Source organism: Streptomyces sp. NPDC057565 (assembly GCF_042801455.1).
In the GTDB taxonomy this organism is placed as follows: Bacteria; Actinomycetota; Actinomycetes; order Streptomycetales; family Streptomycetaceae; genus Streptomyces; species Streptomyces yanii.
This window is the reverse complement of the sequence record NZ_JBHVFU010000001.1, coordinates 803,803-916,057: the sequence shown is the minus strand read 5'-3', so window position 1 is coordinate 916,057 and position 112,255 is coordinate 803,803. Positions and strand designations below refer to the sequence as shown.

The following is a 112,255-nucleotide window of genomic DNA, read 5'->3' as shown; positions in this document are numbered from 1 at the left end:
CCGGCTGTCGGTGGCCCAGGACGCCATGAAGGGCCTGCCGCGTCGGACGGCGCTTCGATGCACCGGGCACGACAGGCCCTCAAGGCGGTCCCGGACGATCAGGCCGTGTGCAGCGTCAGCCCGTACCTGTTCAGGATCTCGTTGATCGGCTGGTGCCAGGTTTCACCGCCGCTGCTGCAGTTGCCCCAGCCGCCGGACGTGACGCCCTGCGCCTGGTCCCCACTGATGAACGAGCCGCCCGAGTCGCCCGGCTCGGCGCAGACGCTCGTCCTGGTCATCTGATGGACGGCGCCCTGGCTGTAGTTGACGGTCTCGTTCGTGGCCAGCACGTTCCCGCAGTGCCAGCGGGATGTGGATCCTGAGCGGCAGATCGAGGCACCGATGGGCGCCACCGCCGAGCCCCGGACCAGTTGGTCGGAGACCGTACCCCAGCCGAGCACCACCGGGACGGTCCACCAGCCGTTGCCCACGCTCACCCAGGCGTAGTCGTCGCCCGGGAAGGAGGATCCCTGGAAGTTGCCGATGTACGAACCGTCCCAGCCGCTCACCCCGGCCCCCGGCCGGCCGCAGTGGCCCGCGGTGACGAAGCCGCCGTACACGGAGAAGCCGATGGAACACCGCACATTGCCCGTGTAATACGGATCGCCGCCGACCGTTCCCGCGGAGAAGGTCTTCGGCGCCTGGGCCGTCCGCCGCACGAGGACGGGTCCGGCCTCACGAGCCCTCTTGACGAACGCGCGGACATCGTTGTCAGCCTCCGCAGAGGCAACGACGTTCACGATGACCCGGCCGGCCTGCGGATCGACGTGCCAGCTCGCGACACCGTCGGGCGCGGAGAGTCTGTCGAGCCGCGCCTTGACCGCGTCGAGCTGCCGGGCGCTGTGGGCCACCAACCGTACGACCGCACCCGTCGACCGTACGGCGTCGACCTTCTTGTCGGTGGTGACAGCCACGGTGAGCCTGCTCGTGGCCGGATCGAACCAGGAACCGCCGTACGACGATCCCGCGGCCCGTCGCGCCTTTCCCTGCAGGGCCGTTGCCGTCCTCTCCGCAGCCAGACGCGCCTTGGCCTGGCTCTCGGTCAGACCGAGGTCCTTCTGCATCGCGAGGAGCAGGCCTTTCGACGCCTGTGCCCGGGAGACGGACGCAGGGGTGGAAGAGGAGGAGGGAGCGTCCGCGGCGGAGGCCGGAGCAAGGCCGGCAGTTGCCCAGGCACCGAGAAGGAGCAGGGCGGACAGACCGGTGCATAACACAGTCGTACGTCTCAAGGGAGTGGGCCCTTCTGTTGTTCCGATGTGTGGGGGAGGAACAGCAGCCGTCCGAGAGGTCTCACCTGAGAGCGCTCTCAGCGTGTGCCGCAACGGACTGTAGCCCAGAGTCCCGGTCAGGTCCATGCCAATCGATGAGCCCGTGCCCGCCGGATACGGCGCCCGGATCACGAATCAGGGGTCTCCCCCGGGTCCTCGGCGCGCCCTCGGCACGCTGCCCGGGTTGTCGCTCCACCGGGAAGCGCGGAAGGTGGAGCCGATGGCTGTCCACTCACAGGGAAGTGCAGGTGAAGAGCAGTGACCATCGCACCGTCCTCCGCAGCCGGTATCCGTGCGCCGGACACCGGAATCGCGCGGGAAGCGGACCAGCTGGTCCGGGACACCACGAGCGAACTCATCTACCACCACTCACGGCGCGTCTTCTGGTTCGGCGCCCTGCAGGGACGCCGTCGCGATCTGAGCTTCGACCCCGAACTCCTCTACATCGGCGCCCTCTTCCACGACCTCGGGCTCGGCGAACGCTTCCACGGGAGCGGCCGGCGGTTCGAGGTGGACAGCGCGGACGAGGCCCGGCGATTCCTCCGGTCGCACCATGTGCCGGAGGACAGCATCCGGCGCGTGTGGACGGCCATTGCGCTGCACACGACGCCTGGCATCCCGCAGTTCATGGAGCCGGAAGTAGCTCTGGTGACGGCCGGGGTCGAATACGACGTGCTCGGTATCGGGTACGAGGACATCTCGGAGGCCGACCGGGCGGAGGTTGTCGCCCTGCATCCACGCCCGGACTTCAAGCGGCGCATTCTCGCTGCGTTCACCGACGGGATCCAGCCGAAACCGGAGACGACGTTCGGGAATGTGAAGGCCGACGTATTGCAGCATTATGTGCCCGGTTTCGAGCGCGGAGACTTCGTCCGTACGATCCTCGACTCCCCCTGGCCGGAGTGAGCGGGCGCAGCCCATTCGCAGCGGGCGGCACCGCGGTGGCCGCTCAGCCCGCCTGGCCGATCGCACCCCGGAGCATGGCCACGGTCGTGGCGGCCGCCCGACGTTCCGTGTCGTCCTCTGTCGTACGCACACGCTCCTCCAGGAGCACAATGGCTGCCTGGAGAACCCCGATGCGCACCGGAACGCTCCGCATTCCGGCCAGTACCGCGGCCGCCTGCTCCGCCGGAGTCACGCTCGCAGCCTGCGGGATGAGGGTCGTGATGCCGCGCCCGAGCGCACGGTCGCGGGGCGGTTGAGCTGCTGTGGTCACCGGAGAAGTCTGCCGCACCGGATCTCTGGATCCGGTCAGCGACTTGGCCGGTGTCCGCCGGCTTCATGGTTGATGTGTGCGTAGACGCGCCTCAACATGTCTTCCAGCTGCGTGCGTTCGTCTTCGGTCAGCGGCGCCAAAAGGTCTTCCTGCACGTTCCGGGTGTCCGACTGGATCTCTGCGAGCACGGATCGGCCCGCCGGTGTCGGTGTGACGGTGACGCGGCGCCGATCGCCGGCGTCGCGGGCACGGTCCACCAGGCCTGCGACCGCGAGATCGTCCACGACCTTCACGATGTCACTGCGGTCGATCGCAAGTCTGGACGCCAACTCCCTTTGCGCATGCGGGCCGAAGTCGACGAGCGCGGCAAGGACAGCCATGTGCCACAGCCGCAGGTCACGCTCGGCCAGCCGCTCCGCGACCCGGTTCCTCGCCACCTTGCCCGTCTTGGACATCAGGTAGGGCGTGAGTTCCAGAAGGCTGGGCGGTGTCTCGTTCATCACTCATATCGTAGGGTCGAGCCGAATAATGGGTCCACACCCATTATTTGCACTCCGGGAGGGCCTGCCGATGGACGCGCTGCACCCCCGCCTGCTGGTCAGCAGGTTCACCGAATGCTTCCTCTTCTACGACGCAGTACTGCCCGGGCTGATCGGGGCGAGCGGCAGCGCCTCCGGACCGTATGCCCACTGGGACGTCGACGGCCAGGGTGTGCTGGTGCTCTTCGACCGCGGGGCCATGGCGGCGGTCGCCAGGACGGCAGGTCTGCCCGCCAACACACCGCCGGCACAGGACAGCTCGATGTTCGTCTGTCGGGTCACCGATGTCGACACCGCACTCGCGCTGTGCCTGGAACACGGCGCCTCACTGGTTGCCGGTTCCTGTGACCGGCCGGAGTGGGGGCCGAACCTCCGCACCGCCCATGTGCGCGATCCCGAAGGGCATCTGATCGAGCTTCAGTCGTACTGATCAGATGTCACCGATCGACGTCGGGGGCGCAGCCGGACCACCGGATGGCCTCCAACGGTTCCCGTCAGCGCAGATCGAAGACCAGGCGCCCCGCCACCTTGCCGTTCAGCACCTCGTCGATCGAGGAGTTGATGTCATCCAGACGGCGGACCTCCCGGACGACGCGGGTGCGGCCCAGCAGGTGCAGCCGGAAGACCTCGGCAAGGTCCTCGCGGGTTCCGACGATCGAGCCGACGACCTTCGTACCGTTCAGCACCGTATCGAAGACGGGCAGTTCCCACGTGCCTTCCGCCGGGAGCGCCACGAGGACGAGCGTGCCGCCGCGGCGCAGCGCGCCGTAGGCGGCACCGAACGATTCGTTGCTCACCGCGAGGGAGATGGCCGCGTCGGCGCCCCCGAGCCGCTGCGCCTCCTCGGCAACGTTCTGGACCCGTGCGTCGATGACATGGTCGGCGCCCAGTTCCCGGGCGAGGGCCAGCTTCTCGTCGGTGACGTCGACGGCGATGGTCTCCGCCCCGAAGATCCGCGCGTACTGCAGGGCGAGGTGACCGAGACCGCCGATGCCGGAGACGAGAGCGCGGGTGCCCGGGCGTACGCCGGACAGCTTGACCGCCTTGTACGTGGTGACGCCCGCGCAGGTGAGGGGCGCCGCATCAAGCGGGTCGATCCCGTCGGGAACGGGCACCGCATAGCTGCCGTGCGCCAGTGCATACTCGGCGTGGCTCCCGTCGACGGAATAGCCGCTGTTCTGCTGCTGCAGGCAGAGTGTCTCCCAGCCCGAGACACAATGGTCACAATGTCCGCACGCCTCGCCGAGCCAGGGGATGGCCACCCGGTCCCCCACCGTCAGGCGGGAGACGCGGTCACCAGCGGCCTGGACAATGCCGATGCCCTCATGCCCGGGCACGAACGGCGGACTCGGCTTGACCGGCCAGTCGCCCTGTGCGGCATGAATGTCGGTGTGACACAGCCCGGACGTCTCCATCCGCACCAGAACCTGGTGCCCGGCCGGGGTCGGTACCGGCCGCTCCTCGATGACGAGGGGTTCGGCGAAGCTGCGGACAACAGCGGCTTTCATGGACACTCCTCCGCTTCGGACGGGCGCGTCGGGCCGACGTCACCGCACCGGATCCGGCTAAGGACCATGTATCCCATGCAGTGACAAAAGCCTCGGAACAGAGTATTTCGAATCTCCGGTATGCGCTTGTCCGACGATCGCAGCCTGTCATGGGCGCGACCTGCCATTCAGCAAGCAGCGGTCATCGTCGCGCCCAGGTGCGCATGGCGGCGCGTGAGGCGAAGGCGGCCACGTCCTTGTCGTGCGGGTGGTCGGCGTACTGATGGATGCGCCAGGTCGCCTTGATACGGGGATGACCGGCGGTCACGTAGTCGGCGATCCACAGACCGTCGCCGACGTACGACGTGGTGTCGTAGTTCAGCCAGAAGTGCCGGTTGCAGTAGAGCAGAACCCGGTGGTGCGGCCTCAGACGCTTGACCTCGCGGATGAAGCGGTCCTTCTCGGCATTGCTCGCCCACGTTCCGTCACCGGTCACTTCCCAGTCCACGGCGAGCAGATCGCCCGCCTTCTCCGGGGCCTTGCTCACGAAGTACTCTGCCTGCGCGGTGAGGTTTCCCGGCCACAGGAAGTGATAGAAGCCGACCACGCATTCTGCGTCCCTGGCTCGCTTGACCTGTGCGGACAGGCGCGGGTTGACGTACGAACGGCCCTCGGTGGCCTTGATGAAGACGAAGTCCAGTCCGTCCGTGTCGAAGGACGACTGATACGAGCTGACATCGACGCCATGCAGCATGGGCACCGCCTTCAAGTGGGCTCTGTGGTTCCGTTTCTCCCTCTGTACGTGCCCGCAGCCGCCGGTTCCCATCCGCCCCTCCCCGAGGGGAACGTAATTCCGGCCACCCGGAATAGGTCTCCGAATCGACGAGTTGGTGAAGCGACGAGACCGCATTGCACTTCGCAGGCACCATCGGAAGGTCGGATCCATGAAGATCGGCATCATCGGAGCAGGCAACATCGGCGGCAACCTGACCCGGCGTCTCACCGCGCTCGGCCACGAAGTGTCCGTCGCCAATTCCCGTGGCCCGCAGACGCTCACGGCGCTCGCCGAGGAGACCGGAGCCACCCCGGTCACCGTGGCGGACGCGGCACGAGGGGCGCGCGTCGTCGTCGTCACCATCCCGGTCAAGGCCGTTCCCGGCCTGCCCGCCGGGTTCCTCGACGGGGCGGCGGAGGGTGTGGTCGTCATCGACACCGGCAACTACTACCCGCAGCAGCGCGACGGCCGTATCGCCACCATCGAGGACGGCCTGACGGAGAGCAGGTGGACCGAGGAACAGATCGGCCACCCGGTGATCAAGGCGTTCAACGGGACGTATGCGCAGGACATCCTCTCCAAGCCGCTCCCGAAGGGCAGCCCCGGCCGTCAGGCCCTGCCGGTCGCCGGTGACGACCCGGCCGCCAAGCAGACCGTGCGCGACCTCATCGACGAGCTGGGCTTCGACACGGTGGACGCAGGCGGTCTGGACGAGTCGTGGCGCCAGCAGCCGGGCACGCCCGTCTACGGCAACCAGGGCGATGCCGAGACCATCGCGAAGGCACTGGCCGAGGCTTCCCCGGAGCGTACGACGGAATGGCGCGCCTGACGGATCGGCGCACCACTGCGTCCATCGGCGACGGGGCGGGTGGCGGTGGGACTTCCGCCCGCCCCCCTCGTCGGTCCCGGGGCCGGCGCTCAGTTGTCGAAGCCCGTGCTGCGACTGACCTTCTCCCAGACCGCTGTCTCGAGGCGGGCGGTGTCGAGGGCGGCGAAGACCGCGTCGGTCGCGTCGTCGCCGAGCGGCAGCCTCAGCGGCGTCCTCTCGGCGGCCAGCGCGGTCAGGATCGCCGCGGCTGCCTTGCCGGGGTCTCCCTCCTGCTTGCCGTCCGAGCCGGGAAGGTTGGTACGGACCGGGCCGACCGGCTCCTCGTACGCGGGGATGGCCGCGGTCCGGCGCAGTACGCCTTCCCCGGCAAATCCGGTCCGGAACGATCTGGGTTCGACGATCAGGACCTTGATCCCATGCGGGGCCACCTCGGCCGCGAGTGCCTCGGAGAGCCCCTCCAAGGCGAACTTGGTCGCCGAGCAGGCGCCGACGCCGGGGAACGACAGCCGGCCGCCCATGGCGGAGGCCCGTCTCACACTGCGTCAGTCCGAGCGGGTGACAGCCGCCTCCGAACGGCACCGGCACGACGAGACGAGCGTCCTGCGGGTCGGGGTTCGAGGCGAGCCGGGCGGGCGAGCCTCGGTCTGCCGTCCGGGCATCCGCTCGCCGGCCGCTCCGGTGTCTCCGTACTCGATGTCCGCGACGAGCCGCTGATGTGGACGGAGCGGGCACCTCGCGAGTGGGTGGACTGGTGGGCGGTCAACCCCAGGCCGGACGGGTCGAGCCCCCGCTGGGGCCCGACCAACGACAATGTCGAGGAGATGCTGGAGCAGGTCGCGGAGGGGTCGGCGATCTGCTTCGCACCCTCCAGCATGGCGCAGTACTACGCCCGGCCGGATCTCTCGTGGGTCCCGCTGACGGATGCGGAGCCGCTGCGGACCGTGCTCGCCTGGGTGGACGGCGCGGACAACGCCCTGGTGCGGGGCTTCGCCGAAGTCGTGCGAGAACTCGCGTCCGACGCACGGGCGTTGTCCGACGAGTGACTACCGTGCATCGTCCGGTGCGGCCGGGAGACTGTCCATGAACGAGCTGACGGAGAACACGGCGCGACCGGGTCCGGGCGGGCCGTATCCTGGCGGCGAACTGAGCCCGTACTCCTCCATCGTCGAGCGGTACGCGTCCAGCAGCCGGATGTGGTATTCCAGTGGCGCACCGTCCGGGTTGGTCTTTCCCAGCGGCGTGGTGGGCTCCGGGCACCAGGTGGTGAAGCGCGGGGTGATGCCGTGCGACATGAAGAACCGCAGGCCCTCGGTGGTCGAGTCGATGGCCTCGTCGACGGTCGTGAAACCGAACGGCTCGGCCATCTCCACGCCCGCCACGAAGTTGGGAATGACGTTGCGGGCGCCGAATACCTCGGCGGAGTCCAGGATCCGGCGGTGCCACTCGTCGCGGCCCACGTAGCGCTCCTTGCCGGGGCAGTACAGCTCGAACAGCCGGCGGTCCCACACTTCGTAGTTGGGGTGGTAGATCCGGACGCCGTAGTCGTGGAATCGCTGGACATCGGCTTTCGGCAGTGCCTGCGCGACAACCTTGCCGATCCAGCGGCCGGGAAAGGCCTCCTCGATCGCCTTGGCGTACTGCCCGTAGAAGTCGGCTTCGTCGCGCCCGCCGATGTGGGAGGTGATGGCGCCGCCGGTCAGGGTGTAGGCGGTGGAGGTCTTCGCGGTGTCGTAGCGGTCGATGATGGCGAGTGCTTCCAGCACCTCCTCGACCGGCTTGACCCCGGTGTAGGGGCGTCCCGCCGCCTTGTGCTGGCGCCAGTTGTGGTTGATGTCGCAGTACTGGCACTCCTCCTTGGCACCGAAGTACTGGCAGACGCGGAAGACCGTCAGATAGACGAGGTAGCCCCACTGGATGGTGGGCGCGACCTCCATCACCGACTTGCCGTTGGCGAGCGTGTGCCGGTAGTAGTCCGGCATCGGCGGCAGGCCCACGTCCGAGATCCGCCTGCCGTCCAGGTACAGCCCCAGGACGCCGTCCTCGTCGGCCGCGACCCGGTAGGGCGACGCCGGGTTCACCCGTACCGAAACGACCGTGCGGCGCAGCTCGTACGGGCCTCCGGTGAGCACGATCTCCTCCGGCGGGCGTCGCAGTGCGGCCGCTCCCAGCTCCGGCAGGGTGCCGTGGTCGAAGGAGAAGATGAAGTACGACTTCGGTTTGACGTCGCCGTCCTCGTTGTCACTGAGCGCGGACTCGTCGAACGCCACGCCGCCACGGAGCAGGTCCTCCTTGATGACGGCCTCCCGCGGCACGTGCGGGAACCGTTCCATGAGCCGCTCGATCAGGTGGGTGCGGCTCGTGGCGGTGCGACTGGGGTCGCTGCGGTCGGTGTCGGTACGGCTGGACATGTACAGGGCTCCTCGGTCCGGTCGTCGAATGTTCTTCCGGGTACGCCACACTGTGCAACGAACCACGGACGTGATCCGTTCGCGACTCCCGTCCCAACCCTGCGTTGGATCCTCCGGGGTACGGATTGCGTGGAGGGTCAAGGCCATCGAGACCCGGCACCCCGATGCGCGGAGGCTGCCGGCTCTCCGGTGCAGGCCGGATGCCGTCCGCGCGATGATGGCCATTGAATCGTTCTGGGAGGTGGCCACCGACGTGGCGAACACAGTCGACAGCATCCCGGCCCGGCGGGTGCTCACCGATCCGGCCGGGCTCGTCAGGTACCAGCACGACGAGGCCGAGTGGGCTCCGTACGGAACGCCTCTTGCGGTGGTGCGAGCACAGACCACCGACGAGGTACGGGAGGTCGTGCGGCACTGTCTGACCCACCGCATTCCGCTGGTGCCGCGCGGGGCGGGCACGGGCCTGTCCGGTGGCGCGAACGCAGTCGACGGTTCGATCGTCCTGTCCTTCGAGGACATGAACCGGATCGTCCACATCGACCCGGCGGAACGACTGGCCGTCGTCCAGCCCGGCGTGGTCAATGACGACCTGCGGGCGGCCTGCGCGGAGCACGGACTCTGGTACCCGCCGGATCCGGCAAGCTCGCCCTGGTCGACGATCGGCGGAAATGTCGCGACGAACGCCGGAGGCATGTGCTGCGTCAAGTACGGCGTGACTGGCGACTATGTGCTCGGCCTCGAAGCGGTGAACGGGCTCGGCGAGGTCGTGACGTTGGGGCGGCGCACCGCGAAGGGAGTCGCGGGCTACGACCTGGCCGGACTGATCGTCGGTTCCGAAGGCACGCTCGGAGTGATCACGGAGATCACGGTCCGGCTGCGTCCGGCGCGGCCGCAGGAGCGGACCGTGGCCGGGTACTTCGCGTCGGTGGTCGCCGCGGGTGAGGCGGTGAGCGCCGTGACCGCCTCGGGCGTGATCCCGTCGGCGCTCGAACTGGTCGACCGTCACTGCCTCGCTGCGGTCGACGCCTGGAAGAAGATGGGGCTGTCCGCCGATGCCGACGTGGTCCTGCTCGGCCGCGTCGACACCCCGGGCGCCGAGGGCGATACCGAGGCCGAACTCGTACGGGACTGCTTCGAGCGGGCGGGTGCCACGTGGGCCGCGGTCTCCACGGACCAGCAGGAGGCGGATGCACTGTTCCAGGCGCGGCGGCTGGCGTATCCGGCGCTGGAACGGCTCGGTCCGGTGCTCACCGAGGACGTCTGCGTGCCGCGTGCCGCGGTGCCGGAGATGCTGGCCCGGATCGAGCGGACGGGGGTCCGGCACGACATTCTGGTGGCCAATATCGCGCATGCCGGCGACGGCAATCTGCATCCGCTGATCATCACGCCGCCCGGGGACGAAGCGGCGCGGGCGCGCGCCCAGGCCGCCTTCGAGGACATCCTCGACGACGCGATCGCCCTGGGCGGCACCGTCACGGGCGAGCACGGGGTGGGACTGCTGAAGATGCGTGGCATGAGCAAGGAGCTGGGGCCCGCGGTGCTCGGCATGCATCACGCGGTGAAGGCGGCGCTGGATCCGCACGGGATCCTGAATCCCGGAAAGGTTCTCGGCGCCGGGCCGGGCTTTTCGGCGTAGCTCCTGGGTGTCGTCGCCGGTCGGACGGGTGGTCCGGGGGCCCTTGTCAGTGGGGCGACGCACACTGGCAGGAGTGCGGGACGGGCGAAGGGGACACGGATGGGCAGCGAGGACGACACCGGTTTCGAACCGGCCACGGGGGACGGCCCTTTGGCCCCGGGGCCGGCTGAGAAGCGTGCCGCGTCGGTGCGGACGGCGTGGGAGGGGCTGCTGCAGATCCGGCGACTGACCAACACCGGGCGGGCGGCCCCGGAGACCGTGCCGGCTCAGTGGGAGCTGCATCGGACGGTGCGGGCGGTCGCGCTGGCACTGGAGGCGGCCGGTGTGCCCGCATCGGCCGTTGATGCGTCCGGGCAGCGGGTCGCCACCGGGTACCGCGTGCAGGAGGGCGGGACGCCCGGCACCGTACGGGTGGAGTGGCTCGGTCCGCCCGGCAGCGGGGCTGCGCACGAGGAGGATGCGGAACTGACCCGGTGCGCGGCCGCGCTGGGGCGGCTGGGCTGGACGGCGCTGCTGTACCGGGGGCCGCGACGCCGACGGTTCCTGGAGGTCGAGCCCTGAAAGTTCACACGTTCAAGACCTGAACGCGCAGTGGTACGGAATCCCGCAATACAAGGTCTGTACCAACTCCTTGACGGCCTCTCATGCCATCACTTAAATCAAGAAGTGAATTAAGAAGCGATGTCGAGCCTTCTCCCGGGCGTCGGTCCATCGTGCGATCTGTCATGTACATGCCCCCACGAAGAGTGATGTGATGACTGTGCGAACTCCCAGACGGCGCCGGATGGCGCTGTACGTCGTGGCCCTGCTCTGCTGCTCAGGTGCGGTGACCGCTGCCCCCGCCGGCGCCGCGCCCGCACCCGAACCACGCGTCGCGGCGGCCGCGGCCGCCGCGACAACGTTCTCCGACGACTTCAACGGTCCGGCCGGATCGGCGGTCGACGGAAGCAAGTGGCAGACCGAGACCGGCGACAACGTCAACAACCACGAGCGCCAGTACTACACGGCGGGCAACAGCAACGCCGCCCTCGACGGTCAGGGCAATCTCGTCATCACCGCCCGCAAGGACAATCCGGGCAACTACCAGTGCTGGTACGGCCGGTGCGAGTACACCTCGGCCCGGCTGAACACGGCCGGCAAGTTCACCTCGACGTACGGACACATCGAGACCAGGATGAAGATCCCTCGCGGTCAGGGCATGTGGCCCGCGTTCTGGATGCTCGGCGACAACATCGGCAGCGTGGGCTGGCCCAACAGCGGCGAGATCGACATCATGGAGAACGTCGGCTTCGAACCCGGCACGGTCCACGGCACCATCCACGGCCCCGGGTACTCCGGCTCCGGCGGCATCGGGGCGGGCTACGCCCTGCCCGGCGGCCAGGCGTTCGCCGACGCCTTCCACACCTTCGCGGTGGACTGGGCACCCGACTCGATCACCTGGTCCGTGGACGGCAATGTCTACCAGCGACGCACGCCTGCCGATCTCGGTGGGAAGAGCTGGGTGTTCAACAAGCCGTTCTTCATCATCATGAACCTCGCGGTCGGCGGCTACTGGCCCGGCGACCCCGACGGCAGCACCACCTTCCCGCGGCAGCTCGTCGTCGACTACGTGCACGTCACCACCAGTGACAGCGGATCCGGCGGTACGGGCGGCACCATCACGGGGCTGGGTGGCAAGTGCGTGGACGTGGCGGGCGCCTCCACCGCCAACGGGACAGCGGTCCAGCTCTACGACTGCAACGGAACCGCCGCCCAGAAGTGGACCGTCGGCTCAGACGGGACGATCCGCGCCCTCGGCAAGTGCCTCGACGTCAAGGACAACAGCACGGCCGACGGCGCCCAGCTCCAGCTCTGGGACTGCACCGGTGGAGGCAATCAGCGCTGGGGGGTGTCCGGTGCCCGGGACATCGTGAACACCCAGGCCGACAAGTGCATGGACGCCACCGGCAACTCATCCGCCAACGGCACCCGGCTCCAGATCTGGACCTGCGCCGGAACCGCCAACCAGAAGTGGACGGTGAACGCCGCGTGAGCCGCTCCCGCGGCCCACGCCGCCGCCTCGGCCTGCTCGCCCTGCCGGCAGCGCTCCTCCTCGCCGGCGGAGCCTCGCTCGTCACCCTGCCCGCAGCCAGTGCCGCGACCACCGGCACCGGATCGATCACGGGGCTGGGTGGCAAGTGCGTGGACGTGGCGGGCGCCTCCGCCGCCAACGGGACAGCGGTCCAGCTCTACGACTGCAACGGAACCACGGCCCAGAAGTGGGCCGTCGGCTCAGACGGGGCGATCCGCGCCCTCGGCAAGTGCCTCGACGCCAAGGACAACGGCACCTCCGACGGCACTCAGCTCCAACTGTGGGACTGCACCGGCGGAGCCAATCAGCGGTGGTCCGTATCCGCGGCCCACGACATCGTGAACACCCAGGCCGACAAGTGCATGGACGCCACCGGCAACTCATCCGCCAACGGCACCCGGCTCCAGATCTGGACCTGCGCCGGAACCGCCAACCAGAAGTGGACCGCCCCCTCGGAGGGCGGTACCCCCGGCCCCGGCGGCACGATGGCCGTCGCGCCGTACCTGTACAACGGGTGGGGCAGCCCGCCCAGCCCGACCACCGTCATGAACGCAACCGGGGTCAAGTGGTTCACCCTGGCGTTCGTGCTCAGCAACGGCTACTGCAACCCCCAGTGGGACGGCGGGCGGGCGCTGACCGGTGGCGTCGACCAGCAGACCATCAACACGGTGCGGGGCGCGGGTGGGGACGTCATCCCGTCCTTCGGTGGCTGGAGCGGCAACAAGCTGGAGAGTTCCTGCTCCAGCGCGAGTGAGCTCGCCGCCGCGTATCAGAAGGTCATCAACGCGTACGGTCTCAAAGCGATCGACATCGACATCGAAGCGGAGGCGTACAGCAGCGCCACGGTCCAGCAGCGGACGGTCGACGCGCTGAAGACCATCAAGGCCAACAACCCGGGCATCAAGGTGTACGTCACTTTCGGCACCGGTCAGAACGGGCCCGACACCTCCCTGATCAACCGGGCCGCCGCCGCGGGGCTGACCGTCGACAGCTGGACGATCATGCCTTTCGATTTCGGCGGCGCCGGACAGAACATGGGGACCCTCACCACACGGGCCGCCGAGGGCCTGAAGAACGCGGTGAAGAGCGCGTACGGATACAGCGACGACCAGACCTACCGGTCGATCGGCATCTCGTCGATGAACGGCATCACCGACGACAACGAGACGGTGACCGTCGACGACTTCCGGACCATCCTCGCGTACGCCCAGCAGCATCACCTGGCGCGGCTCACCTTCTGGTCGGTCAACCGTGACCGGCCGTGCGCAGGCGGTGGAGCGGATACCTGTTCCGGCGTCAGTCAGCAGGCGTGGGACTACACGCGGGTGTTCGCCCAGTACACCGGATGACCTGACGCGCCCGGCCGGCTGCTCGTCGGCAATGCTGTGAAGGCGGCACAGAACCGCTCGTCGACCTGGTGGTGCACACCGGACCGGCGGGCGGTTCCGGCACCCCGGTGATTCCGTCGCCGCCGGGCCACAACGCACCTGAGCACGCCGCATGTCCCCCTCCAAGACCTCGTACGTCTGCCTGGCGGACCTTTCCGTCCGACTGAAGGCGGACCTCCGCTTCCACAGAGGCTGCGGCCCCTGCCACCGTCCACGCACCATGAGCGAGGTGCGGGTGCGGTTGGCCTACGTACGCACCACCGGGGAGCCGTTCGCCCGCGCGCCGGTCCGCCCGGAGCTTCCCTGACCTGCCGGGACCTCCGGCAGGGACCGGGCGAAGCGCAGGTCCGGCGGGGCCGCTTCGGCGGCCGGTCCGGCCGCGCGGAGCACCACGTCAAGCACCCGTTCCGGATCGCAGGCGTAACCGCCGCTCGCCCAGGCCGGGTTCGTCTCCACGGCTGCCCAACCACCTCCGTCGAGCAGGCCGACGTCCACCACGGCGGCCGAAGGCAGCGAGCCCGCGGCCTCCGTGAGCAGCTCGGTGGCGAACGCACGGACCTCGGTGTCGAACCGGTCCTCCGCCAGGGGCGCCGGATCGAGCGTGGCGCCCACGGAGTAGCGGCTGCCGGTGTGCACGGCACCGTCCAGCACGAAAAGGCGGTACTCACGGGCGAAGCAGACGATGTCGCTCACGAGCACCGGCAGGTCGTCGTCGAACGCGTCAGGGCCGGGAAGCCGGGAGCCGTCGGGATAGATGCGGGCCGGAAAGAACTTGTCGGTCGGCGGCTTGACGAAGGCCGGTCGGCGCAGTTCCCGCGCCTCCTCCAGGGTGACCGCCTCGACCCGGCGGCCGGTCAGGCCGGTCGGCAGGCGGGCCAGCCAGTCCGCCGGAGGCTCCAGCGGGACGATGTCCAGCTCACCGGCCACCCTGTCGGCAAGCAGCGGCCCGCCGTACAGGTGCGCCCGCTCGGCGCCCTGCGCCTCGGCCGGCAGCGCCCAGCCGTCCGCGGTCAGTACGCGCAGTCCCCGGCCGGCAGCGGTCTCGGCGAGGCGGCGTCCGGTCCCGCTGGTGCGCGGCGCAAGGAGTACGACACGGTCGATGGTCATGGCGTGCCATGGTGCCCTCGCCGACGGTTGTTCGGGTACCGGTTTTCCTCCGCTTGCCGTCGCCCGGGCGATGCCACATAGGCCGACTTCCGGATAATCCGCCACGGACCGAATCGCGGTTACCCTGGCAGACATGACCGCCATGTCACCCACCCGCACCGAACCGGACCTCTCCTTCCTGCTGGACCACACCAGTCACGTCCTGCGGACTCAGATGTCGGCGGCGCTCGCCGAGATCGGACTCACGGCGCGCATGCACTGCGTCCTGGTCCACGCGCTGGAGGAGGAGCGGACCCAGATCCAGCTCGCCGAGATCGGCGACATGGACAAGACCACGATGGTCGTGACGGTCGACGCCCTGGAGCAGGCCGGTCTCGCCGAGCGCCGCCCCTCCAGCAAGGACCGTCGCGCCCGGATCATCGCTGTGACCGAGAAGGGCGCCAAGGTCGCCGAGCAGAGCCAGCAGATCGTCGACGGTGTGCACGAGCGGGCGCTCACCGCCCTCCCCCAGGACGAACGCGACATGCTGCTGCGCGCACTGAAACACCTGGTCGACGGGCACCTGGCCACCCCGTCCGAGAGTCCGCAGACGGTCCGGCGGGCGCGCCAGCGAGGGTGACGGGTCACAGAGATAGACCCGAAAGAAATCATCTACAACAAAACCATCTGCTAACGTCTCTCCTGTCACCTCATTCGACAGGAGAGACCGCATGTCCGCTCCTTCTGCTTCTTCCACTTCATCCACTTCATCCGCACCTGCTGATCGTCCGGCGGCCTCCGCGGCCCCCGCTCCCTCAGCCCGCTCGCGCCGGCTGGCACTCGGGGTGATCGCCACGGGGATGCTGATGATCGTCCTCGACGGCTCCATCGTGACCGTGGCCATGCCGACCATCCAGAACGACCTGGGGTTCACGCCTGCCGGGTTGAGCTGGGTCGTCAACGCCTACCTGATCGCATTCGGCAGCCTGCTGCTTCTCGCAGGCAGGCTCGGCGATCTGCTCGGCCGCAAGCGCATGTTCCTTGCCGGCACCGCGGTGTTCACCGCCGCGTCCCTGCTCGCCGGCGTGGCCACCACGCCCGCGATGCTGATCGCCTCCCGGTTCCTGCAGGGCGTCGGCAGTGCGATGGCGTCCGCCGTCGGCCTGGGCATCCTCGTGACGCTCTTCACCGAGGCCCGCGAACGCGCCCGTGCGATAGCCGTGTTCAGCTTCACCGGTGCAGCAGGGGCGTCGATCGGCCAGGTGCTCGGCGGCGTCCTCACCGATGCGCTCAGCTGGCACTGGATCTTCTTCATCAATCTGCCGATCGGCCTCGCGGCGCTCGTCATCGCCATGCCTGTCCTGCCCGCCGACCGCGGTCTCGGCCTCCGGGCCGGCGCGGACGGCATCGGCGCGCTCCTGGTCACCGCAGGGCTGATGGTGGGCATCTACACCGTCGTCCAGGTCGAGGAGTACGGCTGGACCTCGGCGCACACGCTGGGGCTGGGCGCCCTCGCCGCCGTCCTGCTCGGCGCATTCGTCGCTCGCCAGGCCACTGCCGGAACCCCGCTCATGCCGCTGCGCATCCTGCGATCGCGTACGGTCGCGGGGGCCAATCTGGTCCAACTGCTCATGGTCGCGGCGCTGTTCTCGTTCCAGATCCTGGTCGCTCTGTACCTGCAGAAGGTCCTCGGTTACGGATCCGCACGGACGGGACTCGCGATGCTTCCGGCAGCCGTGGCGATCGGCGCTGTGTCCCTGGGGGTCTCGGCCCGCCTCAATGCGCGCTTCGGTGAACGCCGGGTCCTGCTGACCGGGCTCGTCATGCTGATCGGGGTCCTCGGACTGCTCGCCCGCGTGCCCGTACACGCGCACTACCTCACCGATCTGCTCCCGGTGATGCTGCTCGGGGCCGGTTTCGGCCTCGCCCTCCCCGCGCTGACCACGCTCGGCATGTCCGATGCGAAGGCCGACGACGCCGGGCTCGCGTCCGGGCTGTTCAACACCACCCAGCAGATCGGTATGGCGGTGGGCGTCGCCCTGCTGTCCACACTGGCGGCCTCCCGCACCGAGGCACTGCTCACGAACGGAGCGAGCCGGGCCACGTCGCTGACGGGCGGCTACCACCTGGCCTTCACCGTAGGCGCGGGCTTCCTCGTCGCCGCGTTCCTCGTCGCCTGCACGGTGCTGCGCCCGGTTCGGCCGAACTCCCACCCCGCGTCCCCACAGAGCAGCTCTCGAAACCTCTGAACGTCCCACCGTCATTCCCGCGGAAGGAGCCCCCCATGAGCCCGAACACGGAACGACGAGCAAAAAGGACGAGCATCGGCCGGGTACCGGGCCCGCGCCCCGCACACTCACCGATGAGGAGCTGACACGGTCAATGAGCGTGCAGCAGTTCGGAGCGCTCTCCTTCGTCGGACGCAGCGGCGATCCGCATCTGTCCACGGCGCCGTACCCGTGGAACCCCGACGAGCACATCGTACGGATCTCCACCACCGCCCATCGCCTCACGGTGCGCCGGCCACGGAACGCACCGCAGGCCGCCCTGCAAGCCCAGCGGCCGGACAGCTCCACGTTCGCCGTCGCCGAGGGCGATGCGGAGATCTCGGAGGTGACGGTGGCACTCGGGCGCGGGCCATTCCTGAACAGCGTTGTCAGACCCATGAGACATGCTTGATGGTCCGACACCTCTGACCAGGAGATGCTGAGATGCGCAATGACGAACTCGCCGCGGCCCAGGCGTACGTCCGGCTGCTGGAGGCCATACGGGCCGCCCTCGCGGACCCGGACGAGGCGCCGTTGTACCTGCCCCTGCTCACCTCGCCCATGGCGGAGGCCGACGGCGCGCTGCAACGTGCAGGGCTCTGCGGCAATGAGGCCCGGTTCTTCGACCTCGTGGGGACCCTGCAGCCGACCATGTCCAGAAGCGGTCGCTGAGCAGCACGGAGCATTGCAGACCGTGCAGCGTGGGGGGCCTGGGCCGCGGTGCCCGCGGCGGCGCCCGGTTCGTTCCCGAAGGGAGGGAACGGGCCGCCGCCTCGGTCGGTGCCCGCGGGCAGGTTGGGGCAGCGCGGCGGAATGCCGGTGACACGGTGGTGGTGCCGCCCCTACGGTGGCTGCCATGACTGCAGCTCCACGGAGGCTCGCACTCGCCCGCCCGGTTCGGGCCGCAAAGGTGTATTCACGCCCGACGACCGGCGCCTGGGTGCCGACGTTCGAAAGGGTGGAGCCGGACTTCGAGCCACTGCCGGAGGGATCGGTCCCGTTCTGCGAGCTCGCCCGCACAGCAGAGCCGGAACCGGCCGCGGAGCACGAAGAGGCTCTCCTCCGGGGCGTGATGCGGGAGCCTGCCGCCGAGAAGGTCCTGCCCCGGAGGCACCCGTACGCCCGGGTCGTGGTGCGCGCCCTCTCGTGGCACTGGACCGATACGGGCGCCCTCACGAGGCGGGCAGCGCTGCGCCGCGTGGCGCAGGACCGTGAGCGCCTACTGATCGAGAAAAGGGTTGTGAGCTGCTGTCAGTTTGCTGAGCTGAAGTGAGTGGTGGTGTGCGGGAGTGAGTCCGGTCGGTGGGTTTGTGGGGGTGGGAACGGGGGTTCTGGGGTCGAATGGGTGACCTTGGCAGCTGCTGCTCGTTGGGCTGGATGGCAGGTGCCCGGCCTGGTGGGATGGGGTGATGTGGTGGGTGGTGTGCGGGAGTTGGCCGTGCCCTTCGTGGTGCCCGGGCCTTGCGGCGTGGCGGTCCGGGACCGGCTCAAGCACCTCACGGCCCGGGACGAGAGGGTGCTGCGTGCGGTCGGTGAGCATCAGGGTGCGCTCGTTTCCCGTGATCTCAAGGCTCGCTGTGCGGATGGTCTGGAGCACGGTGCGGACAGCTGGGCGTTGCGTAAGCGGGACCTGACGCCGCTGTCGTCGTCGCGGATCGCGGGTGCGATCACCAAGGCCACCCACGATCAGTGGGCGCTCGCGCGCCGTTGCCAGGCGGCGCACATCCAGACGCTGGCAGCCGGGATCAGGACGCTGCGGCACCGCCTGTCCCTCCCGGTCGGGGAGAAGGGCACCAAGCGGGCCGCGGGCGGCTACCGGTCGAAGAGCGAGTGGTTCCGCAAATCTCGCCGTCTCGCGATGCTGGAAGACCGGCACACCGCTGCTGTTGCCGAGTGGCAGGCCGGGCGGGTGCGGGTGGTGCGGGGCGGCAGACGTCTGTTCAACGCCCGCCACCACCTCGCGCAGGCCGGGCTCACCGAAGGCCAGTGGCGGGAACGCTGGGAGGCGGAGCGCTGGTTCATCGCTGCCGACGGTGAGTCGGGGAAGCGGTTCGGGAACGAGACGATCCGCGTCACCCCGGACGGCGAAGTGTCCATCAGGCTGCCTGCCCCGCTCGCGCACCTGGCCAACGCCGGGCACGGCCGGTACGTCCTCACCTCCCGGATCGGCTTCGCGCACCGGGGCCAGGAGTGGGCCGACCGCATCGCCGCGAACCGGGCCGTGGCCTACCGCATCCACCTCGACACCCAGCGCGGCCGCTGGTACCTCACCGCGTCCTGGCGGCGCCCCGTCGTGAAGACCATCCCGCTGGAGGCCGCCCGCGCCCGGGGCATGATCGGTGTCGACACCAACGCCGACCACTTCGCCGCCTACCACCTCGACCGGCACGGCAACCCCATCGGCGGGCCCCGGCGCTTCCCCTACGACCTGTCCGGGACCGCCGGTCACCGCGATGCACAGCTCCGCCACGCGCTGACCCGTCTGATCAACTGGGCGGTGCGTGTCGGGGTCGCCGCGATCGGCATCGAAGATCTCGACTTCGCCACCGAGAAGACCCGGGAGAAGCACGGCCGCAGGAAACGGTTCCGGCAGCTCATCTCCGGCATCCCGACCGGGAAACTGAAGGCCCGGCTCGTCTCGATGGCCGCCGAACACGGCCTGAGCATTGTCGCGGTCGACCCCGCCTACACCTCCCGGTGGGGTGCCCAGCACTGGCAGAAGCCACTGGTCACCGCGCATCGAACGATGTCCCGTCACGATGCCGCCGGTATCGCGGTCGGGCGACGCGCCCTCGGGCACCCGGTCCGGCGTCGGACGGCACCGCCCCCGCACGACCGGAGCGATCGTGCGGGGCATCGGACCGCCCAGGCCGGACCAGGCACCCGGGGGCGCGAGGGAACCCGCCCACCCGCAACGGACCGGCCCCCCGGAGAGCCGTCACCGAACGGGACGCGAACGCGGGAACCCAGCGCATCCAACACCGTTCGGGATGCGCCCAGTACGCAGCAGTGGGTCCAGGACTCACTCACGCACACTGGCTAGGAACGGTCAGACTGTTCTTCTGACCGCAGACACGACGACAAGGACGGCGGTCCGCCGATGGTTCGAAGCAGCAGGAGCGCCCGGCGTCTCGTGGTGAACGACGAGACGTTCCTCTGGTCGGTCGGTCATGACCACGATGTCGAGGAGGGCACATATCGCAACTGCCGCGAGATCCTCACGATCCGGCGCCACCGCGCACACGGGCGGCTTCTGATCGTGTTCCAGGAGGGCACCGGTCGACTGGTCCCCGACGGCTTTCTCCCTTCGGGAGCCGTCGGCACCGCACAGGGCGGCTGGTTGAACCTGCACAAGCCCGGAACCGTCAGGGCCCTGCTCGACGAGGCGGTGTCCGGCGGGTGGCACCCGGACACCCCCTCGACCGAGCAGCTCGACGGCTGGGATCTCTTCGATGCGGTGGCCGCTCGCCGGAGCGCGGGGCCGCCCGAGCTCCCTCTCGCGTGATGAATTGTTTCGAGTCGTGAAGAAAACCAGATGAGTTGCTTGACAAGTCAACGAGGCCAAACCCGGCGTACCGGATGAAACGTTTTATACCGTCTCAACGACCACCGGCTGCTGGACGACTCTGCTTGCGGGTTCCGTAGGGCGAGCGGGGCCACGAGCTCCGAAGCGAAGTGAGCCGGCAGCACCCCGGGGCGCTGCCGGCTCGCGCGAGTGTGTCGGGGCGCCACCCCGTCCGGGAATGGCGCCTGGGTCGCCGCGTGCCTCAGCCGGCGGCCGACGCCTCGCGGGCGAGTCCGAGTTCGCGGCCGCCCAAGGGTGTGAAGAACGCTGCCACGTCAGCAGTTGTGACCTGGTCCAGCCGGGCCGGGCTCCAGTGCGGGTTGCGGTCCTTGTCGATGATCTGGGCGCGTACACCTTCCACCAGATCGGGCCGGGTGAAGGCGGCGCAGGAGACGCGGAACTCCTGGTCGAGGACCTCCTCCAAGCTGTTGAGGAGCCGGGCGCTGCGCACCGAGGCAAGGGTCGCCTTGAGTGCGGTGGGCGACTTGGCCAGAATCGTCTGGGCGGTCTCCTTCGCGGCGGGTTCGCCGCAGTTCTGGAGCCGGTCGACGATCTCCTCGACCGAGTCCGCCGCATAGCAGGCGTCGATCCAGTCGCGATGCACGGCCAGTTCGGCGACGGGCGCCTCGGTGACGTACTGCTGCGCCGCCTCCGTGACGTCGGCGGGGGTGGTGGCCCCGGCCAGCTCCCGGGTCAGTTCCGCGAGGTGCCGCGACGGCACGAAATGGTCCGCGAGCCCGCACAGCAGGGCGTCGGCCGCTCCGACGGCGTCCCCGGTGAGCGCCAGGTGGGTGCCGAGTTCTCCGGGTGCGGAGGCGAGGAGATGAGTCCCGCCCACGTCGGGTACGAAGCCGATCCCGGTCTCCGGCATGGCGACGCGGGAGCGTTCCGTGACGACACGGACACTTCCGTGGGCCGAGATGCCCACCCCGCCGCCCATCACGATGCCGTCCATGAGCGCAATGTACGGCTTGGGAAAGCGGGCGATACGGGCATTGAGCCGGTACTCGTCGCGCCAGAAGTCCAACGCTGCGGAGCCGCCCGCGCGGGCGTCCTCGTATACGGCGCGGATGTCGCCGCCTGCGCAGAGGCCGCGCTCCCCCGCTCCGCTGATCAGCACCGCGGTGACCGAGTCGTCCTGTTCGGCCGCAGTGAGGGCTTCGTCGACGCGGAGCACCATGGTGTGGGTCAGCGCGTTCAGGGCGCGTGGGCGGTTGAGTGTGATGTGCCGGGTGCGGCCCTCGGTGTGCAGCAGGACGGGGTCTTCGTTGTTCATCAGTGCGCTCCGGTCAGCCCCTGGGTTGTACCGTCCGCCGGTCACGGACGATCTTCCGGTGCTCATTCTGCGGTGGCGGTCCGCAGGCCGGGGCAGCAGGGGTGCCGAGGACCCGCTGGGACGCGTTCGGTGGGGCGATGCGAGCGCCGGATCCGCTGTGGCAGTACTGGGGAACGGGTTCGACAATGAGACACGTACAAGATGCACATACAGGCCGTACTGTCCGCCAATCCCGCCGGACGATCTCCGGAGCAGGAATGACCGACCGGGACCCAGACTCCGACGATACGCCCCGCCTAAAGATCGACCGGCCGTACAGCGGCGAGACCGGGACGGAGGAGCGGCTTGCCCTGAATCGCACGGGCAGCTTCGAGTGGGACCTGGATTCGCGGTCACTGGACATCGACGCGGCAGGTCTGCTCGTCTTCGGACTGGATCCGGAGGAGTTCACCCCTGACCCGGGAATTCTGGTTTCGCGGCTCGAACCGGCGGAACGGAACCGGCTGGAACTGGCGATCGACGAGGCCATCACGGGTGGCCACAGTTCGTACAGCGTCCATTTCCAGGTTCCGCGTGCGAACGGCACCCACCAGTGGACACATGTCCAGGCGCGGATCCTGCGCAGGGACGACGGGCGGGCGCACCGGGTCATCGGGGTCGTGCGGGATGCGACGGCGGAGGTCACCCATTCGGCCTTCGTGCTGGACCTGGAGAAACGCCGCCAACGACAGACCAGCATCGTTGAACGCACAACAAGTGCGATGTCGCGTGCGGTGAGCGTCAACGATGTGACCGCCACCCTCACCGGTCCCGGCAGTCTGGCCATGCTCGGCGCGGACGGGGTCGCCCTGGGTCTGGTGGAGAACACCTCCCTCAATGTCATCGCGGCGAGCGGGATCGCGCCGGAGAGCATCATCAAGTTCGGGTCCGGGAACCTCGATCCGCGGTTCCCGCTGGCCGATACGGTCCTCAGCGGTCGGCCCCGGTTCGTGACCTCGATCGCCGGCCTCCTACGGCGGTATCCGGCCCTGGAGCCGTTCACGGACGAGCTGAAGTTCCGCGCCGCCGCCTATCTTCCACTGATCGCGCAGGCGCGATCACTGGGCGGTCTCGCGCTCTTCTACTGCGAGCGGACGGACTTCAACGCCGACGAACGCAACCTGTGTCTGGGGCTCTCGGCGATCGTGGCCCAGTCACTGCAGCGGGCGACCCTCTTCGACGAGGAACGGGAGTTCGCCACCGGGCTGCAGGCGGCGATGCTTCCCAGGCGGATCCAGGAGATCGAGGGCGGCGAGATCGCGGTGCGCTACCACGCCGCACGGAGCGGGCGGCAGGTCGGCGGCGACTGGTACGACGTGATCGCCCTGCCCAAGAACCGCTTCGGCATCGTCGTGGGCGACGTGGAAGGCCATGACACCCATGCGGCCGCCATCATGGGTCAGCTGCGCATTGCCCTGCGCGCGTACGCGGGCGAGGGGCACCCGCCGGCGACAGTGCTGGCCCGGGCCTCACGCTTTCTCGCCGAACTGGACACGGATCGCTTCGCCACCTGTACATACGCCCAGGTCGACCTCCCCTCGGGCACCGTGCGCGCGGTCCGCGCCGGGCACTTCGGACCGCTGATCCGGCACATGGACGGCCGAGTCGGCACTCCGCAGATACGGGGCGGTCTGCCCCTGGGACTCTCCACCGACTTCGAAGACGAGGAGTACCCGGAGACGCGTCTCGACCTGGTGCCCGGCGAAACCCTTGTCCTGTACACCGATGGGCTGGTGGAAAAACCGGGCGCCGATATCGAATCGGGTATCTGTGCGCTGATCCGCGAGGTGAGCACGGGGCCCGCGAGTGCTCAGGCACTGGCCGACCACTTGTCCGACCGGCTCTGGGAGCGCTGGGGCGCGGGGGACGATGTGGCGCTGCTGGTGCTCCGGCGCAGTCCGGACCCGGGTTCGCCGCGAGCGCCGCGCTTGCACCAGTACATCCACCAGGCGGATCCCGAAGGGCTCTCCGATGCCCGCTCCATCGTGCGTCAGGCCCTGCAGGACTGGAACATGGCCGATCTCGCCGACGATGCCGAACTGGTCACCGGTGAGCTGCTGGTGAATGTGCTTCTGCACACCGAGGGCGGGGCAGTGCTCACGCTGGAGGTCCTTCCGGAGCCTGTCCGCCGGGTGCGGCTTTCGGTGCAGGACCGCTCCAGTGTCTGGCCGAGGCGCCGGACTCCCGGCGAGACAGCGACATCGGGACGCGGTCTGCTGCTCCTCGACGCCATCGCCGTCCGCTGGGGCATCGAGCCGCGCGGCGAGGGGAAGGCCGTGTGGTGCGAGATCGGACCTGCCACACCACCCACCTCCGGGCCCCCGGTCGCTGCCACGGAGACCCATGAATCCGTCCGAGCCGGCGGAGGAACGACGTTGAGGGAGCAGTGAGGGGCGTGCCGTCACGCACTGCGTGATGCTGCACGCCCCTCGTCCGACGGTCCCGCACGGTCCTGCGCTCGAACCAGTGGACTGCTCAGCCACGTCAGCCCTGCGCGGTGCGACGCCTGCGCACGGACCACATGATGCCGCCACCGGCCAGCAGCACGGCGACATCCGCACCACCGATGACGGGCGTTGCGGACGACGAACCCGTCTCGGCCGGGTCGGGCGAGCTGGGGCTCGGCGACGCCGCGGCGGGCGCGGTCTCGGGGGAGCTCTGGCTCGGCGTGGCGCTCGGCGCGGACGCCTCCGTCGTGGGCTTCTCGGCCGGCTTCGACTCGGATGCCGTCGGCGTGGGCGTCGGGGTGTTGTCCTCACACACCGGTGCCTGCTTGGAGTCGTCCTTCGAGAACCGGTCGCCGTCGCCGGCCCTCACGACCAGATGGACTGTCAGTTCCTTGTCGTGTTACGGCAGTTCGATCGTCTTGTGGAACTCCTTACGGACACTTCGTTCGACTGCGGCCATGTGGACGGTGGCAGGACGTAAGCATCCGCCATCGGACCGTATCGAACGGCTCGCGGCCGCCTTGAGCGCACCTCCCACCGCATACGGACCATCCCTGTGCGCACCCCAGCGCCTGCACCCCAGCCCCCGCCCGATGGAGTCACCCGCGGAATCCGACGGCGTTCTGGGCGGGAAAAGTGCTGGAGGTTGCGTTCCCGTTCCGGCATCCTGACCGAATGTTGATCAGGGAAGCCAACCTGGAGGACTGGGCCGCCATCTGGCCCTTCTTCCACACCATCGTCGCCGCAGGTGAGACGTTCACCTATCCGACGGATCTCGGTCAGGACCAAGGCCGTGACTGGTGGATCCTGCCATCCCCCGACCGGACCGTCGTCGCGGTGGACGACGCGGGTACGGTCCTGGGCACGGCAAAGATGAACCGCAACCACATGGGCAACGGATCGCACGTCGCGAGCGCCAGCTACATGGTCGACCCGGCGCACTCAGGGCAGGGCGTGGGGCGCGCGCTATGCGAATACACGATCCAGTGGGCACGTGCTGCGGGCTACCGGGCGATGCAGTTCAACGCGGTTGTGGAGACCAACGTCCACGCGGTGAACCTGTATCGGGCACTCGGCTTCGAGGTACTGGGCACGCTGCCGGAGGGTTTCCGCCACCCGAAGAAGGGCTACGTCGGGCTGCACATCATGCACCGCGCTCTGTGAGAAGCGCCGGGCACCGGCCAGGTGTCCGACGATTCCGGGGCACTTCTGTCATCAGCCGAACTCCGAAAGGAGTCCGGCATGTCCTGGGCCAGCTGCGCTCCCCTCCGACCCCCTGCTGCAACCATCACCCGGACTCGATCAGTGGCCTCCTCGGTGGGCCGGCGTCCGACTGGGTGTCTCAGCACTTGCGCTCCACGCGGGCACGCGAGAAGCCCCGGACCTTCGGTCCGGGGCTTCCTACGGCCCGGCGGAGGTTCGTCCTCCGCCGCTGACTCCCGGCGGGACCGCATGCCCGCCTGGGCGCCTCCAGTTACGGTCACCGACCTGCCGACGACGGTTGCCGCCTCGGTGCTGTGCCTGAGGGCCAGGGCAGCGACGGCGACAATCGAGGGCGGATCTGTGGCCGCCCGGCGCGAACCGACCTGGACGTCGTGATCAGACGAGGTCGAACCGGTCGAGGTTCATCACCTTGTCCCACGCCGCGACGAAGTCGTTCACGAACTTCTTCTTCGCGTCATCGCCCGCGTAGACCTCTGCGAGCGCGCGCAGCTCGGAGTTCGACCCGAAGACGAGGTCGGCGCGGCTGCCGGTCCACTTGACCTCGCCGGTGGCGGTGTCGCGACCCTCGAACGTGTTCGCGTCCTCGGACGTTGCCTTCCACGTCGTGCCCAGGTCGAGCAGGTTGGCGAAGAAGTCGTTGGTCAGAGCCCCGGGGGTCGTGGTGAGGACGCCGAGCGGCGACTGCTGGTAGTTCGCGCCCAGGACGCGGAGACCACCGACGAGGACCGTCATCTCGGGGGCGCTCAGCGTCAGCAGGTTCGCCCGGTCGATCAGCAGGTATTCAGCCGGCAGCCGGTTGCCCTTCCCGAGGTAGTTGCGGAACCCGTCGGCGGTCGGCTCGAGCGCTGCGAACGACTCCACGTCGGTCTGCTCCTGCGACGCGTCCACGCGGCCCGGTGTGAAGGGCACCTCGACGTCGAAGCCGGCGTCCTTGGCGGCCTGCTCGACGGCCGCACCACCGGCGAGCACGATCAGATCGGCGAGCGAGACCTGCTTGCCGCCGGACTGACCGGCGTTGAAGGACTCCTGGATCCCCTCCAGGGTGCGCAGCACCGCCGCCAGCTGGTCGGGATCGTTGACCGCCCACCCGCTCTGCGGCTGGAGGCGGATGCGCGCGCCGTTGGCGCCGCCGCGCTTGTCGCTGCCGCGGAAGGACGAGGCCGACGCCCACGCGGTGGACACGAGCTGGGACACCGACAGGTCAGAGGCGAGGATCTGGCCCTTGAGGGCGGCGACGTCCTCGGCGTCGATGAGCTCGTGCGTCACCGAGGGAAGGGCGTCCTGCCACAGCAGCGTCTCGGCCGGAACCTCCGGGCCGAGGTAGCGCACGATCGGGCCCATGTCCCGGTGGGTCAGCTTGAACCACGCCCGGGCGAAGGCGTCCGCGAACTCGTCGGGGTTCTGGAGGAAGCGTCGCGAGATCTGCTCGTAGGCCGGGTCGAACCGGAGCGAGAGGTCGGTCGTCAGCATCGTCGGGGCGTGGCTCTTCGACGAGTCGTGGGCGTCGGGGACGGTGCCCGCCCCGGCACTGTCCTTCGGCCTCCACTGGTGCGCACCGGCGGGGCTCTGGAACAGCTCCCACTCGTAGCCGAACAGAATCTCGAAGAAGCTGTTGTCCCAGGTCACCGGGGTGTTCGTCCACGTACCCTCGAGACCGCTGGTGATCGTGTCGCCACCCTTGCCGGTGCCGAAGGAGTTCCTCCAGCCGAGGCCCTGCTCCTCGAGCGGGGCGCCCTCGGGGTCGGGGCCCACGTTGTCCGCGGGGCCCGCACCATGCGTCTTGCCGAAGGTGTGACCGCCCGCGATCAGGGCGACCGTCTCCTCGTCGTTCATCGCCATCCGGCGGAACGTCTCACGGATGTCGCGGGCCGCGGCGAGCGGGTCCGGGTTGCCGTTCGGGCCCTCCGGGTTGACGTAGATGAGGCCCATCTGGACCGCGCCGAGGGGGTTCTCCAACTCCCGGTCGCCGGTGTAGCGCTCATCGCCGAGCCAGGTGGTCTCGGGCCCCCAGTAGACGTCCTCGTCGGGCTCCCACACGTCCGCACGACCGCCGCCGAAGCCGAAGGTCTTGAAGCCCATCGACTCCAGGGCCACGTTGCCGGCGAGGATCATGAGGTCGGCCCACGAGATGCTCTGGCCGTACTTCTTCTTGACCGGCCACAGCAGGCGGCGGGCCTTGTCGAGGTTCCCGTTGTCCGGCCAGCTGTTGAGGGGGGCGAAGCGCTGCTGGCCGGCCCCGGCGCCGCCGCGGCCGTCGCTGATCCGGTAGGTGCCCGCGCTGTGCCACGCCATCCGGATCATGAACGGGCCGTAGTGACCGAAGTCGGCCGGCCACCAGTCCTGCGAGTGCGTCAGTACCTCTGCGATGTCCCGCTTCACGGCCGGAAGGTCGAGGCTCTTGAACGCCTCGGTGTAGTCGAACTCCTCGCCGAGGGGATTGGCCACGGCAGGGTTCTTGGCGAGGATCTTCAGGTTGAGCCGATCCGGCCACCACTGGCGGTTTCCGCCGCCCTGAGTCGGGTGCGAGGCGCGCCCGTGCACGACCGGGCAACCACCTCCGCCCTCCGTTTTCGCGTCCACGACGATTGCATCATGGTTCTCAGACATGGGAATCCTTCCGTACTGGGCGGATCACGGTGTTCAGGAACTGCAGGCGGTGGAACAGTCGGGGCACAGGCTCCGGCAGATGACCTCGGCCCGTTGATCGAGCAGCCGTGGTCGTCGGACGCGGGCAGGCGGGGCGCCTCGCCGACCGCGCGGTTCGAGGTCAGCGACGACGCCGCACCACAGGCACACGACGTGGTGGTCGTTGTCCCCGAGGCGTCAGTCGAACCGGGCCGGACTGCCGAGCGGTTCGATGCGACGTACGAGCCCCGCCACGGTGAGCACGTGGAGGGCCTCACACACGACGTCAAGGGAAATGGGGCCCATCGGTCGCGCGCCCCGGATGCGATCGCCTCGATGCCGAGGTGGCCACCGTCCCGGACGGTCTCGAGCAGCGCGACGCGGGCGGCCGTCACCACCCGCAGGCCGGCACCGCACAGCTCCTCGGCGGTGGTCCCGTCACTCTGTCTCCTGCCGTACTGGAGTCTTCCTGTCCCTGGGCTATTGCCGAAACCGATCCTACGATGGACAGAGTCTTAGTCAAGAAGCACGCCAAACCCATATCCGATCAGGACCCGGACCTCCACTGGTAAATTCCGGTATCCCACCGAATCTGAATAGGTGAATCGATATGAGTGACCTGCTGGAGCGACTGCGAGGACGTGGCTGGCGGATGACCTCCCAGCGGCGTGTCGTTGCGGAGGTCCTCGACGGCGACCACGTGCATCTCACGGCCGACGAGGTGCACGCCCGCGCGGCGCAGCGGCTGCCCGAGATCTCCCGCGCGACCGTCTACAACACCCTGGGCGAGATGGTCTCCCTCGGCGAGGTCATCGAGGTCTCCACCGACGGACGCGCCAAGCGCTACGACCCCAACGCACACCACCCGCACCAGCACTTGGTGTGCTCCGGCTGCGGGACCATCCGCGATGTCCACCCGACCGGCAATCCGCTGGCCGAACTCCCGGCGGTGGAACGGTTCGGCTTCACGGTGTCCGAGGTCGAGGTCACCTACCGCGGGCTGTGCCCGTCCTGTGCCTGACCCGACCCTGTCGGGGATCTCGAGGGCTGCAAGATCAGCCACTGACCGCCTGCCGGGATCGCAGCCGAGGAACTCATGAGCCGGTAACGGCACACAAGGCACGGAGGGCCTCCCACCGCGCTGCGGTGGGAGGCCCTCCGTGCCACTGAACGCCGACGGTGCGTCAGCGAGACGCGTACCCGTCCTTCTCACTGTCGGCACGGCGTCCCGGCCTGCCCTCGGCCGCGCTTCCGCCCTCCTTGAGGGACCGCTCCTGCACGCGCCGGGCCTCCTCGTACAGCCTGCGGCGTTCCTTCGGATCGCTCGTCTGCTCGGCACGCTCGTTCAGCTCACGGACCTTGTCCTTCGTCTGCCGCGCACGGCTGGCGGACTCGTCTGCAATGCTCATCATCACTCCTGGGGAGGTGAGGGTGGGACACGTCGCAGCCAACCAGCGCTCCCCCGCTCGCGCACCCGGAAACGTCACCCTGCGCAATCGCCGCAGGCAGTCAGTCTTGATGGAGTCGCGTCACTCCGACAGCACCTGGAGCGTCGCCACTTGCCGGACTGTCCTGCGCAAACACCTTCACGGATGCCGACGGCGACAAGAGCAACCTCACCTTCGAGGTGTGGACGACGGCCGCCGGCGGCAACCCGAAGACCCAGGTCAAGCTCACCGACGACATCCCCTGATCCTGCACCCACGAAAGCGGCGGCTTCCCCGGCGGCCGGAACCAGGTCACCCCCGGCGTCCAGTGCACCCAACTCCACACCGACAAGGTCGGCGGCAGCAGCCGTCGATCCATACCCGGCCGGTGCCCTTGGTCTGGACGCAGCGGGACGACGCTGCAGGACGACGTCGGATACCGGCTCACACCGGGGACCCGGACGGCCTAGCGGGCCGAGCGCCTTTCAGCCCGGCATGAAAGCGTCTTCTCGAAGTACGGCTGAGCCACCGCCGGAAAAGACCTGATAATTCATGTATGTGGGCAGCGGAATCGACTGTTCGTCGCCCTTGACGCCGTCGGCATCGGTTTCTGGGCGGTCAGCCGATCGCAGAAGACACTTGCCTGCCGCGCTGGGGTGGCTTCCGGCTGTGCTGCTGGGCATCACTACTGCGGTGGGCGCAGGCGCAGCACGTGATGTGCTGCGGCGGGTGTCTGCAGTGTTCGGCGGCAATGGGCTCTATGCAACGCCCCCCATTGCGCTCGTACGCGGGGACATGCACCGGAGGTAATGAAGCCCATGGACAGCAGCGTAACGACCGTTCTTGCTGGTCTGGACGGCATCCGGACCAGCGTGGAAGATTTCTACAAAGACCTCCACGCCCACCCGGAGCTCGGACTGCAGGAGCACCGCACGGCAGGGAAGGTCGCCCGGGCCCTGCGCGGATTCGGCTACGACGTGACCGAAGGCATCGGCACGACCGGTGTCATCGGCGTGCTCACGCGGGGAAGCGGCCCAACCGTGATGCTCCGCGCGGACATGGATGCGCTGCCGGTGAAGGAGGACACCGGGCTGCCGTACGCGTCCACGGTCACCGCCACCGGTCGTGACGGCGTTGAGCAGCCGGTCATGCACGCCTGCGGCCATGACGTGCACGTTGCCTGCCTGGTCGGCTTCGCGCAGCTCATGGCCCGGGCCACCGACGCCTGGCAGGGCACCGTGGTGGTGCTGTTCCAGCCGTCGGAGGAGAACGGCGACGGTGCCCAGGCCATGATCGACGACGGCCTGACCAGCAAGGCACCCCAACCGGACGTTGTGCTGGCGCAGCACGTGCTGCCCTACCCAGCAGGCTACGTCGGAACCCGCGCCGGGTCGTTCCTGTCGGCTGCCGACAGCCTGCGCGTCACCTTGCACGGACGCGGTGCCCACGGCTCGGCACCGCAGGCCGCTGTCGACCCAGTGATCATGGCGGCCATGAGCGTCATCCGCCTGCAGACGGTGGTCTCCCGCGAGCTGTCAGCCACCACCCCTGCCGTACTCACCGTCGGCAGCATTCAGTCCGGAACGGGGCCGAACGTCATCCCCGACCGCGCCGTGCTCCAGCTCAACGTGCGTACCTATGACACCGCCGTCCGCAAGCAGGTGCTTGCCGCGATCGAACGGATCGTGCGGGCGGAGGCCCAAGGCGCAAACGCCCCCAAGGAACCGGAGTTCGAACGCCTGTCGGCGTTCCCGCCCACGATCAACGACCAAGAGGCCACCGACACCGTCGCCCGCGCCTTCGCCGCATGCTTCGGCGACGACGCGCACACAGCCGAACTGCAAACGGCCAGCGAGGACATGAGCGTGATTCCCCACGCGTTCGGCGCCCCGTTCACCTACTGGTGCATCGGCGGCACCTCCCCCGACCTTTACGCCAGCGCTCAGAAGAAAGGCACCGTCTCCCAGGACATCCCGGTCAACCACAGCCCCGCCTTCGCCCCGGTGATGCAACCCACCCTCGATACCGGCATCAAGGCCCTCACCGCCTCCGCCCTCGCGTGGCTGGCCCTCTCCAGTGGATGAGTGGGTCCGGGGTCGGCTGCGGAGATGGCGCCAGGGCGCCCAACGTCGGTGTGTGACGACCAGAATGGACACCCTGGATTTCTGCCGAACAAGTGGTGTCACTCGGGTTGTTGGAGTTAATGACGGACTACGGAAAGGCGGCCGTCGAAAGTGAGCCTTTCCCGGTAAGCGGTCATGGCTGTGTGATGTGACGTCCACCGATAAGGTGGCCAAGCGCAGCGATAGGTGGCCACGCGCTCCTCGCCGGTCATCCGACCTGCAAGTTTGTCGGCGGAGCCTCGCGGGCTCGCGCAGGCCGCCACGGTCAGCAGCGTTCAGACCGATGAGTTTCTGCGCGCCACAGCGTCCGAGGAGCGCGGACGGTCGCTTCTCCCGCCGAATCTGCCATCGAGGTCGAAGAGAGAGTTGGTGTGCGATGAAGCTGGTTGTGCAGGAGTTCCTGACGCTCGACGGTGTCTCCCAGGGGCCGGGGTCCCCGGACGAGGACACCAGCGACGGGTTCACGCGCGGTGGCTGGTTCGTGCCGCACCTGGACGAGGAGTTCGAGCGGCTGGCCGGCACCTGGCTCGGCGAGGCGGACGCGTTCCTGTTCGGCCGCCGTACTTACCAGAACTTCGCGCGGGACTGGCCGAAGATGACCGACCACCCCGCCGCCGGCATCTTGAACGGCCTGCCGAAGTACGTGGCCTCCCACAGCCTGACCCAGGCCGAGTGGAATCCGACCACGATCCTGTCCGGCGACGTCCCCGCCCAGGTCGCCGAGCTGAAGCGGCAGCCCGGCCGGGAACTGCAGATCCACGGCAGCGCCCAGCTGGCCCAGTCCCTGCTGGCCGCCGGGCTGATCGACACATTGCGGCTCGTGATCGCCCCGGTCGTGGTGGGCCAGGGCCGACGCCTGTTCCCGGACGGCGGCGCACCGGCCGGCCTGCGGCTGGTCACCCATCAGACGACACCGGGTGGCCTGTCGGTACACATCTTCGAATCGACGGGGCTTCCGGAGTACGGGGCCTATGGGGCCGACGCGTAGGCCCCTGGTGCCGGACGGGCACCGACGGAAGTGATCGCCGGTCGGACTCCCTCACCCCGACTGGCGATCACTGATGATCCCATGTACACATTCCGCCGGAGTCGCGGATCCCGCGGCCCACGTGGCCAACTGTCCCTGAGCGAAGTGGCCAGGCGCGGTTGAGCACGGGGCCACGACCTGCGGTTCCGCGGCGAGGGCTGGCCACGTGTCGTTGAACGTCACATGTGTGATCGTTTAGATGATGCGGTCGAGCTGGACAGACCGTTGTCGCGTGCGAGTTGGGACAGGCGGGTACCGTCGATGAACCAGCGCAGAATCAGCACGGCCTGCTTGAAACAGCCCAGGGCCCGGCGCCCGTGCCGGGTGCCGATCTCGCTCCGGTGGGTTCGACCGGCCAGGGTGGACTCCAGCTGCTCAACCACGGCCTCCATATCGGCTGGGCCATGGTCTCCGGCCGTCTGGCCGGCCATCACGCAGCCCAAGCCCAGAACAGGCTCGACCTGACCCCTGTCCAACCGAACCGGGGCGAGCTGGGCAACAACGGTTCTCCGGCCTCTGTCACGGCCCCGTAGAACCCATGGCCGCCTGTGCCGGGTGTGGCCGACCACTTGCGCGTGTCCAGCTTCGGACCGCCGGACGGGGCAGCATCCGACAGTTCGCCGCTGTTCCTGAGGCGCGCTGCAGTTCGGTCAGGCCGGCCCGCGCGTGCGGGCGGCCAGGTTGCGGATGCGGGCGGTGTCGTTGTTCCGGCCCACGCCAGGGGTGCCAAGGTCGGGTTGGTCGGCCGAGCGCTGAGCAGCCTGTGCGGATGCACCGTCGGCGTCCTCGTCGACGAGCAGGAGATGAGCGCGGGTGTCGGAGCAGGCTTCCAGGGGCCAGGCCGGCTGCGCGGTCTTGGCGGCGAACGCGTCCTGCCGCACGGGCTGTCGGGCGAAGATGCGGCGAGGTGCCGGGCTTCGACGTGCATGGGAACGACGAAGCCGAGGCAGAGTGCGTCCGGGCGGATGAGCAGCGCCGTCCGGGAGCGGGCCGCCTTGAGGGCGGCGATCAGGCCGGGGAGCTGCCCGGCTCGTCTCCATGGCCGCCGAACACGGCCTGAGCATTGTCGCGGTCGACCCCGCCTACACCACTTTGTGGGGTGCCCAGCACTGGCAGAAACCACTGGTCACCCCCCGCCGCACCATGTCCCGTCACGATGCCGCGGGCATCGCGATCGGACGACGCGCCCTCGGGCACCCGGTCCGGCGTCGGACGGCACCGCCCCCGCACGACCGGAGTGATCGTGCGGGGCATCGGACCGCCCAGGCCGGGTCAGGTGACCGGGGGCGTGAGGGAACCCGCCCACCCGCAACGGACCGGCCCCCTGGAGGGTTGTCACCGAGCGGGAAGCGAAAGCGGGAACCCAGCGCATCCAACACCGTTCGGGATGCGCCCAGTACGCAGCAGTGGGTCCAGGACTCACTCACGCACACTGGATAGGAACGGTTACACCCCCACCGAGCCGTCCCATGCCGTTCTGCCCGGGCCGTTTGTGATGGGGTCTCAGGCCGTGCCGGGCGCGTACGCACCGCCTCCCGGTCCGCAGCCACAGAATCCGGCCGGTGTGGCGACGTCCTCGGTGGCCACGAATGGCAAGGGCCGCAGGGCCCGAGCCTGGATGCTGTCGGTGGCCGCCGTCGTACTCGTCGCCTGTGGGGCGACCGCCGCGCTGCTGCTCGTCCCGGGCGACGGCGACAAGAGCGACAACAGGTCGCAGGAAGCGGCCGCGTCGCAGTCGGCTCCGGCCGCCGAGGCGTCGCCGTCGACGTCCGGCTCGCCTACCACCGAAGCCTCGAAAAAGCCCGAGCCCACCAAGTCCGCGCTGCGGCCCGCTCGTTCGGGGCTCGCGATGCCCACGCGGGCCGCGACCTCGGCTGCCGCGCCCGCCGCTTCCAGCAAGCCCGTGGCCCCGAAGGCTCCTGCCTCGGCCACGTACTCCGGGATCCGGATGACGGCGAGCCACGACCTGTATCTGGCGGACACCCCAGTGCGGTCCAAGGCGGATTCCGGGAGCGCCGACGAGGATCTCACCTATGCCGTCTACTCCTCGGGGGCGGTCCTCGCCCCGGGCACCACCTCCGGCAGCTCCCTTGCTCTGCTGCCCGTCGGTCGGCAGGGGAGCCTGGTGGCGTGCAAGGCGGCGACCGGCTACAAGAGCTACATCTGGGTCAAGGACCTCACTGTGGGCCAGCACATGTGTGTCATCAGCGGGACGGGGCACGTGGGGCTCGTGACATATCGGGGCTCGTCGGGGACCGCCTACGCCAACGTGGACGTGACGGTGTGGCGTAATACGGCCTGACTTGAACTTTGACCTCGGAGGTCGAACGGCTCCTCGCCCTTGATCACTCGGACTGTCAACTTCCTTACACAAGGGGGCCTTTGACTGATCATGTGGTCCGACCGAGGAACACACGAGCTCAGCACAGAGGCCGCCGGAGGGCGGGCCGGTCCTCGACAACGGCTTCCCCGATCAGCATGGGGCCGGGATGCCGGTACGGGCGTCCCTGCGCGAGCCGTTATCCGCCGGACTCCGCAGCCACCCCTCCTTCTCCCTCCGCCGCTCCCCCGCCCCGTGCGAGAGAACGGATGACCCGGGCCGGATTTCCCACCGCCAGGACGCCGGACGGAAGGTCCTTGGTGACGACCGATCCTGCACCGACAACAGTGTCCGCCCCGATGGTCACGCCGGGACACACGATCACGCCCCCGCCGAGCCAGACGTTGTCCCCGATCGTCACGGGGTCCGCCTTCTCCCAGCCTGCTCTGCGGCGCTCCGTGTCCAGTTCATGGCTGGGGGTCAGCAGCTGCACGTTCGGCCCGATCTGCACATCGGCGCCGATCGTGATGGGCGCGGCATCGAGGAAGACCGCTCCGAAGTTGATGAACGTGCGCGGTCCGATGGTGATGAACGAACCGTAGTCGCAGTGGAACGGTGCCCGGATGGCGACCCCCTCACCCACCGAGTCGAGCAGCTCTTCAAGGATCTTCCGCCGTGCGGCGGGAGTTGCCCGCGCTGCGGCGTTGAACGCCTCGCAGAGTTCGATACGCCGCTCGGTGTCGGCCCTCAGTTCCGGGTCGTCCGCGATGTACCAGTCGCCGGCCAGCATCCGCTGCTTGTTCTCCGCCATGACCCTCCTCGCGTGCTCCTCGTCCGTCTGCATGATCCGCGTCGCCCACTCGTTCAACGGGCTTCGCCCGAGCTTCGTTCCTCGCCTGCCCTGCGCAGGACCTCGCGCGTCCGCAGGCCAAGCCGGGCGAGCAGTCCGGCTACCTGAACAGGGCCGGAATCGCTCACAGGAGGAGGGGCGGGGAGAGAGACAGGGCCGGGGACCGAGCAGTCCGGATCGGGTCGCCGGTCGTCCCCCGGATGAGGTGCTGGACGGGTCTCGCGCGCGCTGTCCAGCTCCAGGACGAGATTGACCCGGCGCCAGAGGATCTCGTCCGGGTCGTCGGCGCGCATCAGGTGAGTCATGGTGTCGCGAGCGGCGACGGATCCGGGTGGCCCGAAGACCGGACCGGGCTGGACCCTCCTGAGGTACGCACGCTCGTACGGATCGTCGACCACTTCCGCCAGCTGCACCGGATCCAGCGCGCAGGCAAGCACCGCAGCCCGCCCCCAGGGATCCTCCGTTCGGCTCAGCAGGCGCTCGATCCGGTGCGAGCGCCAGTTGCGCGTCCGCCAGTCGGTTCCTGCGTCCAGACATGTCCGCATCCAGGCCGGGCTGTTCCCGGTCAGCAGCTGCGGCGCCTCGGCCGCGAACCCGACGAGTTCCTGGGCGAGATAGAGCCAGACAATCGCCCGGTACCGGTTGAGGTGGAACGCGACAGGGGTGATGCATCCGGCCCTGGCCAGCCTGGTGAAGCGGACCGGACTGATGCCGAGCAGCCGCGCGCCTTCCGCTGTCCCCACCGTCCGCACCCGTTCTCGCAGTGTGTCCGGGAACCCGTCCCCCGACCTCAGCCGGTCGATCTCCTCCCGGCTCACCCTGGGCCTGCCACCAGCCTGCTCCGCCGCGATCCGCACGATGCTCAGGTGCACGGCGAGCTCGAATTCCCCGCGCTTCAGGTTCAGCTCCTGCGCCGCCCTCCCTGCGGCCACCGTCGCGCCGACTTCCGTCCGGCCGACTTCTGTCGGATCAGCCTTCGTCGGATCGACTTTCGTCGAGTCGGTGTCCGTCGGGTCGTTCTGCGAGCGCCGAGATCCTGCGCGCGGTGCTGCGGCGCGCGTCGCATCCGTCATGACCATGGCCGTACTCCCCCGTGTAGTTATGGTGACTCTGTGTGATCACCGTAACCGAGCAGAAAGCCTTTCGCCCGGCCTGTGGACAACTCCCACGGCCGGGCGAAAGATGCAGTCGAGAAGGGGATCCGGACGGTCAGAGCCGGTTGACTTCTCCGCTGCCGCGCTGACGCGCAGTGACCCCCAGGTGCTCTCCGACCCTGTTCACGAGCAGCGTCATCTCGTAGGCGACCCGGCCGACGTCGGCCTCGGCCGCGGTCAGCACACAGAGGCAGCTCCCGTCTCCGGCGGCTGTCACGAAGAGGAGCGCCTCGTCGAACTCCACCATCGTCTGCCTGGCTCTTCCTGCCCGGAAGTGCCGTCCCGAGCCTCGCGCGAGGCTGTGCAGCCCCGACGAGACCGCTGCGAGATGCTCCGCGTCCTCCCGCGCCAGGCCCGTGCTCGCCCCCGTCACCAGGCCGTCGTTCGACAACACCAGCGCATGCTGTATGTGCTCGACCCGGCCGGTGAGATCGTCGAGGAGCCAGTCAAGTCCCCTGTCCAGCGCCATTTCCCCGCTCCTCCCCGCTCATGCGTTCCCCGTACCCCACGTTGCGCGTAAGCCTTGCGCACAGCGCACGTCGGGGCAACCGTCCCTCCGTTTCGGGCTCGTCGTCCGGACAGGGGTCAGCCGACCGAGTCGAGGAGCCGGGCCGTATGCATGCGGCCCGCGTACTCCACCATGCGGATGAGAACTTCCTTGCCGGAGTCGCGGTCGCGCGCATCGCACAGCACGACGGGCGTGCCCCGGTCCAGGTCGAGGGCACGGGAGACCTCCCGCTCGCCGTAGGCGCGGGCGCCCGCGAAACAGTTGACGGCGACAACGAACGGGATCCGGCGGTGTTCGAAGTAGTCGACGGCCGGGAAGCAGTCCTCCAGCCGCCGGGTGTCCGCGAGGACAACCGCTCCGAGCGCCCCCTGAGAGAGCTCGTCCCAGAGGAACCAGAAGCGGTCCTGTCCCGGTGTGCCGAACAGATAGAGCGCGAGACCGGACCGGATGGTGATACGTCCGAAGTCCATGGCAACGGTCGTGGTGGTCTTCTGATCCACTCCGCCGGTGTCATCGACCGACTGTCCGGCCTCGCTGAGGAGTTCCTCCGTCCGCAGCGGCCGGATCTCGCTCACCGCACCGACCAGAGTCGTCTTGCCGACCCCGAATCCACCGGCGACCAATATCTTCAATGCGAGCGCGTCGGTCTCCACGGCCTCTCCGGCCATTCCCTCGACGGTCTCCCCACCGGTTCTGCCAGCGTGCTCGGAAGGCATCGATCACTTCTCTCACCCGTGAGCCTCAAGACGTAAAAACGCAGTTCAGAGCTGTCTTGACGGGCTCGGTTCGGTATCTGTGGGCAGCAGTACGGTGGACAGCATGGCAAGCAGCCGTCCGTCCCGAGCGACGTGATCGGTTTTTGACCTCAGTCGCCGAACAGGGATCGTCGATGTCTGCATGAGGTCACTATTCGAGCCGAATTCGAACCATGTTCGAGCCGGAACCGATCCAGGGGGTCGAGGCCTGGATTCTGGGGCCGACCGCGACTGCCGCCTACACTGTCGCTTCGTGGCGCGGGAAACGGTCCGGGTGGACAGGAGAGCAAGAGTGTCGACAGGTGCCGGCGGCAACTTCGTGGATCCGCCCGCGGAGGTGCTGGCGGAGGCGGCCGCCGCCTTCGGTCTGCTGGCGACGCCTGCGCGCCTGCACATCGTATGGGCGCTGTCCCAGGGCGAGAGCGATGTGACCGGTCTGGCGGAGCGGGTGGGCGGGACGCTGCCCTCGGTCAGCCAGCATCTGACAAAGCTGAAGCTCGCTGGTCTCGTACGCTCGCGGCGCGAAGGCCGCCGCCAGGTGTATCTGGTCGACGATCCTGATGTGGTGACGGTGGTGCGGCTGATGGTCGGCCAGCTCGCTGCACGGGCCGGGCACGCTCCTGCGCAGCCGGTACGCCTCCGTGAGCTCGGTGCCTGAGAGCAGCGCCGCAGCAGGGCCCGGCCACAGCGATCTCCTCGGCTCTCCCCCATCCGCCGCCGTACCGATAGCAGGCACGGCGGCCAGCCCGACCGCCTCCACCGGCCCGACAGCGGCAGGGACGGACGGGGCCTCGCTGACGTCGTTGCAGGTGCTGCGTTCTCTGGACAGCGGACCGCGCGGACTTCTGGAGACGCAGGCGGAGGAACGACTCGGTCGGCTCGGCGACAACACCCTTCCGGCCTGGCGTCCGGTCTCCTGGCCGCAGCGCTTCGTCCGCAGCCTGCGGGACCCGTTCACCTCGGTTCTGCTCTGTCTGGGTCTGACCTCCGCCGCGGTCAGCGCGTGGGGCACCGCATCCGTGACTCTGGTGCTCGTGCTGGTCAGCTGCCTGCTGCGCTCCACGGAGGAACACCGGGCCGACGGGGCGATGGCGGCGCTGCGGGAGCTGGTGGCGACGACCACGACCGTACTGCGCCGCACCGGTCCGGAGGCGGCGCCGTCGGCCCGTGAGCTGCCGGTCGCGGAGCTGGTGCCGGGCGATGTCATCAGGCTCGGCCCCGGAGATCTCGTGCCTGCTGATGTGCGGTTGCTCCGCGCGAGCGGGCTGACCGTGTATCAGTCCGCTCTCACCGGGGAGTCCTCCCCGGTCGAGAAGCATCCCGTCGACGCACCGCACCGGCCGGCCACGCCTTCTGCCGGACGACACACCGAAACCGGAGAGGCCGGACCGTTCGCCGAGCCCCAGTTGTGCTTTCAGGGCAGCAGTGTCGCGTCCGGCAGCGGTACGGCGGTCGTGGTCGCGAGCGGTGGGAACACCCGGTTCGCCGCCGCGTACGCACGTTCCCCGCGCCGTCGCGGATCGAGCGCCTTCGACCGTTCGGTTCAGGGGATCTCCTGGACGTTGGTCCGGTTCATGCTGCTCACTCCCCCGCTGGTGCTGATGGCCAACGCGGCGCTGCGCGGGCGCGGCCTGGAGACACTGCCGTTCGCCGTGGCGGTGGCGGTCGGTCTGACCCCCGAGATGCTGCCGGTCATCGTCACGACGGCGTTGGCCAGGGGCGCTTCGCTGCTCGCCCGCACCAGCGGGGTGATCGTCAAGCGGCTTCCCGCGCTGCACGATCTCGGTGCGATGGATGTGTTGTGCCTGGACAAGACGGGGACGCTGACCCAGGATCGGCCCGTCGTCGAACGGTCGGTGGACGGCGCGGGCCGGCCCGACGAGCAGGTGCTTCACTGGGCGGCGGTCAACGCCCTGTGGACGCTGCAGCTCGCCGATCTGCCGGCGCCCGACGCTCTCGACGAGGCGGTGCTGGACGCCGCGGCGGAGCGCGGTGGACCTGACCCGCTGTCGGCGTACGACGGTGTGGCAGCCCTGCCGTTCGATCCGGTGCGCCGCCTCGCCACCGCTGTCGTCCGCCGTCCCGGAAGGCTCGGCGCCCACACCCTCGTCACCAAGGGAGCGGTGGAGGCGGTGCTCGAACGGTGCGCTCTGGACGACAGCGAGCGGGACCGGCTGGGCGCCCTGGCCGCGCGCGAGGCCGCGAGCGGGCTGCGGCTGCTCGCCGTGGCCCTGACCGAGCGAACCGCCCGACTCGGAACGTACACACCGGCCGACGAGCGGGGGCTGACGTTCCTCGGCTTCGTCGCCCTGCGTGACGCCCTCGCGCCGACCGCTGCCGATGCACTGCATGTACTGGAGCATCACAATGTCGCTGTGAAGGTCCTCACCGGCGACCATCCGGGGACTGCCACCCGTGCCTGCCGCGATCTGGGCCTCGACCCGGGCGAGGTGGTGTCCGCGGACCGGATCGACGTGCTGTCCGAGGCCGAACTCGCCGCGCTCGTCGGCCGGGTCACCGTGTTCGCCCGCTGTACGCCGGAGCACAAGGCCCGGATCGTCTCGGCGCTGCGTGCCGCCGGACGTACCACGGGTTTCCTGGGCGACGGGGTCAATGATCTGCCCGCGCTGCACGCCGCCGATGTCGGGATCTGTCCGCGCAACGCGGTCGACGTGGCGCGGGAGACCGCCGATGTGGTGCTCGCCGAGAAGGACCTCACCGCCATCGACGACGCGATCACCGCGGGCCGGCGCAGCGGCGGCAACATCGCCACCTATCTACGGATCACGCTGTCGTCGAACCTCGGCAATGTCATTGCCATGCTCGCCGCGGGTCTCCTGCTGCCGTTCCTGCCGATGCTCCCGGCGCAGGTCCTGGTCCAGAACCTGTGCTTCGACGTGGCGCAGCTCGCGTTCGCCTTCGACCGTCCGGCGGCCGTGGTGCTGCGGCGGCCCACGGTGCTGCACCCTCGCGACTTCCTGCGCTTCATCACCGGATTCGGTCTGCTGAACGCGACTGCCGACCTGGCCACATTCGCCGTGCTCGCACTTGCCCTGCACGGATCTGCGACGTCCGGTGGCCAGGCGGCGTTCCAGTCCGGGTGGTTCACCGAGAATCTGCTCACGCAGGCTCTGGTGATGCTGCTGCTCCGGACCGGCCGGCGTACCGCCGAAGGCGAGGGGGGCGGCCCGCTGCGCGTGGCCGCGGCCGGTCTTGCGCTGGTCGGCCTCCTGCTGCCGCTGACTCCGCTCGGGCCGCTGCTGGGGATGAGCGCGCTGCCGCCGCTCTATTACCTGTTGCTCGCCACAGTGCTCGCGCTGTACGCCTTCGGGCTGAGGACGGCCCGTAACCGCTACCGGCGCACCTGGAGAAACTGATGCCCCTGCCGCACGTCCGTGTCCACGTGCGCCGCGCCATTCCCGACGATGTGCCCGCTCTGGTGTGGATGCGCGCCCTGATGCTCTCGGACATGGGGGTCGAGACCGGTGACGCCGATGCTCCGTGGCGGGCGGCCTCGGCGCAGTGGTTCGCCGAGCGGCTGCGGCTTCCCGGCGAGTTCGCCGCGTTCCTGGTCGACGATCCGGAGCTCGGCGTCGTGGCGAGTGCGGTCGGCGCGTGCGATGCGCACGCACCCAGCCCGGCCAATCCCAGCGGGCTGCACGGGCACATCTCCCATGTGGCCACCGATCCGCGGCGTCGGCGCCGCGGGCATGCGGGAGCCTGCCTAAGGGCTGTCCCGTAATCCCTGGTCGATCAGCGCGCGGCGTCAGATGCGGTGCATCGCAAGGCGGAGGGGCGTCCTCATACTGGGTGTATTCGGGCGTTCCGACAACACAGTGAGGTGCCGTAGCTGTCGTCGTGCGCCCGCCAGGGATTGCGGGACAGCCCTTAGATGCGCTGCTGACGTGGTTCCGGGAGGAGACGCCCGTCACGGTGGTCGATCTCAACGCGACTGCGAACGGCGCGGGGCTGTACGAGTCGTTCGGCTTCGCACCGCCCCGTCACCCCGCCCTGCAGCTCCGGACGGGAGCCTGATCGCGCTCGGTCAACCGTACGAGAGGTCCTTGCACAGGTCTTCATCGGCCGACCGAGCCCCGTCGCCGACAGTGGAAGGAACCGCGCTGGGTGTCGGCGTGGCCTCGGCAGCGGGCGACGGATTCTCTGCGTACGAGGTCCCGAGGACCACCTGGATGCCCGAGGTGCCGGACGCCATGGTCCGTGCCCCGGCGAAGAGGCGCGCGGTGGTCTCCGCTTCGGCCTCCAGACCCGGCCCGTACTGGATGACGGTCGACATGCGGTCCTGGCTGCTCGCGGTGGCCGTACCGGTGACGGTGAAGCCGTGGGCGCGCAGGAGTTCGGCGGCGCGGGCCGCAAGGCCGTTGACCGTGGTGCCGTTGTAGACGGCGAGGCTGATGCCCGTACCGGAGACGGGGGCAGAGGCGGCGGGCGACGGTGACGCGTCGTCCGGCCTCTTGGCGCTGCGGCCGCCCTTGCCCTGACCGCTGGCGTCCTGACCGTCGATCGTCCGGTCGGCCTTGAGCGCCTGCCAGAGAGCCTGGGCCTCCGGCTCGACGATCGCGACGCGCGCGCCCTCGTAACGCCACGGGACGGTGACGAACCGGGTGTTGCGCAGATCGATGTTCTTCATCGACATGGCGAACTTCAGCAGCCGGTCGGCCGATCCGAGTCCGGGGTCCACGGTCATCGAGTCGGTCGCCGCGTCGGCGAGCGGCAGCAGGGTGGTCGGGTTCAGTCCCTGGGACTTGACCTTCTTGATGAGAGAGCCGATGAAAGCCTGCTGCCGTCTGATCCGTCCGATGTCGGATCCGTCGCCGATGCCGTGCCGGATCCGCACGTAGTCGAGTGCCCGCTGCCCGGAGACGGTCTGCGGCCCTTTGGCGAAGACCAGAGCACCCCGAGTGGGCCGGTTCGGGTTGAGGTCCTGTTGGTAGATGTCCTGCGGCAGGCAGACCGGTACTCCGCCGACGGCGGAGGTCAGTGCGGAGAAGCCGGAGAAGTCCACGACGACGGTGTGGTCGACGCGCAGGCCGGTGAGGTGTTCCACAGTGTTCTGGGTGCATGCCGGGTTTCCCTCGGCGGTCTCCCCCACCGAGAACGCCCCGTTGAACATGACGTGGTGCTGCGGTGCGGTCCACTCTCCGCCGGGTGTCCTGCACGCCGGGATGTCGACCATGGAGTCACGGGGGATGGACACGGCGACGGCGTGCCGGTGGTCGGCGTACACATGGAGCAGGAACGCGGTGTCGGAGCGCCCCACGGTGCCCTTGCCGCCACCCAGTTTCCTGTTGGCGCCGGAGCGTGTGTCCGATCCGATGACAAGCACGTTCTGCCCCTTCGACGAGGCGGGGGGCCGGTCGCCCGAGATCCCGTCAGTGCCGAAGGTGTCGATCTGGCCGGTCAGTTTGATGTAGCCCCAGCCGACCCCCGAGACCAGCAGGATGAGAAACGACAGCCCCATCATGGCGGTGCGCCCGAGCCTGCTGCCCCGTCCCCCGCCCGCCGCCACTTTGCGACTGCCTGTCATTGGTCACCTCGTCCGATCGGTTCCGGCTTCCATGGAGGAAGACGTCCGACCCCACCCCACGGTTGTAAAGTTGCGCAATGTAGCAAGTATTGCTGCGCGAATGGATCACCAGACCTACCCATAGCGGACCGAATCCACCACTTCCGGAAGTCCGCGAAGAAGGGCGGAACCCACATGCTGCGCAACGGCCTTGAGCCCTGGCACCTCTTGATTGTCGCGGTTGTACTGATCGTGTTGTTCGGATCGAAGAAACTGCCGGACACCGCCCGCGCCCTGGGCAAATCTCTGCGGATCCTGAAGAGTGAGGCGAAGGCGATGAAGGAGACCGACCCGCAGTGAGCCGGGGGGCGGCACGGTACGGTACGGGCCCGCCATTTCATGGCTTGCGCAATCAGGGAACCTTGGATGAAGAACCGCCGTTGACGCGGTAACGGCGGAAGAAGCGCTGATCGATGGATCATTGGACCAACGGAGGAAGTTCATGGGTGTGACCCTGGCCAAGGGTGGCAACGTCTCCCTGTCGAAGGAGGCACCGGGGCTGACCGCAGTGACGGTCGGCCTGGGCTGGGACGTACGGACGACGACGGGCGCCGATCACGACCTGGATGCCAGTGCGCTGCTGTGCTCCGACGCCGGAAAGGTCCTCTCGGACCTGCACTTCGTCTTCTACAACAACCTCACCAGCCCGGACGGTTCGGTGCAGCACACCGGTGACAACCTGACCGGCGAGGGCGAGGGCGACGACGAGTCCATCAACGTGGACCTGTCCGGTGTACCGCTGGACGTGGCAAAGATCGTCTTTCCGGTCTCCATCCATGAGGCGCAGAGCCGTGGGCAGAGCTTCGGCCAGGTCCGCAACGCGTTCATCCGCGTGGTGAACCGGGCGAACGGCGTGGAGCTGGCCCGTTACGACCTGAGCGAGGACGCCTCCACGGAGACGGCCATGGTCTTCGGCGAGTTGTACCGGCACGGTACGGAGTGGAAGTTCCGCGCGGTGGGACAAGGCTACGCGTCGGGGCTGGCCGGTATCGCGTCCGACTACGGCGTCAATGTCTGATCGCTCGAAGTCGCGCTCCTGAGCGGCGGTTTCAGAGTGCCCGCAGTCCGTTGATCACCTCGCGGAGGATCCTCTCGTCGGGCAGCTGCGCGGGCGGTACGGGGCGACTGACCCGCACATGGCCGGCTTCGAGCAGATCTCCGAGGAGGACCCGGACGACGCCGACCGGGAGGTCGGCGTCGGCGGAGAGTTCCGCGACGGACTCGGGCTCGGAGCGGCACAATGTGAGCAGCGCGCGGTGTTCGGGGCCCAGCTGGGAATCCTCGGAGCTGTCCGGTGCGTGGTCGGCGGCGGAGACCAGTGCAATCACGTCGAAGGTCACTCCGCCCGGGCCCGGTTCGGTCCGCCCGCCCGTCATGGCGTACGGGCGGACCAAGGGCCCTGCTTCGGCGTCGTACCACTGGCTGCCCGGCAGTTCGAGCGGGTCCGGGAAGCTCTCGATGAATCCGGGGCCCTCGCTGATCATGTCCACTGCTGTCTCCGCCCTCTCAGCCGGCCGGGGACGGGGGTACGGAGAACCGCGGCGGGGTACGCAGGTGCTCGCCGACCCGTTTGACGAGCCGGGCCATCTCGTAGGCGACCAGTCCGATATCGGCGAAGGCCGTGCTCAGCACGGCGAGGCAGGAACCGTCCCCGGCGGCTACGACGAAGAGGAAGCCGTCGTCCATCTCAACCATCGTCTGACGTACCTCCCCGACCTGGAAATGCCGTCCGGCGCCCTTCGCGAGGCTGTGGAATCCGGAGGCGACCGCGGCCAGGTGCTCGGCGTCCTCGCGGCTGAGGGCGCTGGAGGCGCCCACGGCCAGGCCGTCGCTGGAGAGCACCACGGCGTGCAGGACTTCGCCGACCCGGGCCACCAGATCGTCCAGCAGCCAGTCGAGTTCGCCCGAGTGCCTGTGCGTCTCGGTCCGCTCGTTCGCGATCACGCGTGGTCTCCTTCGCTGAGGGGACGGGGTTCGGTGGTGGTTCGGTGCGGCGCCGTGGTGCCCGGGGCGGCGCCGCCGCCGCGAACCCAGCCGTTGCGGTAGGCGGTCATACGGTCCCTGGCCTGTTCCGGGGTGCGCTCAGCCGGTCCGACCATGCCGTTCCCGTCGTCGATCCGCGTCGGCTCGGGCCGGGGCTCCTCGCGCAGTTGCGGAACGAGGTGGGCCTGCCGGACCCGGCGGGGAAGTGAGCTGTCGTCGTCCCCCTCGGTCTCGTGGGACTTCCGGGCTTCCCTGCTCGCGGCGGCTTCCTGGCTCTGGCTGGATTCCGCGCTCTCCCGGATCCCACGGGTTCCATGCTCGGCCCCGGCCGGCTCATCGCTCCGGTCCTCGACCGCTCTGCGAGAGCGTGGGCGCAGCGCGGTGACTCCGGCCGTGGGCAACGTCCGCGACTCCAGCGCAGGCACCGGAACCGGGGCGGGGAACGCGGTCGCCGCCTGCGAACGCACCGCGCGGAGGCCCTGGCCAGGTCCGAACGCCACAGCGTCGCTTTCCTGCTGACGCTCGACCAAGGCCTTCTCCGGTACGGCCTGTTCCCCACCCGCCGGGAGCGCGCCCTGCAGCAGTGCGGTCGGCAGCAGGACCACTGCCGTCGTTCCGCCGTACGGCGAAGTGCGCAGCTTGACCTTGATGTGGTGCCGGACCGAGAGCTTGCTGACCACGAAGAGGCCGAGCCGGTCGCTGTCGAAGAGGTCGAGTGCCTCCGCCTGCTCGATGCGCCGGTTGGCCTCGCCGAGGAGTTCGTCGCCCATGCCGAGTCCGCGGTCCTCGATCTCCAGGGCGTAGCCGTTGCCCACGGGTTCGCCGGTGATCCGGACCTTGGTGTGCGGCGGCGAGAACTGCGCGGCGTTCTCCACGAGTTCCGCGAGGAGGTGGGTGAGGTCGGCGACCGCCGTACCCTTGACCGCGGCATCCGGCAGTTGCCGCACCTCCACCCGGGCGTAGTGCTCGATCTCGGAGACGGCCGCGCGTACGACATTCGTCAGCGGTACCGGCATTCGCCAGGCGCGTCCGGGGGCCGCTCCGGACAGGATGATCAGACTCTCCGCGTGTCGCCGCATCCGGGTGGTGAGGTGATCGAGGCGGAACAGGTCGCTGAGTTCGCCGGGATCGTCCGCGCGGCGCTCCATGCTGTCGAGGAGGTTGAGCTGGCGGTGGACCAGCACCTGGCTGCGGCGGGCGAGGTTGACGAATACCCCGGAGATGCCGTCGGCGAGTTCGGCGCGTTCGACGGCGGCGCTGAGAGCGGCCCGGTGCACGGTGGCGAGGGCCTCGCCCACCTGGCCGATCTCGTCGTGCGAGGTCGGGCCGGGCGGTGCCTCGGCCTGGATGTCGAGTTCCTCGCCCGTCCTGAGGCGCTGCATCGCACGGGGCAGTTTGCGGCGGGCGATCTCGAGGGCACTGTTACGCAGGCCGACGAGTTCGACGACGAGCTCACGACCGATGCGTACGGAGATCACGAGCGAGGCCGCGACGGCGACGCAGCCGAAGAGGACGGCCGCTCCGGACGGGCTGAACAGTCCGCGGGTGAGCGGGTCGGCACGGTCCGCAGCGCGTTCTGCGGCTCCGGTCCCGATGGTGCGCCATTGGCTCCGTACGCTCGCCGCGGCCGGTTCCCAGTCGGCGGCGGGCACCGCCCGGGCGGCTTCCGAACCGGGTCGCGCGGTGAGCACCCTGTCCTCGGCATCCTCGATCCGGTGGTAGGCGGACCGCGCGGTGACCTTCTTCCAGGCGGCGCGTTCGGTGGGAGGGAGATCGGCGCCCGCGGTCTCGGTGAGGTTCCTGCGGGTCTCCACCGCCCCGGTGAACTGGACCAGTTGGCGGCCGTCGAGGCGCCTGGTGAGGGCGGCCGTGGCGAGCAGTGCGTCCTCGCGGGCCAGCATCTCGTCGGCGCGGGCCAGTTCGAGGAGTACGCGGGCGTCGGACCCGAGCGCGTCGCCCTGGATTCCGGTGAGGGCGCCGGAGACGCCGAAGCCTGCGGTCACGGCCTGGGTGTACCGGTCGTACACGGCGCTCTCGTCGCGCTCCCGGCTCCCCGTGCCCCCGTCCGCGCGCAGATCGTGCACACGGTCGAGGAACCGGTCGATCCGGTCGACGACGTCGGCCGGGAGGCGGCCGTCGTCGGCGATGGTGTGGTCCTTGTCCAGTCGCAGCGCGGCGAGCGCGGTATCGGTGCGTTTGGTCTGCTGTTCCAGTGCCTTGGCGTGGGCGCTGCTGGGCGCGGCGGTCTGGATCAGGGCGGCTCTGCGTTCGGCCTGGAGGGCGGTGACGGCGGTGGATGTCGGCGCCCGCACTTCTTGGTCCGCGCGTTGCAGCTGCCGCAGCCGTGCCACGTCCTGGGCCGTACTGACCGTGGCGAAGCCCCAGAGAGCCAGCAGCGAGACGACGGGCACCACCAGCAGCGAGATGACCTTCGCGCGTACGGTCCCGGGGCGCAGGGTTCGGCGTCCACGTGGCCCGGACGTCTGCTGTGCCAGCAGCAGATGTGCGTCGCGTTCGGCGCTCTCGTCGGCCGGCGGCCCCGCGTGCGCGCGGCGACCGCGCGCAGTGGGCGCGGGACCGGGCCGGGCGGCGCTCGTCGTGCCGGGGTCCGGGGTCGTGCGGGGTGGGCGCATGGCCTCCTCGTTCCGGGTGTGGAGCTGAGTTGGGGCGAAAGGGGGCTGTGCTGTGACGTCAGGGCGTCACGGACGGAAAGACGTCGTGGCCGCGGGAGCCGCGCCGGGGGCGGGGATCACCTCCGCGCTGCGCGGGGCGCGTCGAGGTCCCGTCGGCCGCCGGTTCCGTGGCGCGCCCGGCGGAGACGTAGGCGGCGCGCTCCCGGGCCGTCGGCGACAGGGCGACGAACGCCGAGGTCAGGAAGAGGTATGAGCCCAGGCCGACGGCGAGGGGAAAAATGAACTGCATCGTCGTGGCCCCGGGGAGTTCGCTGCCGGAGGGGGCGACACTCACGCTGACGGCCATCATTCCGGTGTAGTGCATGCTGCTGACCGCCGCGCCCATGACGAGCGAGGCGAGTGCGACCGCGCGCGATGACTTGATGTTGAGTGCTGCCCACAGAGCCGCCGTCGCGGCGACGACGGCGATGACGACGGAGAGAACGACCCGCAGGGGATCGAAGTGGATCGTGCCGTGCAGCCGCAGCGCCGCCATGCCGAGGTAGTGCATGCTGGCGACGCCGAGGCCGGTGCCGACCCCCCCGACGGCCAGCGCCCGGGTCCGGTCGCGGCTGTAACCGACGGCGAAGACGCCGCAGCCGACCACCAGCATGGCCCCGAGCAGACTGAGCAGGGTCAGCGGCACGTTGTAGCGGATCTCGGTGCCGGTCACGCCGAAGCCGAGCATCGCGACGAAGTGCATCGTCCAGATGCCGGTGCCGAGGGCGGAGGCAGCCGTGACCAGCCAGTTGCGACGCGAACGGCCGCTCGTGTCCAGTGCGCGCACAGTACAGCTCAGTCCGAGCGCCGCGCCGATCGCTGCCATCACGTACGACAGTGCGGGTGTCAGCCAGCCGAAGGTGGCGTGGTCCAGGTGTCCCATGGATCGGGGACGCTAGTCGCCATGGGGGCGCACGTTCGGGGCGCATTTCGAAAGCTGCCGGAATATGACAGAGAGATGATCCCGAAAGATCGGGCCGCGCTCGAACATGCACATCACCTTCCGTCCGGTTCACTCCGTTTCGCTCCGGTTGCCGGTGCGCGATCATGTCCGTATGGCCGATGACCACACACACGTCCAGGACTTCTTCACCGCCCGCGCCGCGGACTGGGACACCCGCTTCCCGGACGACGGTCCGGCCTATGCCGCCGCTGTCGAAGCCCTCGGGCTGCGCCCCGGCGACGCCGTCCTCGACGCGGGCTGCGGTACGGGACGTGCGCTGCCCGCCCTGCGGGCCGCCGTCGGGCCGCACGGTACGGTCCTGGGCGCCGATCTCACACCGGCGATGCTGGACGCGGCGGTGCAGGCCGGACGCGACCGCAGTGGTCAGCTGCTCCTCGCGGACGTCGCACGTCTGCCGATGCGGTCGGGTGTGCTCGACACGGTGTTCGGTGCCGGCCTGATCTCGCACCTGTCGCGCCCCGGGCCGGACCTGGCGGAGCTGGCCCGCGTCGTACGTCCAGGAGGGCAGCTGGCGCTGTTCCACCCCATCGGCCGGGCCGCGCTGGCCGCTCGCCACGGCCGGCAGACAACGGACGACGATCTGCGGGCCGAGCCCAACCTCCGGCGGCTGCTCGCACGTTCCGGCTGGCAACTGGTCTCGTACACCGATGAGGACGCACGGTTCCTCGCACTCGGCGTCCGGACGGGCTGACCTGGGCCCGGCTCACGCGGCCACGCGCTCACTCGACCGGGGCGCCCGGCCGCCGCTTGTGCGGGATCGGGCAGCCACCGACGCCGGGGGTCGGGAAGGTACCGAGCTCGCCGACCTCGTAACCGTCCGGATAGCCCTTGATCTCCGGGTTCTGGCGCGCATAGTGCGCGGTGGACCGGGGCGGCAGCAGTCGCACGGCCCTCGCCCGCAGCCGCAGCGCGCCCCGGGTGAGATGGCGTGCGACAGGACCCGGTCGTTCGTAACGGAACGCCTGCAGCAGCTCATCGTCGAGGAGCGCGAGGCTGGCCTTGCGAACGACGGGTGCGAGCGGGCCCGGATACCAGGAGCCCATCAGTGCCAGCGTGGCGTCGGAGACACTGCGCGCGCCTTCGTCCCAGCCGAAGTACTCGTCCTCGTACGTGTCGAGGGTGCGCTCGAATTCCTCGAAGGTCTGTGGCACGTCCTTGATGCCCATGTGCGCGCCGAGAGTGCGGTAGTAGACGGCGAACGCCCGCAGTTCATGCTCGGAGAGGCGGCGCCAGCCGTAGCTGTCGATCCAACGCTTCGGGACCACGACGAACGTACACAGCACATAGCGCATGTCGTCGTTGCTGATGTCGTAGCTGCGGTGCATCTGGTTGATCCGGCGGATCGCCGTGCGCCCCGGGTCGCTGTCGAAGCCGTGCTCCACCACAGTGTCGAGGAGCAACGCGGTGTCGTCGTACCGCTTCTGCGAACGATCCGTCAGCTCAGCTGTTTCGGCGAGGAGTCGGCCGATGCTCGGAACAGCGTAGGTGCGGTACAGGGCCAGTTCGAGCGCACGGGTGATGTCCCAGGGGAACTCGTACGTCGCCGTGAGCCGGTAGATCTCCAGGAAGTCCAGCTCCGGATCGAGCCGCCGGATCTCCTTCAGCCGGTCGTATCGCTTCACCGCACTGCCCCCCCCTTGCTCAGTCGAAGGTCAAACTCTACGCGGAAGGGGAAGACCGTAAGTATGTACGACCGCACCACGCGTGCACGGCTCCCCGGAAGGCGGTCCCCCATGATCGACATGCTCAGCAGTCTGCGGAAGGCTGTGTCACCCGGCCGAAAGGGTGAGCGGCCCGCGCCGCCGCGCGATGAACGGCAGCGCAAGCAGCACAATCTGTTCGACGCGGCCGCCACCTATGTCGCGGCTTGCGTGGAGGACGACCAGGATCGGATCGACGAGGCGAGCGGTTGGGTGTCGCCCGAGGCACTCTCCTTCGGCGTGAACGAGCTGGCCTGCCGGGCGGTCGCCGCACTGGCGCGGGAGACCGGACAGTCGCCGCAGAACGTGGCTCGTACGCTGCTCGGCCTGCCCGTCGACTGAACCGCGACATCCGCTTGCCGCGGCTCGGTGAGTCCTGCCTTGTCAGGGCCTCGACGGCCGCGTTAACCACTGGTTAAGGTGCGCCGACGGAAAACGATGAGGGACGAGGAGGGTGCTGTGGCCGGGACGGACGACACAGTCGCCGACGAAGACGCACTGTATGTGCTGACCGCGGTGCTGCTGACACCCGCGCAGTTCCCGAGCGTGCTCGGGGACGACTACCCGGCGGCCTGCGCGGCACTCGGCCTCGAACCGTACGCCGAGGGTTACGGGCTGGTCCTCGGGCAGGACGACGGCGGGGCCCGGTGGACCGTCGTCGTCGATGACGTGTCCCTGGTTGCCGTCGCCATCGCCTCCTGGGACTGCGGTATGGAGTACGACCTCTCCCCCGACGACCGTTCGGTGGTCTGCGCACTCCCTGGCTGGCCGCTGGCGCTGGCGGTCGCCGCGCCGGGGGTGCCGGCGCCGCACGATCCGCTGCCGGACCCGGAGGCCGAGGGAACCGATCTGCCGGCGCTGACCCCTCCCGACACGGAATCGTGGGGGCCCCCGCAGCGGCGGCTGGGGGCGGACGAGATCGCATTGCAGTGGGCGGCGTGGCGCGAGCAGATCGACGACGCCACGGCGTTCGCGGGTACGGACGTGGCGGGCAGCGCCGATGACACAGCAGGCGAGAACGCCGCAGACGTCATGCACGCTTCGGACCCCTCGGGCTCCGCGGACGAGCTGGGCGCGGGAGACCCCGATACCGGCGCAAGCACCGACGCGGACACCTCAGCCGACACTGCCGATGCCGATGAGGAGCGCCCGGCCGACGACACCGTGTCCTCCGGCGGCCATCCCGGTGTCCGACGTGTGCTGGAAGAAGCCCATGCGTACGTGGACAGCCCACCGCCGCCCGGACGTATCCGCTCCTCCTTCGCCCCCGGTGGCGCCCGCACCCTGCGAGCCGACGGCCCCGGCTGGTCCATGGTGGCCAGGACCGATGACATCGCATTCATCCTGCTGGACGAGGAACCCGGCGAGGTCCTGCCGGTCGGCCGCGGAACGGAGCTGCCCGGTCTGCTGAAGGCGCTCGAAGCGCTCGCCGTGCGACCGGCCTGAGTCGCGGCGCCGCCTACACGGCCGGGCCGAGGCCCAGGGCGTGCCGGGCCGAGGCCCAGGGCGTTCGCCCTGCTCCGTCCCGGCCTCCGCCGGTCGCGAGCCGGCCTGTGGTTGAGCCGGGGCTCCGCCGGCCACCTGCGCGGCCCGGCTGCCCTGTTCCGTCGGCCTCTACACACGCTCCAGCGGTCGGTGCGGTCCAACGGGCAGTTCGACCGTGACCGGGTCGCCGGGCCGGACCACACCGCCGGCCCTGACGACGCTCATGATCCCGGCCTTGCGCACGATGTTGCCCGCCTCGTCCCGGCCGACGACCTGCTTGAGCAGCCCTTCCTGGAAGGTGTCGATCTGCAGGCACGGGTTGCGCAGCCCGGTGACCTCGACGACGGCCTCGTCGCCGAGGTGCAGAAGCGTGCCTACGGGCAGCGCGAGGAGATCGACGCTGCGCGTGGTGACGTTCTCCCCGAGGTCACCGGGGGCGACCTCGAAGCCCTCTGCACGCAGCTCGTCGAAGAGTTCCTCGTGGATGAGATGAACCTGGCGCAGATTCGGCTGGGTGGGGTCCTGTGCGACGCGGGAGCGATGCTTCACCGTGGCTCCCGCATGCACATCTCCCTCCACTCCGAGTCCGGTCAGCAGGGTGACGGTCTGCCGGTTCGGCTTGGTGAATGAGTAAGCCCCGCTACTGCTCACCACGGTGACGGTCCCGTTCATCTACGAAGAACCCCTTTCAGCGGCCTATTTCCTTGCGGGTGATCCTGCGGAGCCTGCGCCGCTGGGAGGGATCCAGCATCAGGTAGGCCACCGTCGGCACTCCGATCAGCACCAGCAGCGACAGCCAGAATCCGATGAACGGCATCAGGATGACTGCCGCGACGACTCCCCCGATGGCAATCTTTGCGCTGTTCGACATCGTCCACGCCTCCTACGCGGCTCACGCCGCTCCTGCTGTGAGAACGCCTGTGCGTCCCCATCGGTTCCGGCCCGCGACGGCAGGCCTCCCGCCGGATCACCTCAGCGGTTCACCGACCTCGTGCATGTGCTGCAGCGCCTGCCGGTAGGACTCGATGAGTCCGGTCTCCGCGTACGGCATTCCCAGCGCCTCGCAGTGGGCGCGCACCAGGGGCTGCGCCCGGCGCAGATGGGGGCGGGGCATGCTCGGGAAGAGATGGTGCTCGATCTGGTAGTTGAGCCCGCCGAGGAACCAGTCGGTGAGGACGGCGCCGCGCACATTGCGCGAGGTGAGGACCTGCCGCTGGAGATGCCCCCAGCGCTCGCCCTCGGGATCGGGCATCTCCATGCCCTTGTGGTTCGGCGCGAAGGCCATTCCCAGGTGGAGCCCGAAGAGTGCATGGTGCACGAGTGCGAAGACGACGGCCTTGCCGGGAGACATGACGGTGAGGAGCAGCGCCGCGTACAACCCGAGGTGGGTGACCAGGAGGGCTGCCGAGAGGGCACGCTCACGGGCCGGCTGCTGCCGCAGGTACTGGAAGCCGGAGATCTTGAGGGCGATGCCCTCGAGAAGCAGCATCGGGAAGAACAGCCGGGCCTGGTTACGGGTCAGCCAGCGGGCGAAGCCTTCGCGCTGGGCCGCCTGCTTCTGGGTCCAGACCAGGGCGCCGACACCGACGTCGGGGTCCTTGTCGATGTGGTTGGGGTTGGCGTGGTGGCGTACGTGTTTGTCGTTCCACCAGGCCTCGTTCATGCCGAGGAGCAGATTGGCGTGGATCAGCCCGATGATGCGGCTCGCCTGTCGGTCGCCGGTGATCTGGGCGTGTCCGGCGTCATGGCCGAGGAACGCGGTGCGGGCCCAGAACACCGCCAGCGGCAGGGCGAGCAGCAGGGTCCACCAGGTGTTGCCGAGAAGGGCCAGGCCTGTCGTCACGGCGCCCAGGGCGAGGAGGTTGACGGCGATGCGCGCCGCGTACCAACCGGTGCGCCGCTTCAGAAGTCCCTGAGTCTTGACGGCCCGCAGGAGAGGCGCGAAGTCGCTCCCGGCACTGCCGGCTGTTCCGGTGCCTCGCTCGAATCCCGCCGGTGCGGCAGTTCCGGTGCCTGGGGCGTCTCGCGCGTCTCCGGCACTGTCCGCACTGCGGGCACGGTCGCGGGTGCGGTCCGCGATGACTACGGCCTCGGGCATGGCGTCTCCGGTCTCTGGGAGGCTTGATATGTGCTCTGACCTGTTGAAACGTACGGGCAGGGGCCGCACGCCAACCATGGCGCCACCACCCGGGATTCGGGGGGGCAGCCCCCTCCCCGCAGAGGGGTGCTGGCTACACCCGACCGCCCACAGACGTCCATGGAAGTGATGTGGATCACGGCGATGGCACTCCCGGACACCGCTGTCGTGGAGTACCCTCGGCGACCTTGGCATCCACTAGTCAAATTTGAGGAATCCGACATCGCCGTGCACAGGCTTCCCGCGCCGACCTCCGCCGAGATCTCCGCGCTCTCCCGCTGCTCCGTCGTCTTCCTGCCCTCGGACCCCGCCCGCACCGGCCGGGTCGCCTTCTGCCATCCGGACGGCAGCAGCCCGCCCGACGCCCCCGGGACGGTCGGGGAACTGACCGTCGTCGGGGCCGATGCCCTCCCGTACCGTGTTCCGGCCCTGCTGCTGCCCGTGCGCGACGCCCTGCCCGTTCTGACCCGCGCGCGGGCGGCCACGCACTCCCATCCCGCGGCGGCGTTCTGGGGCGCTGCCGCACTCCTCGCCCTCCAACTCGCCGCCCGCGGACTGCTGCTGCCGGGGCTGAGCGCCACGGACCACGACGCCTGGCGGACCGGCCCCCTGACGGCCTCCGATCTCGACCGGATCCGTGACCTCGCGGCCTCCATGCCCCCCACCGCCCATGCGGTGCCGCTCGACGAGGACGCCGAGCCCGTACTCCTGCCGGAGCCGGAGCGGCTGCTGCGCGCATTCCTGGACGCGGTCACGGACGGCCTGCCGCGCACACCCGCAGCGGTATTCGCCACCGGCAGCCCGGCATTCGCCGTCGACACACCGCAGCGTCTGCCGGACCGTCGCGGCTGGGCCGCTGATGTCGCGGCCGGGCACGACGCGGGAGTGCGGCTCTCGCTGCGTATCGAGCTCACCGGTCCTCCCGGGGTGTACGAGGACACCGAGCCGGACGCCGGGCCGTCCTTCCGTGCGGTCGTGCAGATCCACAGCGTCAGCGATCCGACGCTGGTCGCCGATGCCGCCGACGTCTGGGCTGGCAACGCACCGACCGCGACGGCGTTCGGTCCTCGGGCCCGGATGGACGCCCTCCTCGCGCTGCGCCGCGCCGCCCGCGCCTGGCCGCCGCTGGCTCCGCTGCTGTCGGCCGCCGTCCCGGATTCCGTCGATCCGGCCGATGAGGAGATCACCGAACTGCTCGGCCCTGCCGCCCGGGCGCTCGCCGCGACAGGGGTCCAGGTGCACTGGCCCAAGGACCTCTCCCGTTCCCTCACCGCACGCGCGGTGATCGGCCCGCCGGACGACGAGAACGGCGGAGACGGCAACGGCGCATCCCGCAATGGGCGGTCCGCGTCGGACGCCCCGTCGTTCCTGTCCGCCGACGCGCTGCTGGCGTTCAACTGGTGGTTCGCACTCGGCGACCAGAAGCTGAGCCGCGCCGAACTGGACCGCCTGGCCGAGGCCAGCAGGCCGCTCGTCCGGCTGCGCGACCAGTGGGTGCTCATCGACCCCGAGGAGACGCGCCGCGCCCGCGAGGCGCAGGACCGCAAGGTCACCCCGATCGACGCACTCGGCGCCGTACTGACCGGTTCCGCCGAGGTCGACGGCCGCAGAGTCGACGTACAGGCGACGGGCTGGCTCGCCCAGCTGCGGTCCAGACTCGCCGATCCCGAATCGGGCGAGCAGCAGACGATCGGTCAGCCCGCCGCGCTCGCCGCGACGCTGCGGGACTATCAGCTGCGCGGTCTGAACTGGCTGCACACCATGACCTCGCTCGGCCTCGGTGGCTGTCTGGCCGACGACATGGGGCTGGGCAAGACCATCACGCTCATCGCCCTGCATCTGCACCGGCAGAGCGTCGACGAGGCGGCCGGACCGACCCTGGTGGTCTGCCCGGCCTCGCTGATGGGCAACTGGCAACGGGAGATCGAGAAGTTCGCCCCCGGCACACCGGTGCGCCGCTTCCACGGCGCGTCCCGAAGCCTGGAGGGCCTGGGGGACGGCGAGTTCGTCCTCACCACGTACGGCACGATGCGGCTCGACGCGGCAAGGCTCGCCGAGGCCGGGTGGTCCATGGTGGTCGCCGACGAGGCGCAGCACGTCAAGAACCCGTACTCGGCGACCGCGAAGCAGCTGCGGACGATCGGCGCGCGAGCGCGGGTGGCACTTACCGGCACCCCGGTGGAGAACAACCTCTCCGAACTGTGGGCGATCCTCGACTGGACGACACCCGGGCTGCTGGGCCGGCTCGGCACGTTCCGCACCCGGTACGCGCGGGCCGTGGAGGGCGGCAGCGACCCGGCGGCGGCCGAACGGCTCGCCGCGCTGGTCCGGCCGTTCCTGCTGCGGCGGCGCAAGTCCGATCCGGGCATCGCTCCGGAACTGCCGCCGAAGACGGAGACGGACCGTACGGTGTCGCTGACGGCGGAGCAGACGGGCCTGTACGAGGCGGTGGTACGGGAGACCCTGGCCGAGATCTCCGGCGCAGACGGGTTCGCCCGACGTGGCCTGGTGATGAAACTGCTGACGGCGCTGAAGCAGATCTGCAATCACCCGGCGCAATACCTCAAGGAGGAGCGGCCGCGGATCGCGGACCGTTCGGGGAAGCTGGAGCTCCTGGACGAACTGCTCGACACGATCCTCGCGGAGGATGCGAGCGTGCTCGTGTTCACCCAGTACGTGCAGATGGCGCGGCTGCTCGAACAGCATCTGGCAGCCCGTGGAGTGCGTACCCAGTTCCTGCACGGGGGCACGCCGATCGCCGAACGCGAGGCCATGGTGGACCGGTTCCAGGCGGGCGAGGCTCCCGTCTTCCTGCTGTCGCTGAAAGCGGCGGGCACGGGGCTCAACCTCACCCGGGCCGGCCATGTCGTGCACTTCGACCGCTGGTGGAACCCGGCGGTGGAAGCACAGGCCACCGACCGCGCGTACCGCATCGGGCAAACCCAACCGGTGCAGGTGCACCGGCTGATCGCCGAGGGAACGATCGAGGACCGGATCGCCGACATGCTGGCGCGTAAAAAGGGTCTCGCGGATGCCGTGCTCGGTTCCGGCGAGTCGGCGCTGACAGAACTGACCGATGCGGAACTGGCGGATCTGGTGGAGTTGCGAGGGGGCGCGCGATGAGTGACGACTACGGGAACGACGCATACGGGTTCGACGGGTACTCATCGGACGACGTCGCCGATGAGGAGTCGGCACCGGCGCAGGAGCGCACCTTCGCCGCCCTGCCGCCGGCGCGGGGCCGCGGTTTCGCCGAGTCCTGGTGGGGCCGTGCATGGTTGAAGGCCCTCGAGGACACGGCGCTGGACGGCGAACAGGTCAAGCAGGGGCGCCGGTTCGCCCGCGAGGGGCGGGTCGGCGCGGTCTCCGTGCGGCCCGGTCGGATCACCGCGGTCGTCCAGGACCGGGATTCGACCGCGTACCGCAGTGATGTGCTGCTTCAGCAGCTGAGCGAGGAGGAGTGGGACCGGTTCCTGGACATGGCGGTCGACCGTGCCGGGCACATCGCCGCGCTGCTCGACCGGGAGATGCCACCGCACCTGGTGGAGGACGCGGCGGCCGCCGGAGTGGATCTGCTGCCGGGCATCGGAGATCTGGATCCTGAGTGCACGTGCAAGACATGGGACCACTGTCCGCACTCCGCCGCCCTGTGCTACCAGGTGGCGCAGCTGCTGGACCAGGACCCGTTCGTACTCCTGCTGATGCGCGGGCGCGGCGAGCGGCGGCTGCTCGACGAGCTCCAGGTGCGGATCGCGGTCCGTGCCGCGCAGCGGGAACCCGCGGAGCCCTCCGCTGCGGAGAACCGTCGGGTGCGCGGTGTACGGGCGGACGAGACGTTCGCCGCGCGGGACATCCTGCCCCCGCTGCCCGCTCCCCCGCCGCTGCCCGCGGAGCCCGGCCCCGCCCCGTCGCTGCACATGGAGACCGAACCGGAGCCCGGTCTCGATCCGGCGGCACTGGAGGTCCTGGTGACGGACAGTGCGGTACGCGCCTACCGGATGCTGGCGGACGCCCTTGCTCCGGGTCACGAACAGCAGCCGGTGCAGCACGAGTTGACGCCTGAGCAGGACGTGGTGAGGCTGGTCGCCGACGCTCGTCCCGAGCCCTGGATCGTGACCCGGCTGAGTACCGGATCCGGGCGGCCGCGGGCCGAACTCGACGCGGCGGTGCGAGCTTGGGGTTATGGCGGGGTGGCCGCGCTCGCGGTGCTCGACGAGGAATGGGCGCCCGATCCGGAGTCCCTCGCCAGGGCCCGTGCGCGGCTCGCCGAGGCGTGGGAGGACGGCGAGCGCCCGCAGTTGCGGGCGGCGGGAAACTGCTGGACCGTTGCGGGCGGTGGCGTACAGCTGCGGTACGGGCGGGACGGGCGCTGGTGGCCGTACCGCAAGGAGCGTGGTCGCTGGAACCCTGTGGGCCCGGCGGACGACGATCCGGCGGCGGTGCTGGCAGGCGCGCTCCGCGACGGTCAGGTCCTGGCCGACGGATCATCGACAGAGCCATGACCGGACGCCGCCGTGGCGACAGCTGCGGCGCCGCGCCGCGTTGTCGCAACGTCCGAATACGCCCAGTATGAGGACCCTCCGCCTTGCGATGCACCGCATCTGACGGTTGTCGAGTTGACGCGCTCCCTGCACGGCTGATCCGCCGTCCCCGCACCCCGCACCCAACTTCCCTTCCCGCAAACAACTTTCGGCGTCCTACTGTCTTCCGCCACCCGTGCGGCGGCCGTACGGTAGGGCGCGCGAGACGCTCGGCCGTACATCGGACAACGCATTCCGGTCAGCGGACCAGAGGGGGTCACGGGGTGTCGGGGGAATCGGGTTCCGTGCTGTTGCGCGACGCCGTAGGGCTTCGCGAAGTTCTTTTCCAGAGCATTACGGCGATGGCGCCCGCCGCGGCCATCGCCGCATCCATCCCGTCGGGAGCCGCGTTCGCCGGCGGCAGTCTGCCGTTGTCCGTGCTGGTGGCGCTGGTGGCCTGTCTGTTCACCGCGTCGTGCGTCGCGGAGCTGGCCCGCCATCTGCCCGCGGCCGGTTCCGTCGCCACATACTCCGCGCAGGGCCTGCATCCGGCCGTCGGCTTCCTCGTCGGCTGGGGCTATGTCTTCGTCGAGGCGCTGGTGCCCGCGCTGCTGTTGCTGCAGCTCGGCTTCACGACGGCGGGCACGCTGCACCAGGAGTGGTCGTCCTACCCGGCGGACCTGTGGTGGCCGTGGTCGCTGCTGGGCGCAGTGATCATCGCACTCGCGGGCTACTTCGGGGTACGGGCGTCCGCCCGATTCGGCACCGTCCTCGGCATCTTCGAAGTGCTGGTCTTCGTCGCCTTCGCGGTGCTGCTGATCGGGCAGGCCGGCTCGGACAACACGCTGTCGGTGTTCGGTACGTCGCACACCGCGGACGGCTTCGACGGAATCAGCGGCATCTTCGCCGGCTCGGTCTACACCGTGCTGGCGTTCGCGGGCTTCGAGGCGGCGGCGCCGCTCGCCGAGGAGACGAAGAACCCGCGGCGCACCATGCGACGGGCGGTGCTCGGCGCCGCGCTGTCGATCGGGCTGGTGTACGTCCTCACCACGTACGCCATGTCCGTGTACTTCGGGCCCGACCGGTTCGCCGGGTTCGGCGCCTCGGGGGCGGCGTCGTGGGAAGGCGTGGCGCGGGCCTCGTTCGGGCTGTTCTGGGTCCTTCTCTTCCTCGCCGTCGTCAACTCGACCGTGGCCAATGCCAATGCGTGCGCGAATGTGTCGACGCGCACGGCCTTCGCCCTCGGCCGAATCGGCGTGTTCCCACACGCGTTCGCGCGGCTTCATCCGCGCCGTCGCTCGCCCGTCACCGGTGTGGCCGTGCAGTTCGTGATCGCGGTCGGCGCGGCGCTCGGGCTCGGCTTCGGTTATGACCCGGTGACCGCGTTCGTCCTCCTGGCGACCGTCATCGTCACCGTGATCATCGGCGTGTACATCGTCGTCAACCTGGCCTGCGCCGGGTACTTCCTGCGCCGGCGTCGCGAGGCGTTCAATCCCGTACTTCATCTTCTCTTCCCGGTACTGGGCATCGCGGCGTTCGTACCGGCGCTGCTGACGGCCGCCGGAATCCCGGCCTTCGACTTCGTCTCGGAGCTCAGCGCCCCCGTTTCGTACGCGGGGCCGGTCGTCGGTGTCTGGATGCTCATCGGCGTCGTTGTACTGGTGGTGCTGGTGCGCAGACACCCGGAGCGGGTGGCCCAGACCGGACGGATCCACCTGAACGAGGCCCCGGAGGCCGTCGTCGACATCGGAACAGGAGCAGAACAGCGATGAGCGACCCGCGGATCCTGACCGTGCGCCCCAAGGAGGGCGAGTACGCATGGACCTTCGGCGGTGCGGCGCCGGTGGCCCGGATCGAGCCCGGCACCTTCCTCGATGTGTACACGGAGGACTGCTTCGCGGGCCGGGTGCGCTCCGAGAAGGACCTGGTCTCCGCCGTCTGCGAGTTCCCGTTCCTCAACCCGCAGACCGGTCCCTTCCATGTGGTCGGGGCGGAGCAGGGCGACACCGTCGCGGTGCACTTCGTGTCGATCGAACCGGCCAGGGACTGGGCGGCGTCCACGACCGTGCCGCTGTTCGGGGCCCTGACCTCCACTCATACGACAGCGTCGTTGCAGGCCCCGCTGCCGGAGGTGGTGTGGATGTGGCAGCTGGACCGGGCTCGCCGCACCTGCCTGTTCAGCGCCCGGGACAGCGACATCCAGGTGGAGCTGCCGATGGATCCGATGCACGGCACCGTGGGGGTGGCTCCCGCCAATCTGGAGGTGCGGTCCGCGCTGGTTCCCGACGCGCACGGCGGGAACATGGACACGCCCGAGATGCGGGCCGGGGTCACCTGCTATCTGGGTGTCAATGTCGAGGGCGCGCTGCTGAGTCTGGGCGACGGACACGCCCGCCAGGGCGAGGGCGAGACCTGCGGGGTCGCGGTGGAGTGCGCGATGAACACCGTGGTCCTGGTCGAGCTGCTGAAGAGAGTGGCGACGCCGTGGCCGCGGATCGAGTCGGATACCCATCTCATCTCGACCGGTTCCGCCCGCCCTCTCGAAGACGCCTTCCGCATCTCGCAGTTGGACCTGGTGCAGTGGCTGGCACGCGACTACGGGCTTTCCGAGCTCGACGCGTACCAACTGGTCAGCCAGGCCGGTGAAGCGCCGCTGGCGAACGTCTGCGACACCAACTACACCTGCGTGGCGAAGATTCGCAAGGACTGGCTGCCCGCGGGCGATCCTCATCGTGGACTGCACCGACACCTCCGCGAAACCGCCGCCCTGCTCCCCACCCCCTGACTCCGCACCCCGTACACCGTCTTCCCCACCCCCTCCCCCCACAGGAGCGTTGATGCACCGCAGAAGGATTCTCCAGGGCGCCGCGGCGACCGCCGCGGCGGCACTGCTGCCGGCTTCCACCCGCGCCGCGGCTTCGGCTGCAGCGGGCAGCACCGACTACCCGCTCGCGCACTGGACGCCCGCGTCCACGTCGAACTACACGGCATCCAAGCGCCCTTCGGCCTATCCGGTGCAGTACGTGATCATCCATGTCACGCAGGAGACGTTCTCGGACACGGTCGGCATCTTCCAGAATCCGGCGAAGCAGGTCTCCGCGCACTATGTGGTGCGTTCGGGGGACGGGTACGTCGCGCAGTGCGTACGGGAGTAGAACATCGCCTGGCATGCGGGCAACTGGGACTACAACACCCGCAGCGTCGGCATCGAGCACGAGGGCTGGGTCGACCAGCCGGCGTACTTCACCAACGCCCTGTACGAGCAGTCGGCTCTGCTGACCGCATCGGTGTGCGACCGCTACGGCATCCCCAAGGACCGCGCGCACATCCTCGGCCACGCCCAGGTCCCGGGCACCGATCACACCGACCCCGGCCCCAACTGGGACTGGGTGCGCTACATCCGCCTCGTCAACCTCTACAGCACCGGCTGACCCGCTGCGGGTCCGATGACTCCCCGCACCGAGGTTGTCGCAGAGCCCGGCTGCGACGACGATGGGGATGCACGGAGTCCCCCGGACGGGAGAGTGAGTTGACGGACCCCTGGGTGGCGCTGACAGCCGACACCGACCCCGGCGAACGGCTCGGCGAAATGCGCCACGCACACGAGGTGTTCACCACCGCCGGACGGCTGGAACGACCGGTACGTTCCGTGGTCGGCGAGTCGTGGCGGCGCTCCGCGCGGGCCCGGGTCAGCCCGGACGGTGCGGCCCTGGTCGAGCTGGGCCCGGACGAACTCGGACCGTACCGGGAGGGACACCCCCTCGCCCGCGCCATGCCAGTGATCCGTGAGCTGATGGGTGCGTACGCGACGGACGGCGAACACCTTCTTGCCGTGTGCGACGCGCACGGCCGACTGCTCTGGGTCGAGGGGCACGCGACGACCCGCCGACGCGCCGGCCGGATGAACTTCGTGGAGGGTGCCCGCTGGTCCGAGTCCGTGGCCGGGACGAATGCTCCGGGGACGGCGATCGCCGTGGACCGTCCGGTCCAGGTGTTCGCCACCGAGCACTTCCTGCGCCCGGTCCAGCAGTGGACGTGCGCCGCGGCGCCGCTGCACGACCCGCACACGGGACGGGTGCTGGGCGCCGTCGACATCACCGGCGGCAATCGGCTCGCCCATCCGCACAGCCTGGCATTCGTCCAGGCAGTGGCACGCGCCGCCGAGTCCCAGCTCGCCCTGCTCGCGCCTGAACCAGTCGGGGAGTCCGTACAGTTGAGCGCACTCGGCCGGGACGAAGCGCTGCTCGTCGCGGGCGGCCGCAAGATCCGGCTCAGCAGGCGGCACAGCGAGATCCTGGTGGCACTCGCGCGTCACCCGGAGGGCCTCGGAGGTGACGAACTGCTGGTCGAGCTGTACGAGGACGAAACGGTGACCCCGGTGACGCTACGGGCCGAACTCTCCCGGCTGCGCAGGCTGCTCGGTCCCGAACTGCTGCTTTCCCGCCCCTACCGGTTCGCCGCTCCGGTCGACGCCGACTTCGACGGCGTGGCTCGCAGACTGGCGTCCGGTGCGTTGGCGGCGGCGCTCAGCGCGTACTCGGGCCCGCTGCTGCCGGGCTCGCAGGCACCGTCCGTCGTCCGGCTGCGACGCCGTCTCGACGATCAGCTGCGGGCCTCGCTGATCGCGCGCGGCGACCCGGGGCTGCTCGCGGACTGGGCATACAGTCCCTGGGGCGAGGACGACCTGCCCGTGTGGCAGGCGCTCGCCGCGGCGGCACCTCCCGGGCAGCGACCGGCGCTGCTGGCACGGGCCCGCACGCTCGACGCCGAACAGCGCTGAAGCCTCTGCCGCCCGGCGCAACGAGGTTGCAACGTTCCCGTCCCTAGCCTCGCGCCGAGGGCCGTCCAACGGCGGGCGGCACCGGATCCGGGAGGCCACAGAGATGACCCGTTATGCTGCGCCGGGCACCGAGGACGCCATCGTCTCGTACGAGTCCCGCTACGACCACTGGATCGGCGGCGCATACGTCCCGCCGGCCCTCGGCCAGTACTTCGAGAACCCGAGCCCCGTCAACGGGCGCCCGTTCACCGAGGTCGCCCGCGGCACCGCCGAGGACGTCGAACGCGCCCTGGACGCGGCCCACGCCGCCGCCCCCGCCTGGGGCGCCACCGCGGCCGGTGAGCGCGCCTCCGTCCTCAACCGGATCGCGGACCGGATGGAGGCGCACCTCGAGGAGTTGGCGGTCGCCGAGAGCTGGGACAACGGCAAGCCGGTACGGGAGACCCTGGCCGCCGACATCCCGCTCGCGATCGACCACTTCCGTTACTTCGCGGGCGCGTTGCGCGCCCAGGAGGGCTCGCTCAGCGAGATCGACGACAACACCGTCGCGTATCACTTCCACGAGCCGCTCGGCGTGGTCGCCCAGATCATCCCGTGGAACTTCCCGATCCTGATGGCGACGTGGAAACTCGCCCCGGCGCTCGCCGCGGGCAACGCGGTGGTCCTCAAGCCCGCGGAGCAGACACCGGCCTCGATCCATGTGTGGCTGAGCCTGGTCGCCGATCTGCTGCCGCCGGGTGTCGTCAACATCGTCAACGGCTTCGGCGCGGAGGCGGGCAAGCCCCTCGCCTCCAGCCCGCGCGTCGCGAAGATCGCCTTCACCGGCGAGACCACGACGGGGCGGCTGATCATGCAGTACGCCTCCGAGAACATCAAGCCGGTGACGCTGGAACTGGGCGGCAAGTCCCCGAACATCTTCTTCGACGACGTCTGGTCGGCCGACGACGACTTCCGTGACAAGGCTCTCGAAGGGTTCACCATGTTCGCCCTCAACCAGGGCGAGGTCTGCACCTGTCCGTCGCGGGCGCTGATCCAGCGCGGGCACTACAGCGAGTTCCTGGAGGCGGGCATCGCCCGCACCGAGAAGATCGTGCCCGGCCACCCGCTGGACACGGACACGATGATCGGCGCCCAGGCCTCCAACGACCAGCTGCAGAAGATCCTTTCGTATCTGGACATCGGCCAGCAGGAGGGTGCGAAGGTTCTGTCGGGCGGACAGCGGATCGAGTACGACGGAGAACTGGCGGGCGGCTACTACGTCCAGCCGACGATCTTCGAGGGCGACAACCGGATGCGGGTCTTCCAGGAGGAGATCTTCGGCCCGGTCGTCGCCGTGACCTCCTTCTCGGACTTCGACGATGCCATCAAGACGGCGAACGACACGCTGTACGGGCTCGGGGCGGGCGTCTGGACGCGGGACATCAATACCGCCTACCGGGCGGGCCGGTCGATCCAGGCGGGCCGGGTCTGGACGAATTGCTACCACGCGTACCCGGCTCACGCCGCCTTCGGCGGCTACAAGCAGTCCGGCATCGGCAGGGAGAACCACAAGATGATGCTGGAGCACTACCAGCAGACGAAGAACATTCTTTGTTCTTACAGCCCTCAGAAACTTGGCTTCTTCTAGAGCCTGAAGTCGGTTGCCTGGAGGCATCGTTGCGCTCCAGGTAACCTGAAACAACGGCTACACTGTGTAATTGACGGTGGCGAGCGCTTCGGCGTACTGCTCATCGGTCACCGGGTCCAGCCAGGTGGTGCCGTCGCCGTCGGCATCGCCGACGACCATGGCGATGTGCGCCATGAGGGTGGTGTCGGTGCCGCCGTGCCAGTGCTCCTCACCGGGCGGGCACTTGACGGTCTGGCCGGCGCTGACGCGCACGACGTCGCCGTCACGGGTGCCGACGAGGCCGACACCGTCGGTGATATAGAGGGTCTGGCCGTTGGCGTGGGAGTGCCAGTTGGTGCGGGCACCGGGGGTGAAGCGGACCAGGGCGGTCGCCAGCCGGGCCGGCTCGGCAGGGGTCTCGATCATGTTGAGGTAGACGTCGCCGGTGAAGCGCTCGGCGGGGGCCTTGGCGGTCGGGGTCTGCGTGACGATTTCCACGGAAGGGGTTCCTTGCTGTGCGGCTGCGGGGAAGTGGTGGGCGGGTGTCAGGCGTCGCGCTCTTCGGTGAGCTTCTTGAGATGGTTGATCGCGGTCATGGCGTTGGGCCAGCCGGCGTAGAAGGCCAGGTGGGTGATGGCCTCGGAGAGCTCCTCGACGCTCAGGCCGTTCTCCAGCGCCACGCCCAGGTGATAGGGCAGCTGTTCGCTGCGGTAGAGCGCGGCGAGGACACTGACGGTCACCAGGCTGCGGTCGCGCGGTGAGAGCCCGGGGCGCTCCCATACGTCACCGAAGAGCACCTCGTTGGTGACCTCGACGAGCTTGGGCGCGATCGCCTCCAGCTCCTTGGGCGCGGACTGCTTGGGCATGCTGTCACTCCTTGTTGCGTATCGGGTCGGCCCCGCCGGGGCGGGAGCCGCTCGGTGGTCACTGGGCGACGTAGCCGCCGTCGACGGGCAGTGCGACGCCGACGACGAAGCCGGCGCCGGGGCTGCACAGCCACAGGACGGCTTGCGCGATCTCGTCGGCGGTGCCGAGACGGTTGATCGGCTGGTTCGCTTCGGCCTCGGCGCGGTCGAGTTCTCCCTTGGCGATCATGTCGCTCACCATGGGGGTGTCGATGGTGCCGGGGCAGATCGCGTTGATGCGGATGCCGCGCGGGGCGTATTCCAGGGCGGCGCTGCCGGTCAGACCGATGACGCCGTGCTTGCTGGCGTGGTACGAGGCGCGGCCGGGGATGCCGACCAGGCCGCCCAGGGAGGAGCAGTTGACGATCGCTCCGCTGCCCTGGGTGCGCATGTGACGCAGCTCGTGCTTCATGCTCGCCCAGATGCCGCGCAGGTTGATGGCATGGACGCGGTCGAAGATCTCGCCCGCCTCCTCGGCGGCGTCGGCCGGCGGGATCTGGATGCCGGCGTTGTTGTAGGCCATGTCCAGGCGTCCGAAGGTCTCCACCGTGCGGTCGACGGCGGCGGCGACCTGGGACTCGTCGGTGACGTCGCAGGTGAGGGCAAGCGCCCTGTGGCCCTCGTCGGTGAGCTGCCGTGCCGCCGTATCGAGGGCGGCTTCGTCGATGTCGGCGAGGCCGACGGCGGCGCCCGCTTCGGCGAAGGCGCGTGCCGCGGCCAGGCCCATGCCGGATGAGGCTCCGGTGACGAAGGCGACCTGGCCGGTGAAGTCGTACGTGGGGTTCAACGGGCTTCGCTCTTTCCGTGCGGTGCGTGGGGCGGCGGTATGCCGAGTGGTGTGCGGGCCGAGTCAGGTCAGGGGTTCGATGGTGACGCGGTCGGCGGTGGCCAGCCGGTCGATGTTCTGGCTGTCGTCGAGGCGCCCGAGGATGACGAGGCCCGGGGACCTCTCGCCGTCGCGGTAGAAGAGGGCCAGGTTGCGCCAGGGTGCGTAGTGGGCCAGGTCCCCTGCTTGAGGGGTGGGCGCGTCCGGGGCGCCGGATGTGTCCAGTTTCCGTGGGAGGTCGGCGACCCGCTCGGTCCGGTGGAAGTCCTCCAGGCCGAGCGAGAGCGGGAGCAGCGCGGCAAAATCCCTGGCAGCGGGGCTGTCGTTCAGGGTGGCTCGGACGGGATGTCCGTCGAGGATGAGCTGGATGCGCACGGCGCTGCTCCTGTCGGACGGTGGGGTGGGGTGGGTGCCGGCCGTCCGGGGGCGCCCTGAGGCGGTCGCCGGGGCGGACTGGTCGGCGGGCTGCTCGCTGCCGGAGCAGGCGGTCAGAGCCAGCAGTCCGACGGCCGCCGCGATCGCCGACAGGACCGGTCGGAGCGGCCCGAACAGCCGAAGTGACACTGCCCGGAGAAGGCGCCGGAGACTTGTCCACAGCCTGTTCGTCACTCGGGCATCGGCTCGGCGTAGTGGCGGAAGCCGTCGCGCTCGGCGTGCAGGGCGTACAGGCGCTCGGCCAGCGCTTGAGGGCTGCTGTGCTCGGAATCGGGCCGGATCGCGCCGGGGATGATCAGCTGGGTGGCGTGGATGTTCTCGGCGGCGAGCGCGTCGTGGAGCATGCGGACATAGGCGCTCTCGGCGGCGAAGGCGACCGAGGTGCCGGCCCGTTCGGGGTGCGGACGGACCGCGCTGCCTCCGTTGACGAAGACAAGGGTGCCGTGCCCCAGGGCCCGCATACCGGGCAGGACCGCGTTCACGCAGGTCACCGGGCCCTTGAGAGAGAAGGCGAGCGGGTCCTCCAGATCGGCGGCGGTGGTGTCGAGGACCGGCTTCATGAAGTCGGCGCGCGGCACCGGGCTGTACTGCAGGATCTCGATCGGCCCGAGTTCCTCGGCCGCGTCCTGGAGGGCGCAGGTGAGCGCGACCGGGTCCAGGACGTCCGCGGAGAATCCGCGGGCTTCGATGCCGTCGCGGCGGAGATCGTCCGTCAGGTGCTGGAGGTGTTCGGCGCTGCGGGCGATCAGGGCGACGCCGTGGCCGGCGGTGCCGAAGCGGCGGGCGGTGGCCAGCCCCAGGCCGGGACCGGCACCGACGAGAGCGAACGTGGTCATGCTGGAGGTCTCCTGGAGCGGGGCGAGGGGGCGTTCAGCCCCGGAAGCGGAATGTTGCGGGGTCAGGGCTTGAGGAGTGCCTTGATGGCTCGGCGCTCGTCCATGGCCTTGTAGCCCTCGGAGACCTGGTCGAGGGGCAGGGTGAGGTCGAAGACCTTGCCCGGCTCGATCCGGCCGGTCACGACGCGTTCGATGAGGTCGGGCAGGTAGCGGCGCACGGGGGCGGGGCCGCCGCGCAGGCCGACGTGGGAGAAGAACAGCTCCTGCCCGTCGATGGCGACGTCGTGCGGGACGCCGACGAAGCCGACGTTGCCGCCGGGGCGGGCGGAGTGCAGCGCCTGCTGCATGGCCTGCGCGGTGCCCACGCACTCCAGCACGCTGTCGGCGCCGATGCCGTCGGTGAGGTCCTTGATCCGGGCGATGCCCTCGTCGCCGCGCTCGGTGACGATGTCGGTGGCGCCGAACTCTCGGGCCAGCTTCTGCCGGGACTCATGGCGGCTCATGGCGATGATCCGCTCGGCGCCCATCTCCTTGGCGGCGATTACCGCGCACAGGCCGACCGCCCCGTCGCCCACGACCACGACGGTGGATCCAGGCTTCACCTCGGCGGCGTCGGCGGCCCACCAGCCGGTGCCCATGACGTCGGAGACGGCCAGCAGACCGGGCCACAGCTCCTCGCCCGGCACCTCGTCCGTGGCGACCAGGGTGCCCTGGGCGTTGGGGATACGGACGTAGTCGGCCTGGCAGGTGCTCATGAACTCGCGGTGCAGGCAGTTCGACGGGAAGCCGTTACGGCAGTTGGCGCAGGTGTTGTCCGAGGTCGCGAACGAGCCGACGACGAACTGGCCCGGCTTCACGGCGCTGACCTCGGAGCCGACCTCCTCGACGAATCCGACGTACTCGTGCCCCATCGGATGGGCGTCGCCGATCGGCTCCAGGCCGCGCCAGGGCCACAGGTCGGAGCCGCACACACAGGTGACGGCCGTGCGGATGACCGCGTCTGTGGGGTGGAGGATCTTCGGGTCGTCCAGCGTCTCGAAGCGGACGTCACCGGGGGCGTGGATCACTGTGCCGCGCATGAGGGTTCCTTTGCTCACGTGAAGTCGGACCGCTGCAAGCGGTCCGCGTACGACCGTCCCCGGGTCGCGAGGCGACCGCGCGCCGAGGTCGGGCGGCCCCGTCCCCGCCGACGGACGGCCGGGGACAGCGCCACGTCCTCCAGGGAACCGCCCTCGGTGGCGGCCGGCCAGTCACCGTCGATGGGTGTACCGGCAGTACATCCCTCATGCGGCCCGCAGCACGTACGGTCGAAGGGTGGACAACCAACAGGAGGTCCGCGAGTTCCTCACCTCGCGGCGAGCCAAGATCACCCCCGAGCAGGCCGGACTGCCCTCCGGGACCCGGCGCCGCGTCCCCGGGCTGCGCCGCAGCGAGGTCGCGGCCCTCGCCGACATGAGCGTGGAGTACTACGCCAAGCTCGAACGCGGCAACCTCGCCGGTGCCTCCCCCGCCGTCCTCGAGTCCGTCGCCCGCGCCCTCCAGCTCGATGACGCCGAACGTGCCCACCTCCGCCATCTGGCCCAGGCCGCCGACGGCTCCGACACCCTCACCCGCCCCCGACGCCGACGCCCCGCCCGGCAGTGGACCCCGCACCGGAGCCTGCAGTGGACGCTCGACGCGATCACCGCAGGCCCCGCCTTCGTCCGCAACGGCCGTATGGACATCCTCGGCACCAACGCGCTCGCCCGCGCCTTCTACAGCGATGTCTACGCGAACCCCCACAACCAGGCGAACCTCGCCCGCTTCACCTTCCTGGACCCCGCGTCCCGCCGCTTCTACCCCGACTGGGGCCCGGCCGCCGACGTCACCGTCGCGATCCTGCGCACCGAGGCCGGCCGCAACCCCCACGACAAGGAGCTGCACGACCTCGTCGGTGAACTCTCCACCCGCAGCGACGACTTCCGCACCCGCTGGGGCGCCCACAACGTCCGCCACCACGGCACCGGCACCAAGAACTTCCACCACGAGGCCGTCGGAGATATCACCCTCGCCTACGAGGGCCTCGAGATGGCGGCCGAACCCGGCCTCACCGTCACCATCTACACCGCCGCACCCGGCTCACCCTCCGAAGAGGGCCTGCGCCTGCTCGCCTCCTGGGCCGCGACACAGGAAGCCCTCGCCGGACGACCGCGAGAGAACTGACCCTTCTCCCCCGCGGCTCTCCCCGCGGCGGACCCGCAGTCCCGGAAGGTGGCGTCGCCTCTTCCAGGGAGCCAGAGGGGCAAGGAGGCAGAGGCCATCCCGGAAGCGATCCGGCCCCGGGCCTCCGTGCCTGATCGTGTCAGCGTCGCCGCTGGTCAGCCCGCAGCTCGAAGTCGCCGTAGCTGTTGTCGACCGGGTTGACCGTGACCCCGGGGGCGACGATCTCGTCGATGGCGTCGAGCACGTCGGGAGACAGCGTGATGTCGGCGGCGGGCAGGAACGCCTCCAGCTGCTCCATGGTGCGCGGGCCGATGATCGCCGAGGTGACGCCCGGGTGGTCGATGACGAAGGCGACGGCCAGCTCGATCAGGGTGAGGCCGGCCTTCTCCGCCAGGACGGCGAGCTGTTCGACGGCGTCGAGCTTGCGCTGGTTGGCGGGGGTGCTCATGTCGAAGCGGGCCTGGGGGCGCGCCGCGGAAGCGGGGCCCTCGGAGGCGTTCTTGCGGTAGCGGCCCGAGAGCCAGCCGCCGGAGAGCGGACTGTAGGTGAGCGTGCCCATGCCGTGACGGCGCACGGTGGGGAGCACGTCCTCCTCGATGCCCCGGACCAGGATCGAGTACGGCGGCTGCTCGGTCACGAACCGCTCCAGGTGCCGCTCCCGCGAGGTCCACTGTGCCTCGACGATCTGGGAGCCGGAGTAGGACGAGGAGCCGATGTAGCGGACCTTGCCCTGGCGCACGAGGTCGGTGAGGGCGCCGAGGGTCTCGGTCACGTCCGTGTCCGGGCTTGGGCGGTGTACCTGGTAGAGGTCGATGTGGTCGGTGCCCAGGCGCCGCAGGGAGTTCTCGACCTCACGGATGATCCAGCGCCGCGAGCCGCCTCGCTGGTTGGGGTCGTCCTGGTCCATCGGCATGAAGAACTTGGTCGCCAGGAAGACATCGTCGCGGCGGTCCTTGAGCGCCTTGCCGACGATCTCTTCGGAGACGCCGGCGGAGTACACGTCAGCGGTGTCGACGAAGTTGATGCCCGCGTCGAGGGCGCGGTGGATGATCCGCACCGAGTCTGCTTCGTCCTCGTTGCCCCAGGGGCCGAACATCATCGCGCCCAGGCAGAGGGGGCTGACTTGGACGCCTGTGCGGCCGAGCGGTCGGTACTGCATGAAGCATTTCTCCTTGTTGGTGTCCGTCCAGTCAGTCGTTCCCTGGCCGGTCGCTCCCGGAGGAGACGGCCGTTCCGGTGCTCGCCCAACTGGCGAGGAGACCGAGTGCCTCCCGCTCTCGCGAGTCCGGTTCAGGGGTATAGAAGTTGAGCCGGAGGCCGGGGTCCGACGGCAGGTCCATCGCCTCGTAGGGCAGGGCGAGATCGCCGACCAGCGGATGGTGCAGGTTCTTGACGCCCGAACGGTGGAACTTCACATCGTGGCGCGCCCACCGGCGGGCGAAGTCAGCACTCCTCGTCGTCAGCTCTCCGATCAGATCGGTCAGCGCCTTGTCGTGCGGTGCCCGGCCCGTCTCGGTCCGCAGGAAAGCCACTGCGTCGTCGGCGCCCTTGTCCCAGTCGACCCAAAATTCCCTGCTCGCGGGGTCCAGGAACATGAAACGAGCACTGTTGACCGGCCCGCGCTGAGCGAACAACGGCGAGTCGAAGACGGGTGCGTACAGCGCGCGGCCCAGTCCGTTGGTGGCCAGGATGTCGAACCGTGCGTTGCGGACGTATGCCGGTACGTCGGTCATGGAGTCGAGCAGCCGCAGGATCGTCGGCCGCACCCGGGAAGCGGTCATCGTGGGCCGTCGGCCTGAGGGAGTGGCCGCGCGGGCCAGGTCGTAGAGGTGGGTGCGCTCGGCCTCGTCGAGTTGCAGAGCGTGCGCGAGAGCTTCGAGGACCGAGTCGGAGGCTCCGCCGAGGTTTCCGCGCTCCAGCCGGACGTAGTAGTCCACGCTCATGCCCGCCAGCAGAGCGACCTCTTCACGGCGCAGGCCCGCGACACGGCGCTTCCCGCCGAAGACCGGCAGCCCGGCCTGCTCTGGAGTGATCCGAGCGCGCCGGGTCCTCAGGAACTCGCGGACCTCGGCGGCCAGATTCTTCTTCTTGTCACTCTCAGTCATGGTCAGACCTCGGGAGCTTTATGGGCGACGCGTCGGCGGGCGTGTCCTCGGACCGGTCGGCGTCGAACGTGGGGTGGGTGAAGGCTTCGGCGCGGGCGGCGAAGGGCACGGGGCCTCCTCTTGCTCGGGCGGTGTGGATCTGGCCTGCACCCCCACGGTAGGTGCGTCGGCGAGCGCCTGCGAGGTACTGCCATTACCTGGAAAAGGAGTGACTCCCACCTGTGCGTCCACCCGCGGTTCCCTGGAGAAGGCCAAGGACTGCGAGTCCTCGATGGGCCCGATGAAACCGACCTGAAGGAACAGCGTGCGCGCAGCACTCATGTACAAAGCCGACGACGTCCGCGTCGGGCATGGCGCCAACCCGTACCTCAAGGAAGCGCAAGGCCCTCAAGGTGCTGGTGCGGCTGTGAACAGGCAGCCTGTGATCAGCGCGGTGGACGCCTCCGCGCGCCTCGGCGGCACATCGTCCGCCGTATGGGGGATCACCGAAACCGACGGCGGGACGCTGACGACGGGGCCGGTGACGCGATGACCACCACCGCACAGCGCGCGGCGGCACCTGCGGCGGCGCGACGCAACGGGACTCCGGTCCACGCGACGCTGATTCTTGCGATCATCTGCGTCAGCTATTTCATGGTCATCCTCGACAATTCGATCGTCTTCACCGGGCTGCCGCAGATCCGCTCCGACATGGGGTTCTCCGAGACCGGCCTGTCCTGGATCACCAATGCCTACGTCCTGGTCTTCGGCGGGCTGCTGCTCCTGGGGGCCCGGGCCGGTGACCTGTTCGGACACCGCAGGGTGTTCCTGTTCTCCCTGGTCGTCTTCTCGCTGACCTCGCTGCTGGTGGGCGCCGCGCAGACCCCGTGGTGGCTGATCGGCGCCCGCGCGCTCCAGGGCATCGGGGCCGCGGTGCTGGCGCCGTCCGCGCTGTCCCTTCTGACGCGCAGTTTCGCTGAGGGCCGGGCCCGTAACCGGGCGATGGCCGCCTACAGCGCCGTCGCCGGTCTCGGCGCCGCTTTGGGCCTGGTCGTCGGAGGTCTCGTCGCAAATCTGGTGTCGTGGCGGGCCGGGTTCTTCCTCAACGTCCCGATCGGCGTCGTGATGATGGTGCTGGCCCTGCGGTTCCTGCCCGAGACCCAACGCCGGCAAGGCCGCTTCGACATCGCCGGGGCAGTGCTGGCGACACTGGGTTCAACCGCGCTGGTTCTCGGCATCGTGGACGCCGCCGACTTCGGCTGGACCGCCCCCCTGACCCTGGTGCCGCTGGTGGCCGGCGTGGTGATGCTCGGGCTGTTCGTCCGGGTGGAGCGGCGGGCCGCGCAGCCGATCGTGCCGCCGCGGCTGTTCGCCAGCCGGGAACGCAGCGGCGCCTACCTCACCCGGATGCTCTACATGGGCGCGATGATGGGCTTCTTCTTCTTCACCGCGCAGTTCGTGCAGAGCGTCTACCACTGGACACCGCTGCAGGCCGGCCTCGCGTTCCTGCCGATGACGCTGGTCAACTTCGTTCTCGCTGTCCAGGTCCCGCGGCTGCTGGAACGGGCCGCCAGGCCGCACGTGCTCCTGACCGGGGTTGTCCTGACCACGGTGGGCATGGCGTGGCTCAGCCGCCTCAACCTGCACACCCCTTACCTGACGGGCGTGGCCCTGCCCATGGTGCTCATCGGCGCCGGCCAGGGCCTGACGCTGGCCCCGCTGACCTCCAGCGGCGTCGACGGCGTCGCCCCCGCGGACGCGGGGGCCGGCTCGGGCCTGGTCAACACCGTGCACCAGATCGGCAGCGCACTGAGTCTGAGCATCCTGACCGCCGTCGCCGCCTCTGTCTCCACCGGGCACGCGACCTCAGACATCGCGGCCCGCTCGGGAACGGCCCTGACCGGCTCCGCCGTCCTGCTCGCGCTGGCGGTCGTGACCGCCCTCGCCCTCATCGTGCCCGCACGGGCTACTCGCAACGAAAGGTCCCTGTGATGCAGACCCTCACCCTCAACAACGGCGTCGAGATGCCCGCCCTAGGACTCGGCGTCTTCCAGACCCCGCCCGACGAGACCCAGGCCGCTGTCAAGGCCGCGCTCGACCTCGGCTACCGGCACATCGACACGGCCGCCGCCTACGGCAACGAACGCGAGGTCGGCCAGGCCATCCGCGACTCCGGAGTGCCACGCGATGAGATCTTCATCGAGACGAAGATCTGGATCAGCGACTACGGGTACGACGAGACCCTGCGCGGCTTCGAGAAGAGCGCCACAAAGCTCGGCGTCGACCGTATCGACCTGCTGATCCTGCACCAGGCCCTGCCGTCCGACTTCGACAAGACCCTCGCCGCCTACCGCGCTTTGGAAAAGCTCCTGGCCGACGGCAAAGTGCGAGCCATCGGCGTCAGCAACTTCATGGTCGACCACCTGACCACGCTGCTCGACACCACCTCCGTCGTCCCGGCGGTCAACCAGCTGGAGATCCACCCCTACTTCCAGCAGCGCGCCGTGCTCGACTTCGACGACCAGCACAACATCCTCAACCAGGCGTGGTCCCCGATCGGCGGGATCACCTTCTACCCGGGCTACAGCGAGGACCGCAAGAGCGTCCTCGAAGACCTGGCTGTCACCCGCATCGCCGAGGCGCACGGCAAGAGCCCCGCCCAGGTGCTGCTGCGCTGGGGGCTCCAGCAAGGCCGCTCGGTCATCCCCAAGTCCACCAAGCGCACCCGCATCGCCGAGAACATCGACGTCTTCGACTTCGAGCTCACCGCAGACGAGCTCACCGCCCTGGACGCGTTGGAGACCGGTCGGCGCGGCGGCCCCGAACCCGAGAACGTCACCCTCGCCGCCTACGGCCGCGCCATCCCCGAAGCCTGACCCGCCCCCCCTCAGCACAACTCCGCTCGAAGGATTCAACGTGTCCACCACCGTCAAGGCGTTCGGCGCCCACGACGTACGTCAGCCGCTCGTTCCCCTCACCATCGAGCGCCGCGACGTCGGCCCCCACGACGTCAAGCTCGACATTTTGTACTGCGGCATCTGCCACTCCGACATGAACTTCGTCGACGGCGAGTTCGGCCCGCTGCCGACCAGCCCGCTCGTTCCCGGCCACGAGATCGTCGGACGGGTCACCGAGACCGGATCCGAGGTCACCCGCCACCAGGTCGGAGACCTCGTCGGCATCGGCTGCATGGTCAACTCCTGCCGCGAGTGCGAGAACTGCCGGGCCGGGCAGGAGCAGTACTGCCTCAACGGCCACACCCTGGTCTTCGGCAGCCCCGACCCGGCCGAGCCCGGCGCCCACACTCAGGGCGGCTACTCGGAGGTGATCGTCGCACCCGAGGACTTCGTCGTCCGCGTTCCCGACAGCCTCGACCCGGCCGCCGCGGCGCCGCTGCTGTGCGCGGGCATCACCGTCTACGCGCCGCTCAAGCGTTACGGCGCCGCGCCGGGCACCAAGGTCGCTGTCGTCGGCCTAGGTGGTCTCGGCCACCTAGGGGTCAAGATGGCCAAGGCCATGGGCGCCGAAGTCACCGTCCTCTCGCAGTCCGACCGCAAGCGCAACGCCGCCGCAGCCCTCGGCGCCGACCACTACGCCGTCACCGGCGACGGGTCCGCCTTCACCGACTTGGCCAACACCTTCGACATCATCCTCAACACCGTCAGCGCACCGGTGGCGCTCAAGGACTACCTGGAGATGCTGCGCCTGCACGGCACCATGGTCAGCGTCGGCGTGACCGCACAGCCGATGCCGCTGGATGTCTTCCCCCTGTTGCAGAACGGCCGCGCCTACGCGGGCTCCCTGTTCGGCGGCATCGCCGAGACGCAGGAGATGCTCGACTTCGCCGCCGAGCACGGCGTGAGCGCCGACATCGAACTGATCGGCGCCCAGGACATCAACACCGCCTACGAGCGAATCCTCGCCTCCGACGTTCGCTACCGCTTCGTCATCGACGGAGCGACCTTCGCCCAACTGAAGGCTTGAGCCACCGTCCTGGGGGTGGTCTGCCCCAAGGCAGACCTTCCCTTGAACGCCCGGCAGATACGGCGAACGCGGACGCCGACCCCGCACCGTCCTCGGACACCCACCCCGAGGCCCGTGACCAACTGGAGGAACGACCATGACGCACTGGAACGACGCGGACCTGGCGAAGATCGGCGCGGCGGAAGAGCTGGACCTGGAGTCCGAGCGGGCCGACGGCACCCTGCGCGACCCCGTGACCATGTGGGTCGTCCGCGCCGGCGACCACCTCTACGTCCGCTCGGTCAAGGGCACCGCCGGCCCCTGGTACCGGGGCACCCAGTCCCGCCACCAGGGCCGCATCGACGCCGGCGGCGCACAGCGGAACGTCACCTTCCGCGAGGCCGATCCTGCAGAGCACGCGGCCGTGGACGCCGCCTACCGGGAGAAGTACGGCCGGTACACGAGCATCGTCGAGCACGTGCTGACCGACCGCGCCCGCGAGTCCACCCTCCGCCTCGAACCTCGCTGACACCAGCTCCCTCCCCCACATTCCCTGCCAAGGAGATCCGCTCATGCGAGCCACCCTGATGCACGCGGCCCAGGACGTACGCGTCGAGGACGTCGCCGACCCCAAGATCCAGCAGCCGACCGACGCAGTCGTGCGAATCGTGCTGTGCTGCGTCTGCGGCAGCGACCTGTGGCCCTACAAGTCCCTGGCACGCACGGACAATCCCCGCCACATGGGCCACGAGTTCCTCGGCGTCGTCGAGGAAGTCGGTTCCGAGGTACGCACTCTCAAGCCCGGCGACGTCGTCGTGGTCCCTTTCGTCTGGGCCGACAACACCTGCCTGTACTGCCGCGAGGGCCTGCAGACCTCCTGTCCGCACGGCGGCCAGTGGGGTGTGAACCGGGTCGACGGCGGACAGGGCCAGGCCGCCCGCGTTCCGCAGGCCGACGGCGCCCTGGTGAAGATGCACGTCGGCGAGGACCGTCTTCGACCGCACCGTCAGCCTGGAGGACATCGCCGACGGCTACCAGGCGATGAACGACCGCGACGCCCTGAAGGTGCTGGTACGCCCGTGACCGACCGCAAACCGAACACTGAACCGGCCGCAACCGCCGATCACGCCGGGGTGGTCTCGGCGTACCGCACCTACCTCCAGGGGATGACCGACGGCGACACTGCAGCCCTCGACGCCCTGCTCGACGACGAATTCACTGTGACGCATATGACCGGCTACGTGCAGCCCAAGGCCGAGTGGCTTTCCCAGATTCGCGCCGGGCAATTCGGCTACCACAGCATCGAGGAGAAGGGACTCGATGTGGACACCGGCGGCGCCGGCACGGTCCGGCTGGCCGGGCGCACGCTGACCGACGCGACGGTCTACGGCACACGCGCCGAGTGGCGGCTGCGTCTGATCGTGGACTTCGCGCGACATGACGACACCTGGACTGTTCTGCGGGCCGTCGCCACCACGTGGTGACCACCCCTCCCCTCCGTACCCAACGGCTGTGCCAACCACAGCAGTTGTCCAACTACACCACTGCGACAAGCCGGGTGCGGCCCGGCCGGTTCGACATGAACTGCCCGGACGAGCACCGGCCGGTCTTCCTACAGGGCGCTAGCCTCGGCCTACGAGAGGGAGCGCTCAGCGGGTGTGCGTGTCCAAGGCGTCGATGATCTCGCACCAGAGTTCGCGGGGGCGGTCGTGTCCCATTCCTGGAAGCAGCAAGAGCCTCGCTCCGGGCACCAGGTCGGCGGTGCGCTTCCCGCCACTGGGGTCGATCAGCGTGTCGTCCAGACCGTGAATCACCAAGGTCGGTACTCGAAGCCTGCGGAGTGCGTCAGCGCGTGAGCCACCGAGAATCATTGCTCCGAGTTGCCGCCCGACTCCGGCTGGGTAGTAAGCGCGGTCGTAACTTTCGGCAGCCAGCTCACGAAGGAGTGCGGGGTTGCCATAACGCTTGGAAGACCACACCAGTTCGCTTTCCGCCGCTGCGATGTACCCCTCGCGATCCGGCGGCTTCGGGCTGAAGAGCACTGCTTGGGCCTCGGCGCTCGGCTGGCCGTAGTCGGGCTCGCCGGTCGAGGACATCATCGACGTCAGGGTCAGCACTCGCGCCGGCTGGCTGATAGCCATCGTCTGGGCGATCATGCCGCCCATCGAGGATCCGACCACGTGAGCTCGTTCAATTCCGAGCGCGGTGAGCAACCCGAGGCCGTCGTCGGCCATGTCCTGCAGTGTGTAGGGCACCATCGCGAGGGCGGACGAGATATGTCCCGAGCTCACAGCGTTGATGAACCGGCCCATGTCGACGGGGTGCTCGTCGAACTTGGTGGACAGCCCGCAGTCGCGGTTGTCGTACCGGATCACGTAGCGTCCACGTTCTGCGAGTGCGCGACAGAAGTTCTTGTGCCAGGCGATCATCTGGGCACCGAAGCCCATCACGAGCAGAACGGCCGGATCAGAGGGATCACCGAAAGTCTCGTACTCGATGGACACTGCGGGCGAGGCTTCAACATTCGGCATGCTGGGAGTGTCCCAGCATCGCCCGTTTGAGCGCACCCGGATTAACAACGCTTGGCCTGCCCGTTCCGCAGCGGCCGGTGCAATGCGAGAGGCGCTCCGGTTGGTAGAGCTGCTGTTCCCAGCTCGCGTGCCTTGTGCTGAACGGTGGTGCCACGTCGGCCGCCAGCCGGGCGCCCGCGTGGTTGAGGGCGGCCGGGCCGAACTTGCGGCGGGTCACCAACTCCTCACGCCACCCGGCGAACAGCGACTCTTGTCCGACCAAGACGCGGCGACGTCCTGCACCCGGGCCACATGCGCGGCGTGCAGCGCCCGCAGCCCGCCACTGACGGTGCGTCGGGAGCCGCGACACCCAGTCGCTCCGGACAGCAGTCGACATCCACCTTCGACACGCCCTGGACGACGCTCCTCATGGGGCAAACACTGCCGGTCACGGCACTCGTCAGCACCGGTGACTTCCAGTCAACTTCGTTTGGTTCAGCGTCTAATCGGTGGCTCGGCACCCGCGCACGGGTGGCGCCGACGCGGAAGATTCCCGTCAACCCATTACCAAGCGTTTACTAAGCAGATACCTTTCTCCTTGCCGGTGGTAGGGGGCGGAGCGATCCGGCCGTCCCTGCCTGCCCCGGAGTACCGCCGTACGTCGTTCGGCCAGTTTTCGGCCATTAGGCCTATGTCTCATGGACCGCCGGAAGGAAGCGCTTTGAACGCTCGGAACCGCCGTACCACGGTAGCCGCCGCATCCGTCGCAGGGCTCATAGCGCCGCTGCTGCTGATCGGATCGGGCACCGCCTCCGCCCACAGCGACCCTGCCAAGGAGGCCGCCAAGCTCGCAAAGAAGCTCGTCAAGAAGAGCAACGCCGAGGATGCCTACGAGCATCTGAAGCAGTTCCAGCGGATCGCTGACAAGAACGGGAACACCCGGGTGGCCGGGTCAGAGGGGCACCGGAAGTCGGCCGAGTACGTCGAAGGCCTGTTGAGGAAGGCCGGGTACTCGGTGACCCGGAACGAGTTCGACTACCCGTTCACCGAGACGCTGGCGCAGAGCCTGCGGGTGGTGTCGCCGCAGCAGCAGGACGTCCCGGTGATCGCCATGACGTACTCCGCCAGCAGCCCGGTCGGCGGCATCACCGCCCCCGTCGCGGTGGTGCCGGTCAACGCCGCCACCGGCTGTGAGCCGGAGGACTACGCCCCCGGGACGTTCACCGGCAAGATCGCGCTGATCAAGCGCGGCGGCTGCACCTTTGCGCAGAAGCAGGAGACCGCCGCCGGTGCGGGCGCGGTCGGCGCGATCATCTACAACAACACCGAGGGCGCGCTCAACGGCACGCTGGGAGACCCGTCCGTCGCCAAGATCCCGGCCGGTGGCGTCACGCAGGCGGACGGCGAGGCGCTCGCGGCCAAGGCCGCCGCCGGCGCAGTGACCGTCAACCTGGAGATCCGCACCTTCGCGGAGACCCGGCACACCTACAACGTGATCGCCGAGACCAAGGGCGGCAACGCCGACAACGTGGTGATGTTCGGCGCCCACCTGGACTCGGTGGCGGACGGCCCGGGCATCAATGACAACGGCTCCGGCTCCGCCGGCATTCTCGACGTGGCCCTGAACCTTGCCCACCAGAACGTCAAGAACAAGGTGCGCTTCGCCTGGTGGTCGGCTGAGGAGTTCGGCCTGCTGGGCTCGGAGGCATACGTCAACAGCCTCTCGGCGGCGGACCGTGCGAAGGTCAAGCTGTACCTGAACTTCGACATGATCGCCTCGCCGAACTACGCCCAGTTCGTCTACGACGGCGACGACTCCGACCAGGTCGGTGCCGGCCCCGGCCCGGAGGGCTCGGCGCAGCTGGAGAGGCAGATCACCGACTACCTGGACAGCCGGGGCACCCCGCACGAGGGCACCGACTTCACCGGCCGGTCGGACTACGGGCCGTTCATCGAGGTGGGCATCCCCTCGGGAGGCACCTTCACCGGCGCCGAGGGCATCAAGACGGCCGAGCAGGCAAAGGTGTACGGCGGTAAGGCCGGTGTCGCGTACGACGCCTGCTACCACGCCGCTTGCGACACCGTGAAGAACATCAACATGAAGGCGTTCGACGTCAACGTCGACGTCGTCGCCAACGCGGTGGGCCAGTACGCCTGGGACACCAGTCTTCTGAGCAAGCCGGTGGCGCCGCAGAACACCAAGGGTTCGGCGGGCAGCGGCGGTGGCCTGCACGAGGGTCACGACCACGAGGTCACCGAGTAACTCCCGGTACACACGGGGAGGGGAGGGCCGGACTGTCCGGCCCTCCCCTTCGATGCTGCAGCGGGATGCGCGGTCGTCGGTTCCTTGCGGAGGAAGACCCTGGCAGGTGGGCTTGGCCGGCATCGGGATGACCGCGCGGCTGACATGCCACGACGCGCCATCAGTCGCGCGCCGTCCGGGTCGTGGCGGTGGCCGCGGCGATCGACGTCGTCGTGGCCGTCGGCGCCACTCCCGCGAACGACTGGCCGACCGGTTCGGGCCTGACCCTGTGAACGGGGTGGGGGTGCGACGTGCTGTGCCAGGCCGCAGCCGGCCTCTGCGCCGTCGGCGACGTCGCCTCCTGGCAGAACCCCCGCTTCGGCACCCGCGTGCAGGTGGGGCACCGGATGAACGCCACCGAACGGGCCATCGCCGCAGCTGGAAACCTGTTCGGCGACGCCACCCCGTTCGCGCCCGTGCCCTGCTTCTGGACCCACCAGTAGGACACCAGAATCCAGGCGTACGGCATCTTCCCGCCCGACGCGTCCCTGCGAGTCATCTCCGGCAATCCGTCGGACGGCCGCTTTGCCACCGCTCACGGCCACCAAGAAGTGGTGGTCGGTGTGCTCGGCTGGAATACCCCCATGAACTGCGCGTGTTGCGCCAACTGGTCGTCGATCAGGCGCCTTGGACCGCGGTCGCGGACACCTGCGCACTCGACCCGCCAACGACGCACCGGCTCGGGTAGCCGCTCACCGGGCAGGCACGCGGTCCTCGAAGTCCTGCCACACCTCTCCCGCACCGGTCGGCAACGGGCCACTGGGGTGGTCCGCGGTGACAACGGCACCCCGGAGCGGCGCGGGTCCGGTGGGCCGGCCCTGGTTCCGCATTTAATCGCGCCGGACGACCGAGACGCCGGTCCCGGAAGACGCTGACGGCTCGGAACTCCGAGCCATGCCCCACAGCGCTCGAAGGGAGATTGCAATGAGCAGCGCAACGACCTTGCCGACACCGTCCGGTCCCTATCTGGACACAGGGCTGCTGCCCGCCGACTTCTACTCGCACGCGGAACTGCTGTCGGACAGCGATCGGGAGAAGATCGAGTCGGTCCGCGAGTTTCTCCGCACGCAGGCCGGCCCGATCGTCGACGACTACTGGGCCCGGGCCGAATTCCCCTTCCAGTTGGTCGAGGGCTTCGGGAGGCTCGGTCTGGTGGACTGGGCCGACCCCAGTTCCCCGGAGTCCAGGCCGAGCAACCTCTTCGCGGGCTTCATCGCGCTGGAGTTCGGGCACGCCGACGCGTCCTTGGCAACGTTCTTCGGTGTGCACACGGGTCTGGCCATCGGCTCCATCCTCACCTGCGGCTCCGACGAACAGAAGCGGCGGTGGCTCCCGGAGATGAGCCGTTTCGAGAAGATCGGCGCCTTCGCATTGACCGAGCCGCACGGCGGCTCCGACGTGGCAGGCGGCCTACGAACGACCGCGCGCCGCGACGGCGACGAATGGATCCTCGACGGAGCCAAGCGGTGGATCGGCAACGCGACGTTCGCCGACCTGGTCGTCGTCTGGGCCCGCGATGTCGAGACCCGTCAGGTGCTCGGCTTCGTCGTGGAGAAGGACACCCCCGGGTTCACCGCGACGAAGATCGAGAACAAGATGGCGCTGCGGATCGTGCAGAACGCCGACATCGTGCTGGACGGCTGCCGTGTTCCGGAGGCCAACCGGCTACAGAACGCGAACTCGTTCAAGGACACCGCCAAGATCCTGCGCCAGACGCGCAGCGGGGTGGCGTGGCAGGCGGTGGGAGTGATGTTCGGCGCCTACGAGATCGCACTGCAGTACGCGAAGGAGCGCGAGCAGTTCGGCCGCCCGATCGGGGGCTTCCAGCTCGTGCAGGACCTGCTGGTGAAGATGCTCGGCAATGCCACGGCATCGTGCGGGATGGTGACGCGCCTGGCCCAGTTGCAGGACGCCGGGGTCTACCGGGACGAGCAGTCCGCCCTGGCGAAGGCCTACTGCACCGTGCGGATGCGCGAGAACGTGGGGTGGGCGCGGGAACTGCTGGCCGGCAACGGCATCGTCCTCGACTACAAGATCGGCCGCTTCGTCGCCGACGCCGAGGCCCTCTACTCCTACGAGGGGACACGAGAGATCCAGACGCTCATCGTCGGGCGCGCGGTGACCGGCGGCCTGAGCGCCTTCGTGAGGTGATGACGATGACCATCGAATCCGTCTTCACCGGTCTGAAGGTCCTCGACGTGTCGAGCTTCATCGCGGGACCGGCCGCGGCCACCGTGCTCTCCGACTACGGAGCGGATGTGATCAAGGTCGAGCCGCCGGGACAGGGCGATCCCCAGCGACGGCTGGGCTCCCTCCCGCCCAGTCCCCGGGCTCAGGCCAACTACAGCTGGCATCTCGCCAACCGCAACAAGCGCGGCATGGTGATCGACCTGAAGTCCCCGGGGGGCACCAGGATCCTCAAGCGCCTCGTCGAATGGACGGACGTGGTGATCACCAACTTCCCCCACGGCACGCGCGAGAAACTGCACCTCGGCTACGACGAGGTCGCGGGCTGGAACCCACGAGTCGTGTACGCCGACATCACCGGCTTCGGGGATGCCGGCCCGGACGCCGGGCAGCCGGGCTTCGACGTGACCGCCTACTGGTCGCGCAGCGGGCTGCTGGCCTCGACCCGCGATGCCGGAGCCCCGCCGACGGTGCCGGTCTGGGGCAGCGGCGACTACATGTCGGCGATCGGGATCTACGCGGCGATCGTGACCGCCCTGTACCGCCGCGAGCGGACGGGAGAGGGGGCCGATGTCGGGACGTCGCTGCTTGCCGAGGGCGTCTGGGCCACGGGAACGCTCGTGGCCGGCGCGCTCGCAGGCGGCACGCCGTTCCGTCTCCACGACCGGAAGGCGCCGGCGAACCCGCTGGTCAACCCCTACCGGACCGCGGACGACGAATGGTTCATGCTGGTCGCCGCACCCCCGCACTGGCCGGGACTGACGCGGGCCATCGGTCACCCGGAGCTGCTCGAGGACCCCCGTTTCGCGGACATCGAAGGCTTCGTCAAGAACTCCGCCGTACTGACCGAGCTGCTCGACTCCGAGTTCCACTCGCGGCCCTTCGCCCACTGGAAGGAGGCCCTGGACCGGGAACGCATCACGTACAGCCTCATCCAGACGCCGGAGGAAACCGCGCAGGATCCGCAGCTACGGGCGAACGACATCGTCGTACCGCTGGAGGGAGTCAGTGGGCTGGAGTACACCGTCAACAGCCCGGTCAACCTGCGAGGTGTCGCGAAGGTCCCGGCCAAGCGGGCACCGGACCTGGGCGAGCACAACGACGAGATCCTTGCCGAACTGGGATTCGGCCCCGCCGAGATCGCCGAGCTGCGTACCCAGGGAGCGATCCCCGGCACGACGGAAGCGCAGGAGCCACGATGAGCACGGCACCCGAAGCGGCGGCCGTGGATCTGCTCGACGCGGACCCGGAGCTGTCGGTCGGCGTACTCACGGGCGCGGGCGGGGTGTTCAGCGCGGGCATGGACCTGAAGGCGTTCACCAAGGGCGAGTTGCCCCTGCTGCAAGGAGTACGGGCTCGTCAACGAGCTGACCGCACCCGGCGCCGCGCTGGACGGAGCCCGCGAGCAGGCGGGGTGCGTCGCGCGGAACGCACCGCTCGCGCCGGCGGCCGTCAAGGAGGTCCGGCGCGAAACCCAGAGCCTGAACGAGAGCGACGCGTTCAGACGCCAGGACGAGCTCACGAGCGCGCCGGCCGCCGGCGAGGACGCGCGGGAAGGCGCGCGGGCGTTCGCCGAGAAGCGCGCCCCCGTCCGGCACGGCCGCTGATGCCGGCCACGCCGGCTGCGTCCCTCCCCCACCGCCCGTGTCCGACTCCCAGGAGCAGTGGCCGGCCATGAACGCACACAAACCCGTCCACCGCGTGACGATCGTCGGCACCGGCACCATCGGGTGCGAGCTGGGCGACGCACTATCTCGCCCGAGGCTTCGACGTCACAGCCACCGACCCCGACCCCGCTGCGGAGACGGCGCGCGTTGCCGTCAGGGTGGCGACGTACGCTGCGGCTCGCGTGCCGTATTCACGCGACGCTGCTCACGAGGAGGAAGGACACAAGAGCAGCGCAGACAGACAGCATCGCGCTGGCTGTCACCCCGGGGGATCGCCCGAGGAGCCTCGTGAGCGCAATGAACACGACGAGAGAAGCGACCGTGTAGAGCGCAACCCATGTCGTGCGGAATTCGGAACCAGTCAAGCCGCCGAGAATTGATCCGATCAAGGACCCGCCTACAAAAATGCTCGCCGAGATCCATCGGATCTCGAGCGGCTTGTGGGTGCGGTCTTGCGGGTGACCCCGGCGGGACACGCGGTCGCGGACCTCCGCCGCAATAAACAGAATTGCCGCCAGGAGCCAGGGCGATATGTAGATGTACGTGGGTGCCGGCATCTAACTCAATCCTTGGGTCGCTTCACTTGCATCGCCTGCGAAGATTCTCTGATGGTTCGGTTTCGCATACAGCTGTTCCCGACCGGGGGTGCGTACGTCCCGCAGCCGGGAACAGCATGGGTCACGCCAAGCTGGAGTTCTTGTTGTACTTGGCCTGGACCTTCCGGCCGTCGAGGTCAAAGTTGTTGATCGGGTCGGCAGGGTGGGCGTAGGCGTTGGCCCCACCGCCGTAGACGGGGTCGGTGGACAGGAAGCGTCCGGTGACCGGGTTGTAGAGGCGAACACCCATCAGTGTGAGGCCGGTGAGGGTCTCGGTGGAGCGTTGTTCGGCGCCGAGCCAGCTGTAGCGGGTCGCGGCCTGGCCGGCGAGGTCTGGGAGATGGCGGCACCTGACGCCGGCTATGGCTCGATGAGGCCGGTCCTGATGGCGTAACGGGTGAGCTCGACGCGGTCGCGCATGCCCAGCTTCTGGAGCAGGTTGGCGCGGTGCCGGTCGACGGTCTTGACGCTGATCACCAGGAGTTGGGCGATCTCCTTCGACGAGCGCCCCTCGGCGACAAGTTTGAGGATCTCCTCCTCGCGCTCGGTGATGGGCCTGCGGGGCAGCGCCTCCCCGCGGCGGACGAGGTCCAGGTAGTGGCGAATCAGCGCGGTCTCCGTGCCCGGGTAGAGGAACGGCTCATCTCGCATCGCCGCCCGACAGGCGTCCACCAGGTCGCGGTCGGCCACCGACTTGAGGACGTATCCGCAGGCGCCCACCCTGAGGGCTTCGAAGAAGTACTGCTCACTGTCGTGCATGGTCAGGAACAGGATCCTGAGATCGGGCCGGGACTTCGCCAGGGCACGAGCTGCCTGCAGGCCCGTCATGCGTGGCATGGCGATGTCGAGGACGGCGAGATCGGCATCCACATCTCGGGCCAGCTCGATCGCGTGGGCGCCGTCATCTGCCTCGCCGACCACGGTCAGGTCCGGCTCCGACTCGAGGACGAGGCGTACGCCCCGCCGTACGAGGGCGTGGTCGTCGGCCAGCAGGATGCGTGCAGGGGTGTTCATGTGGCTCCCTCTGTCAGCAGCGGAACTCGCAGCCGTACGGTGGTGCCGCCGAAATCGCGGGAGGTGAGGGTGAGGGCCGCGCCGAGGAGAAGGGCGCGTTCGCGCATGCCCTGCAGTCCGGCCCCCTCCGCCGCATGGCGGAGGCCCGTTCCGTTGTCGCTGACCGTCAGTTCCACGGCCCGCCCACCTGCCGTACGCAGTTCGAGACCGATCCTGCTCGCTCCGGAGTGGCGGGCCGCATTCGTCATCGCCTCCTGGGCCACGCGGTACAGCACAAGCTCGGCCTCCGCTCCCAGCGCTGTCAGGGAGCCGTCCACCCGGTGGCTCGTGGTGACGCCGGGCGCTGAGAATTCCGTCACGAGGGCCCTGAGGGCGCTGGGCAGGCCGAGGTCCTCGAGCACGCCCGGCCGCAGCCTTCGGGCGATGCGCCGCACTTCGTCCAAACTGCCCCGTACTGTCTCCTGCGCGGTGACGACCTCCTCGTGCAGAGACGTCGGTACTCGGTCGGCGATGCCCTTGAACTGCAGGATGACGGCCGTCAGGGTCTGCCCGACCTCGTCGTGCAGCTCGCGGGCGACCCGTCGGCGCTCGGATTCCTGCGCCGACAGGACCCGGCCACTGCTCTCGGCCCGCTCGCTCTCCAGACGACCGAGCATGACGTTGAACGACTCCGTCAGCTCCGCCAGTTCGCCACGTCCCGTGACCCGGGCACGCTGACCGGGCTCCAGCAGATTCGCATCAGCCATCGCTTTGGTGAGACGCTTCAAAGGAGCGAGCCCGATGCGAAACAGCAGCCCGTTGGCCACCAGCATCGCCATCAGCCCCCCGCACAGCACCAGCGCCTCGTGCACAAGGACCGGGCTGGACACCGTGACCCACGGACCGATGAGCAGCCCGGTCGCGATCACGAGCACAATGGCGTTCGACAGGAACATCCGCCAGAACAGTGACACGCCCCGTCTCCCCCTTGCCCCGGGCGGTGCTTTGCGCACAGCGTCGACCTCCCCCGTACCGGGGGGCCGTTTTCGGAGCAAGCCTTGTCGACCATGATCGACGATTCCATACATGCTGCCACCCATCTTTCTGTCCCCCCGCCTCCCGCTGACGTGGCCCTTCGCGTGGGCAAGGCGCTATGACGCTCGCGCGTGAAGAACCCATACATATGATCGATCGCCTGGGGTGGATTGTTGATCACGTGGGTGGCATGGCACGCAGGGCAGCTTTCCGATCAGGGACACGGAGGGTGTCGACGACGTCGTTCGAGGACGAGTTGGCCGCGGAGAAGGCGGCCGTCAGCCATGAGGCTGAACCGGGCCGACCGACAGAATGGCGGGCGACTCCGGCGAAGGGGTCGGCCGACTGTGTGGTCGAGGACGACGAGCCGGGGGGACATGGGCGACGTCTCCCACGGCCTCTTCACCGGTCTCGAGACGAGTGGCAGGCACGCGAACTCGGCCAGTGAAACCGCGGGTACGAGCGGCAGTTCGAGGCGGACGCGGTCGCGCTGCACACCTCACGGCGACGCCGCCGTCCGCTAGGAAATTGCCCGGAGCTCGCACTCACGACCCGGTTGAGAGGCCCTGGTCGCACCCGGCCGGGGAATCTCCGCAGGAGCGGTGAGGGCGAGCTCGGCCTTCAGTCGGCCGACTTCGAAGCAGGAACGCTCCACGCCGATCACGAGATCACCCCGTACGGCGAAAACGAGGAGCACACGGCGGTGGCCGGCCCGGAGCTCCGGGCCGGCCACCGCCGCTCGTCGGGACGGCGCTACTTCTCGTACACGGTGGTGCGTGTCAGCGGCAGGTGCAGCGTCTCCCGGAAGGAGAAGAGCACCACCAGAACGGACACCAGCGCCAGCCCCATCAGGTAGAAGCCGGGGGCCAGGGGAGTTCCGCCCAGGGAGACCAGGCCGGTCGCGACGAAGGGGGCGGTGCCGCCGAAGAGAACGTACGCGGCGGTGTAGCCGATGGCCGAACCACTCGCCCGCAGCTGGCCGGGGAACATCTCGACCATCGCGGGCACATTGGAGGTGCCGATCACCGCGACCAGTACGGCAAGCACCATCGTGCCCGCGATCGCGCCTGTCAGCCCCGTACCGATCAGCCAGAAAGCGGGCAGGGTGGCCACGGTGAAGCCGCCGCACGCGACAAGCAGCATCGGTTTGCGACCGAACCGGTCACTGGCCGCGGCCATCAGCGGGCAGGCCAGGCTGTACGCGAGCATGGCCACCATGCTGGTGAGCATGGCCTCCGACTTGGTGTACCCGACCTCTTCGGACATGTAGGCGATCATGTAGCTGCTCATCAGGTAGTACCCGACGGCGTTGGTGATGCTGTAGCCGAACAGGGTCAGTACCTGCCGACGGCAGACCCGCCATGCCTCGCGCAGCGGCGCCTCCTGCACCACGTCGCCCTTCTCCAGGGCCCGGAAGACCGGGGTGTCCTGAATACGACTGCGAAGGTACAGGCCGATGAGACCGAGCGGCCCGGCGAGGAGGAACGGAATGCGCCAGCCCCAGCTGTTCAGCGCCGCTTCGTCGAGCGACGAGGTGATCAGCAGGCCGGTCAACGCACCGGCGACGGAGGCGAATCCGACGGTGAGCGGCACCACGCTGGCATAGCGTGCCCGGCGGCCCTCGGGGGCGTACTCCATGATGAACGCCGAGGCCCCGGTGTACTCGCCACCCGTGGAGAAGCCCTGCATGGCCCTCAGCAGGAAGAGCAGGACGGGGGCCGCGATGCCAAGAGTCGCGTAGCTGGGCAGCAGACCGATGAGCAGGGTCGAACCGCTCATGCACAGCACACTCAGCGCGAGCATGCGGTTGCGTCCGATGCGGTCGCCGTAGCGGCCGAAGAACGCGGCGCCGAGGGGGCGGGCGATGAAGCCGCCGGCGAAGACGGCCCAGGTGGCCAGGAGGGCCGCTGTCTTGTCGTACTGGGGGAAGAAGAGCCCGGCGATGGTCGCGGACATGATGGCGTACGCGCCCGAGTCGAACCATTCCACGAAGTTGCCGATGGCCGTCGCGGTGGCCACCTTGCGGCGCACGCCCGGGGTGTTGGCGGTCTCGGGGACCGCGGACGTAGCAGGCAGGGGAGGCGACATCGGGGCACCGCTGTCGGTCGTCATGTCCGTCCGTCCTTCCGGGGTGGCACCGCGGCGTCGGGGCCGACGGGGCTGAGGTCACGGGCGCGAAGAGCGGCTCGCTGGATCTTTCCCGTGGCTGAGCGGGGGAGTTCTCCGACGAACTCGATCAGGCGCGGATAGGCGAAGTGCGAGTGCGCGGCGCGGGCGAAGCGGGTGATGTCCCGCGCCAGGGCTTCGTCCGGTTCGTAACCGGAGCTGAGCTCGATCCAGGCCTTGACGGCCTGTCCGCGCACCGGGTCCGGCACGCCGACGACTCCGGCGTCGGCGACCGCGGGGTGACCGCGCAGCACGGCCTCCACCTCGTACGGCCCCACACGGTAGCCGGACGTCTTGATGACGTCGTCGGTCCGGCCGAGGAACCAGAAGTACCCGTCCTCGTCCATGACTGCCTGGTCCTTCGTGTGGTACCAGGTGCCGCCGAACGACTCGGCCGATGCTTCGGGGCGGTTCCAGTACCCCAGCGGGAACTGGGGGTTGGATCGGGCACGCAGGCAGATTTCGCCCGGCTGCCCGACCGGCACCTCATGGCCGTCGGCGTCCATCAGCGCCACGTCCCAGCCAGGCAGCGGACGGCCCATCGAGCCGGGCTTGACCGGTACGCCGGGGAAGTTCCCGAGCAGCGGGTAGGACTCGGTGGACCCGTAGTAGTCCAGCAGGGTGACGTCGAACTGGGCACGGAACCACTCGATGAGATCAGGGGTGAGCGGCTCGTTCGAAGAACACACCACCCGCAATGACTGGGGGTGACGACTGCCCGCATCCGGGACATCCTGCATCATCTTACGCAGGAAGGTCGGGTTGACCAGGGCCGTTGTGACCTTGTTACGGGACATGGCGGCCAGCAGCCCGGCGGGGTCGAAGCCGCCGGCCGGCCGGTACACGAGGTGCACGGCGCCCGCGCGGAGGGGGCCCATCAGCTTGGCCATGGACCAGGCCCAGTCCCCGGCTCCGTAGAACACGTCGCCCGGTCGCAGATCGTGGCAGTGACGGAATTCGTTGTGCCCCAGCAGGGTCCGGTGGGCATGCACGATGCCCTTGGCGGCACCTGTGGTGCCCGAGGTGTAGAAGATCAGCGCCGGATCGTCCGGGGCAGTGTCGGCCGTGATGTACACCGGGGGCAGTGCGCTGATCGCCGGGTCGTCGACGTTCACGACCGTGCCGCCGAAACCGGCGGCGCGATCGACGGCGGAGGTCTCGGTGACCAGAACGGCAGCACCGGAATCGGCCAGCCGGTAGCGGATGGGTTCGTCGGCCCACAGCAGCGACATCGTCACCAGGACGGCGCCGGTACGCAGGACGCCGAGGTACGTCGCCGGGGTGTCGGGACGCTGCGGGAGCAGCACCGCGACCCGGTCTCCCTTGCGTACGCCGAGCGCGTGCAGATGGGCGGCGACCTGCCGGGAGCGGTCCTGGATCTGCTGCCAGACGACCTCTTCGCGGTGGCCGGTGTGGTCTTCGAAGACGAGCGCGAGCCGGTCGCCGGGATGACGGTCGGCGACATCGGCGGCCATGTTGTACCGGTCGGGGACGGTCCACCGGTGTTCTTCGACGAGACGGCGGTAGGCGCTCTCGCCGTCGGAGGCCGCGCCGGTATGCGGCGTGACGCTGGTGGTCATGAGGGTTCCTCTCCTGCGGATGAGGGGCGGGGACGCGGGGACGGCGGACTCAGCGGCGGCGGCCGGCCAGGAAACGGGCCATCTCGCGCTGGGGCTCACCCGTTGCGTAGGCGGCGGTATGCACCTTCTTGGCCGCCTCGATCGCGTCGTCGAGGCCCGCGTCGTCCAGTTCGCGGAGCCGGCCCTTGGTGAGGGCGACCGCGCCGGGCGGGAGCGCGGCGAGCCGGGCCGCCTCGGCCAGCGCTTCCGCCTTGACCTCGTCCTGTGCGACGAGGCGGGTGAGGAGACCGAGCCGCTCAGCCTCGATGCCGTCGACGAGGCGGCCGCCGAGCGCGAACTCGGCGGTCTTCGCCCGGCCGAGGATGCCCCGCATGGCCCAGATCCCGGTGATACTGGGGATGCCCGACAGCACCTCCGGCTGCCCCATCCGGACGGCGGCGTGGCCGATGCGGAAGTCGGCGAGCAGGGCGAACTGGAAACCCGAGCCCGCTGCCACACCGTTGACGGCGGCGACGACCGGCTTGTCCAGGCCGCGTACGGCGCGGAAGAGGCGGCCGAAGTCGTCGATCCATGCCTCGGCGGCCGCGTGGTCGTCGGGGTCGATCGCTGCGGTCTCGGCAAGGTCCTGACCGGCGCAGAACGCGCGCCCGGCGCCGGTGAGAACGACCGCGCGACAGCGCTCGTCGTCCCCCAGCGCGTCGAGCGCCGCGACCAGTCGGCTCCGCATCCCGCCGGTCCAGGCGTTGAGCTTGTCGGGACGGTTGAGAGTGACCTCGGCAACGTAGGCATCGGCGGCTGTGTCCGTCACCGGGTGGTGGGTGACGACGACGGTGCTGTTCTCGGTCATGACGGCATGCCTTTCTCGCGATGGGCAGGGGAAGAAGGCGGCGGGGCCACCGGGGAGCCGGAGTTACGGGCGGATGTCCGCGAGCGGGCTTCCCGTGAGCAGTCATGCAAACAGGGAGGGATGTGATCCGGCCAACACCAATTGGGACTGGCGGTGATATCGGAGCGATATGGTCCGCTCATGGAGCTCCGTCACATGCGCTACTTCGCCGTCCTTGCCGAGGAACTGCATTTCGGCCGGGCGGCGGAACGTCTGCACATGGCCCAGCCGCCGCTGTCGCAGCGCATCCGCGACCTGGAGCGCGAACTCGGGGTACGGCTGTTCGACCGGACGCGGCACCGCGTCCAGCTGACCGAGGCCGGGGCGCTGCTCCTGGAGCATGTGCGGCCGGTACTCGCAGGGGTGGACACCGCGCGGGAGGCGATGCGCAGGATTCGTCCCGGTGAGGCAGGTGTGCTGCGCGTCGGCGTACCGCCCGACACCGGCCCGACAGTGCTGCGGACCCTCACCGCCGGTTTCGCCGACCGAGTGCCCGATGTGCTGATCGACCTCCATGAACTCACCACCGACGAACAACTGGCCCGGCTGCGCGAGGGTGAGCTGGATGCCGGCGTGGTACGGCACCCGTCGGACACGGTGGGCCTGGAATCGGGACCTGTGGCGCGGCGCGAACTGGGCGTCGTACTGCGGGCGGACCATTCCGCGGCGGCGGGCGGCGGCACAGTCCGGCTGAGGGATCTCGACGGGGCACCACTGGTCATCTTCCCGCGCGCGATGGCGCCGCGCCTCTACGACCACATGCTCACCATCTGCCGGGACGAGGGTTTCCTGCCCGGATCGATCAGGCACGCGCGCAATCCCAACTTCGTGCACGGGCTGGTGCTCGCGGGGCGCGGCATCCACCTCAACGAGGCCCCGGCGACACCGCTCATCGACGGGCTTGTGTGGCGGCCGCTGGAGAGGGACACGCTCGCTTGGCTGACCTCGGTGGTGTGGGTGCCGAGCCGGCACAACGAGGCGATCGCCTCGTTCGCCGAAGCAGTCTCGGAGAGCCTCGCCGAGGCCGGCCACCACATCGCGGACACGGCTTCGGGCGGATGACGCACCGGGCCGGCCGCCCGGAGGGTGACACGCGACGCCCCGTTCCCGTTCGGGGTCCTCATCCGCAGGGATTCGGGGACCCGTACAGATTTCGATGGTCAGGCGTGAATAGCTTCATCATCTTCCATTCACCCGGGCGCGACTGCCAGCATCGGCGCACCGCCACCCCGTGAGGGAGAAATCTGATGAATCGTCCCCGTTCTCTGCGCTGTCTGGCAGCCCTGGCCGTGGTGGCTCTCGCGGCCACCGCATGTGGACGCTCCGGCCAGGGCGACGCCCCGTCCGGCAGTTCCTCGCAGGCCGCCACCGGGCGGACCGCAGCCGAGCTGCTCCCCGCGCAGTACCGGCAGAAGGGTGTGCTGCGGGTGGCCACCGCGGTGGGATATCCGCCGATGGAGATGTACGAGCCCGGGACCACCCGGCTGACAGGTGTCGACCCCGACCTGGCCAAGGCCATCGCCGAGCGGCTGAAGCTGAAGCTCGAACTCACCAACGCCGCCTTCGACGGGTTGATCCCCGGTCTGGAGTCCGGACGCTTCGACCTGGTCATGTCGTCCATGACAGACAGTGCCCAGCGGCGCCAGGCGGTCGATTTCGTCGACTACTTCCGTACCGGCGGCGTCATCATGACGAAGAACGGCAACCCGCAGGGCATCAAGTCCCTCACGGACCTGTGCGGAAAGACCGTCGTTCTCGCCAAGGGCAGCTCGAACCTCCAGATCGGCGAGGAGCAGAACGCCAAGTGCAAGCAGAAGATGCGGATCTCGCAGAGCGAGGACGCGCCGACCGGGCTGCTGCAACTGGACAGCGGCCGCGCGGTCGCGACCATCGTCGACTATCCCGTTGCCAGGACGTTCACAAAGAAGAGCAGCGCGTACGAGGTTCTGCCGACGCAGTACGGCACCGCCCCCTGGGGCATCGCGACCGCGAAGAGCCAGGGCGGACTGCGTGACGCCGTCCGAATGGCCCTCCAGGAACTGATCGACAACGGCGGCTACCGGAAGATCCTCGACACCTGGGGAGTCGGCGACAGCGCCGTGCCCGAGGCCACCGTCAACGACGGGCAGTGAGTGCGGACATGACCGACCGGAAGATCCATGGCGCCGCCCTCGGTGCGGCACCGGCAGCCCCCACCGCCGTTACGCCGCCGGAGGACGACCTCTCCCTCCAGGTGACCCGGCGCCCCCGTCCCGGACGCTGGCTGGCGGTCCTCGCCGCCGCGCTGTTCGCGGTGTGGCTCGCCTACACCGTCATCGTCAATCCCAACCTGCACTGGGACATCGTCGCCAAGTACCAGTTCGACGGCGTGATCCTCAAGGGCCTCGGGGTGACCGTTCAGCTCACGCTCGTCTCGATGGCTCTCGGCATCGTCATCGGGGTACTCGTCGCGGTGATGCAGCTCTCCGACAGTCCGGTTCTGCGTCTCACCGCCGGTGCCTACACCTGGTTCTTCCGGGGCACCCCGCTGCTGGTACAGCTCATCTTCTGGTTCAACCTGGCCCTGTTGTTCCCGGTGATCAGCATCAGTGTCCCGTTCGACGGCCCGAAACTCGTCAGCTGGCAGTCCAACCAGGTCATCACCGGCTTCGTGGCGGCCCTGCTCGGACTCTCCATCAACGAGGGGGCCTACATGGCCGAGATCGTTCGGGCGGGCATTCAGAGCGTGGACCCCGGCCAGCGCGAGGCGGGTGCGTCCATCGGCATGTCGAACCGTCAGATCCTGTCCCGCATCATCCTTCCGCAGGCCATGAGGGTCATCATCCCGCCGTTCGGCAACCAGTTCATCTCCATGCTCAAGACGACCTCGCTGGTCTCCGTCATCGCGGGCGCCGATCTGATGACCGTCTCCCAACACCTCTACCTCGCCAATTTCGAGGTGGTGGCGCTGCTGCTGGTGGCTTCCCTCTGGTACCTGGTACTCACCACGCTCGCCAGCATCGGCCAGCATGCCGTCGAACGCCGCTACAGCCCGGGCGCCGCCCCGCCGCTGCGGCGCAGGATCCTGACGGATCTCGTACCCGGGCGTGACAGGCAGGAGGCGGCGGCATGAACGAGGTGATCCTCAGGGCCCGTGGGGTCCGTAAGCGATTCGGTGACACCGAGGTGTTGAGAGGCATCGATCTCGATGTCCGCAGCGGTGAGGTGCTGTGCGTCATAGGCCCGTCCGGGTCCGGGAAGTCGACGCTGCTGCGCTGCTTCAATCACCTTGAGCAGATCGACGCGGGGCGGGTGTGGATGGACGGTGAGCTGATCGGCTACGAGCAGCACGGCCCGTCCGGGCGCATCCTGCGCGAGCGGCGAGCCCGTGACATCCGACGCCAGCGCGAGCGGATCGGCATGGTGTTCCAGCGGTTCCACCTGTTCCCGCACCGCACGGCGGTGCAGAACGTGATGGAGGGGCCCGTCGCCGTCAAGGGTCTCTCCCGTAAGCAGGCCGAGAAGCAGGCCCGGGAGCTGCTGGACCATGTCGGTCTTGCGGACCGGGCGGGCCACTACCCGGGGCAGCTGTCCGGTGGGCAGCAGCAGCGTGTGGCGATCGCCCGTGCATTGGCCATGGAGCCGGCACTCATGCTCTTCGACGAACCCACCTCCGCCCTCGATCCCGAACTCGTCGGCGAGGTACTGGGCGTCATGCGCGACCTGGCCCGCAGCGGTATGACGATGGTCGTGGTCACCCACGAGATGGGCTTCGCCCGCGAGGTCGCCGACCGTGTCCTGTTCATGGATCAGGGTGCCGTCGTCGAAGCCGGGAGCCCGAAGCTTCTGTTCACCGAGCCGCGGCACGAGCGCACGCGTGCCTTCCTGTCGACGGTGCTGTGATGAGCCGCCCTGTGGATCTGTTGCTGCGCGGCGGCACACTGGTCGACGGAACCGGCGCGCCCGCCAGGAACGCGGATATCGCGGTGGTGGACGGACGGGTCGCCGTGCTTCCCGCGGGCACCCCGGCCGCGGCGACCGAGACGCTCCATGTGGCCGGCCAGGTCATCGCGCCCGGCTTCATCGATGTGCACACGCACTCCGACGCCCTGGCGGCGCCATTCGGCGCCGACGGCACCGCGGAGCCGGTCGACGACCTTCGCCTCGCACCACTGCTCCAGGGCGTCACCACGGAGATCTGCGGAAACTGCGGGACGAGCCTGTTCCCTTCGCTGCCGGAACGGCTGCCTTCACTCACCGACCATCTCAGGGTGACGTTCGGGCTCGGAGGTGTCCGGCCCGCAGTGGACTTCGACTCGTTCGCCGCAGGACAGGATCCTGCCCTGCGGCGCACCCACATCGCCTCGCTCGTCGGCCACGGCACGCTGCGCGCCGGGGTAATGGGCTTCGAGGCCCGCCCGCCCCGGCCCGACGAGCTGGACACCATGTGTGCGCTGCTCGACCGGGCGCTCAGCCAGGGTGCGGCCGGCCTGTCCACCGGGCTGATCTACCCGCCCGGCATCTACGCCGACACCGAGGAGATCGTCGCGCTGGCCGGAGTCGCCGCGCGTCACGGCAAGCCATACGTCACCCATCTGCGCGACGAGATGTCACAGGTGGAGACCGCCCTGGAAGAAGCCCTGGAGATCGCGGTGCGCTCCGGCGTCCCGCTGCAGATCTCCCACCACAAAACCGCGGGCCGGCACGCCTGGGGCGCCACACTGCGCACCCTGCCTCGGCTGGAACAGGCCCGAGCCGAAGGGGTGGACGTGCTGTGCGACGTCTACCCGTACACCGCGGGCAGCACCGTCCTGCACGCCATGCTGCCACCATGGACGAGCGAGGGCGGCGTCGGCGCCCTGCTGGAACGACTGCGCCGGGCCGATACGCGCGACCGGATCCGGACGGACATCGCTCAGGGCGTCAAAGGGTGGGAGAACACCGTGGGCAACGGTGGCTGGGACCTCATCACCGTGGCCGCCGCGCAGGCGCACCCGGAGGCCGAGGGCCGCACCATCGCCGACCTCGCCGCCGGGCGCGGCGTCCACCCGGTCGACTACGCGTGCGACCTGCTGCTGGCCGAGCAGGGCGAGGTGACCATCATCAGTCACTCCATGCGCGAGGACGACGTGCGGCGGGTGCTCGCCAGCCCGCTGTCGATGATCGGCTCGGACGGCGTCCCCAAACCCGGTCGCCCGCACCCTCGTTGGGCGGGAAGTTTCGCCCGCGTACTCGGCCACTACGGCCGCGACCAGCAGCTGATCCCGCTGGAGGACGCGGTGCACAAGATGACCGGTCTGCCGGCCCGGCGGTTCGGGCTCACCGGCCGCGGTGTGGTCCGTGACGGCGCCCTCGCCGACCTGGTCGTCCTCGACCCGGCGTCGGTACGTGACACCGCCACCTTCGACCGACCGCTGCTGGCGCCCGAAGGCATCGATACCGTCGTGGTGGCGGGACAGGTCGCGGTGAGGGGCGGTTGCCCGACCGCGGCGCGGGCGGGGAAAGTGGTGAGGATCCGATGAGTCTGGCCCAAGTGGCCGCGGCGGTGCGGCGTTCGGCCGCGCTACCGCTCACCCTGGCCGTCGCCGCCGTCGACATCGACGGCGGCGAGACGACGGGGGCCGACGAGTGCACCGTGCTGCCGGTCGCGTCCGCCTCGAAGCTGCTGCTGCTCGCCGAGGTCTCGCGTCGGCTGGACACGGGGGAGCTGCTCGCCGACCGGCCCGTCGAGGTCCTCGACGAGGACATGGCCGCCGGGAGCGGGGTGCTGCGCCGGATGAGCAGGCGCGGCTGGACCGTCGAGGACCTGGCCTGGCTGACCGCTTCGGTCAGCGACAACACCGCCACCAACGCGCTGCTCCGCCTGGTGGGGCGTGAGTCCACGGCCCGGCTGGCGGAGGAACTCGGGCTCGACCGCCTCACACTGCACGACAAGGTCCGTGACATCCGTGGCCCTGATGTGCCGCCCGTCTTCGCCACCGGCACCGCACGGGACCTGGCACGGCTGGTGACTCATGCGATGCGCGGCACGCTGAGCTCCCCGGCAGCCTCCGCACGGCTCCTGCAATGGATGCGCGCCAACACCGACCACGGCCTGGTCCCCGCCCTGGTGGACCACGACCCGTATGCCCCCGGCTTCCCGAATCCCCTGCCCGACGGGCTTCTGGTGGCGAACAAGACCGGCACCGACACCGGGGTCCGCGCCGATGCCGGAGTCATCGTCGGTGCGCGCCGGTTGGCGTACGCCGTGGTGGCGCACTGGGACCCGGTGCTGGGCCCCAGCACGGAGCGGGCCGCGGTGCATGCCATCCGGGACGTCGGCCGCACCCTCGCGGCGTGTGCCCGACGCAGCGCGGGCGAATGAGCGCGGTACGCCCCACCGGTCAGGCCCACTGCATATCCAGCAACGCCCGGATCTCCTCGGCGGCCGACCGCAGCTCCGCGAGGAAGATCCGCAGCAGCGGGTTGCGGTTGGTGGGCCGGGTAGCGACCCCGATCCGCCGGTGGAGTCGGGGATGGTCCAGGCGGCAGACGTGCACACCCGTGGTGTCGCCTAGCCCGAGGGCCGGGACCAGCGCTATACCCATGCCCGCGCGGGCCAGGTTGATCGTGACCTGGTAGTGATCGCTGCGGCAGCGGATCCGCGGCCGGAACCCCTCGGCCGCACACGCGCGTTCCAGGACCGGTTCGCCGGTGTGGCCGCCGCGCGTACCGATCCAGCTCTCCCCCTCCAGGGCGGCGAGCCGGACCGCGGTGCGCCGCCCGAGGCGGTGCCGCAAAGGGAGGACCACCAGCTGCGGCTCGTCGAAGAACATCTCCACGTCCACGGCCGCCTGCCGGCACCAGGGGTCCAGCGGATGTTCGAAGACGACCGCCGCATCCAGCCGGCCCGCCTCCAGATCGGGCACCAGCTCGTGCGGCTGCCCCAGGATCAGCTCCAACTCGATCTGGGGCCGCTCGGCGGCGAAGACCGACAGCGCCCGAGGAAGCAGCTCCAGGCCCGATGAGGCGAAGAAGCCCAGCCGCAGTACCCCGGCGTCGCCTTCGGAGTGCGCCCGCAGATCGTCCTGTGCGATGGCCATCAGGTCGGCGACAGCCTGTGCGTGCTCGGCCAGTCGCACACCGGCCGCCGTCAGCCGCAGGCTCTGCGGCTGACGTTCCACCAACGCCACCGCCAGCTCCTGCTCCAACCGGGCGAGTTGATGAGAGACGGCGGACGGGCTCAGATGCAGCGCCTGGGCCGCGGCCACGATGGTGCCCGTGCGGGCTATTTCCAGCAGGACGAGCAGTCGAGCACTGTTCAGCATCGGGTCAGGTTAGGCCGTGCCGACGCACCGCGCCGCCCCGGCACCCGACCCTACCGTCGCCGGCGGCGCAACGGGCTCGGCGGGTTCGTCCACGTCCAGACGCAGCAGGTCCTCCTCGGTCTCCCGACGCACCACGATGCGGGCGCGGCCATCGGACACGAAGACGACAGCGGAACGTGGCAACTTGTTGTAGTTGGACGCCATGGCATACCCGTATGCGCCCGTGACCGGCGTGGCCAGGAGATCACCCACCGCGAGCTCGGCCGGCAGGGCGGCATCCTCCACGATCACATCGCCGCTCTCGCAGTGTTTGCCGACCAGCCGTGCCCGCAGCGGTCGCGGTGCGCGGGGGCGGCGCGGCAGGAACACCTCGTAGCGGCTGCCGTACAGGGCGGGGCGCAGGTTGTCGCTCATGCCGCCGTCGATGCTGACGTATGTCCGCACGCCTTCGATGCGCTTGATGGTGCCCACCCGGTAGAGGGTCAGCCCCGCGCGGGCGACGATGGACCGGCCGGGCTCCACTGTCACGTCGCCGCCCCAGCCCGCATCGAGCACCGCGGTGCGCACCCCGGCCGCCCAGTCGGCGAACGAGGGTACGGTCTGCCCCGCCTCGTACGCGACACCGAGGCCGCCACCGACGGTGAGCCGGTGTACCCGTGCCTCCGCGGCAAACCGAGCAACGGCCGCGGCTCCTGCCGCGAGCTCCGACGTGTCCAGCACCTGGGAGCCCACATGCGCGTGGACGCCCTCCAGGATCATCGCCGGGGAACCGGCGGCCCGCCGCACTGCGGCTGCGGCGGTTCCGCCGACGAGACCGAAGCCGAACTTCGAGTCGTTGCCACCGGTGCGGATCGCCTCGTGTGCGCCTGCGGCGACACTGGGCGCCACCCGCAACTGGACCCGGGTGGGCGGCAGTTGTTCCTCTGCGTACAGACGCTCGATGCGGTCCATCTCGTCGAAGCTGTCGACCACCACGTGCCGCACCCCGGCTGACATCGCCGTGCGCAGCTCCGCCTCGTCCTTGTTGTTGCCGTGCAGCACGATCCGTCCGGCCGGAACGTCCGCGTGCAGCGCCACCCGCAGCTCGCCGCCGGAGGCCACATCGAGCAACAGCCCCTCCTCGTGGGCCAGTCGGGCCATGGCCGTGCACAGAAATGCCTTGGAGGCGTACGCGACGTTGCCCTGGCCGAAGGCAGCGACCGCCTCCCGGCAGCGTCGGCGCAGGTGCTCCTCGTCGTACACGAAGAGCGGTGTTCCCAACCGCTGCGCCAGTTCGGTGAGCAGGACGCCTCCGACGGCGAGCCCTTCAGGGCGGATCTCGGAAGTGAAGGGCAGCAGACCCGTTTCGATGGCTGACGACATGGTTCCCTCCCCGCAGGCCGGTTTTCCGCCATCCTGGGGCCTGCAGGAGGGGTCACAAAAGCGCATTCTTCTGTGGCTGAGCCTCATGAATTTCGACGGTCAGGTCGCGTCGAGGGTCGTGGGAAGGGCCTCGTACCGGGCCGGGGAACTTCCGTCACAAGGTTGTGATCAGTCCTCCTTCGATGACGACGTCCGATCCGGTGACGTTGCCCGAACGGCCGCTCGCCGGATCTCGGAGTGGCGGGCGGCCGAAGGGGAGTTCGGACGACGTGGCCGGACCGGCCGGCGTGGCCGGGACGTCCGCACCCGTGGGGTCCACCGCCGGCCCGGCCGCTGCTCCCACCGGGGGCGGACCGGTGTCCGGAGTCGTACTCCCGCACCGGAGTGGATGATTCAGGGAGCACGGAAGCGAGCAGGCGAGCACCATGGACTCCACTCCGCGAACCATCACGCCATTGTCCCCACGATCCTTCCGTCCGCGCGGGCGCGGACCGGGCGGGAGGGGGCGCGGGCTCCGCCGGTACGCCCTCGTCCCGGTGGCGGTCGCGTCCCTCGCCGTGGGCGCCACCGGCTGCGACGACGGCGCCTCACCCTCGGCCGAACCCGCGGGATCGAGCAGGTCCGCCCCCGGCAGCACCGCCCCGGATGTGCCCATCGCCCCCGGCGAGCCCGCTCCCACCAAGGCCGCCACTCCGATCGCCTCGGCTGCCACGTCCGCCCCGGCCACCGGCAGCGGTCCGGGGCGCTGCACGGCCGAGGAGCTGACCATGAGCCTGAGGCAGGGCGACGCGGGCGCGGGCCAGATCCACTACCGGCTCACGCTGGTGAACAAGTCCTCGGACTCCTGCACCCTGACCGGCTTCCCCGGGGTCTCCCTGATCAGGCGCGACGGCAGCGTGATCGGCACGCCCGCCGGCCGCGAGGGCGCCGCCGGCCGGGCCACCGTCATCGGGGCCGGCGGCTCAGCCGAAGTCACCCTGCACACGCTCAACCGGGGGATCAACGGCTCGAAGTGCTGGGACCGGCCCGACCTTCTCCGGGTCTACCCGCCCGGTTCCCGAGAGGCCCTGACCCTGCGCACCACCCAGCCCCTCATCTGCGGTGGCCTCTTCAGGACGACAGCGGTGAGCGGCTGACGGAAGGGCGACCGGCCGGGGTGGCCCTCATGGGGACGGGCCGCGTTCCGGCATGCCCCGGCACCGTCGGCGGGGAGAGCGAAAGCGTGTACCTCTCCCGCGTCGACGAGGTCACGCCGATTACGGGGAATCGCTCGCCGACGGCACTTCGGTCTCGGGGCGACGAAGAACACTGGTGATGTAGTCCGCAACGGCCGCCTCCAGACCGATGTCCAGCTGTGCGCGCTCGGACATGTACCACCGGTGTTCCAACAGTTCGTGATAGAGCTCGGCCGGGTCCATCGAGCTCCGGAGTTCCAGCGGAACAGCACGCACCGTGGGTCTGAACACCTCGCGGACCCAGCGGTGGGCAAGCACCTCTGCACGGGCGCCGAGCGGATCGCCCGGCGCGTAGTCCTCCTGTGTCGCCATCCAGCTCTCAAGATCGTTGAGGAGTCGTCGGGCCTGGTTCTCCTCGGCGTCGAGCCCGGTGAGGCGCAGCAGTTGGCGTTGATGATGGCCTGCGTCGACAACCTTGGGGACGAACGTGATCGTGTCGCCGTTCGGGGAGTTGGCGATCTGCATCTCGGCGACGTCGAAGCCGAGGTCGTTGAGCCGACGCATGCGACGTTCGATGTAGTGGTACTTGCCGGCCGGATAGACCGACGTACGAGTCAGCTCACTCCACAGCTCCTCGTACCGCCGGCAGATCTCGGCGCCGAAAGCGATCGGATCCACCGAGGGATGGAGCGCACCTGCGGCCTCCAGGTCCAGCATCTCTCCGCTGATGTTCACCCGGGCCAGATCGATGTCGTATTCACGCTGCCCTGTGCTGAGTTGGCTGTGCACCTCGCCGGTCTCCGCATCCACAAGGTAGGCGGCATAGGCGCCGGCGTCCCGACGGAAGAGCGTGTTGGACAGAGAGCAGTCGCCCCAGGCGAAGCCCGCCAGGTGCAGCCGGACGAGCAGTACGGCGAGTGCGTCCATGAGCCGGTGCACCGTGGTCGGGCGCATGGTCGTCTCGAACATCGAGCGGTAGGGCAGGGACCCGTTGAGATGACGAGTAATCAGCACCGGTTCCAGCGGTTCCCCGTCGGTGCCGGTGCGCCCGGTGACCACCGCGAGTGGGTCCACCGCGGGTATCCCGAGCCTGGCCAGGGTGCGCAACAGCTCGTACTCGCGTACCGCCGGCCGTTCGGCAAGCTCCTTGACGGCCACCACGTCGGCCCCCGCTCGTGCGTAGCGCACGACGTGGCGGGAGATGCCGCGCGGCAGCGTCACCAGATGCTTCTCCGCCCATTCCTCGAGCGGTAGGTGCCAGGGCAGTTCGAGAAGGAACGCGGGGTGTTCGGGGTTGGTGGCGTTGAACTGCAAAGCCATCGGTCGCCTCGCTGGTTCGGTGACGGGATCACCAGTGTGACGTAGCGAGTCGCGCGCCCCGTGACCAAGGCGAGGGAAGCGCACGCACAGTGATCGTGATCGGGAGCGGTCACTGCACTCCGTGCGGCCGGAACTGGATGCTGATGCGCCCTCCCACGGCCCGAGCGGTCTTGGGGATGGCGTGCTCCCAGGTCCGCTGACAGGAACCGCCCATCACGATCAGGTCGCCGTGTCCGAGCGACCGCCGGACGACATCGCCGCCGCGGCACGGGCGCAGCAGCAGGTCGCGGGGCGCTCCCACGGACAGGATGGCGACCATCGTGTCCTCGCGTGCGCCCCTGCCGATGCGATCGCCGTGCCAGGCCACGCTGTCGCGCCCGTCGCGGTAGTGGCACAGGCCGGCTGTTGTGAACGGTTCACCGAGCTCGGCGACGTAGTGCGTGGAGAGCGCCCGCCGCGCCTCGTCGAGGATGGGGTGCGGCAGCGGTTCGCCGGCACGGTAGAAGGCGAGCAGACGCGGGACGTCCACGACCCGCTCGTACATCTGCCGTCGCTCGGCCTTCCAGGGAACGTCCGCGGCCAGCTGTTCGAACAGGGCGTCGGCGCCACTCAGCCAGCCCGGCAGGAGATCGATCCAGGCGCCGTCGTCGAGCCCCGTTCTGCGGAGCCCGTCCAGTGGGTGCAGAAACGCGTCGTCGCCCTGATCGAACAGGGACCCCTGGAGCTGGTGCGGTGCCATACCTGCAGCCTACCCGCATTCGAACATGTGCACTATTAGGAAAGATTCCACACCTCCGCCTTCCGCGGGCGCCCGGACGTTTACAGGTGGGCGCTGCGGTACGGGCCGGACACCCTGCGGGGCCGCCCCGGCGGGCACCGGGCATCCCGCACGCCGGGAACAGCGGATGAATGCGCAGCGCACACCTCTCGACCCCCCTACCCCTTGGCTCTGATTACCGACACGTAGCGCATAAATCGTCTAAATTGGGGCACATGGGGTTGCGGCTTTCTGCGGTCGTGCCGGACGTCCGGGACCGCGTCGACACGGCTGCACGTGCACTGAGACAGCGTGACCCGGTCCGGCCGGGCCACGGGGACGGATACCCATGACCGACGGCCATCAGGGTCCCGAGGACCACGGTCCGGACCCCCTCGGAGACTTCCTCTCGCACTTTCTCGGCACCGGACAGGGTGGGGAGCCGCCCGACCCTCGGCGCATCGACTTGAGCCGTCTGTTGAGCGGTCCCGCACGGCAGCTCGTCACCGTTGCAGCGTCCTATGCCGCCCAGCACGGGAGTACCGACCTCGACACGGAGCACCTGTTGCGGGCCGCGCTCACCACCGAGCCGACTCGCCGCATGGTCACGCGAGCGGGCGCCGATCCCGACGCGCTCGCCGCTGAGATCGACCGGCAGGCCGGGGAAGGGCCGCGAAGCGACTCCATCGCCGTCACGCCGGCGGTCAAGCGCGCTCTGCTCGACGCCCATGAGATCGCGCGCTCCACCGGCGCCTCCTACATCGGCCCGGAACACGTGCTGGTGGCACTCGCCGCCAACCGCGACTCCACTGCGGGGCAGATGCTCAACGCCGCGCACTTCTCGCTGCCCGCCGGTGCCCGGGACGGCGTCGGGCCCGTGCCCGGAAGCGCCGGCCAGCGCACCGGCCCCGGCGAGCGGACCACCCCCAACCTGGACAAGTTCGGCCGCGACCTCACCGACCTGGCCCGGGAGGGCCGTATTGACCCGGTCATCGGCCGTGACGTGGAAATCGAGCAGACCGTTGAGGTCCTCGCCCGCCGAGGCAAGAACAATCCCGTCATGATCGGCGAAGCCGGAGTGGGCAAGACCGCCATCGTCGAAGGATTGGCCCAGCGCATCGCGGACGGCGACGTGCCGGACATCCTGCTCGATCGGCGTGTCATCCAGCTCGACCTCTCTGGAGTCGTTGCCGGTACCCGCTTCCGTGGGGACTTCGAGGAACGGCTCACCGGCCTCATCGACGAAATCCGCGCCCACTCGGGCGAGCTGATCGTCTTCATCGACGAACTGCACACCGTCGTCGGGGCGGGCGGCGGCTCCGAGGGCGGCCCGATGGACGCGAGCAATATGCTCAAGCCCGCGCTCGCCCGCGGCGAACTCCATGTCGTGGGGGCCAGCACGCTCGAGGAGTACCGCCGCTACATCGAGAAGGACGCGGCGCTTGCCCGCCGGTTCCAACCGGTTCTGGTGCCCGAGCCCAGCCCGACGGACGCCGTCGAGATCCTGCGTGGTCTCCAGGACCGCTACGAAGCCCATCACCAGGTCCGCTACACCGACGAGGCACTGCTCGCCGCCGTCGAGCTGTCCGACCGCTACCTCACCGACCGCTATCTCCCCGACAAGGCGATCGACCTCATGGACCAGGCCGGCGCCCGGGTCCGGCTGCGCGCCTCCACCCGCGGCACCGACATCCGCGCCCTGGAACGCGAAGTCGAGCAACTCACACGGGACAAGGACCAGGCCGTCGCCGCCGAGCAGTACGAGCGGGCGACCGAGCTGCGCGACCGGCTCGCCGACCTCGAACAGCGCATCGGCAAGGCAGACCACGCGCCGCAACCGCGCAGCCATGTCGCGGAGGTCACCGTCGAAGACATCGCCGACATCGTGTCCCGCCAGACCGGAATTCCCGTCAGCAGCCTCACCCAGGAGGAGCGGGACCGGCTGCTGAACCTGGAGCAACATCTGCACCAGCGCGTCATCGGCCAGGACGAAGCGGTGACCGCCGTCGCCGACGCCGTCCTGCGCTCGCGGGCCGGTCTGTCCGACCCCGGCCGCCCGATCGGGAGCTTCCTCTTCCTCGGCCCCACCGGCGTCGGCAAGACCGAACTCGCCCGCGCGCTCGCGGAGGCTCTCTTCGGGAGCGAGGACCGGATGATCCGCCTCGACATGAGCGAGTACCAGGAACGGCACACCGTCAGCCGCCTGGTCGGCGCTCCCCCCGGCTACGTCGGCCACGAGGAGGCCGGACAGTTCACCGAAGCGGTACGCAGGAACCCCTACTCGCTGCTGCTCCTGGACGAGGTCGAGAAGGCGCACCCCGACGTCTTCAACATCCTGCTGCAGGTGCTCGACGACGGGCGGCTCACCGACTCCCAGGGCCGCACCATCGACTTCAAGAACACCGTCATCGTCATGACCAGCAACCTGGGTTCGCAGGCGATCACCGGTCGCGGCGGCTCGATGGGCTTCGGCGCCGGCTCCGCGGACGCCGACGAGCAGGCCCGCCGAGAGCGGGTGATGCGCCCACTGCGCGAACACTTCCGGCCGGAGTTCCTCAACCGCATCGACGAGATCGTGATCTTCCGCCAACTCGCCGACCAGCAGCTACGGCAGATCACCAACATGCTGCTGGACGACTCCAGGCGTCGGCTCCACGCCCAGGACGTCACCGTCGAGGTCACCCTGGACGCCGTCGAATGGCTCGCCCAACGCGGCTACCAGCCCGAATACGGCGCCCGCCCGTTGCGCCGTACGATCCAGCGCGAGGTCGACAACCGGCTCTCCCGCATGCTGCTCGACGGCAGCCTGCAGCCCCACAGCCGCCTCCGGATCGATGTCGCCGACGGCGAGATGACCATCCGCAAAGAGGAAGAACCACAACGCCCCGCAAGCTGACCCCGAGCGGCGTCCCGGACAGCTCACTCCGACCCGCCACGTCACGACACGTGCGCCGTGGGTACAGCACCGCCCCACGCACAACGGCCGCAACGGCGCCCGGCGAAGCGGCCGGTCGCACCGTCCGTGCTGAAACCGTACGCGCCCGACGTTGTGGCGGGCCATCGTCGCGAAGGTCTCGTCGCTCCGCCGTCTGCGTCGATGGCGACTTGACAGTGCCGGAGTCACCGATGAGGCGGGACGGCGGAGAAGATCGCGAGTGCGCTGAGGAGATCGGCCCAAGGGCTGTCCCGTAATCCCTGGTGGATCAGCGCGCGGCGTCAGATGCGGTGCGTCGCAAGGCGGAGAAGCATCCTCATACTGGGCGTATTCGGGCGTTCCGACAACGCAGCGAGGTGCCGTAGCCGGCGTCGTGCGCCCGCCGGGGATTACGGGACAGCCCTTGGGTGAACCGGCGTGCCGGGGCGTGGCCGGACCTTCGGCCCTGTTCCGCACCGGCTCGTCCTGATCGATGATGACGTACCGGGCTGCCGTCCTCGGTACGCCACCGGCTGTCCCAGGAAGGGGTTTCCTATGCGGGAAACAACACCAGCGCAGTCCCCGCCGGACGACCGCTCCGTCCACGGCTCGGACGAAGAAGCCGATGTGATCGTGGTGGGGGCGGGGCCTGCGGGCTCGTCCGCAGCCTTTCACCTCGCCAAGGCAGGCATCGACGTCCTGCTTCTGGAGAAGGCCCGCTTTCCCCGGGAAAAGGTGTGCGGAGACGGCTTGACCCCGCGAGCGGTGCACCAACTCATCCGGATGGGCATCGACATCAAGGCTCCGGGGTGGACGCGTTCACGCGGTATGCGATGGGTGGCCGGTGAGCATCAGGTGCACATCGACTGGCCCGCCCTGGGGCGCTACCCGGACTTCGGCCTCTCGCGCAGTCGGCATGACTTCGACGACATCCTGGCCCGCCATGCCGTTGCTGCCGGAGCACGGCTGCGCAACGGGGTGAAGGTGACTCAGCCCGTGACCGACCGCGCCGGCCGCATCACCGGCGTCACCGCCACCGCCGGAGCGAAGGAGCCGGTGGTCTTCCACGCACCGATCGTCATCGCCGCCGACGGCGCCTCCGCCCGCCTCGCCCTCGCCATGGGCCTGCAGCGGGACAGGAGCAGGCAGATCGCGACAGCCGCCCGCCGCTACTACCGCAGCCCAGAACGGTCTCAAGAGGAGTACCTGGAGTTGTGGGCCGATCTCCGCTTCCCGGGGAGCGATCACTACCTGCCGGGATACGGTTGGATCTTTCCCATGGGAGACGGCCGCGTCAACGTCGGGCTCGGTGCGCTGCCTCACCGGCGGCACGGAATCGCGGACCTGCGGACCACGTTGGACCAATGGCTGGCCCGTACTCCTCACGCCTGGGGGCTGGATGAGGAGAACGCCGAGGGCCCTGTCCGAAGCGCGGCGCTGCCCCTGGGTTTCAACCGTCACCCCCTCTACACCCGGGGGCTCCTCCTGGTCGGCGACTCCGGAGGCATGATCAGCCCCTGGAACGGGGAAGGCATCGGCCAGGCCATGGAAGCCGGCGAAGTCGCAGCCGAGAGCGCCACCCTCGCCCTCGCCCTTCCCCCGGGCCCCCGGCGGGAGCGAGTGCTGCACAGCTACCCCGTCGAGATGAACCGCCGCTGGGGGCGCTACTACCGTCTCGGCAACGCGGCCGCCGACATCGTCTTCAGCCGTTCGGGCTTCCAACCGATCCTCAATCGGTACGTCATGGGATCGCCGTTTCTGCTCAACACCCTGGCCCGGATGCTCACCAACCTCACGGACAAGCCCTCGCACGACGTGATCGACCATGTACTCAACACCGTCGTCCGCCTGGTCCCTGCACCGCATGTGCGCAGACGCTGAACGGCCCGCCGACGGTGCCTCTCACGGCGTGGTCGTCCCGGCCCCACGCCGCCACGCCGGAGGAAGCCCGACCCATGGAGCCGACCGCGGGCCCGACGGCCCCCGGTCGAAGTCCGCCCGACGACGTGCGAGGTGTGAGCTGTACGGGGGCTGCCGCCCGTATGAACCGGCCCGGCAGGGGCCCCGTCTTGAGCGTGTGGTCCGGATGACCCGTCGCTCCACGCCGTCGCGTGCTCGGTGAGCTCAGGCGTTGGGGCGCTTGCCGTGATTGGCCTTCTTCTTCTTGCGGGCGCGTCGCTTGTTCCCTCGCTTGGCCATAGTCCACTTCTCCCAGATTCGGTGCATTTCGGGCGATCGTCAGTCTAGGTTCGACCGGATGCGTCTGCATCAGGAGCGTGGCCAGGACGTCGGAAACCCGTCTTCTCAGGGCACCCACTTGTACTTGTCACCGCCGACCCATCTCACGACCGCGGGATCGTCGAAGTCGATCCCGGACAGCCCCGCTTGGCGCGCCAGCCTGATCACATCCACCATGTCGTGCGCAGGCCCGGCCAACACTCCGTTGACCTCCACCATGCGGTACGGCGGATCGCCCGGCACGACACCGAGGACGACGACGGGGGTGGGGTGGAACGCCTCTCCAGCATCGTTGGTCATGCCTACAGCGTGTGGCAGGAGCGCGCCGCGCACATGTCCAGCGGACCGATCGTCCCCGGTGATGCCCCTGTCCCACCTACCGGCTCGCGGGCCTCATGCGCCGGGGCCATCCATGTCGTCCTGCAGCAGGCGACCGGTTACGAGGCCCCATTCGGCCGCCCGCCGACAGGGAACGGCGCCCGATGACGCACTCCGACTTTCAGGTCGGCGGTCTCGATGCCGCGGCGACCCAGCCGGCCACGCGCCTGAACAATACCGGCACCGCACGTCACTGAGAGTTACCTAAGTGTGGCAGGCGTGGCGGCTGCTTCGAGCAGTCACGCCTTTCGTGTGGTGTTGCAGCGTCAGTTCTCCTTGAACCCCACGTAGTTCTCCGCGAGGGAGGCCGAAGCGGCCTCGGAGCGGGCGACATAGCGCAGGTGCGAGAGGCGAAGCGCGCGGTCGAAGTCGGAGTCGGCGGGGTCGCTGTGCAGCAGGGTCGTCATCGTGTACGAGAAGTGCTCGGCCCGCCAGACGCGGCGCAGCGCGTTCTCCGAGTACGCGTCGAGCAGCGACTCGTCCCGGTGGGTGTGGTAGCGGGTCAGGGCCTGGGCGAGCAGGGTGACGTCGGCGACGGCGAGGTTGAGGCCCTTGGCCCCGGTGGGCGGAACGATGTGGGCCGCGTCGCCGGCCAGGAAGAGGCGCCCGTGGCGCATGGGCTCGGCGACGAAGCTGCGCATCGGGGTGATGCTCTTCTCGGTGATCGGGCCCCGCCGCAGCGTCCAGTCGCCGTCGACGGCGAAGCGGGTCTCCAGCTCGTCCCAGATGCGCTCGTCCGGCCAGTTGTCGGTGCTGTCGTCCAGGGCGACCTGGAGGTAGAGCCGGCTGACCTCGGGCGAGCGCATGCTGTGCAGGGCGAAGCCGCGCTCGTGGTGGGCGTAGATCAGTTCCTCGCACGAGGGCGGAACGTCGGCGAGGACGCCGAGCCAGGAGAAGGGGTACGTCCGTTCCGTCACGGTCAGCAGGTCGTCCGGCACGGAGCGACGGCCGATGCCGTGGAAGCCGTCGCAGGCGACGACGATCTCGCAGTCCAGGGTGTGTTCGGCGCCTTCGTGACGGTAACGGATGCTCGGGCGGTCGGTCTCGATGCCGTCGACGGACAGCGCCTCCGCCTCGAACAGGACGGTTCCGCCGTCCTGTTGGCGCCGGGCGATGAGATCCTTCACCACTTCGGTCTGCGCGTAGACCATGACCGACCGGCCGCCGGTGAGGGACGGGAAGTCGATGCGGTGGGAGCGCCGGTCGAAGCGCAGTTCGATGCCGTGGTGCTCCAGGCCCTGGCGGTCCATCCGCTCACCGGCCCCGGATTCGCGCAGCACGTCGACGGTGTCCTGTTCGAGGATGCCGGCGCGCTGCCGGCGTTCGACGTAGTCGCGGCTGCGCAGTTCGAGGACGACGTTGTCGATGCCCTGCTGGTGGAGCAGGTGGGAGAGCAGGAGTCCGGCGGGGCCGGCTCCGATGATGCCGACGGTGGTGCGGGGCATGAGGGTCTCCGTGGGAGGTCAGAGGTGAAGGGCGTCGTCGGGAAGCGGCCGCGGCCCGGGGCTCGGCGGCGACGGAACGCCCGCGGGGCTGCCGGTCGCAGGGGCTTCCCCCGTCTTCACCGGCGCGGCAGTCCGGTGCATTACCTCGTCGGCGGTCACGCCGGGGGCGGTCTCGACGAGTCGCAGTCCCTCGTCGGTGATGTCGAGGACGGCCAGGTCGGTGATGACACGGTGGACGCAGTTCCGGCCGGTGAGCGGCAGCGTGCAGGTGTCGACGATCTTGGGGGTGCCGTCCTTGGCGGTGTGCTCCATGAGAACGATCACCCGGCGGGCGCCGTGGACGAGGTCCATCGCCCCGCCCATGCCCTTGACCATCCTGCCGGGGATCGCCCAGTTGGCGAGGTCACCGCGGGCGGAGACCTGCATG

Annotated in this window: 103 protein-coding genes and 7 pseudogenes (1 of these 110 cut by a window edge); 58 read left to right on the top strand and 52 right to left on the bottom strand. The window is 69.4% G+C overall.

Annotated features, from left to right (window positions below; all coding sequences use genetic code 11):
* Positions 1-98 precede the first annotated feature (98 nt).
* On the bottom strand, positions 99-1,268 hold the full coding sequence (locus ACFU8W_RS03845) for a S1 family peptidase (RefSeq protein ID WP_384031964.1): 1,170 nt from the start codon (positions 1,266-1,268) through the stop codon (positions 99-101).
* Between the two features lie 297 nt (positions 1,269-1,565).
* Here ACFU8W_RS03845 and ACFU8W_RS03840 point away from each other — a divergent pair, with 297 nt between their 5' ends.
* Positions 1,566-2,213, top strand: a complete 648-nt coding sequence (locus ACFU8W_RS03840; RefSeq protein WP_384031962.1) for an HD domain-containing protein — start codon at positions 1,566-1,568, stop codon at positions 2,211-2,213.
* 43 nt (positions 2,214-2,256) lie between these two features.
* Here the strand turns inward: ACFU8W_RS03840 and ACFU8W_RS03835 are convergent, their stop codons facing one another.
* Together ACFU8W_RS03835 and ACFU8W_RS03830 are read right to left on the bottom strand one after the other, a co-directional pair.
* Positions 2,257-2,523, bottom strand: coding sequence for a hypothetical protein (locus ACFU8W_RS03835; RefSeq protein WP_345520080.1), 267 nt, complete (start codon positions 2,521-2,523; stop codon positions 2,257-2,259).
* Positions 2,524-2,558: 35 nt separating this feature from the next.
* A complete protein-coding gene (locus ACFU8W_RS03830) occupies positions 2,559-3,023 on the bottom strand; it encodes a MarR family winged helix-turn-helix transcriptional regulator (RefSeq protein WP_384031960.1) in 465 nt (154 codons plus the stop codon).
* 70 nt (positions 3,024-3,093) lie between these two features.
* Here ACFU8W_RS03830 and ACFU8W_RS03825 point away from each other — a divergent pair, with 70 nt between their 5' ends.
* Entirely contained in the window at positions 3,094-3,492 is a 399-nt protein-coding gene (locus ACFU8W_RS03825) for a VOC family protein (RefSeq protein WP_384031958.1), read from the top strand.
* Between the two features lie 64 nt (positions 3,493-3,556).
* Here the strand turns inward: ACFU8W_RS03825 and adhP are convergent, their stop codons facing one another.
* Both adhP and ACFU8W_RS03815 read right to left on the bottom strand, forming a co-directional pair.
* On the bottom strand, positions 3,557-4,570 hold the full coding sequence (gene adhP / locus ACFU8W_RS03820) for an alcohol dehydrogenase AdhP (protein ID WP_384031956.1): 1,014 nt from the start codon (positions 4,568-4,570) through the stop codon (positions 3,557-3,559).
* Positions 4,571-4,751: 181 nt separating this feature from the next.
* Positions 4,752-5,303, bottom strand: coding sequence for a glycoside hydrolase family 25 protein (locus ACFU8W_RS03815; protein ID WP_384031954.1), 552 nt, complete (start codon positions 5,301-5,303; stop codon positions 4,752-4,754).
* A gap of 154 nt (positions 5,304-5,457) precedes the next feature.
* On the opposite strand from ACFU8W_RS03815, the gene ACFU8W_RS03810 reads away from it, so the two are divergent.
* Positions 5,458-6,153 carry an NADPH-dependent F420 reductase gene (locus tag ACFU8W_RS03810; RefSeq protein WP_384032060.1) on the top strand — a complete coding sequence of 232 codons (696 nt, stop codon included), beginning with the start codon at positions 5,458-5,460 and terminating at the stop codon, positions 6,151-6,153.
* Between the two features lie 89 nt (positions 6,154-6,242).
* On the opposite strand, the pseudogene ACFU8W_RS03805 reads toward ACFU8W_RS03810, so the two are convergent.
* Positions 6,243-6,680 (bottom strand): annotated as a pseudogene (locus ACFU8W_RS03805) (SDR family NAD(P)-dependent oxidoreductase); the annotation flags it as partial.
* Between ACFU8W_RS03805 and ACFU8W_RS03800 the strand changes: the two are divergent.
* Entirely contained in the window at positions 6,570-7,196 is a 627-nt protein-coding gene (locus ACFU8W_RS03800) for a LysR family transcriptional regulator substrate-binding protein (protein WP_384031952.1), read from the top strand. The pseudogene ACFU8W_RS03805 and the gene ACFU8W_RS03800 sit on opposite strands and share 111 nt — an antisense overlap.
* Here the strand turns inward: ACFU8W_RS03800 and ACFU8W_RS03795 are convergent, their stop codons facing one another.
* Entirely contained in the window at positions 7,197-8,561 is a 1,365-nt protein-coding gene (locus tag ACFU8W_RS03795) for a radical SAM protein (protein ID WP_345520089.1), read from the bottom strand. It abuts the gene before it with no gap.
* Positions 8,562-8,775: 214 nt separating this feature from the next.
* On the opposite strand from ACFU8W_RS03795, the gene ACFU8W_RS03790 reads away from it, so the two are divergent.
* The 4 genes from ACFU8W_RS03790 to ACFU8W_RS03775 all read left to right on the top strand — a co-directional run bounded on the left by ACFU8W_RS03790 (position 8,776) and on the right by ACFU8W_RS03775 (position 13,617).
* Complete coding sequence (locus tag ACFU8W_RS03790) at positions 8,776-10,197, top strand: FAD-binding oxidoreductase (protein ID WP_384031950.1); 1,422 nt, start codon at positions 8,776-8,778, stop codon at positions 10,195-10,197.
* A 99-nt stretch (positions 10,198-10,296) separates the two neighbouring features.
* The gene (locus ACFU8W_RS03785; protein WP_384031948.1) at positions 10,297-10,758 is read left to right on the top strand and encodes a hypothetical protein; all 462 of its coding nucleotides are present in this window, start codon (positions 10,297-10,299) and stop codon (positions 10,756-10,758) included.
* Positions 10,759-10,981: 223 nt separating this feature from the next.
* On the top strand, positions 10,982-12,229 hold the full coding sequence (locus ACFU8W_RS03780; RefSeq protein WP_384032058.1) for a ricin-type beta-trefoil lectin domain protein: 1,248 nt from the start codon (positions 10,982-10,984) through the stop codon (positions 12,227-12,229).
* Positions 12,226-13,617: a ricin-type beta-trefoil lectin domain protein gene (locus tag ACFU8W_RS03775; protein ID WP_384031947.1), complete on the top strand. Its 1,392-nt coding sequence runs from the start codon at positions 12,226-12,228 to the stop codon at positions 13,615-13,617. Before ACFU8W_RS03780 ends, ACFU8W_RS03775 begins: the two co-directional genes overlap by 4 nt.
* Positions 13,618-13,902: 285 nt before the next feature.
* Here the strand turns inward: ACFU8W_RS03775 and ACFU8W_RS03770 are convergent, their stop codons facing one another.
* A complete protein-coding gene (locus tag ACFU8W_RS03770) occupies positions 13,903-14,763 on the bottom strand; it encodes an ATP-grasp domain-containing protein (protein ID WP_384031945.1) in 861 nt (286 codons plus the stop codon).
* Positions 14,764-14,896: 133 nt separating this feature from the next.
* On the opposite strand from ACFU8W_RS03770, the gene ACFU8W_RS03765 reads away from it, so the two are divergent.
* From ACFU8W_RS03765 to ACFU8W_RS03735, 7 genes are all read left to right on the top strand, one after another.
* The gene (locus ACFU8W_RS03765; RefSeq protein WP_266977863.1) at positions 14,897-15,382 is read left to right on the top strand and encodes a MarR family winged helix-turn-helix transcriptional regulator; all 486 of its coding nucleotides are present in this window, start codon (positions 14,897-14,899) and stop codon (positions 15,380-15,382) included.
* A gap of 91 nt (positions 15,383-15,473) precedes the next feature.
* Positions 15,474-16,991, top strand: a complete 1,518-nt coding sequence (locus tag ACFU8W_RS03760; RefSeq protein ID WP_384031943.1) for an MFS transporter — start codon at positions 15,474-15,476, stop codon at positions 16,989-16,991.
* A 133-nt stretch (positions 16,992-17,124) separates the two neighbouring features.
* Complete coding sequence (locus ACFU8W_RS03755; RefSeq protein WP_384031941.1) at positions 17,125-17,421, top strand: pyridoxamine 5'-phosphate oxidase family protein; 297 nt, start codon at positions 17,125-17,127, stop codon at positions 17,419-17,421.
* A 32-nt stretch (positions 17,422-17,453) separates the two neighbouring features.
* Complete coding sequence (locus ACFU8W_RS03750; RefSeq protein ID WP_384031939.1) at positions 17,454-17,681, top strand: hypothetical protein; 228 nt, start codon at positions 17,454-17,456, stop codon at positions 17,679-17,681.
* 184 nt (positions 17,682-17,865) lie between these two features.
* Positions 17,866-18,282 (top strand): hypothetical protein, encoded by a 417-nt coding sequence (locus tag ACFU8W_RS03745; protein WP_384031937.1) that lies wholly within the window; start codon positions 17,866-17,868, stop codon positions 18,280-18,282.
* 141 nt (positions 18,283-18,423) lie between these two features.
* Positions 18,424-20,052: an IS200/IS605 family accessory protein TnpB-related protein gene (locus ACFU8W_RS03740; protein ID WP_384032056.1), complete on the top strand. Its 1,629-nt coding sequence runs from the start codon at positions 18,424-18,426 to the stop codon at positions 20,050-20,052.
* 57 nt (positions 20,053-20,109) lie between these two features.
* The gene (locus ACFU8W_RS03735) at positions 20,110-20,514 is read left to right on the top strand and encodes a hypothetical protein (RefSeq protein WP_384031935.1); all 405 of its coding nucleotides are present in this window, start codon (positions 20,110-20,112) and stop codon (positions 20,512-20,514) included.
* Between the two features lie 262 nt (positions 20,515-20,776).
* On the opposite strand, the gene ACFU8W_RS03730 is transcribed toward ACFU8W_RS03735, so the two are convergent.
* Positions 20,777-21,850 (bottom strand): enoyl-CoA hydratase/isomerase family protein, encoded by a 1,074-nt coding sequence (locus tag ACFU8W_RS03730; RefSeq protein WP_384031933.1) that lies wholly within the window; start codon positions 21,848-21,850, stop codon positions 20,777-20,779.
* Between the two features lie 257 nt (positions 21,851-22,107).
* On the opposite strand from ACFU8W_RS03730, the gene ACFU8W_RS03725 reads away from it, so the two are divergent.
* Positions 22,108-24,279, top strand: coding sequence for a SpoIIE family protein phosphatase (locus ACFU8W_RS03725; protein ID WP_384031931.1), 2,172 nt, complete (start codon positions 22,108-22,110; stop codon positions 24,277-24,279).
* Between the two features lie 94 nt (positions 24,280-24,373).
* On the opposite strand, the pseudogene ACFU8W_RS03720 reads toward ACFU8W_RS03725, so the two are convergent.
* Positions 24,374-24,736, bottom strand: a pseudogene (locus ACFU8W_RS03720) (LAETG motif-containing sortase-dependent surface protein); the annotation flags it as partial.
* Positions 24,737-25,011: 275 nt separating this feature from the next.
* Here ACFU8W_RS03720 and ACFU8W_RS03715 point away from each other — a divergent pair.
* Entirely contained in the window at positions 25,012-25,500 is a 489-nt protein-coding gene (locus tag ACFU8W_RS03715) for a GNAT family N-acetyltransferase (protein ID WP_384031929.1), read from the top strand.
* A gap of 435 nt (positions 25,501-25,935) precedes the next feature.
* Here the strand turns inward: ACFU8W_RS03715 and katG are convergent, their stop codons facing one another.
* Positions 25,936-28,167 carry a catalase/peroxidase HPI gene (katG, locus tag ACFU8W_RS03710; RefSeq protein WP_384031927.1) on the bottom strand — a complete coding sequence of 744 codons (2,232 nt, stop codon included), beginning with the start codon at positions 28,165-28,167 and terminating at the stop codon, positions 25,936-25,938.
* Between the two features lie 33 nt (positions 28,168-28,200).
* Positions 28,201-28,604 (bottom strand): annotated as a pseudogene (locus tag ACFU8W_RS03705) (Fur family transcriptional regulator).
* A 191-nt stretch (positions 28,605-28,795) separates the two neighbouring features.
* Here ACFU8W_RS03705 and ACFU8W_RS03700 point away from each other — a divergent pair.
* On the top strand, positions 28,796-29,206 hold the full coding sequence (locus ACFU8W_RS03700; RefSeq protein WP_327242385.1) for a Fur family transcriptional regulator: 411 nt from the start codon (positions 28,796-28,798) through the stop codon (positions 29,204-29,206).
* A gap of 163 nt (positions 29,207-29,369) precedes the next feature.
* Here ACFU8W_RS03700 and ACFU8W_RS03695 read toward each other — a convergent pair whose 3' ends face one another.
* On the bottom strand, positions 29,370-29,597 hold the full coding sequence (locus tag ACFU8W_RS03695; RefSeq protein ID WP_384031925.1) for a DUF6381 family protein: 228 nt from the start codon (positions 29,595-29,597) through the stop codon (positions 29,370-29,372).
* Between the two features lie 567 nt (positions 29,598-30,164).
* On the opposite strand from ACFU8W_RS03695, the gene ACFU8W_RS03690 reads away from it, so the two are divergent.
* From ACFU8W_RS03690 to ACFU8W_RS03680, 3 genes are all read left to right on the top strand, one after another.
* Positions 30,165-30,422: a TRIC cation channel family protein gene (locus ACFU8W_RS03690; protein ID WP_384031923.1), complete on the top strand. Its 258-nt coding sequence runs from the start codon at positions 30,165-30,167 to the stop codon at positions 30,420-30,422.
* A gap of 8 nt (positions 30,423-30,430) precedes the next feature.
* Positions 30,431-31,696 carry a M20 family metallopeptidase gene (locus tag ACFU8W_RS03685; protein WP_384031921.1) on the top strand — a complete coding sequence of 422 codons (1,266 nt, stop codon included), beginning with the start codon at positions 30,431-30,433 and terminating at the stop codon, positions 31,694-31,696.
* Between the two features lie 415 nt (positions 31,697-32,111).
* Complete coding sequence (locus tag ACFU8W_RS03680; RefSeq protein WP_345520125.1) at positions 32,112-32,723, top strand: dihydrofolate reductase family protein; 612 nt, start codon at positions 32,112-32,114, stop codon at positions 32,721-32,723.
* Between the two features lie 242 nt (positions 32,724-32,965).
* Here the strand turns inward: ACFU8W_RS03680 and ACFU8W_RS03675 are convergent.
* Positions 32,966-33,088, bottom strand: a pseudogene (locus ACFU8W_RS03675) (IS5/IS1182 family transposase); the annotation flags it as partial.
* A 324-nt stretch (positions 33,089-33,412) separates the two neighbouring features.
* Positions 33,413-33,643, bottom strand: a complete 231-nt coding sequence (locus ACFU8W_RS03670) for a hypothetical protein (protein ID WP_384031919.1) — start codon at positions 33,641-33,643, stop codon at positions 33,413-33,415.
* 133 nt (positions 33,644-33,776) lie between these two features.
* On the opposite strand from ACFU8W_RS03670, the pseudogene ACFU8W_RS03665 reads away from it, so the two are divergent.
* Positions 33,777-34,202, top strand: a pseudogene (locus ACFU8W_RS03665) (IS200/IS605 family accessory protein TnpB-related protein); the annotation flags it as partial.
* Between the two features lie 124 nt (positions 34,203-34,326).
* On the top strand, positions 34,327-35,064 hold the full coding sequence (locus tag ACFU8W_RS03660) for a hypothetical protein (protein ID WP_384031917.1): 738 nt from the start codon (positions 34,327-34,329) through the stop codon (positions 35,062-35,064).
* Between the two features lie 217 nt (positions 35,065-35,281).
* Here ACFU8W_RS03660 and ACFU8W_RS03655 read toward each other — a convergent pair whose 3' ends face one another.
* The 4 genes from ACFU8W_RS03655 to ACFU8W_RS03640 all read right to left on the bottom strand — a co-directional run bounded on the left by ACFU8W_RS03655 (position 35,282) and on the right by ACFU8W_RS03640 (position 38,310).
* Entirely contained in the window at positions 35,282-35,893 is a 612-nt protein-coding gene (locus ACFU8W_RS03655) for a sugar O-acetyltransferase (RefSeq protein WP_384031915.1), read from the bottom strand.
* 53 nt (positions 35,894-35,946) lie between these two features.
* A complete protein-coding gene (locus tag ACFU8W_RS03650) occupies positions 35,947-37,011 on the bottom strand; it encodes a DUF6397 family protein (protein WP_384031913.1) in 1,065 nt (354 codons plus the stop codon).
* 130 nt (positions 37,012-37,141) lie between these two features.
* Positions 37,142-37,555: a roadblock/LC7 domain-containing protein gene (locus tag ACFU8W_RS03645; RefSeq protein WP_384031911.1), complete on the bottom strand. Its 414-nt coding sequence runs from the start codon at positions 37,553-37,555 to the stop codon at positions 37,142-37,144.
* Positions 37,556-37,671: 116 nt separating this feature from the next.
* A complete protein-coding gene (locus ACFU8W_RS03640) occupies positions 37,672-38,310 on the bottom strand; it encodes an ATP/GTP-binding protein (protein ID WP_384031909.1) in 639 nt (212 codons plus the stop codon).
* A gap of 331 nt (positions 38,311-38,641) precedes the next feature.
* Here ACFU8W_RS03640 and ACFU8W_RS03635 point away from each other — a divergent pair, with 331 nt between their 5' ends.
* From ACFU8W_RS03635 to ACFU8W_RS03625, 3 genes are read left to right on the top strand one after another with little or no spacing between them, the layout of a single operon-like run.
* Positions 38,642-39,007: a metalloregulator ArsR/SmtB family transcription factor gene (locus ACFU8W_RS03635; RefSeq protein ID WP_327242395.1), complete on the top strand. Its 366-nt coding sequence runs from the start codon at positions 38,642-38,644 to the stop codon at positions 39,005-39,007.
* Positions 39,000-41,726 (top strand): magnesium-translocating P-type ATPase, encoded by a 2,727-nt coding sequence (gene mgtA / locus ACFU8W_RS03630; RefSeq protein ID WP_384031907.1) that lies wholly within the window; start codon positions 39,000-39,002, stop codon positions 41,724-41,726. The genes ACFU8W_RS03635 and mgtA overlap by 8 nt, the downstream gene beginning before the upstream one ends.
* Positions 41,726-42,091, top strand: coding sequence for a hypothetical protein (locus ACFU8W_RS03625; protein WP_384031905.1), 366 nt, complete (start codon positions 41,726-41,728; stop codon positions 42,089-42,091). Before mgtA ends, ACFU8W_RS03625 begins: the two co-directional genes overlap by 1 nt.
* A gap of 303 nt (positions 42,092-42,394) precedes the next feature.
* On the opposite strand, the gene ACFU8W_RS03620 is transcribed toward ACFU8W_RS03625, so the two are convergent.
* The gene (locus ACFU8W_RS03620; RefSeq protein WP_384031903.1) at positions 42,395-43,894 is read right to left on the bottom strand and encodes an LCP family protein; all 1,500 of its coding nucleotides are present in this window, start codon (positions 43,892-43,894) and stop codon (positions 42,395-42,397) included.
* Between the two features lie 174 nt (positions 43,895-44,068).
* Between ACFU8W_RS03620 and tatA the strand changes: the two genes are divergently transcribed.
* Both tatA and ACFU8W_RS03610 read left to right on the top strand, forming a co-directional pair.
* On the top strand, positions 44,069-44,233 hold the full coding sequence (tatA, locus tag ACFU8W_RS03615; RefSeq protein ID WP_327242400.1) for a Sec-independent protein translocase subunit TatA: 165 nt from the start codon (positions 44,069-44,071) through the stop codon (positions 44,231-44,233).
* A gap of 142 nt (positions 44,234-44,375) precedes the next feature.
* A complete protein-coding gene (locus tag ACFU8W_RS03610) occupies positions 44,376-44,951 on the top strand; it encodes a TerD family protein (protein ID WP_345520141.1) in 576 nt (191 codons plus the stop codon).
* 31 nt (positions 44,952-44,982) lie between these two features.
* Here the strand turns inward: ACFU8W_RS03610 and ACFU8W_RS03605 are convergent, their stop codons facing one another.
* Genes ACFU8W_RS03605 through ACFU8W_RS03590 form a run of 4 tightly spaced genes read right to left on the bottom strand, consistent with a single transcriptional unit; the run spans position 44,983 to position 49,471 of the window.
* The gene (locus tag ACFU8W_RS03605; protein ID WP_384032054.1) at positions 44,983-45,417 is read right to left on the bottom strand and encodes a DUF742 domain-containing protein; all 435 of its coding nucleotides are present in this window, start codon (positions 45,415-45,417) and stop codon (positions 44,983-44,985) included.
* Positions 45,418-45,439: 22 nt separating this feature from the next.
* The gene (locus ACFU8W_RS03600; RefSeq protein ID WP_384031900.1) at positions 45,440-45,877 is read right to left on the bottom strand and encodes a roadblock/LC7 domain-containing protein; all 438 of its coding nucleotides are present in this window, start codon (positions 45,875-45,877) and stop codon (positions 45,440-45,442) included.
* Positions 45,874-48,549, bottom strand: a complete 2,676-nt coding sequence (locus ACFU8W_RS03595; RefSeq protein ID WP_384031898.1) for a nitrate- and nitrite sensing domain-containing protein — start codon at positions 48,547-48,549, stop codon at positions 45,874-45,876. Before ACFU8W_RS03595 ends, ACFU8W_RS03600 begins: the two co-directional genes overlap by 4 nt.
* A gap of 58 nt (positions 48,550-48,607) precedes the next feature.
* Complete coding sequence (locus ACFU8W_RS03590; RefSeq protein ID WP_384031896.1) at positions 48,608-49,471, bottom strand: MHYT domain-containing protein; 864 nt, start codon at positions 49,469-49,471, stop codon at positions 48,608-48,610.
* A 172-nt stretch (positions 49,472-49,643) separates the two neighbouring features.
* On the opposite strand from ACFU8W_RS03590, the gene ACFU8W_RS03585 reads away from it, so the two are divergent.
* On the top strand, positions 49,644-50,243 hold the full coding sequence (locus ACFU8W_RS03585) for a class I SAM-dependent methyltransferase (protein WP_384031894.1): 600 nt from the start codon (positions 49,644-49,646) through the stop codon (positions 50,241-50,243).
* A gap of 28 nt (positions 50,244-50,271) precedes the next feature.
* On the opposite strand, the gene ACFU8W_RS03580 is transcribed toward ACFU8W_RS03585, so the two are convergent.
* Positions 50,272-51,174, bottom strand: a complete 903-nt coding sequence (locus ACFU8W_RS03580; RefSeq protein ID WP_384031892.1) for an oxygenase MpaB family protein — start codon at positions 51,172-51,174, stop codon at positions 50,272-50,274.
* A gap of 111 nt (positions 51,175-51,285) precedes the next feature.
* Between ACFU8W_RS03580 and ACFU8W_RS03575 the strand changes: the two genes are divergently transcribed.
* Positions 51,286-51,594, top strand: a complete 309-nt coding sequence (locus ACFU8W_RS03575) for a hypothetical protein (protein WP_345520151.1) — start codon at positions 51,286-51,288, stop codon at positions 51,592-51,594.
* A 117-nt stretch (positions 51,595-51,711) separates the two neighbouring features.
* Positions 51,712-52,698 (top strand): hypothetical protein, encoded by a 987-nt coding sequence (locus ACFU8W_RS03570; protein ID WP_384031889.1) that lies wholly within the window; start codon positions 51,712-51,714, stop codon positions 52,696-52,698.
* Between the two features lie 168 nt (positions 52,699-52,866).
* Here ACFU8W_RS03570 and ACFU8W_RS03565 read toward each other — a convergent pair whose 3' ends face one another.
* The 3 genes from ACFU8W_RS03565 to ACFU8W_RS03555 form a co-directional block, all read right to left on the bottom strand.
* On the bottom strand, positions 52,867-53,409 hold the full coding sequence (locus ACFU8W_RS03565; protein ID WP_384031887.1) for an MOSC domain-containing protein: 543 nt from the start codon (positions 53,407-53,409) through the stop codon (positions 52,867-52,869).
* A 16-nt stretch (positions 53,410-53,425) separates the two neighbouring features.
* A complete protein-coding gene (locus tag ACFU8W_RS03560) occupies positions 53,426-53,608 on the bottom strand; it encodes a hypothetical protein (RefSeq protein WP_266977895.1) in 183 nt (60 codons plus the stop codon).
* Positions 53,609-53,704: 96 nt separating this feature from the next.
* A complete protein-coding gene (locus ACFU8W_RS03555) occupies positions 53,705-54,835 on the bottom strand; it encodes a fatty acid desaturase family protein (protein ID WP_384031885.1) in 1,131 nt (376 codons plus the stop codon).
* A gap of 267 nt (positions 54,836-55,102) precedes the next feature.
* On the opposite strand from ACFU8W_RS03555, the gene ACFU8W_RS03550 reads away from it, so the two are divergent.
* The 7 genes and pseudogenes from ACFU8W_RS03550 (at position 55,103) to ACFU8W_RS03520 (ending at position 65,801) form a co-directional block, all read left to right on the top strand.
* Complete coding sequence (locus ACFU8W_RS03550; RefSeq protein WP_384031883.1) at positions 55,103-57,997, top strand: DEAD/DEAH box helicase; 2,895 nt, start codon at positions 55,103-55,105, stop codon at positions 57,995-57,997.
* Positions 57,994-59,376: an SWF or SNF family helicase gene (locus ACFU8W_RS03545; protein ID WP_384031881.1), complete on the top strand. Its 1,383-nt coding sequence runs from the start codon at positions 57,994-57,996 to the stop codon at positions 59,374-59,376. Before ACFU8W_RS03550 ends, ACFU8W_RS03545 begins: the two co-directional genes overlap by 4 nt.
* A gap of 302 nt (positions 59,377-59,678) precedes the next feature.
* A complete protein-coding gene (locus tag ACFU8W_RS03540; protein WP_384031879.1) occupies positions 59,679-61,166 on the top strand; it encodes an APC family permease in 1,488 nt (495 codons plus the stop codon).
* Positions 61,163-62,179 (top strand): acetamidase/formamidase family protein, encoded by a 1,017-nt coding sequence (locus ACFU8W_RS03535; RefSeq protein ID WP_384031877.1) that lies wholly within the window; start codon positions 61,163-61,165, stop codon positions 62,177-62,179. Before ACFU8W_RS03540 ends, ACFU8W_RS03535 begins: the two co-directional genes overlap by 4 nt.
* 52 nt (positions 62,180-62,231) lie before the next feature.
* Positions 62,232-62,825 (top strand): annotated as a pseudogene (locus ACFU8W_RS03530) (N-acetylmuramoyl-L-alanine amidase).
* A 98-nt stretch (positions 62,826-62,923) separates the two neighbouring features.
* Complete coding sequence (locus tag ACFU8W_RS03525) at positions 62,924-64,174, top strand: GAF domain-containing protein (protein WP_345520166.1); 1,251 nt, start codon at positions 62,924-62,926, stop codon at positions 64,172-64,174.
* Positions 64,175-64,277: 103 nt separating this feature from the next.
* Entirely contained in the window at positions 64,278-65,801 is a 1,524-nt protein-coding gene (locus tag ACFU8W_RS03520; protein ID WP_384031875.1) for an aldehyde dehydrogenase family protein, read from the top strand.
* 57 nt (positions 65,802-65,858) lie between these two features.
* Here the strand turns inward: ACFU8W_RS03520 and ACFU8W_RS03515 are convergent, their stop codons facing one another.
* From ACFU8W_RS03515 to ACFU8W_RS03490, 6 genes are all read right to left on the bottom strand, one after another.
* Positions 65,859-66,278 carry a cupin domain-containing protein gene (locus ACFU8W_RS03515; protein WP_384031873.1) on the bottom strand — a complete coding sequence of 140 codons (420 nt, stop codon included), beginning with the start codon at positions 66,276-66,278 and terminating at the stop codon, positions 65,859-65,861.
* Between the two features lie 47 nt (positions 66,279-66,325).
* Positions 66,326-66,646: a carboxymuconolactone decarboxylase family protein gene (locus tag ACFU8W_RS03510; protein ID WP_366025962.1), complete on the bottom strand. Its 321-nt coding sequence runs from the start codon at positions 66,644-66,646 to the stop codon at positions 66,326-66,328.
* Between the two features lie 58 nt (positions 66,647-66,704).
* A complete protein-coding gene (locus tag ACFU8W_RS03505; RefSeq protein ID WP_384031870.1) occupies positions 66,705-67,472 on the bottom strand; it encodes a glucose 1-dehydrogenase in 768 nt (255 codons plus the stop codon).
* Positions 67,473-67,535: 63 nt separating this feature from the next.
* A complete protein-coding gene (locus ACFU8W_RS03500) occupies positions 67,536-68,075 on the bottom strand; it encodes a cyclophilin-like fold protein (protein ID WP_384031868.1) in 540 nt (179 codons plus the stop codon).
* 41 nt (positions 68,076-68,116) lie between these two features.
* The gene (locus ACFU8W_RS03495) at positions 68,117-68,782 is read right to left on the bottom strand and encodes an SDR family NAD(P)-dependent oxidoreductase (protein ID WP_384031866.1); all 666 of its coding nucleotides are present in this window, start codon (positions 68,780-68,782) and stop codon (positions 68,117-68,119) included.
* Between the two features lie 62 nt (positions 68,783-68,844).
* Entirely contained in the window at positions 68,845-69,861 is a 1,017-nt protein-coding gene (locus ACFU8W_RS03490) for a zinc-dependent alcohol dehydrogenase family protein (RefSeq protein WP_384031864.1), read from the bottom strand.
* 235 nt (positions 69,862-70,096) lie between these two features.
* Between ACFU8W_RS03490 and ACFU8W_RS03485 the strand changes: the two genes are divergently transcribed.
* Entirely contained in the window at positions 70,097-70,984 is an 888-nt protein-coding gene (locus ACFU8W_RS03485; protein ID WP_384031862.1) for a helix-turn-helix transcriptional regulator, read from the top strand.
* Between the two features lie 139 nt (positions 70,985-71,123).
* Here ACFU8W_RS03485 and ACFU8W_RS03480 read toward each other — a convergent pair whose 3' ends face one another.
* Positions 71,124-72,143 carry an aldo/keto reductase gene (locus tag ACFU8W_RS03480; protein WP_384031860.1) on the bottom strand — a complete coding sequence of 340 codons (1,020 nt, stop codon included), beginning with the start codon at positions 72,141-72,143 and terminating at the stop codon, positions 71,124-71,126.
* A 31-nt stretch (positions 72,144-72,174) separates the two neighbouring features.
* Positions 72,175-73,089, bottom strand: a complete 915-nt coding sequence (locus tag ACFU8W_RS03475) for a helix-turn-helix transcriptional regulator (protein ID WP_384031858.1) — start codon at positions 73,087-73,089, stop codon at positions 72,175-72,177.
* 304 nt (positions 73,090-73,393) lie between these two features.
* On the opposite strand from ACFU8W_RS03475, the gene ACFU8W_RS03470 reads away from it, so the two are divergent.
* From ACFU8W_RS03470 to ACFU8W_RS03445, 6 genes are all read left to right on the top strand, one after another.
* Complete coding sequence (locus ACFU8W_RS03470) at positions 73,394-73,621, top strand: hypothetical protein (protein WP_384031856.1); 228 nt, start codon at positions 73,394-73,396, stop codon at positions 73,619-73,621.
* The gene (locus ACFU8W_RS03465) at positions 73,618-75,060 is read left to right on the top strand and encodes an MFS transporter (RefSeq protein ID WP_384031854.1); all 1,443 of its coding nucleotides are present in this window, start codon (positions 73,618-73,620) and stop codon (positions 75,058-75,060) included. Before ACFU8W_RS03470 ends, ACFU8W_RS03465 begins: the two co-directional genes overlap by 4 nt.
* Positions 75,060-75,944: an aldo/keto reductase gene (locus tag ACFU8W_RS03460; protein WP_384031852.1), complete on the top strand. Its 885-nt coding sequence runs from the start codon at positions 75,060-75,062 to the stop codon at positions 75,942-75,944. Before ACFU8W_RS03465 ends, ACFU8W_RS03460 begins: the two co-directional genes overlap by 1 nt.
* Positions 75,945-75,984: 40 nt before the next feature.
* Positions 75,985-77,052, top strand: a complete 1,068-nt coding sequence (locus ACFU8W_RS03455; protein ID WP_384031850.1) for an NAD(P)-dependent alcohol dehydrogenase — start codon at positions 75,985-75,987, stop codon at positions 77,050-77,052.
* 136 nt (positions 77,053-77,188) lie between these two features.
* Positions 77,189-77,560, top strand: coding sequence for a DUF2255 family protein (locus tag ACFU8W_RS03450; RefSeq protein WP_384031848.1), 372 nt, complete (start codon positions 77,189-77,191; stop codon positions 77,558-77,560).
* Positions 77,561-77,603: 43 nt separating this feature from the next.
* The gene (locus ACFU8W_RS03445) at positions 77,604-78,515 is read left to right on the top strand and encodes an alcohol dehydrogenase catalytic domain-containing protein (RefSeq protein WP_384031846.1); all 912 of its coding nucleotides are present in this window, start codon (positions 77,604-77,606) and stop codon (positions 78,513-78,515) included.
* Between the two features lie 165 nt (positions 78,516-78,680).
* Here the strand turns inward: ACFU8W_RS03445 and ACFU8W_RS03440 are convergent, their stop codons facing one another.
* A complete protein-coding gene (locus ACFU8W_RS03440) occupies positions 78,681-79,562 on the bottom strand; it encodes an alpha/beta fold hydrolase (RefSeq protein WP_384031844.1) in 882 nt (293 codons plus the stop codon).
* A 700-nt stretch (positions 79,563-80,262) separates the two neighbouring features.
* On the opposite strand from ACFU8W_RS03440, the gene ACFU8W_RS03435 reads away from it, so the two are divergent.
* The 4 genes from ACFU8W_RS03435 (at position 80,263) to ACFU8W_RS03420 (ending at position 85,232) form a co-directional block, all read left to right on the top strand.
* Entirely contained in the window at positions 80,263-81,804 is a 1,542-nt protein-coding gene (locus tag ACFU8W_RS03435) for a M28 family metallopeptidase (RefSeq protein ID WP_384031842.1), read from the top strand.
* A gap of 290 nt (positions 81,805-82,094) precedes the next feature.
* The gene (locus tag ACFU8W_RS03430; protein ID WP_384031841.1) at positions 82,095-82,286 is read left to right on the top strand and encodes a hypothetical protein; all 192 of its coding nucleotides are present in this window, start codon (positions 82,095-82,097) and stop codon (positions 82,284-82,286) included.
* A 481-nt stretch (positions 82,287-82,767) separates the two neighbouring features.
* Positions 82,768-83,994, top strand: coding sequence for an acyl-CoA dehydrogenase family protein (locus ACFU8W_RS03425; RefSeq protein WP_384031839.1), 1,227 nt, complete (start codon positions 82,768-82,770; stop codon positions 83,992-83,994).
* A gap of 5 nt (positions 83,995-83,999) precedes the next feature.
* Complete coding sequence (locus ACFU8W_RS03420) at positions 84,000-85,232, top strand: CaiB/BaiF CoA transferase family protein (protein WP_384031837.1); 1,233 nt, start codon at positions 84,000-84,002, stop codon at positions 85,230-85,232.
* A 656-nt stretch (positions 85,233-85,888) separates the two neighbouring features.
* Here the strand turns inward: ACFU8W_RS03420 and ACFU8W_RS03415 are convergent.
* The 7 genes and pseudogenes from ACFU8W_RS03415 to ACFU8W_RS03385 all read right to left on the bottom strand — a co-directional run bounded on the left by ACFU8W_RS03415 (position 85,889) and on the right by ACFU8W_RS03385 (position 92,914).
* On the bottom strand, positions 85,889-86,254 hold the full coding sequence (locus ACFU8W_RS03415) for a hypothetical protein (RefSeq protein WP_384031835.1): 366 nt from the start codon (positions 86,252-86,254) through the stop codon (positions 85,889-85,891).
* 163 nt (positions 86,255-86,417) lie between these two features.
* A pseudogene (locus ACFU8W_RS03410) lies at positions 86,418-86,618 on the bottom strand (RHS repeat-associated core domain-containing protein); the annotation flags it as partial.
* Between the two features lie 35 nt (positions 86,619-86,653).
* A complete protein-coding gene (locus tag ACFU8W_RS03405; protein WP_384031833.1) occupies positions 86,654-87,307 on the bottom strand; it encodes a response regulator in 654 nt (217 codons plus the stop codon).
* Positions 87,304-88,260 carry a histidine kinase gene (locus ACFU8W_RS03400; RefSeq protein ID WP_384031831.1) on the bottom strand — a complete coding sequence of 319 codons (957 nt, stop codon included), beginning with the start codon at positions 88,258-88,260 and terminating at the stop codon, positions 87,304-87,306. The genes ACFU8W_RS03405 and ACFU8W_RS03400 overlap by 4 nt, the downstream gene beginning before the upstream one ends.
* Positions 88,261-89,074: 814 nt before the next feature.
* Complete coding sequence (locus ACFU8W_RS03395; protein ID WP_384031829.1) at positions 89,075-90,433, bottom strand: MFS transporter; 1,359 nt, start codon at positions 90,431-90,433, stop codon at positions 89,075-89,077.
* The gene (locus ACFU8W_RS03390) at positions 90,430-92,067 is read right to left on the bottom strand and encodes an acyl-CoA synthetase (RefSeq protein WP_384031827.1); all 1,638 of its coding nucleotides are present in this window, start codon (positions 92,065-92,067) and stop codon (positions 90,430-90,432) included. Before ACFU8W_RS03390 ends, ACFU8W_RS03395 begins: the two co-directional genes overlap by 4 nt.
* 49 nt (positions 92,068-92,116) lie before the next feature.
* Complete coding sequence (locus tag ACFU8W_RS03385; RefSeq protein WP_384031825.1) at positions 92,117-92,914, bottom strand: enoyl-CoA hydratase/isomerase family protein; 798 nt, start codon at positions 92,912-92,914, stop codon at positions 92,117-92,119.
* A gap of 180 nt (positions 92,915-93,094) precedes the next feature.
* Between ACFU8W_RS03385 and ACFU8W_RS03380 the strand changes: the two genes are divergently transcribed.
* The 6 genes from ACFU8W_RS03380 to ACFU8W_RS03355 all read left to right on the top strand — a co-directional run bounded on the left by ACFU8W_RS03380 (position 93,095) and on the right by ACFU8W_RS03355 (position 99,296).
* Complete coding sequence (locus ACFU8W_RS03380) at positions 93,095-94,015, top strand: LysR family transcriptional regulator (protein ID WP_384031823.1); 921 nt, start codon at positions 93,095-93,097, stop codon at positions 94,013-94,015.
* Positions 94,016-94,200: 185 nt separating this feature from the next.
* Positions 94,201-95,085, top strand: coding sequence for an ABC transporter substrate-binding protein (locus ACFU8W_RS03375; RefSeq protein WP_384031821.1), 885 nt, complete (start codon positions 94,201-94,203; stop codon positions 95,083-95,085).
* Positions 95,086-95,093: 8 nt separating this feature from the next.
* Positions 95,094-96,065: an amino acid ABC transporter permease gene (locus ACFU8W_RS03370; RefSeq protein ID WP_384031819.1), complete on the top strand. Its 972-nt coding sequence runs from the start codon at positions 95,094-95,096 to the stop codon at positions 96,063-96,065.
* Entirely contained in the window at positions 96,062-96,835 is a 774-nt protein-coding gene (locus ACFU8W_RS03365) for an amino acid ABC transporter ATP-binding protein (protein WP_384031817.1), read from the top strand. The genes ACFU8W_RS03370 and ACFU8W_RS03365 overlap by 4 nt, the downstream gene beginning before the upstream one ends.
* Positions 96,835-98,454 (top strand): amidohydrolase family protein, encoded by a 1,620-nt coding sequence (locus ACFU8W_RS03360; RefSeq protein WP_384031815.1) that lies wholly within the window; start codon positions 96,835-96,837, stop codon positions 98,452-98,454. The genes ACFU8W_RS03365 and ACFU8W_RS03360 overlap by 1 nt, the downstream gene beginning before the upstream one ends.
* Positions 98,451-99,296: a serine hydrolase gene (locus ACFU8W_RS03355; protein WP_384031813.1), complete on the top strand. Its 846-nt coding sequence runs from the start codon at positions 98,451-98,453 to the stop codon at positions 99,294-99,296. Before ACFU8W_RS03360 ends, ACFU8W_RS03355 begins: the two co-directional genes overlap by 4 nt.
* Before the next feature lie 19 nt (positions 99,297-99,315).
* On the opposite strand, the gene ACFU8W_RS03350 is transcribed toward ACFU8W_RS03355, so the two are convergent.
* Entirely contained in the window at positions 99,316-100,239 is a 924-nt protein-coding gene (locus tag ACFU8W_RS03350; RefSeq protein ID WP_345520230.1) for a LysR family transcriptional regulator, read from the bottom strand.
* Between the two features lie 9 nt (positions 100,240-100,248).
* Positions 100,249-101,601: a diaminopimelate decarboxylase gene (lysA, locus tag ACFU8W_RS03345; RefSeq protein ID WP_384031810.1), complete on the bottom strand. Its 1,353-nt coding sequence runs from the start codon at positions 101,599-101,601 to the stop codon at positions 100,249-100,251.
* A gap of 536 nt (positions 101,602-102,137) precedes the next feature.
* Here lysA and ACFU8W_RS03340 point away from each other — a divergent pair.
* Complete coding sequence (locus tag ACFU8W_RS03340) at positions 102,138-102,737, top strand: DUF4232 domain-containing protein (protein ID WP_384031808.1); 600 nt, start codon at positions 102,138-102,140, stop codon at positions 102,735-102,737.
* 120 nt (positions 102,738-102,857) lie between these two features.
* Here the strand turns inward: ACFU8W_RS03340 and ACFU8W_RS03335 are convergent, their stop codons facing one another.
* Both ACFU8W_RS03335 and ACFU8W_RS03330 read right to left on the bottom strand, forming a co-directional pair.
* Positions 102,858-104,096: a DUF4032 domain-containing protein gene (locus ACFU8W_RS03335; protein ID WP_384031806.1), complete on the bottom strand. Its 1,239-nt coding sequence runs from the start codon at positions 104,094-104,096 to the stop codon at positions 102,858-102,860.
* 109 nt (positions 104,097-104,205) lie between these two features.
* A complete protein-coding gene (locus tag ACFU8W_RS03330) occupies positions 104,206-104,835 on the bottom strand; it encodes an alpha-ketoglutarate-dependent dioxygenase AlkB (RefSeq protein WP_345520238.1) in 630 nt (209 codons plus the stop codon).
* Positions 104,836-105,202: 367 nt separating this feature from the next.
* On the opposite strand from ACFU8W_RS03330, the gene ACFU8W_RS03325 reads away from it, so the two are divergent.
* Both ACFU8W_RS03325 and ACFU8W_RS03320 read left to right on the top strand, forming a co-directional pair.
* Positions 105,203-107,749, top strand: a complete 2,547-nt coding sequence (locus ACFU8W_RS03325) for an ATP-dependent Clp protease ATP-binding subunit (RefSeq protein WP_384031804.1) — start codon at positions 105,203-105,205, stop codon at positions 107,747-107,749.
* Between the two features lie 573 nt (positions 107,750-108,322).
* Positions 108,323-109,648: a geranylgeranyl reductase family protein gene (locus ACFU8W_RS03320; RefSeq protein WP_384031802.1), complete on the top strand. Its 1,326-nt coding sequence runs from the start codon at positions 108,323-108,325 to the stop codon at positions 109,646-109,648.
* A gap of 243 nt (positions 109,649-109,891) precedes the next feature.
* Here ACFU8W_RS03320 and ACFU8W_RS03315 read toward each other — a convergent pair whose 3' ends face one another.
* The 4 genes from ACFU8W_RS03315 to ACFU8W_RS03300 all read right to left on the bottom strand — a co-directional run.
* The gene (locus ACFU8W_RS03315; protein WP_100661309.1) at positions 109,892-109,966 is read right to left on the bottom strand and encodes a 50S ribosomal protein bL37; all 75 of its coding nucleotides are present in this window, start codon (positions 109,964-109,966) and stop codon (positions 109,892-109,894) included.
* Positions 109,967-110,071: 105 nt separating this feature from the next.
* Positions 110,072-110,305, bottom strand: a complete 234-nt coding sequence (locus ACFU8W_RS03310) for a hypothetical protein (protein ID WP_384031800.1) — start codon at positions 110,303-110,305, stop codon at positions 110,072-110,074.
* Between the two features lie 344 nt (positions 110,306-110,649).
* Complete coding sequence (locus ACFU8W_RS03305) at positions 110,650-111,828, bottom strand: 4-hydroxybenzoate 3-monooxygenase (RefSeq protein ID WP_384031798.1); 1,179 nt, start codon at positions 111,826-111,828, stop codon at positions 110,650-110,652.
* Positions 111,829-111,846: 18 nt separating this feature from the next.
* A protein-coding gene (locus ACFU8W_RS03300; RefSeq protein ID WP_384031796.1) for a CoA transferase subunit B crosses the window boundary here: on the bottom strand, positions 111,847-112,255 show its 3' portion. Its footprint extends 311 nt past the window's final position; 409 of the gene's 720 nt are visible here — the last part of the coding sequence; its start codon lies off the right edge, out of view; the stop codon is at positions 111,847-111,849.

What these genes read in the sequence shown, in the direction of transcription:
- ACFU8W_RS03425 (WP_384031839.1), top strand. Translation starts at nt 82,768, where the DNA reads ATGAGCAGCGCAACGACCTTGCCGACACCGTCCGGTCCCTATCTGGAC.
- ACFU8W_RS03355 (WP_384031813.1), top strand. Translation starts at nt 98,451, where the DNA reads ATGAGTCTGGCCCAAGTGGCCGCGGCGGTGCGGCGTTCGGCCGCGCTA.
- ACFU8W_RS03785 (WP_384031948.1), top strand. Translation starts at nt 10,297, where the DNA reads ATGGGCAGCGAGGACGACACCGGTTTCGAACCGGCCACGGGGGACGGC.
- ACFU8W_RS03735 (WP_384031935.1), top strand. Translation starts at nt 20,110, where the DNA reads ATGGTTCGAAGCAGCAGGAGCGCCCGGCGTCTCGTGGTGAACGACGAG.
- ACFU8W_RS03715 (WP_384031929.1), top strand. Translation starts at nt 25,012, where the DNA reads ATGTTGATCAGGGAAGCCAACCTGGAGGACTGGGCCGCCATCTGGCCC.
- ACFU8W_RS03535 (WP_384031877.1), top strand. Translation starts at nt 61,163, where the DNA reads ATGAGCGACCCGCGGATCCTGACCGTGCGCCCCAAGGAGGGCGAGTAC.
- ACFU8W_RS03480 (WP_384031860.1), bottom strand. Translation starts at nt 72,143, where the DNA reads ATGCAGTACCGACCGCTCGGCCGCACAGGCGTCCAAGTCAGCCCCCTC.
- ACFU8W_RS03310 (WP_384031800.1), bottom strand. Translation starts at nt 110,305, where the DNA reads ATGACCAACGATGCTGGAGAGGCGTTCCACCCCACCCCCGTCGTCGTC.
- ACFU8W_RS03560 (WP_266977895.1), bottom strand. Translation starts at nt 53,608, where the DNA reads ATGTCGAACAGCGCAAAGATTGCCATCGGGGGAGTCGTCGCGGCAGTC.
- ACFU8W_RS03350 (WP_345520230.1), bottom strand. Translation starts at nt 100,239, where the DNA reads ATGCTGAACAGTGCTCGACTGCTCGTCCTGCTGGAAATAGCCCGCACG.
- ACFU8W_RS03375 (WP_384031821.1), top strand. Translation starts at nt 94,201, where the DNA reads ATGAATCGTCCCCGTTCTCTGCGCTGTCTGGCAGCCCTGGCCGTGGTG.
- ACFU8W_RS03725 (WP_384031931.1), top strand. Translation starts at nt 22,108, where the DNA reads ATGACCGACCGGGACCCAGACTCCGACGATACGCCCCGCCTAAAGATC.
- ACFU8W_RS03370 (WP_384031819.1), top strand. Translation starts at nt 95,094, where the DNA reads ATGACCGACCGGAAGATCCATGGCGCCGCCCTCGGTGCGGCACCGGCA.
- ACFU8W_RS03690 (WP_384031923.1), top strand. Translation starts at nt 30,165, where the DNA reads ATGTATGTGGGCAGCGGAATCGACTGTTCGTCGCCCTTGACGCCGTCG.
- ACFU8W_RS03590 (WP_384031896.1), bottom strand. Translation starts at nt 49,471, where the DNA reads ATGGGACACCTGGACCACGCCACCTTCGGCTGGCTGACACCCGCACTG.
- ACFU8W_RS03365 (WP_384031817.1), top strand. Translation starts at nt 96,062, where the DNA reads ATGAACGAGGTGATCCTCAGGGCCCGTGGGGTCCGTAAGCGATTCGGT.
- ACFU8W_RS03765 (WP_266977863.1), top strand. Translation starts at nt 14,897, where the DNA reads ATGACCGCCATGTCACCCACCCGCACCGAACCGGACCTCTCCTTCCTG.
- ACFU8W_RS03465 (WP_384031854.1), top strand. Translation starts at nt 73,618, where the DNA reads ATGACCACCACCGCACAGCGCGCGGCGGCACCTGCGGCGGCGCGACGC.
- ACFU8W_RS03650 (WP_384031913.1), bottom strand. Translation starts at nt 37,011, where the DNA reads ATGGTCATGACGGATGCGACGCGCGCCGCAGCACCGCGCGCAGGATCT.
- ACFU8W_RS03495 (WP_384031866.1), bottom strand. Translation starts at nt 68,782, where the DNA reads ATGACCACGTTCGCTCTCGTCGGTGCCGGTCCCGGCCTGGGGCTGGCC.
- ACFU8W_RS03610 (WP_345520141.1), top strand. Translation starts at nt 44,376, where the DNA reads ATGGGTGTGACCCTGGCCAAGGGTGGCAACGTCTCCCTGTCGAAGGAG.
- ACFU8W_RS03545 (WP_384031881.1), top strand. Translation starts at nt 57,994, where the DNA reads ATGAGTGACGACTACGGGAACGACGCATACGGGTTCGACGGGTACTCA.
- ACFU8W_RS03520 (WP_384031875.1), top strand. Translation starts at nt 64,278, where the DNA reads ATGACCCGTTATGCTGCGCCGGGCACCGAGGACGCCATCGTCTCGTAC.
- ACFU8W_RS03585 (WP_384031894.1), top strand. Translation starts at nt 49,644, where the DNA reads ATGGCCGATGACCACACACACGTCCAGGACTTCTTCACCGCCCGCGCC.
- ACFU8W_RS03360 (WP_384031815.1), top strand. Translation starts at nt 96,835, where the DNA reads ATGAGCCGCCCTGTGGATCTGTTGCTGCGCGGCGGCACACTGGTCGAC.
- ACFU8W_RS03815 (WP_384031954.1), bottom strand. Translation starts at nt 5,303, where the DNA reads ATGCTGCATGGCGTCGATGTCAGCTCGTATCAGTCGTCCTTCGACACG.
- ACFU8W_RS03555 (WP_384031885.1), bottom strand. Translation starts at nt 54,835, where the DNA reads ATGCCCGAGGCCGTAGTCATCGCGGACCGCACCCGCGACCGTGCCCGC.
- adhP (WP_384031956.1), bottom strand. Translation starts at nt 4,570, where the DNA reads ATGAAAGCCGCTGTTGTCCGCAGCTTCGCCGAACCCCTCGTCATCGAG.
- ACFU8W_RS03625 (WP_384031905.1), top strand. Translation starts at nt 41,726, where the DNA reads ATGCCCCTGCCGCACGTCCGTGTCCACGTGCGCCGCGCCATTCCCGAC.
- ACFU8W_RS03330 (WP_345520238.1), bottom strand. Translation starts at nt 104,835, where the DNA reads ATGGCACCGCACCAGCTCCAGGGGTCCCTGTTCGATCAGGGCGACGAC.
- ACFU8W_RS03575 (WP_345520151.1), top strand. Translation starts at nt 51,286, where the DNA reads ATGATCGACATGCTCAGCAGTCTGCGGAAGGCTGTGTCACCCGGCCGA.
- ACFU8W_RS03605 (WP_384032054.1), bottom strand. Translation starts at nt 45,417, where the DNA reads ATGATCAGCGAGGGCCCCGGATTCATCGAGAGCTTCCCGGACCCGCTC.
- ACFU8W_RS03800 (WP_384031952.1), top strand. Translation starts at nt 6,570, where the DNA reads ATGCGGGGCCACCTCGGCCGCGAGTGCCTCGGAGAGCCCCTCCAAGGC.
- ACFU8W_RS03770 (WP_384031945.1), bottom strand. Translation starts at nt 14,763, where the DNA reads ATGACCATCGACCGTGTCGTACTCCTTGCGCCGCGCACCAGCGGGACC.
- ACFU8W_RS03450 (WP_384031848.1), top strand. Translation starts at nt 77,189, where the DNA reads ATGACGCACTGGAACGACGCGGACCTGGCGAAGATCGGCGCGGCGGAA.
- ACFU8W_RS03510 (WP_366025962.1), bottom strand. Translation starts at nt 66,646, where the DNA reads ATGCCCAAGCAGTCCGCGCCCAAGGAGCTGGAGGCGATCGCGCCCAAG.
- ACFU8W_RS03390 (WP_384031827.1), bottom strand. Translation starts at nt 92,067, where the DNA reads ATGACCACCAGCGTCACGCCGCATACCGGCGCGGCCTCCGACGGCGAG.
- tatA (WP_327242400.1), top strand. Translation starts at nt 44,069, where the DNA reads ATGCTGCGCAACGGCCTTGAGCCCTGGCACCTCTTGATTGTCGCGGTT.
- ACFU8W_RS03335 (WP_384031806.1), bottom strand. Translation starts at nt 104,096, where the DNA reads ATGGCTTTGCAGTTCAACGCCACCAACCCCGAACACCCCGCGTTCCTT.
- ACFU8W_RS03475 (WP_384031858.1), bottom strand. Translation starts at nt 73,089, where the DNA reads ATGACTGAGAGTGACAAGAAGAAGAATCTGGCCGCCGAGGTCCGCGAG.
- ACFU8W_RS03825 (WP_384031958.1), top strand. Translation starts at nt 3,094, where the DNA reads ATGGACGCGCTGCACCCCCGCCTGCTGGTCAGCAGGTTCACCGAATGC.
- ACFU8W_RS03420 (WP_384031837.1), top strand. Translation starts at nt 84,000, where the DNA reads ATGACCATCGAATCCGTCTTCACCGGTCTGAAGGTCCTCGACGTGTCG.
- ACFU8W_RS03750 (WP_384031939.1), top strand. Translation starts at nt 17,454, where the DNA reads ATGCGCAATGACGAACTCGCCGCGGCCCAGGCGTACGTCCGGCTGCTG.
- katG (WP_384031927.1), bottom strand. Translation starts at nt 28,167, where the DNA reads ATGTCTGAGAACCATGATGCAATCGTCGTGGACGCGAAAACGGAGGGC.
- ACFU8W_RS03780 (WP_384032058.1), top strand. Translation starts at nt 10,982, where the DNA reads ATGGCGCTGTACGTCGTGGCCCTGCTCTGCTGCTCAGGTGCGGTGACC.
- ACFU8W_RS03405 (WP_384031833.1), bottom strand. Translation starts at nt 87,307, where the DNA reads ATGAACACCCCTGCACGCATCCTGCTGGCCGACGACCACGCCCTCGTA.
- ACFU8W_RS03645 (WP_384031911.1), bottom strand. Translation starts at nt 37,555, where the DNA reads ATGGCGCTGGACAGGGGACTTGACTGGCTCCTCGACGATCTCACCGGC.
- ACFU8W_RS03380 (WP_384031823.1), top strand. Translation starts at nt 93,095, where the DNA reads ATGGAGCTCCGTCACATGCGCTACTTCGCCGTCCTTGCCGAGGAACTG.
- ACFU8W_RS03325 (WP_384031804.1), top strand. Translation starts at nt 105,203, where the DNA reads ATGACCGACGGCCATCAGGGTCCCGAGGACCACGGTCCGGACCCCCTC.
- ACFU8W_RS03695 (WP_384031925.1), bottom strand. Translation starts at nt 29,597, where the DNA reads ATGATGAGCATTGCAGACGAGTCCGCCAGCCGTGCGCGGCAGACGAAG.
- ACFU8W_RS03830 (WP_384031960.1), bottom strand. Translation starts at nt 3,023, where the DNA reads ATGAACGAGACACCGCCCAGCCTTCTGGAACTCACGCCCTACCTGATG.
- ACFU8W_RS03795 (WP_345520089.1), bottom strand. Translation starts at nt 8,561, where the DNA reads ATGTCCAGCCGTACCGACACCGACCGCAGCGACCCCAGTCGCACCGCC.
- ACFU8W_RS03620 (WP_384031903.1), bottom strand. Translation starts at nt 43,894, where the DNA reads ATGACAGGCAGTCGCAAAGTGGCGGCGGGCGGGGGACGGGGCAGCAGG.
- ACFU8W_RS03305 (WP_384031798.1), bottom strand. Translation starts at nt 111,828, where the DNA reads ATGCCCCGCACCACCGTCGGCATCATCGGAGCCGGCCCCGCCGGACTC.
- ACFU8W_RS03415 (WP_384031835.1), bottom strand. Translation starts at nt 86,254, where the DNA reads ATGCCGGCACCCACGTACATCTACATATCGCCCTGGCTCCTGGCGGCA.
- ACFU8W_RS03385 (WP_384031825.1), bottom strand. Translation starts at nt 92,914, where the DNA reads ATGACCGAGAACAGCACCGTCGTCGTCACCCACCACCCGGTGACGGAC.
- ACFU8W_RS03320 (WP_384031802.1), top strand. Translation starts at nt 108,323, where the DNA reads ATGCGGGAAACAACACCAGCGCAGTCCCCGCCGGACGACCGCTCCGTC.
- ACFU8W_RS03445 (WP_384031846.1), top strand. Translation starts at nt 77,604, where the DNA reads ATGCGAGCCACCCTGATGCACGCGGCCCAGGACGTACGCGTCGAGGAC.
- ACFU8W_RS03655 (WP_384031915.1), bottom strand. Translation starts at nt 35,893, where the DNA reads ATGGCGGAGAACAAGCAGCGGATGCTGGCCGGCGACTGGTACATCGCG.
- ACFU8W_RS03490 (WP_384031864.1), bottom strand. Translation starts at nt 69,861, where the DNA reads ATGCGCGGCACAGTGATCCACGCCCCCGGTGACGTCCGCTTCGAGACG.
- ACFU8W_RS03760 (WP_384031943.1), top strand. Translation starts at nt 15,474, where the DNA reads ATGTCCGCTCCTTCTGCTTCTTCCACTTCATCCACTTCATCCGCACCT.
- ACFU8W_RS03565 (WP_384031887.1), bottom strand. Translation starts at nt 53,409, where the DNA reads ATGAACGGGACCGTCACCGTGGTGAGCAGTAGCGGGGCTTACTCATTC.
- ACFU8W_RS03685 (WP_384031921.1), top strand. Translation starts at nt 30,431, where the DNA reads ATGGACAGCAGCGTAACGACCGTTCTTGCTGGTCTGGACGGCATCCGG.
- ACFU8W_RS03680 (WP_345520125.1), top strand. Translation starts at nt 32,112, where the DNA reads ATGAAGCTGGTTGTGCAGGAGTTCCTGACGCTCGACGGTGTCTCCCAG.
- ACFU8W_RS03790 (WP_384031950.1), top strand. Translation starts at nt 8,776, where the DNA reads ATGATGGCCATTGAATCGTTCTGGGAGGTGGCCACCGACGTGGCGAAC.
- ACFU8W_RS03595 (WP_384031898.1), bottom strand. Translation starts at nt 48,549, where the DNA reads ATGCGCCCACCCCGCACGACCCCGGACCCCGGCACGACGAGCGCCGCC.
- ACFU8W_RS03640 (WP_384031909.1), bottom strand. Translation starts at nt 38,310, where the DNA reads ATGCCTTCCGAGCACGCTGGCAGAACCGGTGGGGAGACCGTCGAGGGA.
- ACFU8W_RS03745 (WP_384031937.1), top strand. Translation starts at nt 17,866, where the DNA reads ATGACTGCAGCTCCACGGAGGCTCGCACTCGCCCGCCCGGTTCGGGCC.
- ACFU8W_RS03730 (WP_384031933.1), bottom strand. Translation starts at nt 21,850, where the DNA reads ATGAACAACGAAGACCCCGTCCTGCTGCACACCGAGGGCCGCACCCGG.
- ACFU8W_RS03460 (WP_384031852.1), top strand. Translation starts at nt 75,060, where the DNA reads ATGCAGACCCTCACCCTCAACAACGGCGTCGAGATGCCCGCCCTAGGA.
- ACFU8W_RS03440 (WP_384031844.1), bottom strand. Translation starts at nt 79,562, where the DNA reads ATGCCGAATGTTGAAGCCTCGCCCGCAGTGTCCATCGAGTACGAGACT.
- ACFU8W_RS03755 (WP_384031941.1), top strand. Translation starts at nt 17,125, where the DNA reads ATGAGCGTGCAGCAGTTCGGAGCGCTCTCCTTCGTCGGACGCAGCGGC.
- lysA (WP_384031810.1), bottom strand. Translation starts at nt 101,601, where the DNA reads ATGTCGTCAGCCATCGAAACGGGTCTGCTGCCCTTCACTTCCGAGATC.
- ACFU8W_RS03395 (WP_384031829.1), bottom strand. Translation starts at nt 90,433, where the DNA reads ATGACGACCGACAGCGGTGCCCCGATGTCGCCTCCCCTGCCTGCTACG.
- ACFU8W_RS03700 (WP_327242385.1), top strand. Translation starts at nt 28,796, where the DNA reads ATGAGTGACCTGCTGGAGCGACTGCGAGGACGTGGCTGGCGGATGACC.